Below are 83737 nucleotides of genomic sequence, written 5' to 3'. Positions count from 1 at the left end.
CCAAAGGAGCACAAGGAAATAAGCCACCTGGAGTTGGTATCCAATTTACGGGCGAAAATTGTCGTTATTTATGTAATAAAATAGAAACTTATTTGGCTGGGATGTTAAAATCATCCCAAATGACAGATACTATTTAACAAGTATTCATTATTTTTATTAATAGCTTCTTGAGGGATATGAGTGTTAGTCGATTCACATTGTCATTTAAATTTTATAGACTTGGTTGATTTCAACAATGACTTTACTCAGGTCATTAAGCAAGCTCAAGCAAATGGTGTAAAGCATTTTTTATCTGTTTGTGTTGAATTGAGCGACTATCCCCAGTTAGAGCGTTTAGCTGAAAGTTACCCAGATGTTAGTATTTCTGTTGGCGTGCATCCTAATACTGATATGGATTACCCTGTCACTTCAGAGACGTTGTGTGAACTGGCTTTAAGAAACCCTGCCTGCATTGCTATTGGCGAAACGGGGCTTGATTACTATAGAACATCTTCCGAAGAAGCTCGGGTTTTGCAACAAGAGCGATTTAGAGAGCATATAAAAGCGGCCATAATGACATCCAAACCTTTAATCGTTCATACCCGACAGGCAGCTGAAGATACTTTGTTAATAATGGACAAAGAGAATGCAAAAAAAATAGGTGGAGTTATGCATTGTTTTGCAGAAAACTTAGATATTGCAAAAAGAGCGATTGATTTAAATTTTTATATATCATTCTCAGGAATCGTTACTTTTAAAAATGCTATAGCCCTACAGGAAGTAGCTAAGCAAATACCTTTGGATAGGATATTGATAGAAACGGATTCACCATATTTAGCTCCTGTTCCGTATCGCGGCAAGCAAAATCACCCAGCTTTAGTGAAACAGGTTGCGGAAGCTATTGCTGAACTTCGTGGTTTGGATTTCCAAGAGATTGCGGAAGTGACCACTAACAATTTCTATAATTGTTTCAGGGTATGTAGATAATGTCAATTTTATAGTCTGAATTAACGAAGATTGTAATCCAAGAGTTTTCCGCACTCGTATTCCGATTTGCTAATGCGGGTGTTCTGTTTGCCTTTTCTCTAGTATCCTTAAACTGTATTTAATTTTTGCCTATTATTTAATGTGTTTTAGTAGTATCGTATCAATCATAGCTCAAATCAGGATAATCAATGAATTTATATGTGGGTTTGATGTCAGGGACCAGTATGGATGGGATTGATGCTGCTTTGCTGGAGCTTCCCTCCAATAGGTTAATTTATGGTATTACAAAGCAATATAGTAACGATGTAAAAAAGCGTCTTGATGATTTGATTATTAGTAAAAATTTAACCCTTGCCTCTATTTGTCAGCTGAATACTCTGATTGGCAGAGAATTTGCAGAAACAACGAACCAACTTTTGCATGACACAAAAATATCTCCCAGGGAAATTCAAGCGATTGGCAGCCATGGTCAGACGGTGTGTCATGATACCAGCGGAAGTATCCCTTATACATTACAGCTTGGTTGCGCCCATACTATCTCTTCTTTAACCAGGATTACCGTTGTTGCTGATTTTAGGACAAGAGATCTCGTGAATGGTGGCCAAGGGGCACCGTTTGCACCACTTTACCACCAAAAAATATTCTCTTCTAAAATAAATGATGATGTTGCCGTGGTTAATATTGGGGGTATCGCTAATATTACTTTCATTTCTGCACAAGAAACGACTACTGGGTGGGATGTTGGGCCAGGAAATTGCCTTATGGATGCATGGATTTATCAGAACGAAGGAAAACTCTTTGATGAAAATGGCGCTTGGGCCGGCAAAGGTGAAGTGATACCAATTCTACTTGAACAGTTGTTACAAGATCCGTTTTTTAACTTAGCTTCCCCTAAAAGTATAGGAAAAGAATATTTCTCTTTGTCTTGGTTACACAATTATTTAAAAAGGGATTATAAACCGGTAGATATACAAGCTACTTTATTAGCACTTACGGCCCATAGTATAGCCGGGGCGATTTTAAATACACCAAATAAAGTGAAAGAATTATACCTCTGTGGAGGAGGAGCTCATAACAGACAGTTAATAAAGGCTTTAGATTATTTATTGGCTAACATAGAGGTGAAAAGTATTGCTGAGTTGGGTATTAGCCCAGATTATCTTGAGGCGATGATGTTTGCTTGGCTTGCTGAACAAACTATAAAACAGATACCCGTTAATTTGGCGTCCATAACTGGGTCTAAAGATATTGCAATTTTAGGTGCCATATATCCTATGATAAAATCATATTGACAAACTCAAGAGTCATAAGGTTTAATTCCGGAAAAATTAACAGAGTGACTTTAAATTGACCTCACATTACAACCTAACGTCGGATAATGGGGCAAGAAATTCTCTTGCTATGTCTTATTTTATTTTTTTTCTAGCTGCTTCATTCTATTTGTATGAATTTATTCTGCAAGTAGCGCCAAGTGTTATGGCGGAGTCGATGATGAAAACTTTTGGAGTAACTGGCCAAGGGTTTGGTATTATTTCTGCGTTTTATTTTTATGCTTACGCCCCTACTCAATTGCCTGCCGGGGTATTATATGATCGCTATGGCCCTCGCAAATTAATGACTTTTGCTATAGTATTGTGCGCTCTTGGGTCTGCATTTTTTGCTTCTACTGACAGCGTGTTTACTGCTTGTATCGGTCGTTTTTTTAATTGGGATAGGTTCCGCATTCTCCTTTATCGGTGTATTGGTTCTTATTTCGCGTTGGTTTCCACCCTATTATTTTGCGATTCTCGCAGGAATAGCACAATTAATGAGTTCTGTAGGTGCTATGTTTGGGGAAATGCCTTTGGCGGCATTAATTGACTTGATGGGTTGGAGAAGTGCCAGTTTTCTTTTAGCCGGTGTCGGACTTATATTGGCATTGCTATTCTGGTTATTTATCCGCGATTATCCTCACCAACAAAATCAAACAATACCCAGTCATTATTTAAGAGATGAATGGAAGCGATTAATTGCAGTATGTAAGCATAGCTATACGTGGATTATAGGTGGTTATGCCTTTGCAATTTGGACGCCTATTGCTGTATTTGCAGCGCTTTGGGGGGTTCCTTTCTTACAAGAAAAATTCCAGGTTAGCGTTGTTACTGCATCCGGCTTATGCAGTATGATATGGTTAGGTATTGGAGTGGGTAGTCCTTTATTAGGATGGTTAAGTGATAGGTTGGAGAGCCGGCGTATTGCATTAATTATCAGTGCAATATTAGGTTTGATTGCCACATTGATACTCCTCTATCTCCCGCAATTATCTCATGGTTGGGCTTATGCAGTACTCTTCGTACTAGGTTTGGGTGCTGGTGGGCAGACGGTGAGTTTCGCGGTGGTTAAAGAAAATAATACGCCTGAATTGGTTGGAACAGCATCTGGTTTTAATAACCTGTCAGTTCTAATAGGAGGGGCCATTTTTCAACCACTCGTTGGATATATTTTACAGCAAACTGGAACTTGGCGAATTGTAAATGGAGCCATGTGTATAGTATGTCAAGTTATCAGATTGCCTTATTAGTAATGCCTATATGCTTTTTAGCAAGTTTGCTCATAGCCATGTTTTTGCTTAAAGAGTCTCATCCTGCTCATAGGGGCAACTCCTAGTACATCATCGTATGAAAATGACCCAGAATATTATTTTTATCATTGCTAGATTGGGTCAGAATGACCCAATTTTATAAATTGACTCAAATGAATAGGAGTAAGGTGAACAGTATGCAAGACCAAATTGAGCTTGATAAATTATCTCAGGACTCCCAAATCGAAACGGGGCAATACTTATCAAACCGTGATTTAGTTAGTTTATCTAGGGCATCAAAACATCATTTTGCTTTGTTTAAGCCTCTGATTGCTGTTCGTAAATTATTGCATCACGTGGTATGCGGGGAACATGATGCAGTCAAAGCGATGTTAGAGAAGGACATGAGTTTAATGTTTGAAAGGGGCTTCGTTACGGATTGTTCTGGGCGAGAATTCAAGAACATAAGTGGCTTTGAATATGCTCTTTGGGCCCTGGATAAATACATGTGGACAGCAATGATTGCATGCATACCCCAGAATGAAGAAGGCAGAAAGGTATTTGAACAACTGATTGCTCAATACAACAAAGTGAACACAATTGGTGTCACTTATAGGTTTAATGGGAAAACAACCACTGAAAATCATTTTGATTTCAATAATACCATCATCAAAGAACTGCAAACACAAGTGGATTCAATAAACGTGCAAGGGAATAGGGATTGGGTTGCCATTAATATACAGTGGATAAAAGGTGTTGGTGGTGCACAAAAGCTGCTACCTATGCATGTTGTTGATGAATATTGCTCTAATGAACCTTTTTATCTTGATGAGCCTCCTAGATTTACCTCACAGCCAGAACCAGCAAAAAAATCCTATGATTATATTAATGAAGAGAACAAAGATTGGTTTAGAGCTGATTCTAAACTTTCCATTAGTGTCGCAATGTATAAGGGTAACTTTCCCTATGCGAATCCTTGGGACCGCGCGCCGGTTGGGACGATGCGCCATCCGCTCTCTGATTTGAATGCTATGGTGGCATTATGTGAGGTAAGAACAGCGGATTTTATCAAGCTCAAATCACAACTTGAAGAGCAGTTGACTAAAAACCATAAAAGCAACACCGGGTATATTAGAATTTAATGTTCCTTTTTGCGACTAACAAAAAAAGTTAGGCCTATAAAAATTAAAAATAACGCTCCTACTGCGTTGCAATAGAGCGCAAAATGGAGATTATTATGTTGTTGATAAAATAAGTTCGCTATCTCTATGCCAATAGCGCCAATGATCATGATACTCAAGCTGATCAATGCAGATGCAGTCCCTTTACTTACGGAGGTTACAAATAAGCAATATCTATTCAAAGGGGCATTAATCACGCTAAGTGAAAAGAAGTAGATTATAATTCCTGGTATTAAATAAAAGTAATCATTACCATAGAAGTAAGGTAAGATAGCTGTCATAGCAAGCCCTATTATCATGATGATACAACCGACAAAAATGATTCTCTCGACTTTATATTTATAGGTTAAATGATGTAAGCACCAATTACCCAATATAGTTGCTCCGAATATGGGTAACTGCCAGAGGCCATATTGAATGACGGTGAGTTTCGCTTCAGAAATGAGCATAATTGGCGCAAGAGCAATCCAGGCTATGCATGGGATTCCTACAAGACCTTCAGCAATGGCGCTATAACAAAACGCAGGATTAAGTAGTAATGCTCTATAATTTCGAATTATTGTGCCAAACGCAAATGGTGTTTTAGCGATAACCTGGCCATCGGTTTTTATTTGTCCTATGGGTTCTGGCATGAACTTCCAAAGTCCCCAATAGGTTAAAAGAGCACCAAAAGCGATAAAAAGAAAGATTAGGCGCCAGGAGGCATAGTGAATGATAATCGCTCCTAAAAGCGGGCCTAATAGTGGGGCAAGTATTGCCGCGTTTGCCATGATTGCGATTAATCTGATGGCATCCATTTCTTCAAATATTTCCTGAATTGTTGCATAACCTACTACGCCAATGAAGCACAGCCCCATTCCTTGGAAAAATCGAGCAATTAAAAATTGACTCATAGAGTGGGAGCTTGCAATTAAAAGAGTAAACAGGAAAAATAAACAGGAGCCGATGAGCATCATGGGCCTTCTCCCATAAGCATCAGATAGAGGTCCAAGGATGAATTGCAAACTGGCCCCTCCTAATAAGTAGACAGTAAGCGAGGTGGCAACAACAGATTCTGACGCATTAAAGGATTGGACCACGCTAATCATACCAGGCATGATCATGTCATTGGCAATGTATGTAAGAAATTCATACAAAACCAAAAAGCAAGCGAAGATAATAGCTTGTCTGTGTGAAATTTTAATAAGAGGTTCAGACATAGCATTAACCCTGAATCAATTACTTCGAAAAGGCGGCCTAACAGTATATATTTTTATCTTATCATTTAATAGAGAAATCAGAAATTTTTTCTATGTGGCAGGGATTGTTTGGCCGGTTTAAAAATAATATTTCTCATTAGGCCTGATGTTTTGCTCCACTCGTTAGACTTGTGGTTAACCATTGATTCTCATGTGCGTATTTGAGCCGGTTCCCGAGGTCTGTTAGTTAAAGTTTATTTACGACAAGTCTGCCTTTTGATAAGATTTGCCTACTTCATAAATCTGCTTCCTATTCCCAGATCCAATATGGCCAAAGAAAAAGTCATTGTTATCATTCCTACCTATAATGAAGAAGATAATATTTCGCATACAATCGATTTGATTCTTGATGAAACGGCATCTTTACGAGACTATCAAGTTGAAGTTCTTGTGTTTGATAGTCACTCTACGGATTCCACTGCGAGCATAGTACGCGAAAGGGCTAAAACATCACACCGTGTACATTTTGCAGAAGAGCCACAAAAAACCGGTCTTGGTTCTGCTTATTTACAAGCGATGTGGATTGCTATGGATAAGCTGTGTGCCGATGTTGTTTTTGAGTTTGATGCGGATGGGTCTCATCAGCCCTGTTATATTGGCCCTATGTTAGAATTAAGTAAGGAATATGATGTAGTAGTAGGTAGTCGCTATATTTCAGGTGGTGAGATTCCTCCAAACTGGGGCATTCATCGTAAATTATTATCGATAGGAGGCAATTGGATTGCCCGTCTGTTATTAACTGGAAAATATAAAGATCTCACTTCCGGTTTAAGAGCAACACGTACAAACTTATTAAGGCAACTTTTACCCTCTGCCTTTTTGTCGAGAAATTATGCTTATAAACTTGAACTATATTGGCTTCTACATAAGGCAAAAGCTAAGATTGTTGAATTCCCTATCCGCTTTATTGATAGAGAAAAAGGGAAAAGCAAGTTGCCTAAAAACAGCATGCTCGATACTTTACGGGTTCTTTTTACGCTTCGCATGAAGGAGCTGCGACAATATATCACTATGTGTTGTGTCGGTTCTCTTGGAGCGTTAATTCAGTTTAGTGTCTACAATGGGCTGAGGAATTTAAATCATTCTGCACTAGTATCTAGTCAAATTGCAATTAGTGCTGCTATCGTATCGAATTTTATATTTCACCACTCTATTACCTTCAAACAGAAGGTGGATTATCGCACAACGAAAGTTGCTATTATTGGGCGTTTTTCACAATTTATCGCTTACTCTGCTTTTATGGTTTACTTTCAAAGTTTATGGGTCCATATGTTTGTCAATTATTTTGGGCAAGGAGTTTTGAAAGAAAATATTATCTTGGCATCGGGACTTGGTATTGGTTCCATTGTAAATTACTTATTTTATTCCAATGTGATTTGGCCTAAAAATAGTACCCATTCTCTCAATTCAAATACCTCCAAATGACTTTGAAGCTCTAAGAGAATCATGGGGGCAAGGTGGCTATCAGGAACTATTCTTGGTTTCCCACACGCTGCATGTAACTGTTCACGCTATATCGCCAGATGCTATATTTGGCCCATCTTGAACGAAACATTGACTGATAAATGCTCATATACTGATATATGTATATGTTGCGATTTTTCAACCAGTTTTTCGTTCAACCTGGACACAACTCACATTATACCAAGATTCAAGTTACCCTGGGCGATTACTGCATTAATGTGGGCTGCGAATAAGTACTGGATTTATTACTGCATCGATAAGCATGAATTATTTGATTCCCTTTTTTATCAAAGGCCAATGGGAGATCAAGTGGTTGGCATTGACTAAAATATTTTTTGACGCATGCAACCCTATTAAAAGTATCGATATATAAAACTTCATTGAAGAGTTTTAGGTCTGGTGTCCAGAATAAGTATTGATTTTGTAGTGATCCACAGTCAAAGGTATAAATCATAGGTTTATTTTTTAGAAAAAACAGCATACGTGCCTCAAACCATCCTGGAGTTATTACTATTTCTGGAAGTGTCTCGTTGGAACGATTAAGTTGCTGTATCCATTGATAGTATGCGAGCTTTTTGGAATATCCGAAACTGAAAAGAGTGGTGTTGTTAATCAAGATAATCCCACTCATAATGGCATAAAATAAAATTAATAAAAAAGTGGAATTGCGGTAAGACCATTCCTGATAACAATAACCAGCCAACAGACTAGCAGTAATCAAGTATTGTGCAAGCCAATAGGCTCTTATTTCGGCTTTGTTTGCAGCAAATAAATAGAACAAAATAAAGGTGACGCAAATAACTAGGCATAAATAATACACTGGGGACTTTTTAGGGGGTGATTTCAAAAAATATAATATTGGTGGAATTAATAAGAAATTAAGCGAAGGCAAAAAAATATTGAAAAAAGATCGAAACATATTTCCTGTTGAATGGGGAGATTCTTGCAGTTGATGAGTACTTAATTGATAACGAATTGATACCCAATCATGCTGAATATTCCATACAATAACTGGAGTAAAAACGATAACTGCTATAATTATGGCCAAATAAAAATGTCTGGACTTAAAAAGCCGTCGATAGGGCGTTGTAATCAAAAAAATAAGTAGGCCAAAAACGAGAACAATACCGGAGTATTTAGATAACAACATGAGGCCAATGCTAAGGCCTACATAATACAGGTCCTTATCTTGGTTGAATTGAATATATCTTATGGTAAAGTAAAGAGTGAGTGCCCAAAAAAGAGTTAGTGGAGTGTCATATGTGGTTTGGTTGATTAAATCTAGAGTGACAAGAGGCGAAAATAGCCAAATTACTACGGCGATAGAGCTGGCTTCTCTGTTAAGACATAACCTTGCAGTTTTATAAATTATAAAACTAGTTAGCGCAGTTGAAGCAATACCAACAAAATTTAGAGCAAACAGGGAGTTACCAAATAAAAAAGTGGCCAACCTGATAAAGTAGGCAATCATGGGAGAGCCATCATAATAGGAAAGAGCCAAATGTCTACTCCAATCCCAGTAATAATAACTATCCAGAGAAAGAAGATGGATAGGCGCGATTAAGAGAATCAGTAGAAAATAAAGACCAAGATAGCGATTAGCATGAAAAAGCATTCAATATTCCTAGAAAAATAGCTGTTTTATTATCTATTACTTTATTACCAGCTTTTATATAATACCTTCAGTTGTGTCATTTATTAATAAGTACGTTTATGAAATTAAGCTTTTTTGGCTCCGATAATAATAAACCCGAATTAAAAGAGCATTTAATCATTTACATTCTCAGTTTACTAGACCCTAATGCTCGCTCTGCAGCAGCTGTCGTGAATAAGCAATGGTATGAATTGGTAAGACTAACCCAAAAATATTTAACGATGTTACCTATTATTCATAGAGTGCCTTTATTTACTAATCTGGGACTTGATGTATTAAGATTAAAATTAATGACTGGGGGAATGACGAATTCTACCTATAGAGTTAAAATGATGGGGGCTCGTGAAAAATGGGTTATGCGGATCCCTGGAAAAGGTTCTTCCGCATTCATCACCAGAAGCGAGGAAGCTCATAATGCAAAGCAAGCAGCTGGCTTAGGACTGAATGTACCGATAGCTTTCTTTGATCCAAAAGACGGATTGCAGGTAACACGTTTTATAGAAGGAGTTCACACTCTGGATGATAATCTTTTAGCAAGGAAAGAAATTTTACAAGAAGTGGCTGCTATGATGCGCACACTTCATGGCTCCAAACCTTTTGCTAATGATACCCATTTTTTTGAACGAAATGAGGACTTATTATATTCATTAAAACAAAAACAATTTCATTTTCCTGGAGAAATCGAGTTTATTGAACAACAAATGCAGAAATTGAAAGGCATTTTTTCTTTTTATCGTATTGAGCAAGTCCCTTGTCATAATGATACGACTCCACTTAATTTTATCCTGTCTGAAAGCGCAGAAATTAAAGGAAAAGAAATAATACATCAAATCGATTGGGAATATTCGAGCAATAATGATTTTGTTTGGGATTTGGTCTATTTTATGGTCGAGGCCAGGTTAAATAGGGAACAACAATTCACTCTATTAAAAGCTTACTTTAATACAGAAGATATTAATGACTCCTTGTTAGCTTGGGTAGAGGTTTATAAACCTATTATTGAATGGTGGATAACGATTTGGTCGTGGACGCAATTGGTCAATAAAGCCAATGCAGTTGATTTGGAGTCTTATGAGCAGCTTGGTTTGGCTCGATACTCTAATACCTTAAATCATTTGAACAGTGAAGAGTATCGTAAGGCTCTGGAAACTATTGAGGTGGATACATATAGTTTAGCTTTTTCAGGAAAGAGATCCTTTTAACTGCACTTTAAATCACACCTAATAAGGGATAAGGGAGCCTAGCTTGACAAGGCAAATATAAGCATCAGCTTAATTCAGGACATTCTCTTGAGAAATTCCTGTAAATGCATTTTATCTTTTTCTATACTTAAATAGCTTTTAAGCCGTTCAATATTTTTGTCATAGCCTTCTTTACTGATGGTTCCACGAAGCAGTTCAAATCGCAAATACACGCAATAAGTATTGAGTACATCGGTTTCGCAATAGTCGCGAATTGCCTTTAATTCACCAGCTTGATATTGTTCCCATACTTTTGATCCATTCATCCCCATTTTTCCAGGGAATCCTAGCATCGTTGCAATATCATCAAGAGGAGCGAAGGCTTTATTTTGATATCCAGCCAAAACATCCATGAGATCAATATGGCGATAATGAAAACGACTTAAATAATTGTTCCATTTAAAGGTTTGTTGGTTTTCCCCTATTTCCCAGTAAGTGGGAGCAGTAATGCCATGTAATAAGGATCTATAATGTAACACAGGGAGATCGAAACCGCTTCCATTCCAACTAATTAGGGTAGGGGTGTGTTTATCTATTCCGGCAAAAAAACGTGTTATCAGTTCTTTTTCATCAGATTCTTCATCACCAAGCGACCAAACTTTTATTTGGGATCCATGATTAATGACCACAGAGATAGCACAAATTTTTTGTAAATAATGAGGTAAAAAATCATTGCCGGTTTTTTCACGTCTTAAAGCAAACATGGCATGTGCGGTATCTTCATCGGATAACCCGTCAAGAGCGAATAATTTGCGCCCTGACTCAATATCTGGAATTGTTTCAATATCAAAAACAAGTATCGTCATAGAAATTAATTTTATTCAAGTTCAGCCAAATTGAATTCTACCATGCTAAAGAAGCGAAGTAACTTTAAATGACTTTAAATGACTTGGATTGTAGGCATCATATTTGTTAGAATGTTTTTTAATAGGCGGTTTATACTGTTGACCTGCTTAGTACATATTAGTTAGAGTACTTTGCTGAACAAGAAGTTGGGTTTTTATAATAAAATCATGAAGATAAAATTTGTATTACTTTGCTCTGTTGTTTTTCTTATGGGGTGTGTGAGCAAGCCTCCTGCCGACATCAATAATATTTGTAATATATTTAAACAATACCCCAAGTGGTATACTGATTCCAAAGATGTAGAGCGTCGTTGGAAGGTGCCAGTTCCCGTCCAAATGGCAATAATCCATCAAGAATCAAAATTTAATGCCAAGGCTCGCCCTCCACGCACCAAATTACTTTGGGTAATTCCATGGAAAAGGCCTTCCACTGCTTATGGTTATACGCAAGCTTTGCATTCAACATGGAATAATTATAAAAATACTGACGGCTGGTTCTGGTCTTCTCGCGATAACTTTGGAGATGGTGTTGATTTTATAGGGTGGTATGCTAATCAGGCTAATATTAAGGCTGGAATTCCGAGGACAGATGCCTATTCACTTTATTTAGCTTATCATGAAGGAATAGGAGGTTATCAGAGAAAAACCTATTTGCAAAAACCATGGTTGATTTCTGTGGCTCGTAAAGTAAAAGCGAAATCACAACTTTATGCTATGCAGCTCAATTCATGTCAAGGCTCATTAAAGTCACATAATTGGTGGAGATGAAGTATCATAATTAGTGTGGTACCATATTTATAAGTTTATAATGATTACGAATTTATTAAGGAGTTTTGGATGCGATTAATGCTTTTAGGTGGGCCGGGAGCTGGCAAAGGAACCCAAGCTTCACTTTTAATTGACCGTTATAAAATTCCTCAAATTTCTACAGGCGATATGCTACGTGCTGCTATAGCACAGGGTACACCATTAGGATTAAGCGCAAAAAAAATTATGGAATCCGGAGGGCTAGTATCCGACGATATTATCATTGATCTTGTAAAAGAAAGATTAAAAAAGCCGGATTGTGCACGGGGATTCCTATTTGATGGATTTCCAAGAACCCTGGTTCAAGCTGAAGCTTTAAAGCAGGCTGGAATACATTTGGATTATGTAATAGAAATAGCCGTTGATGATGAGGAAATTATCAAAAGAATTAGTGGGCGACGCATACATCAACCATCAGGGAGAGTTTACCACATTCTTTATCATCCACCTAAGGAGCCAGGAAAAGATGACATTACTGGCGAATCATTGATTCAACGTGATGATGACAAAGAAGAAACAATACGTAAGCGTTTAGAAGTATATCATAGTCAAACAGCACCATTAGTAAAATATTACAAGGATTGGGCAGAATCTGGTTCTAAAGAGGCTCCCAAATTTCATACTATTAGTGGTACAGGCACAGTAGAACAAATATTTGATAATATTGTAACTGTACTTGAGACTGAGGAGCCAACATGCCGACCCAGACTATAACCAGTGCCGAATTTGAATCGCTAATTAATAACAATGAGATAGTATTTATCGATTTTTGGGCCGAGTGGTGTGCCCCTTGCAAACAATTCTCAAAAGTGTATGAACAAGTCTCTGATCAATTTCCCGCTATTATATTTGCTAAGATAAATATTGAAGAACAACAGGAGTTGGCTGATTTTTTTGAGATTCGTTCCATACCCCACCTTATGGTTTTTAAAGACAGTATTGTTATTTATTCAGATGCTGGCAGTATGCCTGAATCCACTTTAAAAGAGTTAGCCCAACAGGCACTCGATGCAGATGTCAGTGACATACGAGCTCAGCTTGAGGAGAAGGATAAATAGAAATACTGGTTAGGTAATCTGCCAGTTCTTTTTTACTGGCATTATCCATTGTAAGTCCAAGTTTGGTACGACGGTTTAGAATATCATCACAATTATTAGCCCATTCTTCTAGAACAAGATAATCTACTTCTACCTGATAAAGAAAGGGACCGAACCTCTTTCCCATCGATTCTATGCTGTTGCATTGTGAAAGAAATATTTCCGTATAACAGCCATAAGTATTGAGATAACGATTTAATAATTCATTATCTAACCAATGATATTTCTTTTGGGCATACTTTACATATTGTAAAAAATTCATGTCGGCCAAAGAAGCTCCTGGCAGAGGAGTAAACTTTGTCTTGGATGATTGCATTTGTGGGAATAAAGGCGTTAATTGATTGATGAGTTCTTCAGCCAATTGTCTATAAGTAGTAATTTTTCCACCAAAAATTGTAATAATAGGAGCAGGGTAATTATTAAATTCGAAGGTATAATCACGACTTAATAATTGTGCTTCCTTTTCTTTATTATTATCGGCCAAGAGAGGTCTTATGCCGCTCCATGAGTGAATGATATTGTCTTTATTTATTTTAACTTTGAAATATGAATTAACTAACTTAATTAGATAATCAATTTCTTGCTCGCTAATTTGGACTTGATTAAGATCTCCAGTGTAGCGGACGTCAGTAGTTCCAACCATGCTGAATCCGTGATAAGGAATTACAAAAATAACGCGCTGGTCGTCATGCTGTAAGAAATAGGCGTGATTTCCCTCGTAAAGTTTAGGGATAATAATATGACTTCCCTTAACCAAGGTTATTTCTTTCTCAATTGGGGTTTGAGTTAACTTCGCTATAGATTGAACCCAAGGTCCTGCTGCGTTAATTAGACATTTGGCATACACTGTATAACAATGACCTTTAGAAGGTTGAATAGTTAAATGCCATATATTATTAACTGCCTTAGCCTGAACTACTTTGGCATTTGATCTGATGCTTGCTCCATGGTTTTTTGCTTGAATAGCATTAAGAATTGTTAAGCGCGAATCATCCGTAGTGGCGTCATAGAAAAGAAAACCGCGTTTTAACTCCTCTTTTAAAGGGACAAAATAATTATTCCTTCTATTTCTCCGAATAGATCGAGATTTTGGCAGGTGGTTTTTTCGGCTCAGGTGATCATAAAAAAATAAACCTAACCTCAATAACCAGGAAGGACGCATGTGTTTTAAGTAAGGTAAAACGAAAGATTGCGAATGCACTAAATGAGGCGCTAAATTGAGAAGGGTATGGCGCTCTTTCAGAGCCTTCTTTACTAATCCGAATTCATAATGTTCTAAATACCTTAAACCGCCGTGAATTAGTTTTGTACTGCTTGATGAGGTTTTAGAAGCCAAATCGTCTTGTTCGAAGAGCACCACAGACAGTCCTCTTAGTGCTGCATCGGCAGCACAGCCACAACCATTGATGCCCCCACCAATAATTGCAACATCAAAAACTTGATCCATGTTTTTATCTCCGAAAAAAGATTACACTCACTTATTATACCATAAAGGAACTTTGCAATAATGAACTATATCTTAGCTATTGACCAGGGAACAAGTAGTACTCGTGCCATGATATATACCCTTCATGGTGAATTAGTGACTAGTAGTCAATATTCTCTAACACAATATTATCCTAATTTGGGTTGGGTGGAACACGATCCTGAAGAAATTTGGGAAAAGACACTAAAAGCAATGAAAGATGTTGTATCTCAAGTTCCAGGAAAACTGATTTTATGCTGTGGTATTACAAACCAGCGGGAAACTACTGTTATTTGGAACAGGAATACCGGCGTTTGTCTTGCTCCTGCTATAGTCTGGCAGGATAGACGTACTGAAAAATTTTGTTCTTCCTTGGCTGAATATTCTTTAGAGATACAGGAAAAAACTGGGCTTATTCCTGATCCTTATTTTTCAGCGAGTAAATTAAATTGGCTATTAAAAAATATTAGCCAAGCGCAATCACTGCTTAATAAAGGAGATCTGGCCTTCGGAACAATAGATAGTTTTTTGATATGGCGTATGACCAAAGGCTTGAAGCATTCTACCGATATAACCAATGCATCACGAACCATGTTATTTAATATTAATAATGAAAAGTGGGATCAAGAGTTACTTAAACTCTTCTCTATTCCAGAGTCTGTATTACCGGAGGTTTACCCTAGCGATAATCATTTTGGAGTAATTAATAAAGATTGGTTAGGCATGGAAATCCCAATCACTGGAGTTGCAGGTGATCAGCAAGCTGCTTTAATTGGACAAGGTTGTTTTAATGATGGAATGGTTAAGGCAACATTTGGTACGGGTGGTTTCTTGTTACTTAATACAGGAAATAAACCCGTCCTGTCACAACACAAATTACTCACTACCATTGCTTATAAAATTAAAGAAAAAACTGTATACGGTTTGGAAGGAAGTATTTATCATGCGGGAACAACTGTTAAATGGTTAAGAGATGAATTGAAATTGATTTCCCACTCCAGTGAAACAGAATCATTGGCAGCAAGCTTGGAAAGCAATAATGGAGTTTATCTGGTTTCATCTTTTACTGGATTAGGTGCTCCTCATTGGATATCAACTTCGGGTACCGCGATAATAGGTTTATCACGCTCAACAAATAGAGCCCATATTGCCAGAGCAGCTTTGGAAGGCGTTTGTTATCAAACCCGTGAAGTATTGGCTTGTATGAGAGATGATAGTCAATTGGATTTGACTTTGCTGAAAGCAGATGGAGGGATGGCTGCCAATCAATGGTTTCTTCAATTTCTTGCGGATCAGTGTCAACTAAAAATTCAAAAACCCAAAGATATAGAGACAAGTGCAAAAGGCGCAGCGATCCTTTCTGCAATAGGCTACGGCTTATTTGATTCTTTTTCTGCAATCAATAAGGTATGGGATGTCGAACAAGAGTTTCAGCCGTCAAGAAACAAAGAGGATGTGGAGAAAGATTTTCGAGGATGGTTGGGAGCTTTATCTATGGTTAAGACGGGGCAAGTGTAGCAATTCTATCGTTCCCTAAATTCATAACGCTTGTATCACTATCCAGCTCAATCAAGGCTCGGTTGAATGAGAATGGGTTGGTCAGAAATTGTAATAGCTCTTCTTTAGTAATCGTTCAAGATGGGTCAAATATGGTATTCCACCAAGATTCAAGTTATGCATGAACGATTACATTTTAATAGCCAAGTTTTATTTATTTCACATCTCGGATTTTTTCACCGGTGTATAATTGTCGCGGTCTACCAATACGTGATTTACTAGCAACCATTTCCATCCAGTGACTCATCCATCCAACAGTACGGGCTAGGGCAAATACTACTGTAAACATGTTAGTTGGTATACCGATAGCGTTTAAAGTTAATCCTGAGTAGAAGTCCACATTTGGATAGAGTTTTTTCTCTATAAAATATTCATCTTCCAGAGCTATGCGTTCCAGCTCCATGGCAAGTTTGAATAATGGGGCCTCTTTTGCACCAACAGCCTCTAAAACATCATAACAAGTTTTACGCATTACTTTAGCTCTTGGATCGTAACTTTTATAAACTCTATGGCCAAAACCCATTAATCGGAATGGATCATTTTTATCTTTGGCTCGTTTAATATAATGATCAATACGGCTTACATCCCCAATTTCTTTCAACATATTTAGGCAAGCTTCATTAGCTCCACCATGTGCAGGTCCCCATAAAGCTCCGATGCCAGCCGAGATACATGCGAATGGGTTGGCGCCAGTAGAGCCTGCCAAGCGCACAGTCGATGTAGAGGCATTTTGCTCATGATCAGCATGGAGAATAAAAATAGTATCCATGGCTCTTACTAATACCGGGTTTGGCGTAGTATCTTCCGACGGAACGCCAAACATCATATGAAGGAAATTTTCCGCGTAAGTCATTTTATTTTGAGGATACATGTAGGGCATGCCAATGGAGTACTTATAGCTCATAGCAGCCAAAGTAGGCATTTTAGCAATCAGTCTAATTGCAGAAATGAATCGATCCTGTGCATTATTGAGATCCATCGATTCGTGATAGAAGGCTGATAAGGCACCAACTATTCCAACCATGATTGCCATTGGATGGGCATCTCTTCTGAAACCATTCAAAAACTGGTACATTTGTTGATGAACCATAGTATGGTTATTAATTAAATTGACAAAAGATTTCTTTTCTTCTTTGTTTGGTAACTCACCATTAAGTAATAAGTAACTTACATCGAGAAAGTCTTTTTTTTCTGCCAATTGCTCAATGGGGTAACCTCTATATAGCAGGATTCCTTTGTCTCCATCAATATAAGTGATTTTCGACTCACAGGAGGCAGTTGATAAAAAACCTTGATCAAAGGTGAAGACGCCGTGTGAACCAAGCTGGGTAATATCGATTACATCATTACCTAAGGTGGGAGTATAGATTGGTAAATCAATCGTCTCTTGCCCTTCGATGCTGAGTTTAGCTGTCTTTTGAGTCATTGCTTCTCCTGATTATTTACATGCTATGAGCATTCTTACTTGCGTTAGTGCGCGGAACTATATAAAAATGACAACATACAGTCAAATTAAACATAATTTTGGCTATGAAATTTTAGCCTGAATTTAGAATCTCTAAAAGTATTTAGGGCGTTCTAAATCCATGTATCCAAGAGGGAATGCTAAATTTTAATCTGTATGATTTTTTGTCCAGGCTGTTTTTAAAAGTGAACTAACTACACCTTACATAGAATTTTAAAAACAACTTAGCAAAAAAGCAAAACATAAAACTAACATTGCCAATGTTTTTGAATATACATTGATTATACATTATGGTTCAGAAATTTGAGGAAGAATAGAAAAAATGATTACTCCAGCAGAATTACCAATTAATCATCGTGGTGCAGTATATCATCTTGATTTAAGACCAGAAGAAATGGCGGATATAATTATCACCGTTGGTGATCCTGGTCGAGTGAGTCAGGTAAGTCAGTTTTTTGATAAAGTTGAATTACAGCGTTCGCATCGAGAATTTATTACGCATACTGGATATCTGGGGTCAAAAAGAATTACAGTGATTTCGACTGGTATTGGTATGCCTAACATAGATATTGTGATGAATGAACTTGATGCTTTGGCGAATATCGATTTGTCTAGTCGAGTGGTTAAAGTCAATAAAAAAAAATTAACAATAATTCGCATGGGTACCACTGGAGGCTTAACAGAAAATTGCTTGCCAGGAGATATTGCAATTAGTCGTTATGCCATTGGGTTTGATAGCTTGCTTGATTATTATCAATACCAACCTTCTCACACACTTCAGGTCATTAAAGAAAAATTAATAAAACATCTTGATGGAGGGAGTGGCCATTTTATGTTTCCGAATCATGTCCTAAGTTAGCCGAACAGTTTAGCTCTCTGGGGCATATTGGAATTACTGCTACCTGTGGAGGTTTTTATGGGCCACAAGGACGACAATTAAGATTGCCGTTGCGTTATCCAAACCTTATTAATCAGTTAGGAAGATTTCGTACTCATAATTATTCAGTAATTAATTTTGAAATGGAAACCGCAGCTATTTACGCGTTGGGTGGTATGCTGGGACATCGATGTCTATCCTTAAGTGTGGTATTGGCTAATAGAATACATGGTAGTTTTATTGCTGATGTAAAATCTTGTCTGGAGCTTTTAATCACTAAGTCGCTTGAAAAAATCAAGGACATGCACGAATTTTCAGAGGCTTAAGAGGGAAACATCTGGCTGGTTGGAGTAATTTTAATCCAATAGTAACGCTGATTGAACAATATAAGGTTTCTCTCCTACAACTGCTTTTCAAGGTTTAATTAAAACGTCTAATATGGTATCCTGTATTATTAATATTATTAAGTTTCTTGCAAAGCTCTATTGCAAAGAGTAATCACAAAATGTACTTTTTTCATGTACCACCGTGTATATTTGGGTTACGGGTTTCAGTTCCTTTAGCCACTGCCACGTTGCAACCAGCTTTGAAAGAAATCTATATGAATTAACCTTAATCTTATTCTCTAAAGGATACCTCCAAACCATGGTATATCTAGCTAAAGAAGTCTTGCCAGTCAATATAGAAGACGAATTGAAGCAATCCTACTTGGATTATGCTATGAGTGTCATTGTGGGTAGAGCTTTGCCCGATGTACGTGATGGCTTAAAACCAGTGCATAGGCGTGTGCTTTATGCTATGAGCGAGCTAGGTAACGACTGGAATAAACCTTATAAAAAATCTGCCCGCGTGGTGGGGGATGTAATAGGTAAATACCACCCTCATGGAGATACGGCAGTTTATGATACTATCGTTCGTATGGCCCAGCCCTTTTCGATGCGTTATCTTCTTATTGATGGTCAGGGTAACTTTGGTTCTGTAGATGGTGATGCTCCAGCAGCAATGCGTTATACCGAAGTGCGAATGTCTAAAGTGGCGCATGCTTTATTGGCAGACCTCGATAAAGAAACAGTCGATTTTAGTCCTAACTATGACGAAACTGAATTTGCGCCAGTAGTGCTACCCTCCCGAATTCCTAATTTATTGGTTAATGGTTCATCAGGCATTGCAGTGGGGATGGCTACTAATATCCCCCCACATAATCTCACAGAAGTGATTAATGCATGTATTACTTTGGTGGACGAGCCTGAAACTAGCCTCGAAGATTTAATGGAGATTATTCCCGGCCCTGATTTCCCTACTGCTGCCATTATTAATGGGCGTGCTGGAATTATTGAGGGATACCGTACTGGGAAAGGGCGAGTTGTCATTAGAGCGCGAACCGAAGTTGAGGTAGATGAAAGTTCAGGGCGCCAGTCTATTATTATTCAGGAATTGCCTTACCAGGTTAATAAAGCACGTTTGATTGAACGCATCGCAGAATTGGTCAGAGACAAGAAAATTGAAGGAATTGTTGGGTTAAGGGATGAGTCAGATAAACAAGGGATGCGAGTTGTTATTGAATTAAAGCGTAATGAAGTCGCTGATGTAGTATTAAATAACCTATTTGCTCATACCCAAATGCAAAATGTATTTGGGATTAATATGGTGGCATTAGTTGATGGGCAACCTCGTACTCTCAATCTAAAGCAAGTACTCGAATACTTTATAAAACATAGGCGAGAAGTAGTTACCAGACGAACAATATTTGAATTGAAGAAAGCAAGAGATCGCGCTCATTTATTGGAAGGTTTAGGAATTGCTCTGGCCAATATTGATGAAATGATTGCTTTAATCAAGCAATCACCAACACCTCAGGACGCAAAGGAAGCGTTATTGGCCAAAAGATGGGAGCCAGGTTTGGTGAAGGCTATGTTGGAAAAAGCAGGATCAAATGCGTCAAGACCAGATGATTTAGCTGAAGAGTATGGCTTGCATGAGGATGGTTATAAGTTATCTGCTGCCCAGGCACAAGCAATACTTGAATTAAGATTGCACCGGTTGACTGCGCTTGAGCAAGATAAAATAATTAATGAATTTGAAGAATTATTGAGTTTAATCAAAGAATTACTTGATATACTGGCTTCGCCAGAAAGGCTTATGCAAGTGATTCGTGATGAATTAATAGAAATAAAAACACAATTTGGTAATGAACGTCGGACCGAAATTACAGCGTCCCAAGAAGATTTAACTATTGAAGATTTGATTACTGAAGAGGACGTTGTTGTGACCTTATCTCATCAAGGTTATGTGAAATATCAGCCGATTACTGCGTATCAGGCACAACGTCGAGGCGGTAAAGGCAAGTTGGCTACTCATGTTAAAGATGAAGATTTTGTTGAACGTTTAGTGATTGCAAGTACTCACGATACATTATTATGCTTTTCTAATCATGGAAAATTATATTGGCTAAAAGCCTATCAACTGCCTCTGGCAAGTCGTACTTCCAGAGGAAGGCCAATAATCAATATACTTCCTTTGGCAGAAGGTGAAGAAATTAATGCCATGCTTCCTGTGCGTGAGTATAAGGATGGTACTTATGTATTTATGGCTACCAAGCAGGGAACAGTTAAAAAAGTACCTTTAAATGCTTTTAGCAGACCGCGTTCAAATGGCATTATTGCAGTAGATTTAGAGGAAGATGATAGCCTTGTTGGAGTCGATATTACGGATGGTACTCGCGATATCATGCTCTTTACCGATGCTGGTAAAGTAATCCGTTTTGATGAAAATAAAGTGAGGCCTATGGGGCGCACAGCTCGTGGTGTTCGCGGAATTAGAATAGAAAAAGATCAGGCAGTAAAGTCTCTGGTGGTAGTTGATCCTAATGGTGGAACTATCTTAACAGCTACAGAGAATGGTTATGGTAAGAGAACGCACGTTGATGAATATCGAGTTTCCGGACGAGGAGGCCAGGGGGTTATCTCTATCCAGGTTACTGAACGAAATGGTAAGGTAGTTCGCTCCTTGCAAGTGACAGATAATGACGAGGCTATGCTAATTACAGACAAAGGAACATTAGTACGCTTTAAAGTCAGTGAATTGTCTGTGATTGGCAGAAATACCCAAGGCGTTCGCTTAATTAATGTCAGTTCTGGTGAAATTGTCGTAGGTATGCAAAAGATTGAGGATCTGGGGGAAGGGGACGAAGATATGGAGCATTCACCTCTAGATGCCGAAGACAGTAGTGATGAAAACTAGAGTTTATAATTTTGGTGCTGGCCCTGCCATGCTTCCTGAGCCGATACTGAAAGAGGCACAGGAGGAGTTTCTCAATTGGCATGGCACAGGAATGTCTGTTCTTGAAATAGGTCACAGAACACCGGAAGTCATTCATCTATTAAACACAGCAGAACAATCATTAAGACAACTATTAAACATTCCTGAAAACTACCATGTTTTATTTTTAGGAGGTGCTGCTCGAACTCAATTTGCTATGGTTCCTATGAATTTGTTGCAACCAGATGAGGAGGCTGCTTATTTCATTACAGGAATTTGGTCTCAGATGGCTTATCAAGAAGCCAGTCGGCTAAAAAAAGCCTATTATCTTGTTGATGAGGAGGCAAGAGGGTTTGTAACGGTCCCTGATTCACAACATTGGAAATTAAAGAATAATACGGCTTATGCTTATTTTACGCCTAATGAAACAGTAAATGGAGTCCGATTTCCTTATGTTCCCAAAACGGGAAATGTACCTTTGGTTGCAGATATGACTTCTTGTTTATTGAGTGAACCAATAAACATCAAACAATATGGCTTGATTTTTGCCGGTGCCCAAAAGAACATCTCCAATGCCGGTTTAACTGTGATTATTATTCATGAAGATTTTTTAAAAAAACAGCCTCACCCCATTGTCCCCACTATGTTAAATTACAAAACTCATGCGGAGTATCATTCTTTATATGCTACACCTCCCGTGTTTAATTGTTATTTAGCAGCAAAAATGTTTGATTGGATTAAAGCCCAAGGCGGTATCGAAGAGTTATTTAGGCAGAATTGCTTAAAAGCAGCAAAGTTGTATCAATATCTGGATTCAACTGATTTTTATACGACTCCTGTATCTAGAGAAGCCCGGTCCATAATGAATATTTGCTTTTCTCTTTATGATACTCATTTAGAACAAAAATTTCTTGATATGGCTAATGAGCGTGGTTTATGTGCTTTAAAAGGACATCGCTTCGTAGGGGGACTAAGGGCCAGTCTATATAATGCCATGCCTATGGCTGGTGTTGATGCTCTAATTGAATTTATGTCTGAATTTGCAAAAGAAAATGGGTAGTTAGCATGCTTAATTTTGTAAGTAAACCAGTTCATTCTCTAAAAGGTGAAATTACTGTACCTGGAGATAAATCTATTTCACACCGCTCTATTATTTTTGGTGCAATTGCTGATGGAACTTCTGTGATTGATGGGTTTTTGAATGGTGAAGATTGCATGGCTACTCTCAGAGCATTCCAATCCATGGGAGTTGAGATAGAAGGACCTAATCAGCAACGTGTTATTATTCACGGAGTTGGGAAGCATGGATTAAAACAGCCTAAAAATATAATTGATTGTGGCAATTCAGGGACCAGCATGCGGCTATTAGCCGGATTGCTCGCAGCACAGGAATTCGATAGCCAGCTGACAGGAGATGAGAGTCTTCTCAAACGGCCGATGCTCAGAATTAGTCGTCCTTTAAGTCAGATGGGAGCAGATATTACAACTCAAGATGGGAAGCCACCCATTGTTATTAAAGGTGGGAAAATATTAAGAGGAATACATTATGTTATGCCAGAAGCTAGCGCTCAGGTAAAATCTTGCTTGCTATTGGCAGGTATGTATGCTGAAGGGCAGACTAAAATAACTGAAAATGCTGTAAGCCGTGATCATACAGAGCAAATGTTAAAAGCATTTTCCTACCCGATCCAGATATCTGACAATTCTATTATTATCGAGAATAAAGGAGAATGCCGGGGAACTCATCTTCATGTTCCTGGAGATATTTCATCTGCCGCTTTTTTTATTGTTGCTGCTTCTATAATTCCGGGCTCAGATATTTTAATCCGCAATGTGGGAGTAAATCCCACGCGTACTGGAGTCATTTCTATTTTAACTGAAATGGGTGCAGATATTTCAGTTTTAAACCAGCGTGCCTTCGGAGAGGAATTAGTTGCTGATTTGCGGGTTAAGCATTCACAATTGAAAGGGATAAATATTCCGGCTTCCATGGTGCCCTTAGCTATTGATGAATTTCCTGTTATTTTTGTCGCAGCTGCTTGTGCTAAAGGCCAAAGCACACTCCATGGAGCAAAAGAGCTTCGGTTGAAAGAGAGCGATCGTATTGGTGCTATGGTGGATGGATTAAATCGTCTGGGAATTTATGCTGAAGGTTTTGAGGATGGCATTCTCATAAAGGGTGGGAAAATACATGGTGGTGAAGTAGATAGTTTAGGCGATCATCGAATTGCTATGTCGTTTGCTGTTGCTGGGGCTGTAGCCAATAGTCCTGTAAGTATTAGAAATTGCACAAATGTTGCCACTTCATTCCCTTCCTTTGTGAGTACTGCAAATTTGCTTTGTTTTCAAATAGAGGAATACAGCTGATGGTATTTAATAAAGAAGTCCCTGTCATTACACTGGATGGCCCAAGTGGAACTGGAAAGGGGACTATTTGCCATTTAGTGGCAAAAAAACTTCGTTGGAACATGCTTGATAGTGGTGCAATTTATCGGGTACTTGCTTATGCTGCTCGAAAAAATAAGGTAGATTTCGGTGATATTCAAGAACTTATTAATTTAGCGCTTGATTTGGATTTGCGTTTCGAATCTTCTACAAACAATGAAACAAAAGTAATACTTAATCACGAAAATATTAGTCAACAAATTCGAAGTGAGCAATGTGGCCAAGATGCGTCACAAATTGCTGCAATCCCCGAAGTCAGAAAAGCTCTTCTTAAACGACAAAGGGATTTTGCTCAATTTCCTGGATTGGTTACAGATGGTCGAGATATGGGCACAGTCGTATTTCCAAATGCAATTTTGAAGGTTTATTTGTATGCCAGTGCCGAAGAAAGAGCAAATAGACGATATTTACAGTTGAAAGAAAATGGAATTAATGTTAGCCTCGCCCAGGTTGTTGAAGAATTGGCTAAACGTGATGCAAGGGATACAGAGCGCACGCATGCACCATTGAAGCCTGCAGAAGATGCCGTATTGATCGACACAACCGGACTAACAATTGTACAAGTGTTCAATAATGTATTAAAATTAATTGATGAACGTTTGAATAATGTCTAGTTCTAATTGGGGGGAAGGTGAGTGGAACTCATTCTTCCATTTTTTTACTAAAGAGTTTATTAACATGTCTGAAAGTTTCAAAGAATTATTCGAGCAAAGTATTGCCGGAGCTCAGTTTTATCCAGGTGCTATTATTACCGCTAAGGTAATTGATATAGATGATGATTTCGTTACTTTAAATGCAGGTTTAAAGTCAGAAGGTATTGTTGCTGTAGAAGAATTCTACGATAAAAATGGCGAACTGGAAGTCAAAGTAGGCGATACTGTCGAAGTGGCTCTCGATTCAGTAGAAGATGGTCACGGCGAAACGCTCCTTTCAAGAGAAAAAGCTAAACGTCAGGAAGCATGGCGTAAATTATCGAAATGTCACGAAAATAATGAAACAGTGACAGGATTGATTTCTGGTAAAGTCAAGGGTGGTTTTACTGTTGAAATTGGCTCGATTCGGGCATTTTTACCAGGTTCTCTTGTTGATGTGAGACCAGTAAGAGATCCTTCTTATTTGGAAGGCAAAGAACTTGAATTTAAAGTCATCAAAATGGATTTGAAACGTAACAATATTGTTGTCTCTCGTCGCGCAGTGGTTGAAGAGGAAAGCAGCGCTGACAGACAAGCACTTCTAGAATCCTTGCATGATGGGCAAGAACTTCATGGTATTGTTAAAAACCTTACCGACTATGGTGCGTTCATTGATCTGGGCGGCATAGATGGTTTATTACATATCACTGATATTTCCTGGAAACGAGTGAAACATCCAAGTGAAGTGTTATCGGTTGGCCAAGATGTAAAAGTTAAAGTTTTAAGTTTCGATAGCGAGAGGAACCGCGTTTCCTTAGGAATGAAACAATTAGGAAATGATCCTTGGGTTGATTTGGTTGAACGCTATCCTATAGGTAAGAAACTCCAAGGCAAAGTGACTAATATTACCGATTATGGTTGCTTTGTAGAAATAGAAGAAGGTGTAGAAGGATTAGTACACATGTCAGAAATGGACTGGACTAATAAGAACGTCCATCCAAGCAAGGTGGTTTCATTAGGAGATGTTGTTGATGTGATGGTTCTTGAAATTGATGAAGAACGACGACGCATTTCTTTAGGTATGAAGCAATGTGTAGGTAATCCATGGCAGCAATTTGCATCGGCTCATAATAAAGGGGAAAAAGTAAAAGGTAAGATTCGTTCTATCACTGACTTTGGAATCTTTATAGGCTTGGATGGCGATATCGATGGATTAGTTCATTTATCTGATATTTCTTGGACTGTTCCTGGCGAAGAAGCGGTGAAGCAGTTTAAGAAAGGTCAAGAATTAGAAGCGGTTATTTTAGCAATTGATCCTGAAAGAGAGCGTATTTCTTTAGGATTGAAGCAACTTGAAGGAGATAGTTTTGCCAGTTTTGCCGAAACTTATACCAAAGGGGCTATTGTTAAAGGAACAGTAACTGCTGTTGAACCAAAAACAGTTACCGTTGCCTTAGCTGAAGATGTCTTGGGTACAATTCGCGCCAGCGAATTATCAGATGAACGTGTTGATGATGCGACGACTGTTGTGAAAGTTGGTGATGAAGTGGAAGCAAAAATCACTAATGTAGACAGAAAAAATCGTATCGTAGCACTTTCTGTTAAAGCCAAAGATGCTCAGGATGAGGCAGATGCCATTAAAAAATATTCTAGAACAGAAGCTGCTTCAACTACTCTAGGAGATCTATTAAAAGAGAAGATGGCTAGCAAAGAAGGTGAGTAACTTTCTTAAAGTCCAAAATAAAAAAGCGTAGAAGGTAGTTCTACGCTTTTTTTATTTTGAGAAAAGGATTGTATGATATGATGAACTCTTGATTTAAAGATAAAAGGAATATTCAATGCGCATATTGATGCTGGTAACCTATATACTGCTTATTATTATTGGTGTTAGTTTTGCTGCTCTAAATGCCTCATCAGTTCAAGTTAATTTCTATTTTAAAACAGTATCTATGCCTATCTCTGTTCTAATGACCATTATGCTTGGCGTTGGAATTTTCATTGGTTTTATTCTCTTTATTGCGAGATATTGGCGTTTAAAAATTGAATGTCGTAAAATGAAAAACCAATTAAAGTTAACTGAAAAAGAAATAAAAAACTTACGCTCAATCCCTTTACAAGATCAGCATTAATTAGGGAACTCAATATATGCTGAGAGGAAAAGTAATAGATGATTAATTTATGGCCACTATTATTGCCTGCTGCCGCGTGGTCTGGTTGGTGGCTGGCAAATCGCAGCAACTCGAGTAATGATGCTCATGTGCACAATCGTTTATCACGAGAATACGTAGTTGGACTTAATTATTTATTAAACGAACAATCGGATAAGGCAGTGGATGTTTTTATTAAGCTGCTGGAAGTTGATAGTGACACAGTCGAAACACATCTTGCTTTGGGGAGCCTATTTAGACGCAGAGGTGAAGTCGACAGAGCCATCCGCATTCATCAAAATTTAATTGCACGACCACAACTAAGCATTCAGCAAAGGAAAGAAGCGCTAATGGCTCTGGGGCAAGATTATATGAGCGCCGGAGTTTTTGATCGTGCCGAGCGCATATTTCTTGAAGTCGTCGAATTAGGTGGAAGCAGGGATACAAATAGTCTTCAAGGACTATTAGCTATTTATCAGCAGGAAAAAGCTTGGGAAAAGGCTTTAGATATTATCAAAAAGCTGGAAATCTCCACTGGTACCAGTTTTCATAATCAAGCAGCTCATTATTATTGCGAAATGGCTAACCAAGCACTTAAAGTTAATGCTATCGATCGGGCAATTTATTGTATTAAACAAGCAATGAATGTTGATCCGGAGTCCGTACGAGCCAGTTTGATGAATGCAACAATAGAAATTAAAGAAGGTCGTTATAAACAAGCGATTCGTTCTTTAAAACGGGTGCCACAGCAGGATGCAGAATTCCTGACTGAAATTATAGAGCCACTAGTTCACTGCCACAAAGAACTGGATTCCATGCCTGATTGTATTCATTATCTTGAGCAGACTTTAATAAAACACCCAAGAGCTTCAGTCATTTTCGTTATTGCTGATTATTTGCGGCAAAATAAAGGTATGGATGCGGCAATCGATTTTGTAGCTGACAATTTAAGTAAACATCCTTCAATCAGAGGCTTAAATCGTTTGATCTATTGGCATCTTGAATCAGCGCATGGAAAAGTACGAGAAAAATTACAAATGCTTTATGATATTACAAGTAAATTTTTAGACAATAAGCCTATATATCGATGTGGTCAGTGTGGTTTTGGAGGTAAACATTTACATTGGCATTGCCCAAGTTGTAAACAGTGGGGTAGAATGAAGCCTATTCATGGGTTAGAAGGAGATTAGGATTAGTCTCACTGCCATAAGTTAATGAATGAATCTCATATAGGTTGAGGCTTTGGCCTAATCAATAAAGGCCCGGTGTCATGGTGGACTGAGCCCAACCTATGATCCTTAACTTAATGCCAGCGAGGATGATCCTAGCCCGAGAGATATTTATTACTAATTATGAGACTATAATGCAATTTATCGACTTAAAAACACAATATTCCTTAATTGAGAATGATATTCTAAACAGCATAAAGAGAGTGTTAAACCATGGGCAATACATTATGGGCCCCGAAATTGCAGAACTGGAAAAACAGCTGGCTTCCTTTATTGGTGTTAAGCATGCTATTGTGAACTCAAGCGGAACTGACGCTTTATTGATGGCGTTGATGGCTTTGGAAATTCAGCCAGGAGACGAAGTAATTACTAGTCCTTTTAGCTTTTTCGCCACAGCAGAAGTCATTAGCCTTTGTCATGCGATACCTGTTTTTGTTGATATTGATCCTGCAACATATAACCTCAATCCAGAGCAGTTAGAAAGAGCTATTACAAAGAAAACAAAAGCTATTATGCCAGTTGATTTATATGGCCAGTGCGCTGATTATGATGCCATTAATGCTGTTGCAGAGAAACATGGTATTCCGGTTATCGAAGATGCGGCCCAGAGTTTTGGCGCCACTTATAAAGGCAGATATTCCTGCTCTTTAGCTACTATTGGTTGTACCAGTTTTTTCCCATCAAAACCTTTAGGAGGTTATGGTGATTCTGGGGCTTGTTTTACCAATGATGATTCTCTAGCTAAGAAATTAATTGAAATTAGAATTCATGGCCAAAACGCACGCTATTGTCATAATAGGGTTGGAATTAATGGGCGGATGGATACTATTCAGGCCGCTGTTTTACTTGAAAAATTGAAAATATTCTCTAATGAAATTTTATTGCGACAAAAAGTTGCGAAGCGATATGATCAATTGCTTTCCACTTTAGTAAAAACTCCTTTTGTACATCAATACAATACCAGCGTTTATGCACAATATACTATTGAAGTAGAGAATAGAGAGGTATTTGAGAAGGCAATGCAATCCTCAGGAGTTCCTACCGCAGTGCATTACCCTCTTTCAATGCATCAACAACAAGCCCTCAGCTACTTAAATTATAAAGCAGGTGATTTTCCTAATTCAGAAAGGGCAAGTCGACATGTCATTAGTTTACCAATGCATCCCTACTTGCGAGAAGAAGAGCAACTGAAGATAGTTGGAGCAGTGAGAAATGCATTATTAATGGTCGATGAAGAGGCTGTAGCTTAAATGACTCCTAAATTAATTGTGGCATTAGATTTCGATAATCAACAAGAAGCATTGAATTTAGTTGATAAACTTGATCCTGTTCATTGTGCTTTAAAGGTCGGAAGCGAACTGTTTACATTGTTGGGACCTCAGTTTGTAAAACAACTTATTAATAGGCAATTTAAGGTATTTTTAGATTTAAAATTTCATGATATTCCTAACACGGTTGCTAAGGCATGCCATGCTGCTGCAGAACTTGGGGTCTGGATGGTGAATGTTCATGCTTTAGGTGGCATTAAAATGATGCAAGCTGCAAAAAATGCTTTAGAACCTTACGGTCATGATAGTCCTTTATTAATTGCAGTCACTGTATTAACCAGCTTTGAAGAAAATGAGTTGGCTCGCATAGGTATCAATAATTCATTGCTTGATGAAGTCAAGAGTTTAGCAATACTTGCAAAAGACGCAGGACTTCATGGTGTAGTCAGCTCAGCTCATGAAGTAAAAATGATAAAAGAGAAATGTGGCAAGGATTTTATTACTGTAACTCCAGGAATAAGGTTACCAAATAATCTAAAAGACGATCAGTCACGAATAATGACCCCACAGCAAGCCGTCATGGAAGGCAGTGATTTTTTAGTTATTGGCCGGCCAATTACGCAAGCGTCTAATCCTTCTGAAATTGTCTCCGCCATCTTAAATGATCTTTGATTATTCATGTTTTAATCAAATGCGTCACATGGTATAATTTTCCCTCATGTGCCAACAAATTATACCATTTTTGTTTAATTCCATAGAAATTTATGATAATTGTTATAAAAATAATTGATAAATATTTCATATGAACCGTCATTATATTTCAGACACTTATTCTATGGACTACCTGAAATAAGGATTTACCGATGACCCCACAGCATGTGATAAGTCAGCTGCTGGAATCTGACACAAAATACCCACAGAATTTAGATTTATTAAAAAAAATCATTATAACCGCTTATTTAGGTCGACTTAGGATAAATGGATTGCCTCCGGACAATAAGATTTCATTAGGTAATTATCTATTTGATGATGAACGAATGATTTTTGATTTTACCCGCTTAAGTGATGAGAAACGCGCTTTATTTACCAAATGGTTGCTTGACCCGCATCAACAGGATAAGGAACAAGGTTTTCTAAGTGGTGTGTATGTTAACGAATATCGAGGATTTACTGCCGAAGTTGAATTAAGCTGGTGGGGTATACTAAAAAATTGGTTATTCAATAATAAGTCTGAGCATTGGAAGATAACCGATTTAGGAATCTCGCTGAATTATCAATTGACTGGAATTGATATGTTTCAGGGGAAACAGGGTATTTTGATTGGGTTTAATCAATTTTTAATTCCTCCTGCAGGAACAAAATATAGAGATCCGGATGACCTCCAAAGAGAGCCTTTGGGTAATGCTAAAAGAGTATTTATAACTGACAAGTTGGTTGATGAATTAGTTGGACTTAATTATAAAAGCCTTAATTTTGAATCAGTGTGCAAAAGTCCTCATCCCCAATCCATCGATGTAATAAATCCCGAGGCACGTCATAAGGAGATGTATATCTATAGAAAAATGCAACGTTTTGTGGGCTTAAAACCTTGGTATGTTAGACTCTGGAAATGGATATCTCAAATGTTTACTGATCACACGGATGATGTAAAAAATGGGAAGCCTTCTGAAGATAATAAGCTAGTGTTACTTTATCAAACAGAGACCGTCAATATTTATCAACGCTCCAAATCAAAAGAAATCTTGGTCACTGAAAAACGACCTGACATCACTAACTTGGTTTTTTGCGGTGGTGGTGCAAAGATTTTTGCTCATATAGGAGTATGGAAAGCTCTAAATGAAGCAGGAATCAAGCCTACCAAATTTGCAGGGAGCTCTGCTGGTGCCATTATGGCACTTATGTGTTATCTAGGATATAGCGCTGAAGAAATTAGGGAGCTTTTTAAACATTTTAAACAAGAACATTTAGTTCAATTTGATATTGACAGAAATGGTTTATCAGACGCTCATTCATTAAAAACGGCACTAGATTACGCTATTAACAAGAAAGTGAGTCAAATTGTTGCTCAATATAATATTCCATATCCGAAAGGGAAAATTACCTTTAGCACTTTGGACTCACTAAGACAACAGTTTCCTGACTGTGGTCTTGGCGAAGAATTAATTGTTACTGCGACGAACAAGCGGTTGGGTAAAACGAGTTATCTTGATCTAAAACATTGCCCATTGATGGAGCTCAGTGAAGCAGTTAAAATTTCAGCCAGTTTTCCAGTGCTATATAGACATACACTCTTAGATGGTGAAGAACATAATGATGGAGGGATATTAAGTAATTTCCCAACGGAGGTTTTTTTTGATGATCATTCTACATTATTGGAATCTGAATTTGGTAACAATTTAAAAGTATTGGCAGTACAATTTGATAATGGAGTTGAAAGAAATATTATTGATCGAATAAGGGATAAAGTTTATCGCGAAAATTTTATTCTTAATTGGATTTATAGTTTATTAACGGGTGTCAGTGACCCTGCTAGTGGATGGGAAAGGGACCGCTTAAAACTTAGACAATATGCTATGCAGACTATAATTCCCAATACAGGAAAAGTCTCTACAACGGGTTTCAGTGTAGATGAAAAGTGCCAGGTTGAATTAATACAAAATGGTTATGATTCAACCATGGACTATATTAAGGTACGTTATGCCAGAAGACGTAATGCCTATGTTAATAAAGAATTAATGTATTCTACCTTCAATTCTTTAGGCGATTTGCTTGCTTATTGCTGTTATAGAGGAAACTCGCAATGGTTTGATATTGTTAATAATCTTATTGTTCAATCCACATTACCTAACAGAACCGCTTTGATGAAGCAGTCCCTTGAGCTCAGAAAACTATATTATTTTGCTATGCCAGAGTTACCCTCTACGTCTCAAAAAGAAAAAACGGTACCAAATGAAACCTCTAATCTAACCTTTTTTGGTAATGCAGTTTGCCATCACCATCATAATCATGATGCAAGCTCTGAAGAGGGGAATCATAAAGTTTTATTAGCTTTATACCCAATTTTTTTGAAGTTATCCTCAGAATTAGTGAGCAAAGAGGATAAAAATCGATTAACCCGTGCCCGCCATGCCCTAAGTATACATGCCCCTTTTGATTGCCTTAAACACTTTAATAAGATTGCAAAAGATGCTCATATTATTATTTATATCATCACCAAATTAATAAAAGAGCTTGAAAAAAATCCACGTCAGGAAATTTATGATACGTTAGAAGAAGTTAGGAAATTATTGTACAGTGATATCAACTTACTAAAAGCAAATTATTTTGGCACATGGGACTTAAGTGTTCCTCAATGTAAACGGGTTTTGAATTTGTTTAAGCAAGAAAACCATACCAACGCATGTACGTTAGTTGCTTATCTAAGAGACAATATGGAACCTATGAAAACAGTAAAAGAAGGCGTTTATCATGATGACCTTAGTGACGAGGGTTCCGAAGGGCATAGAGTTCGCTTTAGTTAAGAAATACATGATTGCACTATATGAAAAGCAAAGGATTTACTTTAATTGAAATAGTGGTGACATTAGCTATATTGTCAGGGTTGTTATTTATAGGTACAAAATCACTTTTTTCTATAACTCAAAAAAATGAGCGGCAAGTTCTGATTGACAATATTAAAACTGCTATACAATACTCTAAAATACAGGCGATCAGCCTGGGAGCTCCGCTCCATCTTACTCCCTTAAATTCCAATGAAAACTGGTCTAATGGTATGGCACTGTTAAAATTAAACGAAGCAAGTAAAAAAATGGAATTGATATACCAGTGGCAATGGAATTCAAAACATTGGAATATTGATTGGCATGGGGTAGATTCTACTAATAAGATTACTCTTTCAAATAACTTAGCTCATGCTATAAGTAATGGTAAATTTATTTTGGATAATAGGCTTACTCATGAGAAGGTTACTATAACTCTTAATAGGTTTGGTAGAGTTAAAACTAACTAAGTAACGTGAATTAAACTTTAAAAAATTGCTTTGAAGCAATCTAGTGGTTGTTCAATAGTAGGTAATTTTGTAATATCTACTAAATTATTTTAAATATGATTTTATGCACATCGATAATAATCACCAGCTCCTTGTTGCTGATGCCAAGGAGCCTGGGATGCTCAATAACTGGCTGGAGTACCAAGGCTCGTTAACCGATAAATTAAAGGCAATAAGAGGATCTATTGAATTAGAGCTTTTATCTCAGAGCTGGACATCGCCCAAATGGTGGGATAGGCATGTCCTGCATATAAAGGATGAAAATATCTTTCAGCGTGAAATTATTATGAAGAATAGCGGAATTGCCTATTGGTATGCCCGATCTATTATCCCACAAACATGCTATGATCTCAGCCCTGAATTTTTTAATCGCTTGAAACATGAATCCATAAGGAATTTGATTTTTGGAGAAAGCAGGGTGCGTCGGTTGCCAATGCTTTGTTATCCTGTAGACCAGTTAAACCTTGAATTTCACTGGGTAAAAAAATATATTGGCTCAATACAGGCCCCTTTATGGGTAAGATTAATCGAGCTGGTTTTTCTGGAAAAGAGTTCTTTTTATTTGACTGAAATATTATTGCCAGAGTTAGGAAATTTGTCATGATTCCTTGGGGTTCTTATGTGCGATTGTTACGCCTGGATAAACCAATAGGAATTTTATTGCTTTGGTATCCTACGGCTTGGGGGCTCTGGATTGCCAATCAAGGCGTCCCTCCGTTTAATTTGCTTGTGCTTTTTTTATTAGGCACAATATTTATGCGTTCGGCGGGTTGTATTGTTAATGACATAGCCGACAGGAATCTTGATAGGTATGTAGCTCGGACTAAATTGCGGCCATTAACCTCCGGCGAAGTGAGTCTCCATGAAGCCTTTGGGTTGTTGTTTGTATTACTTTTTGCCTCATTACTTCTGCTGTTAGAATTGCCTATTTATTGCTTTTATTTGGCACTTATTGCGGTAGCTATTATCTTTCTATATCCATTCTGTAAAAGATTTTTAAATATGCCCCAAATGGTATTAGGAGTTGCTTTTTCTCTGGGAATTCCTATGGCATTTATAGCTTCAGAGCAGATTTTAAGCAGTAACTTTATTTTATTGTTCTTAATTAATTTTGCCTGGATTATGGCTTATGACACTATGTATGCCATGACAGATAAGGCTGATGATTTAAAAATAGGAATAAAATCAACAGCAATTTATTTTGCTAACTATGACCGATTAATAATTGCTTTATTACAATGTTTCTTTCATTTTTTATGGCTGGTTTGGGGGATTAAGAATAATGTGGAATGGTTTTTTTATTGTTTTTGGCTTGCTGCCACACCGATTTTGATTTATCAGCAGAAATTAATTTATGCGAGAGTTCCTGAGAATTGTTTTAAAGCATTTTTGATTAGTTCCTATTACGGATTAGTTATGTGGTTTGCAGTGGGGGTAGGATTTCTTTAATAAATAGAAATAAGTGTATGCCTGCACAGAAATCAGTTATAAGAGACAAGCTTTATTCTTTATTTATTAAGCTATTGTAAAGCGCTCTATTTTATAGCTATGATTGTTTAATTACTTTTTTTACAAAGCATTAAAGGATGTCGGAAGTGATGAAAACAAAGCTCATTGTGCTAATGACCTCGGTGATGATAACGAGCCAAATGGTAAATGCGACGAATGCTATTAATAGCTCATTGGATCGGCAAGCTTCCAGCAACAATGATAATAATGCTAAACAATCCCCTAATTTTCTACAGCAAATAACTCCTGAATTTCTTTATAGTTATATCGATTTTGACTTTGATTCGACAACGGGCCTCAATTTTAACCGATACCAGGGGCATTCGAATCTTTATTCCGTTGGAGGGGACAATGTCCAGTTCATCCCTTCTGTGACTGGCGGTATCTATGTTTTTAGAGTAAACACAGAGGTCAACTCTCAATTTTTAGCGCTACCATTCCCATTAACAAAGTCTTATCAATCCATCGACAACAACACACTGTTTGGGCATTTACGTAAGTCCTTCAAATCCCAATCTCAATCGAAATTTGATGTCGATTTAGCAGCTGGATACGGCCAGAACAAAATTAATTCTACAACCTGGATTGGACTAGATACTGCTAATCCAGTTCTTGGTCTATCCAACCATGACAATTCTAACTGGTTTACCAGTCTTAATGGAATTTATAGAAAACAAGGGAAAAAAATCAATTTTAAAGCATTTGCTGGTCTATTATACAGTCAAATCCATAGCGGTAGTTATTTTTTATTTTTTCAGCCTGTCCAACCTGTTCAAGTAGTAACTCCTCTAACGAACAAAACAACTTACGTGATGGAAGGAGCTGAGGTAGGTTATAAGCTCAACTCCAAACTAACGCCTTTTATCAATGGTGGTTTAATTCAAGTAGCAAATATTTCTAATAGTCGCCCTTTATTTGCAGCACCAATAAATGGTTCTCTCCCTCAATTGAATATGGACAAAAATGGGTTTAAATTGGGTGGAGGTTTTACATTTAAACAAAAGCAGTTTACTGTCCGCTTGGAAGAAAGGTATTATCAGGCAGGAAGAATTTTCGCGAGTTACCAAACTGTTGCAGGGTTAGAATATCGATTTAGTTAGAGAGAAATAGAGAAGGATAGAGCAATTGGTGAAGGAGCATCGTTTTTTCTCACGAAAAAAATATACAAAATGGGTTGAATTTTTTATAGGATTCCTTTGCACTGTATTTATTTTCCTTACTTTATTTTTCAATATTCCTCTATTGACCTCAATAATCCAGTATTTAGATGGCCAAATTTATGATCAAATTATCAGGTTGAATTGGCATAAATATCCCCAAATTCCTCAAGTGATAATTGTTGATATTGATGAAAAATCCGTGCAAAAGGAAGGAAGGTGGCCATGGCCTCGAGATAAAATGGCAAATCTGGTCAATAAATTAAAGGGAAGTGGAGTGGTTACTATAGGTTTAGATATAGTTATGTCGGAACCTGAGACCAATTATGCTATTGGCTAAAAGAAAAATTAAGGAGGATCATCAGCAAGCCTGATAAACAACTAATGTCTTCTCTCGATAAAATAGCTGGTCAGATAGACAATGATCAACAGTTTGTTAATGCTTTGCTTGATAAAAGTGTTGTCCTAGGATTTTTATTTCATCATGATAACGAGGTGAAAAAAGGTGCGTTACCTCCCCCTTTGACTGATGCCCAGAATAACTATTTAACAGCGGATAACTTACCCATTTATCGATTTTATGGCTTTGATGGTAGTCTCAAGATATTCATTGAAGCTGCAACAAAAGCCGGCTTTGTTACTAATTTGCCCGATAAGGATGGTACAGTACGACATGCGCTGGTGTTAGCTAATTATAACAATTACCTTTATCCAAGTCTTCCACTGGCTATAGTAATGAACTACTTATTAATCAATCATGTTGATTTGATAAAACATAAAGGTCAACTTACTGAAATACAGCTTGATGGGATAAAAATTCCTGTCAATGCGAAAGCCCAGCTCCTCATCCCATTTTGGGGTAAGGCGGGTACTTTGAATTATTATTCGGCCACAGATATATTAAACAATAAGTTCAACCCGGATGAATTAGTTGGAAGTATTGCTGTAATCGGTTCTTCAATGACCCTCTTATCCGATTTGCACCAATCTCCCGTTGCTCAATTATTTCCTGGGGTTGAGCTTGTTGGGAATATAGTTAAAGCGATTATAGCACAACAGATTATTGCAGAATTTAATTGGCATTCTATGCAAGGGTTGATTTATTTTATTTTATTTGGAATTATTTTAACCCTACTATTTCTTTCTTTTGGAGTTATTGGAAAGTTCATCATAACATTAATAGTAATAGTCGGTATCTTGGTAGGAGCTATTTCTTTTTTAATGTGGGGAAACATCTATGTACCGCCAGCTTCTTTATTAATACTTGTTACTTTGCAAGCGTTACTCAGTTTTTCTTATTCCTATTTCATTGAGCGGCGACAAAAAAGAAAAATAAGCTATTTATTTGGACAATATGTTCCTGAAGAATATGTAAAAGAGCTCATAGAGTCTCCTGAGCAATATAGCATGGAAGGAGAAACTCGTGACATGAGTGTACTTTTTATTGATATAGTCAATTTTACGACCTTGAGCGAATCTTTAGATGCAATTGAAGTCAAACATTTATTAAATACTTTTTTCACACCGATAACCAAAATTATTTTCGAACACAGAGGCACGATAGATAAATACGTGGGGGATATGGTCATTGCTTTTTGGGGAGCCCCAATAGAAGATAAGGATCATGCTTATCATGCCCTTATGGCTACTTTTGCAATATTTGATCATTTGCCAGGCATTAATGCTCAAATGAAAGAACAAGGATTACCAACTGTTGATTTGTGTGTAGGAATCGCTTCTGGTCCCATGAATGTCGGAGATATGGGATCTGAATTTAGACGTGCTTACACCGTTCTCGGAGATACGGTTAACCTTGGTTCGCGATTGCAAGACTTAACCAGATTCTATCAAGTCAAGATATTAGTTAATGAAGCGACGCGTGCTAACCAGAATGAATTGGTATGGCGACCCATAGATAAAGTAACTGTGAAAGGGCGTAAAAGTGCATTGACTATCTACCAACCTCTGGGTATTGTTACAAAGGTATCACCTGAAGTTTTGATGGAATTAGAATTATATCAAAATGCATTGAGAGATTATTATAAACAAAACTGGTCTGAAGCAGAAAGCAAGTTTACAGAACTAAAAAAGCAAAGGCCTGAAATCTACTTGTATCATATGTATCTTGAACGTATAAAAGCATTCAAAAATAATCCTCCACCGAAAGATTGGAATGGGGTTTATTTTCATATGCGAAAATAAGTAAGGCTAGTATTAAGGATGAATTATGATTAAAAATCAATTAAAAGGATCAATATTACTCGCAGTCTGTGCACTATTTTCTTTGTCTATGCAAACTTCCTGGGCAGAAAAATCATACAGCTCAGGAGAGCTGGAAATTATATCCATAAAAAGTGTCACCTCAAATGGACAGACTATAATCCGTCCTTGCGCTAACAAATTTTTGCAGGATTGCACTATTAACCTAAATATTGAGTTTCCAGATGCATGCGGTTATATTACAGTATCTAATAATTCTGGGAGCACGGCGACTTTCAGTACTACTGCTGGTGAATCATTAGTAGACGAAACCCCATGCACAGCCTCTTCGCGGGGAAGTTGTACAATCAGTCTTTGCCCAAAGCCTATGGCACCACAAACTAATGGCAAACAGGTATTCATAAAAATAGATAATCGACAAACTACAGTGTCTTTTATCCTGAATATCCAAGGTGTCTCTTTTTCATTACATCTCAAACAGTTTTACCTCAATAACAGACTCTAAGGAAAATATGAAAAAACTTATTTTGATATGTTTAATTTTGGGGATAAATAGTGTCTTTGCCAAGTCAGTAGCTACAGTATTATTTACCTCAAAAAAAGTGGTGGCAAACAGAAATGGGATAGAGCGTACACTCTCTCGAGGCTCTTCTTTAGATGTTGGTGATGCAGTTATTACCGGAAAAGGAGCTTTAGCCAATATTAAATACAATAATGGAACTTTAGTAAATATTGGTGAAAATTCTAATTATAAGATTTTAGCTTATTCTTCTAAACCCTCGGATATACAGGTTGCTGCGGAATTAGATACAGGAAAGATCAAATTTAAAACGACGGGCAAATCCAAAGAAACTTTAAAAACACCCGTCATTGCTCTTGCTATACTCGGAACTGAATGTTCCGCTTATGTTCCAGCATCTGATAAGACCTATGTGGAATTAAAATCTGGTACTATCTCAGGTACCATATCTGGTAATCAAGCAGTAGGTAGTGTATTAATGAATGCTGGAGACAGTATTCTTGCTACAAACGAGGGAATAAGGCATGCTCCATTTCCTCAAGGAGGCAGAGTAGAAACAGTAACAGGAGCTGAGGGAAGTATTGCTGAAACTACAGAAGAACGCACTGAAGCAAGGTCTATAAGCGAGCAAGAGGAAGTGGAGAGCGGGACGGACGGTACTAGTGCTGAAACTCCAGAAACTGCTGCTGAAGCGATCGGTTTAATCGATAATACCCAAACGGTAGCAGAAGCATCAAGTAGCGAGGCAGAAGCAATAGCAGTTATAGAGACAGCAGAAGTTAGTATCTTGAGCTGTACAAGCCCATTTTGATACTAAAGGATAGTATCTACTTACTTTCCAAAAAAATTATCGATATTTCATACCATATTCTGGATTCCGCAGTTCGTACTTTATACGTAAATCCCATGGTATATTTTATTCATAAATATGTGAATGATGATAAACTAGCAAGAACATTTAGCATGTTTGCCTTAGCAAGTTTAAAAGGGATGCCTACCTCTGTTAAAAGATATACTTATGACACGATTGTTCTGACCAGGGATGGTATGTCAGTATCTGATATGCCATGTCGAATGCGAAAGCCATTAATGCAGCGTTTTTCAATTTTAATAGCTCCGAATGGAATCATTAAAAATCAGAAAATAAAAAGGATGATGTAGTTATTAGCTTGAGTGATGTACAAGCGATGAATAGGATCGGCTTTTTAGGAAGCGGTTCTCGAAAAAACTCGGATGTAACAAGCACAGCTTCCTTAACATTTCGTCCTTAAAGAGTTTGTTGGTCAAAAATGACCCAACCTACAATATTCTTGGTAATTAATACACGTCGCTGCCATTGTCAGCTACTACACGGGTATGTCTTCCATAAATGACCAGAATTTTTTGCTTGGTTTTTAACTTCAAATCTTCTGCCTGAACTACTGAAATAATGCTACCTGAGTTCAACTTGATAACATACTCCACACCATGAGTTTGGTTATAGCCGCCACCATCTATCAAGTTGGCATCGGCGCCACCTTTTACATGGAGATTGGCGTCGGCATTTTGTCGATGTAAGTTAACAGGACGTTTGGAAATAATCACCCCTGGTATAACTTTTTTGATTTTACCTATTTCATTGGCATCGTATTCACCAGGGGGAAGATCTCTGCTACAACCAATAAAAAATAGGCCTAATAGCAATACAGAAATAGATTTAAATATCATTTTACCCATAGTAATTTAAACTCCAATGCTCATTAATTCATTTTGCCTCATTATTCTAACTGAGATTTCGAAAATTATTAATTAATTTTTATTCACTTCCAACACAGTGGTGACAACTGAACAAATTTTCAGGATCATACCGATGTTTTATTTGCAATAGCTTTTTATAATTGGCACCCCACAAAGCATTTTGCCAATTCTTGAGGTTATAATCTGCTTCATTACCGTAAGTCCTGCATTAGGACATAGGTTATGTATTAATTCCATAGCCTTTCGGGCATTTTTTGCAGAAATTTCTGCTTTCTCTAAATCAGGCTGATGCCCAGCGATATCAGGGAAGGCATATTGTTGTCCCCCGCTTATTGTGACCAAGGCCACAGCATCCAATACGGCAGGATTCATTGATGTTTTCTTTTGCCTTTCAATGGCCTGCAGAGAAGCTCCAGATAAGCCTTTATTGAAATGCAAGGATAATGCAGTGAGACGTGATGCTTCAAATAATGTCTCAGACAATGGATTGGCGAATTCTTTTTGAAAAAGAGAGTAGGGCAAATACCCTGATTGATAATGAGTTAAATAAATGGAAACTTCCGATTGATTTCCAACCCACCAAAATTCCCCATAGGGAGCATTTTTTTGTTTATTAATAACAATATAATTAGGTAGGTTTTTACTTAGATAATCGTAATCCCAGAATTTCCTTGCTGGGAGAGCTAATCTATTAATAGTAAATTGATAATGCTCCGGTCTTTGAGACAACCATGTTTTGAAAGGCTGCCATAATTGGTCAACTTGAGCTTCATCCATTCCCTGGAAAACCAAAGCCAGTTTCATTGTATTGTCAGGACCTAATATAATTTGTTCACCCCAATGTTCATTATGCAGTTTTTCTCTATAAAAATTACTAAAGTAATTGATAAGTTTTTTAAAATCTTGATCTGATTTGGCGGTAATAGTGCCTGTTAACGCACCAAATATTTTTGGCAATGGATGAGTTGCCAATGTAATTTTACTGACTATGCCATAAGTGCCACCACCGCCCCCTTTCAGTGCCCAATATAAATCTTGATTTTGACATCCATTGGCGACAAGTATCGATCCATCAGCAGTAATAATTTCAGCTTCTAAAATGCCTGCAGCTCCCGTTCCATATTTTTTAGAAAAACTGCCAAACCCTCCGCCTTGAATAAATCCACCGGCTACTCCGACAGAGGTGCACCCTCCACCCTGAACATACGTCCGTGGTTAACCACTACTTCTTTATAGGCTTCTAACCATCTAGTGCCCGCCTCAGCACTTACAGCAGGAACACTTTGATAGTTAGCTGGACAGCCTTGGGGAATGAAGTGATCTTCAATTTTTGTTTTCCTCATGGAATGTGTCCAAATCAACAAAGAATCCGGGGCGCTCGATCGCCCAAGGTAATCATGCCCAGTGCCTTTTACTACTATTTTGATATGATGCTTGTGAGCAAATTTTACTGCGTCGGCTATTTCTTGGGCTGTTTCGGCAATGACGATGTAAGGGCTTACTTTAGCATTCCACGCTTTATACCATCCAATAGTTTGTGTTGCAGTAGGTTGTTCCTCTAAATAAAAAGGGTTTTTAATTTCTTCAAAAGTCTTTTTACACGCTTCACTTTTAGATTCTTTGATACAAGGTAATAAAAAGCTGTTGCCTTTTATCAGATGACCATTAACTTGTTTGTTAAGAGCCTCCCATTCTGATTGGGTTGGCCAACAGGACTGGTTGGGAAGGCAGTAAGAGTTTTCTGATTTTAAGGTGGTAGGTTTGGCGTGAGAAGCTAATGTCCCTAATATTCCTATAGCGCAGCTAAAAAGTATTATCCCTAATTTCATCAAAATTTCCCTGTGACTTTGTCTGACTATATTAACATAGAATAGCAACTATATTACATCAGGGTATGGGCTCGGATGTTTCAACATTTTGTTAGCTCATTGAGCAGGCTGCTGGCCCCTATGCGAAACCAATCGTTATGAATAGTTTTTTCCATTATTAATTCAACGAGTTGCGCATATTGTTGTGCTTGATGAGGCGTTTTGATGCCCCCAGATACTTTAATACCACAGGAGGACTCAGAGGAGTCTTTAATGGCAGAAGCGATTGCAAAGACAGCTGCTAAAGTAGCTCCTAGAGGAGTTTTTCCAGTTGAAGATTTTAGAAAACGACCTCCCAGAGTAATGAGTTCTGTAGAAACTTGATAGATACTTTCCATGTCTGGAAAGGCTCCAGTCTCTAAGATTATTTTTAAAGTCACTTGATATTTTTTGCAAGTCTGAATAATGACATCACAATGATTCAGTGCTTTTTGCTTGTTTCCTGTTAAATAGTGTTGGTAGGGGAGGACGTAATCTATTTCCTGGGCACCTAACTGAATGGCATTATCTAGGTCCGTTAGGCAAGCCAATAAACTCTCGTCTCCATGTGGGAAGTTGATAACAGTAGCTAATTTGATTTCAGGGTGATGATGAAATTCATGAAGATGTTTGGGTAAGACACAAACGGCAGCAACATGATTGATACGGGACTGATCTTTTAGCTGGTGCAAAGCCTCTGGGGAGGCATTTTCTTCCAATAATGTCAAATCAATACATTGTATCAATTGATCTTTTGTGACTATTGGGTTGTCATTGGAACATAAAAGGCGATGTAAAATATCATTGAAATGATTATCTATACTCACGATAATTCCAGGATATATTGTTTAATTAATGTATTAAGTTTTTTCGATGCCGAAGAGGCCATTTTAACCACTTCATCATGATTATGGCTGGTTTTTGCCAAGCCTGTAGCATAGTTCGTTATGGTTGCGATGACTGCAACACGCAGACCACAATGATTGGCTACTAATACCTCAGGGACTGTAGACATTCCGACCGCATCCGCACCTAGTAATTTAAAAGCACGAATCTCAGCAGCCGTTTCGTAATTTGGCCCTAATACAGAGATATAAACTCCCTGATGTAAATTAATTGAATTTTTTTTGGCAATATTCAATAAATCATTGCGCATGGTTTCATCATAGGCGTTATCCAAAGGATAAAATCTGGGGCCAAATTCCTCATCATTAGGGCCAATTAGGGGATTACTCGGTTGAAAATTGATATGATCGGTAATTAACATTAATTCACCTGGTCCAACGTTTTCTCTAAGTGAGCCAGAAGCATTAGTTGCAATAAAATATTGACAGCCTAATAGCTTCAATGTTCTCACATAGGTTTTTACAGTCTCATAATTTTCCACCCCTTCATAGGTATGAGCACGGCCTTGCAAGCAAACAACCGCTGTAGGTCCATAATACCCTAAGATTAATTTTCCACCATGTCCGTGCACCGTAGTTTTGGGAAATCCGGGAAGGTTTTCGTACTCGATACACGTAGCATCTTCCAATTCCTCGGCAAATTGACCAAGTCCAGATCCCAATACTACACCAACTATTGGTTTAAATGAGGGGCATAATTTCTTAATATATTCTGCTGCTAAATGGACATAATTTGTGGTTGTTGGAGTGGTCATATTATCTCATCCAATTAAGGGTTAAAATCAAAAGCTAAGGGTAGCAATTCATTAATTGTTATACTGTGGAATATTGTATCTTTATTACATAGATGGATCATAGTATCAAGGTATGAAAATTCGTAGATTCTTTGGCGGCAAGCACCACAAGGAGAGCATAGTAAATTGTTTCCTGCTAATACTACAACACTTTTAATTTTTTTTTCCCCTGCGGAAACCATATTACATATTGCTGAGAGTTCAGCACAAGCTGTCAACCCATAAGAACTGTTTTCTACGTTAACTCCTGTATAAAAATTATTTTTATCTGTGCAGATACAAGATGCAACAGAAAATTTAGAGTAAGGGGCATAGGCATTGGCCAATGCCTTATGTGCCTCGGTAATCATTTTCGAAGTTATGTGGTCCATTGTAGTCCTCTTGATTGGCGTGGAAAATATACTCGATTAACGAGGTTTCGCACAAGTATGAATCGATGAATCCATCAATAGATCAGGTGGGGATTCCTTTTCATTAGGTCTCTTTCCAGATTCTGCTTTAGTTGGGAACTGTTTTGTCGATACAGTGCTCGACGAATTGTCATGTGGGGTTGTATACTCTATGGTCCCAAGCCTCCTTTCTCCTTGCTCTTCCTCTACTGCAGCGAGGTTGAAAAGAGGGGTATTCGCTGCTTTTGAACTTGGAAGATTGCTGCCATGGCATAGGGTAACAGCTGAGGCAGAGTCGCAATTATTGGTTTTCCCTAATTGATTGTTCATTTGCTTATAACTTTCATCCATAACGATGCAAGCTTGAGAATCTCCAAAATTAGATTCCAGCCAATATTCTACAGCCCATGCCCCTAGTCCGATACAAAGAAAAGATGTGGCAACAAGTATAGGAAGCGTTATAACAGGGAAAAGAAATGTAAGTGTGGTAGATGCGGATGTAACAATACTTATTAAACTTATTGTTAAAGCATAAGACACATACTTGCTTTGACGTTCGTGAACATAATCTTTCTCATCAACCGGAGGGTTATTTAATTTATGATATTCACTGATAGTCCATAGAATATTACCGCCTGCAAAAATCCATCCGGCCGGGAGAAGCAATATAGGTGAAAAAATTGCAATGATGCTAATGACTGTTGCAGCAAGTCCGAGGGCAGCAGCATAAAGATGCTGCTCTTTAAACTGAGCAAATCCATACCATTCTTTTTCAATCTTGCCTTGGCTAGGATAAAAATGGCTGGCAATAAACCATAGAGAATAACCAATGAGGTAAAGAAAAAGTGAAACTAAATTAAGTAGAGGAGATAAGATGATAAAGGGCAGATATCTGATTTTTGAAATAAAAAACCCTGAAAAAAAGAAATAAGTGCTTGCCTTACTTAATTTTGTATTATCACTCACCGAATTAGATTCCAACAGGTTTTTTTAAAGTCATTTTACTTAAAACTCAATCTATTATCTAGTCATTTAATATTATGAATAAAGAGTGTTATTGGGTTCTATTGTGGACAAGCCATGAAGTGTAAAGTTTATGATGAAATGGTTCCTAACTAGACTAGCGTGAGAAAAATTAAACTTTAAGTTTTGCTGGCATTAATTGGCAAAATGATACGAACCAGCAGGCCGCCTTCCTTTCTATTTTGGGCGATAATTTCACCTTGATGGAGAACAACTGCTCGAGCAGCAATAGCCAAACCTAAACCATACCCACCTGTTTTTTTAGTCCTAGATGCGTCTACACGATAAAAAGGATTAAATATCTTTTCTAGTTGATCTTCCGGTACACCAGGTCCTTTGTCCATAATATCAATATAGAGTTTCTCTGTACTTTCATCATAATTTGATGAGATGAGGACCTGTTCATTGGGAGGGGAGTAGTGTGAAGCATTGCGGACTATGTTCTCAATGGCTCTATGTATTAAGCGTTGATCAATAACTAATTGACAAGAAGCCATCGGTCCAGCTTGCATTTTCACTGAATTGATGCCAAATTCATAATTGGCATCGTTAATAATCTCTGTCAGTAAATCGGAAATATTGGTTCGGGTCAAGCGAAGATCAGCGGTTGATTTTTCTAAACGTGCAAAATCTAGGATTTCCCCTATCAAATCATTGAGTCTTGAGGCTTCAATTTCCATACGATCAAATTCGCCATCAGCTAAATGCTTAGTTTTCTTTCGACCAAGCTCAATAGCTATTTTAAGCCTGGCTAAAGGGGAACGTAGCTCATGAGAGATGTCTTGTATTAACCTCTCTTTCGAATGAACAAGCGCTTCTAATTGCTCAGCCATTCGATCAAACTCATTAATTAATTCTGCAATTTCATCTTTATTATGGCCTCTAAAGTGGCCAACACGAGTATTTAGCTTTCCTTTTGCTATCGATTTTGCAGCCATGCCAAGTGAACGAAGGGGTTGTGTTAAGTAGATTGAGAGCAAATAGCAGATAAGTCCACTAATGAAAGTAGCTAACGTTAAGCGAATGGTAAGTCCAGCCCAGGGTATTTGCACAAAATAGGATATTGGTTTCTCACTAACTGCTACTAACCGGTAATATTTTCCTGATGTTGACATAATCTCATGACTGACAATCAATTTTCCTGATTTAAATATGCCTTCACTTGGAAGTTGCTCATTAATTATGCTTTCCGAAATCTTTTTAATATTTTCAGGCGGCTTTTGAGCACCTATAATTTCTCCAGTACTGGAGAGTAGATAAAGGGTCATATGGCGAGACAGGCCAATTTGATCAAGCCAGTTCAAAAGAGCTGATTGTCGGCCTGATTCATAGGTTGCAACAGCTGCATTGGCATAGCTGTCCATGAACATCTCTTCTCGTACAGGCTGAGAAGATTTTTGCGCGATTTGGCTGGTAACCCAAGCGTGGTAAATATAATTAAAATGGTGGCAAGCCAAAAGGAAACAAATATTTTCCAGTACAAACTACGCATTAAACATGTATCCAAAACCACGTACAGTTTTGACCAGGGGTTCTCCTTGAGGGTTATCACCTAATTTATTTCGTAAATTACTAATGTGAACGTCAATACTGCGGTCATAGGCGGTATATTTTCTACCTAAAGCGTATTCAGTGAGCTCTTCTTTGGAAAATGCTTGCCCTGGGGATTTGATTAGCATTTCCAAAATATTAAATTCTGCATTAGTTAATTCCAAAAATTTTCCTCCCATAGTCACATGACGCTTTGAGCAATCCACCACAATATTATGTTGTTCAATAATTGGTTTGGGAGTTGGAATTTTTTGGGTACGTCTTAAAATAGCTCGCAAACGAGCTACTAATTCGCGAGGATTACAAGGCTTAGGTAAATAATCATCTGCGCCGATTTCTAAACCAACAATGCGATCGATGTCATCGCCGCGAGCAGTTAACATTAACACAGGAGTTTCCAAATGTTCTCTTATCGCCTTTAACACTTCAAAACCATTCAGTTTGGGGAGCATAACGTCTAGAATAATAGCATCAAACACCTGATTTAATGCTTTTTTTACGCCATTTTCTCCATCGTGTACGCACACAACATTGAAGCCTTCTGGTTCTAAATATTGTGTTAATAAATCTGTCAGTTCGGTATCATCATCTATAATAAGAATAGAGTTGCTCATGAATTATTTATCCTTCAACATTAGAACTTAGTTTGTCAGAAATTCTTTTATCGAGACACTCTAATAACTTTATTCTTCTCGAATCAGCATTAAGGACTTTAAACTCAAAATCACCTATGGTTATGGTTTCACCTCGTTTAGGTAAATAACCAAATTTATTCAATACTATACCTCCAATTGTATCATAGGTTTCGTCACTAAAATTAGCTTTCAATTGCTCATTAAATTCTTCAATTGGCGTATGGGCTTTAATGATGTAGCAATGGCCTTCATGAGTTTTAATATAAGCATCTTCATCTATATCAAACTCATCCTCTATATCACCAATGATTTGCTCGATGATATCCTCAATAGTAACAAATCCTGAAACTTCTCCATATTCATCGACTACAATGGCCATATGATTTTTATTACTGCGAAATTCGCTTAGTAAACTATCAAGACGTCTGCTTTCAGGAACAAAAGTCACCTGTCGACAGATGTCTAGCAAATCGAATGATTCCAGATTCTCTGGCTGATATCTTAACAAGTCTTTCGCGTGCAAAATTCCAACAATTTCATCGGAGTCTTCACCAGTGACTGGGAAACGCGAATGCCCTGTTTCTGTTACAACGCTGATAATGTGCTTAAAGTCATCATCCTTATTGATACAGACCATTTGATTTTTAGGTAACATGATGTCGCGAACGCGCATTTTGGAGAAAAGGATTGCTCCTTCTATCATGGCGAGAGTTTCTGCGTTAATTAGAGAACGTATCTGTGCGTCCCTCAATAAACTAACAAGCTCTTCCTGATTTTGTGGCTCCCCTTGTAAAAACTGTTTTAAACGGGAAAACCACGACCCACCTTCTTCCATTTTACTCAAGTTCATTTTCCTCTACTTCATAGGGATTAGCATAACCTAACTCAGCCAGCAATTTAGCTTCGAGTGCTTGCATAATAGAGGCTTCTTCATCTTTTATATGATCATAACCTAATAAATGCAATACTCCATGAATTAAGATTAAAGACCAATGTTCTTGTAGCGATTTATTTAGTTGTTTACTTTCATCAAGCAAAACTTCAGGGCAAATCACAACATCACCAAGAAGAGGGCACTCCAGCTCAATGTTTGAAGGCAAAGAACAAGGGAATGCAAGAACGTTAGTTGGTTTATTTTGCTTCCTATAGGTGTTGTTGAGATAGATCATTTCTTCGGAATCCACGATGCGTATGGTTAGTTCAGCATCGGTTATATGATCTCTGAGCGCCAGAGAGGCTAGCTGAGTTATTTCATTGTCACTCAGAGATAAAGGTTTTTCTGTTGCATTTTGGATATCAACATAATAAGTCATTTTTTATTCCTTTCTACCTCATTATCATAGCAATCCACAATTTTTGAAACCAAAGGATGCCTTACAACTTCCTTGCTGGTAAAAGTGTGAATGCTAATATCAGGGAAATGTTTAAATAATTTAAGGGCATGGTTAAGCCCAGAGTCAATTCCCTTCGGCAAATCAACCTGAGTTACATCGCCGGTAATTACTGTTTTAGAGCCAAAACCCATACGTGTTAGGAACATTTTCATTTGCATGATGGTAGTATTTTGAGCTTCATCAAGAATAATAAAGGATTCGTTTAAAGTTCTTCCTCTCATAAAGGCCAGAGGGAGAATTTCAATGATATCTGTTTGGATCAATTTTTGTGTTTCTTTAAAACCAATCATTTCATATAAGGCATCATAGATAGGTCTTAAATAAGGTAATACTTTTTCTACGATATCACCTGGTAAAAAACCAAGTTTTTCACCAGCTTCTACAGCTGGCCTTACAAATATAAGTCTTTGAACTTCTCCTTTTTCAAAACATTCGATTGCCTTAGAGACAGCAAGATAAGTTTTACCAGTACCCGCAGGCCCTACAGCAAATGTAATATCGTATTGATCTATCGCATCCAGATAGGCCGCTTGTCTGTTATTACGGGCTGAAATTGATTTTCGAGATAATCGGATATGATGTGTCATTGCTGATTGATAATCCTCATTGATTAATGCACGTAATGTTTTGGTATCTATAGGTTGTTTCGTTAAAGGATATAATAATTTTAATACTTTTTTTATCTCTTCAAAACGATCATCGGATTGACCAAATAAGATCATGTTATGATTTTTGATTTTTATGGAAACTTTGAAATGTTGTTCTAAACTTTTTAAGTTACTATGTAATACTCCACACAGGTTTGCAAGTTCCTGAGTATTAAGAGGCGGCAATTTAATTATTTCGCTATTTAATGTACTGCTCAAAGGGATTAAAAAAGTTAACTAACCATACTTAAAGAATAGTGCAAAAGTGCCCTGTTGTGCAAGTTGTTCAAAGAAAGGGATATCTTTTGTTGGTGCAATTTATAACTTAGACACCTGCATATCGTTATTGTTAACGTATAAATCACACCCCTTCGTCCCGTATGAAGATCACACCCAACAAAATGTCAATATATCCCTGATTTATTGATAATATGATATACTTTTGTTTTTTGAAGCTTATTTCAATTTATGATCGATCTCCATTGTCATAGTTCCTTCTCAGATGGTGCCCTAACCCCAGAAGAATTGATAAAAAAAGCCAATAGCTTACAAATTCAATGTTTGTCACTGACTGACCACGACACTATTGCAGGTTACCCATCTTTGTATGAAGCAGCACAACAAACAAGCATTAAAATAGTGAAGGGCATAGAATTCAGCACACGCTGGAAAAAATATGATATTCACATTCTTGGCTATCAATTTTGTGACACACCAGAAATACAAGAATTAATTTCTCATCAAAATAAAAGCCGGATAAAACGTGCAGAGCAAATTGGTGAATCTTTGCATTCCCTTGGTGTCGCAGATGCTTACCACAAAGCTTGTGAATTGGCTGGCCATCAAAGAGTAGGTCGGCCTCATTTTGCCCAATTATTGATAAATGAAGAAAAGGCAAGGGATATGCAGGCAGCTTTTAAAAATTATTTGGGAAGGGGGAAAAGAGCTTATATTCCGACGCCTTGGCTCAGCCTCCAGGATGCCGTGACAGGTATCTTGCGCTGTAGTGGCCAAGCTGTAATAGCACACCCTCTTAAATATGGATTGACGCGTACTAAATTGCATGAGTTAATCAAGGATTTTAAAGAAGCAGGTGGTGTTGGCATGGAAGTAGTTTCGGGAGAAATGACACAAATCCAGATTCAAGAGATGGCTGGGGTGTGCGAACGATTTCATTTGCTTGCATCCTCAGGATCAGATTACCATAGTGACACTCAATCTCGTATAAATCTTGGACGTCAGCAACAATTACCAATAACATGTACGCCTATTTGGCAAGAATGGAACATTTAACAGGGGACTTTATGAGTCAGTTTTTTGCATTACATCCTGATAATCCTCAAGCACGCTTATTGAGAAAGGCAGTTTCAATTATTGAGGATGGCGGGTTAATTGTTTATCCAACAGATTCAGGTTATGCATTAGGATGTAGTTTGGGTAATAAATCAGCTCTTGAGCGCATTCGCCGTTTAAGACAATTAGATAAACATCATAATATGACTTTAGTTTGTCGTGATTTATCCCAATTAGGAACCTATGCTAAAGTGTCTAACCCTATTTTTAGGCTACTAAAAGCATTTACTCCGGGATCTTATACTTTTATTCTAAATGCAACGCATGAGGTACCTCGTTTAATGCTTCATCCTAAACGCAGGACCTTGGGTTTAAGAGTACCAGATAACACAATTACTCTAGCATTACTAGAGTGTCTTGAAGCTCCCTTGATGAGTACCACATTAATTTTACCTGGAGCCGAATCTCCTTTGAGTGAGCCGGAAGCTATTAGAGATCTGTTAGGTAATCAAATTGACTTAATTATTGATGGTGGAAATTGTGGTCATGAACCGACCACGGTAGTGGATTTAACGGGAGACTACCCAGTGATTATTAGAGAGGGTAAAGGAGATCCTGGGCCATTCAGATAAACAAGGTTTGTATATTGACAGATTTAATTAATTTTTAATAAGAAGAGGAAATTGATGTCAGCATTGTTTACTTCCAATAAGCGAGTTGTTTCTGGAATGCGAGTCAGTGGAAGATTGCATTTAGGTCATTATCATGGTGTTTTAAAAAATTGGATAAAATTACAGCATCAATACGATTGTTTCTTTTTTGCGGCAGATTGGCATGGCTTAACAACACAATACGAAGAGCCTGGTTTTATTGAAAAATACATATGGGATATGTTTGTTGATTGGTTGGCTTGTGGTGTAAATCCAGGATTATGCAAGATTTTTATTCAATCTTGGGTTCCAGAGCACGCTGAACTGCATTTGCTTTTATCAATGATTACTCCCTTGGGGTGGCTTGAGCGAGTTCCAAGCTACAAAGATCAGCAAGAGAAATTAAAAGAGAAAGATTTATCGACTTATGGATTTTTGGGGTATCCCTTATTACAAAGTGCTGATGTTCTTTTGTATCATGCTGACTATGTTCCGGTAGGAGAGGATCAGGTTGCTCACATTGAGTTAACCCGAGAAGTGGCCCGCCGTTTTAATTATCTTTATGGTAAAGAGCCTAATTTTGAAGAGCTGGCAGCTGCAGCCATTAAGAAAATGGGTAAAAAGAATGGGAAAATCTATACCGACTTGCGCAAACAATTTCAAGAGCATGGAGTTCACGAAGCGATACAAACAGCTCAGGCGTTATTAGAAGATCAACCTAATTTATCTATTGGTGATAAAGAGCGGTTGCTTGGTTATTTAGAAGGTAGCGGCAAAATTATATTAAGTGAACCACAAGCTTTGCTAACCGAGACAGCAAAAATGCCAGGTCTAGATGGACAAAAAATGTCCAAGTCTTATCATAATACGATTATGCTAAGAGAGGAGCCTGCGTCGGTGGAGAAGAAAATTTTGACTATGCCCACAGATCCGGCACGTATTAAGCGTACTGACCCAGGAGAGCCAGAAAAATGCCCGGTTTGGCAATTCCATAAAATATATTCTAATGAAGACGTGAAAGATTGGGTTCAAGTAGGTTGTAGGAGTGCTGGAATAGGATGTATTGATTGCAAAAGGCCAGTTATAGATGCTGTCTTACAAGAACTTAAACCAATACAGGAAGCCATTGTTGAGTACGAATCTGATTTAGGCTCAGTGAAGCGCATCGTCGCCGAAGGAAGCGAGGCAGCAAGAGAAGAAGGAAGCAAGACTTTGAATACTGTGAGGGAAGTCATGGGACTTGATTATTAATGAATGCCGAGTTATTAGAAAGACCTGTAGTAAGAGCTGTAGTAGATGGTAAAGAAATTACTCAGGTCCCGGATGACTTGTATATTCCTCCTGATGCACTTGAGGTGCTGCTTGATTCTTTTACAGGACCTCTGGATTTGCTGTTGTATCTGATTCGTAAACAAAATATTGATATTCTCAATATTCCCATGACGAGCATTACTGAACAGTATTTACAATATATTCAACTCATGGAAAATCGAAGAATGGAGTTGGCTGCTGATTATTTGTTAATGGCTGCTCTATTGGCTGAGATTAAATCACGATTATTATTGCCTGTGACACCAGAGTCTGGAGAAGAGGAGGAAGAAGATCCCCGAATGACTTTAGTCAGGCGTCTACAGGCTTATGAACAGATAAAACAGGCGGCTGAATTATTAGATTCATTGCCCAGGCAGGAGCGTGATAACTTTATAATTCAGATCAATCCTGATGAAATTGACACAATTAAAGTTTATCCCGACGTTCAGTTATCTGATTTAATAGAAGCTATGAAAGCTTTACTGCAACGCGAAGAACACCACTCCAAACATGAGATTGCTAGAGAACCAATGTCTGTTCGTGAGCGAATGAGTCGTATTCTTTTGCAATTACAGCAACAAAAAATTATGGAATTTAGCCAATTATTTACCCTGGAAGAGGGAAGAATGGGATTGGTTGTTAGTTTTTTGGCTATTCTTGAGTTGGCAAAACAATCTTTATTAGTTATTACGCAAACACAACCATTTTCCCCCATACATTTGCAGGCAGCGTAAAATGGATGACAATGAATTAAAAAATATTGTTGAAGCGTTGATTTTATCCAGTAGTGAGCCGATTACATTAGGAAAAATTCAGGAAACCTTTGATGAGTGGCAAAAGCCAACATTAGAAGCCTTGCAAAAGGTTGTTGATGGTTTAAAAATGGATTATTCTTCTCGCTCTTTTGAGCTTATTCAGGTATCTAGTGGATATAAGATACAAACCAAAGCCCAATATGGCTTCTGGGTTGCACGACTGCAAATTGAAAAGCCTACAAAATATTCACGAGCTTTACTTGAAACTTTGGCAATAATTGCTTATAAGCAGCCTGTGACACGCGCCGATATAGAGGAAATACGAGGAGTAGCAGTTAATAGTCAAATTATTAAAACATTAATGGAGCGAGAATGGATACGTATTGCTGGTTATAAAGATGTGGCAGGAAAGCCAGCCGTTTATACTACAACAAAAGAATTTTTAGATTACTTCAATTTAAAGTATTTAAGTGAACTTCCTTCTTTACCAGAAGTAATGGAAACATTAACTTTGCACCAGGCAAACCAACCTACTGAAGAGTGTTTGATAGAATGAGCAGTGAACGATTACAAAAAATATTAAGCCAGGCAGGGCTGGGATCTCGTCGGGAAATGGAAAGATGGATTGAAAATGGCTGGGTCTCTGTTAACGGCAAGCTAGCCAAGTTAGGCGATTCCGCTGGTCCTCGTGATAAAATTACAGTAAAAGGAAAATTGGTTCCTAATCCTTTAAAAGTAAAACAAAATACCCGAATTTTACTTTACCATAAACCTATTGGTGAAATTTCTAGTCGGCATGATCCTAAATTTGAGAAGACCGTTTTTGATAATTTACCGCATCTTAGACAAGGCCGTTGGGTACAAGTAGGACGCTTGGATTTGAATACTTCTGGATTACTTATTTTTACTAATAATGGTGAGTTAGCTAATCAATTGATGCATCCCAAATATGGTTTGGAGAGGGAGTACGCAGTCAGAGTTCATGGCCAAGTCAGTCAGGAGGCTTTAAATAATTTATTAAAGGGTGTCCTATTGGATGATGGTTTAGCCCAATTCACGCGAATACAATTTCATGGCGGGGAAGGAACAAATACTTGGTATCATGTGACCCTTAATGAAGGAAGAAACCGGGAGGTCCGTCGCTTGTGGGAGTCTCAGGGAGTTGAGGTTAGTCGATTAATAAGAATACGTTATGGTACTTTGTCCATGCCAAGATTTTTGGGAAGAGGTCAGCACTATGAACTTTCTCCTCAAGAGGTGACGGAGTTTCTTGCTTCTTTACCTAAGGTGTGACCTTATTGATGTATGACTAACGGTCACTTCACATAGGCTTGATGAAGAAAGTTACTCAATTCCTATTGACGCGACTCGCCCGATTGTTTACTATCTCCCGCGACCATTGTCATATGGAAATTATGGAATTGTATCATGAAGCAAGTTAAATTAATGGAATACTTTGTATTTTTTCTAAATAATCGTCAAGTTATATCTTTTGGTTATCCTTTTATTCTTCCAGTACCAATCTTACTTTCCTGAAATAAAAAAATTCAATCCATTTGAAAAATTAAGTCTGGGAATTGCCTAATCTCGTTATAACAAGGAATTATTGTGAGAAAATTGGTACTGGTTTATATATTATTCTTCTTTTATTCTATTTCTTATGGGGCCCGTTATCCTCAAGTTAGGTTTGTCTTTCCTGTAAGTCCGGTTCCTACCGTATTTTATGGCGATACAATGCGTATTCCAGTGCAAATGCATTGGTGGGCGAGTGCAAGGAATCCAATTAGTCGTAGCACCTGGAATATCCCAATAGGAAGCAGGATCGAGTATGTTTCAGGGAGTTGTTATGAGTTAATGACTTATGTGGCATTTAATACGTATTATACTTGTTATTTGAATATTGTAATTCCAGGAGACATAGTTGGAAAAACTATTTCGGGAGTTTTAAGTTATGATACGGGCGTGTGTAAACATTCCCCAAATAAAAACTGCGTTTTCTCATCGCCTCTCTTTTCTGTGAGGGTTATCCCTCATCCCTTGTCTATGTCCACTATTCCTATACAGCAAGCTACAGCCAATTTGGATTTTGTTTATAATTTAAAAAATTCGATTCGGTATTTCGATGAGAATATTGCGGCAGGGAAAGCAATTATTGGCATCGTCAGTCCAATGGAACAAGACGGTGTTCATTTTGAGCAGAGTAAATTAGCATTTGTTGGTAAACCAAATCGGGTAGGTCCCTATTATTTTAAAGCCAGCGTTCAAAACGAGTATAGCAAAGCCCAGCCTACTGATTTCATTATTCATGTCAAAGCCAATCCTAAGGATAAGCCCATATTTAAAAAACATTATTCTATTACTAGCGCCAAGCGAAACCAGAAATATACGATGAATCTTTTGGAGTTAATTGAACCCCGTAAGGATTTTCAACTAACAAACCAAATTAGATTTCGAATACAGAGCAATTATAATAATCCTGATTGGTTAACCATTTCCAAAGACGATGCTACCCGTCTGGAAGGTTTTGTCCCAGGTGATATTAGCCATTCAGAAGTGGAAGTGGCATTGATTGCATCCTCTAATACCGGTGGTGATTCCGAGCCATTTGTTCTGAAAATACCATTGGCTCGCGACTCTTCAAAAGCGCCTATAATCGAGGATTTTGAGCTGCAGGGTATTTCTGGTAACCAGATTAGGGAAGATTTATCACGGTTCATAAAGGATCCTCTCCAGGATGGAAATCTAAAAGTGATTTTGGATGAGGTCATGCCTAAGGCATCTTGGCTAAAAATATCTGCAATGAATCCTACGGTATTAGAGGGCGTGGTTCCAGATGATGCTTCAGGCCAGCAGTATTGGCTTACTCTGCGGGCTAGCACCGCTGTTGGCGGTAGTTCTGAAGCAAGAAGAATTCCTTTGCAAATCAATTTAGATAAACAAAAGACGCCACGATTCAAAGCCTCCAACCCTGTGCTCCCTTTAATTTATCCTGGGCAGTCTTTCTCTCATGACTTTGTGGCTAATAAGGATGTTTATCCTGAGTATGAAGATTTTCCTTATGAAATTAGTTTCAGCAAGGGAGGAGAGGGGCCATCCTGGCTAAAAATTGAAAATAATCAACTCATAGCGAAACAGGTTCCTGAGCAGCTTAATGAGTCAATGATTGAAATCAGCATTATTATAAAAAATAGGCCAGGGGGCAAATCACCTCCTTTGAAGTTGTCTTTAATGGTGATGAATGAACTTTTATTTATTAGATAGCATCAGGAAGTATAATGGTTCAAATATTTACTGGAGAAGGATTGGGAATACGGGGATCATCCCTGGGTTTAGGTAGTTATGGGCCCAAAGGAATCGCATCACTTGGGCAAGGGAATGAATCGGTTTACATCAATGCTGCTAATGGAAATCTTGTCCTGTGTCAGGCCGATGGATTTATAGCGGGTCTTGGTTTTGGATTGGATTTATTTCAAACATATAATTCTCGTGGAGAAAGTGCAAGCAATTGGTACTTTAATATGGAATCCAGATTGGTGTGTTATGGTGAAGCGAACTGTGTCGGATCCTTTATAATTCGAACAGATGAAGATGGTCATTGCAGTCGTTATCTATTCGATGCCAATAAGAATTCTTATCTGCCTGAAGCTGGTGGGACAGCAAGTATAACTTTTAGAAAAAACTGCTGGGTTTATCATGAAGGGAGCCAGAAAACTTCTTATTATTATAATCAGCAAGGCCAATTAAGTGAAATCAAAGACTTAGATGGTCATAGTGTGTCTTTTCACTATTCAAATGGTCATCTTGATTCCATTACCGATAAAAATAATCAACAGAAGATAACTTGGTCATTTAAAAATGGCTTATTAACCGACTTAACGACAAGTAGCGAAGGTAAAATGATTCATCACCTTCATTATAGTTATGATGATAGAAATCGTCTGCATCAAGTAAGTCGTGATTTGGGAGGAGGTAAAACTTACTGGATTAGTTATAATTACGCCGAAGACTCTAATTGGATCATCGATATTAGGCAATCTGATGGAACATCTCTTCATATAGACTATGATGCCCAGGGTCGAGTTAAAAAAATAATGGATGGTGAGGGGCGAACAAGTTTGTATGATTATGGGGAAGGAAAAACAACCATCACCAATGGCCTGGGTGAATCATGGATTTATTATTATGATTCTAAAAACAGGCTAACTGGCATAGATGGCCCAGAACAATACAAGATTCGTTATCATTATGAAGGAAAATATTTATCTTCAGTAGTTCAGGGAAATCAGATATGGAGGTTTTCCTATAATGATGACGGTGATTGTATTCGCATAGAAGAACCATCAGGGCAAGTGATTCAACGCATGTATGATAGCAATCATCGTCTTGTTTCTGAAACGCATTACCAGTCATTTGATGGTTCACATCATCCTGGCAAACCTCAAACTACACGATATGTTTATGATGACAGGGGACATTTGCTTTTTGTCATTAAAGCAGATGGCTCGGTTACAGAACATCGTTATGATGAGAACGGACAATTAGCGAGTAGCCGATGCTATTTAAATTCAATTTATGATTTAAGTAATACTCATGAAGATGAGTTGCTCACTTCAGCTCAAATACAGTTATGGATAAATCATCAAACTCCTCAGGATATTAGTTTAATTGAATATCATTATGATTGGCGTGGTCAATTAACTGAAGAAATTCACTATGAACAAGTTGATAACAATGGCCAAGGCATGAAAGCTGGTGCGCTGATAACCCGCAGCCGTTATGATGCGGCAGGACGCCTGGTTGAAAAAAGCACCCCTACAGAGGATGGATGGAGTATTACTCAGTATCTCTATGATGATCTGGGTAGGTTAATACAAACCATAGACAATCAAAATCACTGTCAACGAATAGAGTACGATGATACCAATCATCGGATAATCCAAACAGACGCAAATGGACTGCAAACCGTTCGCATTTATGATCATAGTGGTTTATTGCTTTCAATAACACGAATGGATCGTAATCATTGTTATGGTACCACGACTTATCAGTATGATGCCTCTGGCCATTTAATAGCTGAAACTGGTATTAATGGTCTGACTAAATACTTGTTTTATGATCACCAAGGGCGATTGCTAGCAGAGGTCAGTATTAGCGGCCAAGTGATAGAATATCAATATAATGAAGAAGGGAAACTCATCCGAACCCATCAGTATGAGCAACGAGTTCTTAGTTCAGATTGGCGAGGAAAGCCCCCTGCTTATGAAAAAATTAAACCTCGGGCCGGTAGTCTTGATAGGATCAACCAAACAATTTATAACCAGTATGGACAAGTTGCATATCGAATCGACAGGTGCAATCACTTCTTACCAATATGATGCGGAAGGGCATGTTCTATTGAGTATTGCATTTGCTAATAGACTTGTTAATTATAATCCCCAACGGCTCCTCAGTATGAATGACATTCAGCTAAAGGCATCTCATCAGGATCGGGCTGTTTATTACTATTATGATCAACTGGGAAGGCTGCAAGCAGAAATAAACGGCGAAGGTTTCGCTAAGTCTTATCGTTATAATACGATGGGGCAGCTTGTTGAAGTTTGTAAATACTATAATGTCGTCTCGCAACAGTTAAGTGGTGATTGGTTAACGGATAAACCAACAAGTGACAAACGCCGGGATGTTCATATTTATACTCTCTATGATGGGCGTGGGCTAAAAATAGCTGAGATTGATGGAGAGGGATATCTCATAGAATATCGCTACAGCGAAAGTGGTTTGCTTAAAGAATCATGTGCTTACGAAAAGGCCATTCATGTTGCCTTACTCAATGAACATACCACGATAGAGCAAATTCGCCCGCAATCTATGAACAATGATCATCATACCTATTACAAATATAATGATCTGGGGTTGCTCGTAGAAGAAAAAACCCAGAATGGCAAAGTGATTACTTACGCTTATGACGAAGTGGGAAACAGAGTCTCTAAAACTGTTAGTGATTATAAAATACATCAATCACGTCAACAATGTTACCGATACGATGGTTTAGGGCGAATCATTCAGAGCTTGGATGAAGCAGGGAGTCGCTTGGTGAATCAAGATGGTCTGAGTGAGGAGGAGATCGAGGTTATTTGGCAGAAGCATGGTATTCATTTCGAGTATGACAATACAGGGTTGCTGCGTTCACAAACCAATGCTTTGCACCAAACCACACGATATTTTTATGATGAATTCGCAAGATTGAGGTATACAGTCCAGGATGATGGTGCTGTTGTTGAAACGTATTTTAACTCTTTTAATCAAATCGAGTTCACTAGAAAATACAGTTCCTATTTAAAATTAAACCAGCAGCACGATACTACTGAGAGAATTAAGGTCAGTCTCGATTTGATTAAAAATGATCAGCAGGATGAAGTAATACGTTATGAGTATAATAGTGCGGGTCAATTAGAAAGAAAATACATAGGGAATAGTGGGCTTGAAATAAATAGTTATAATGCCTTTGGAGAAATAAGTCACACCATTCAGAAAATTGACTCTCAAAATAATAAAGTAAAAAACTTTGACTACGATCGTCGAGGGTTTCTGACCTCTACAGTAGACGATTCCGATGGGGCTGCGATAAAGGAGTTTATTCATTACGATGCCTATGGCCGGGTTATAAAAAAAGTGGATGGGAGAAATAACAGCATCAGCTTTTTGTATAACAAAAAAGATGAGCAAATACTTTTTACTAATGCAAATAATAAATCAAAAAGAGTCGGCTATGATGCTTTTGGTCGAGTGTTGTGGGAAACCGATTACACCACGTCCAAACCTATTAAAGAATTTGTCTACGATGATATCAATAATTCTTTTATTTTGACGCATTCTCAGGAAAATATTCAGGTTATAACTCAGTTTAATGCTTTTGGGGATAAAATTGCTGTAATGGATGGCAATGGATATAAAACGAGCTTTTATTATGACGAGAAAGGGCAATTAACTCGTGTCGACACTCCTGAAAATGGATTTCAAGAGTATTATTATGATTCCTTGGGGCATTTAATTATTCAGCAAGATGCTGGAGGCCATATTATTCATTATCAATATGATGCGCAGGGGCATGTTCTATCCAAAATCGAGGATCCTGATGGATTAAAGATCACGACAATTTACCAATACGACGCTTTAGGTCGACAATTACAGATTACAGACGCTAATGGTTTTATCAAACGATTTACCTATGATGATAAGGGACATTTAATTGAATCTTGTGTTGATCCTAATGGATTAAATTTGGTTACTAAATACTCTTATGATGACAGGGGGTTGTTGATCAGAGAAACGGTAATAAACCCGCTTGGGAAAAATAAAACGACAGTTTATCAGTGGGATCATTTAGGTAGAAAAATTGCTACTATCATCGATCCCGAAGGACTGCAAATTACAACCAGCTACCAATACGATGACAATGGTAACCTGATCTGTGTTACGGACGCTAATCGACATGATACCAGGTACGTTTATGACGGTAATAATCAATGCCTTTATCAAATTAATGCACGTGGGGTACTCACTGAATACACTTATGATATTAATGGAAATCAAATAGAAACCGTAACCTATGCGCGAGCTATTCCTCGATTGTCAGAATACAATGAATCAAGTATTAAGTCTGTACTTATAGAAGATCCAGTCCATGATCAGTATCAATTCAGAGAATATGATGCTGCTGGTAGGGTAGTGGCTGAATATGATGCATTGGGATTCGTAACTACTTATCGCTATGATGGTAATGGCAATTTAGTGTATAGCTGCCATTATGCCAAAGCTGTAACAATGAATGAATTAAAAAAGGGTAGTCGTCCTTTGCCTACTTTAGAAGGAGCTCGGCAGCAATATTTTGTATACGATGCTTTAAATCATTTACGCTTTCAATGCAATCAATACGGACGGGTTATCGAATCGTGTTATGACGCAAATGGTCAATTGCTTAGTGTGACTAAATACGGAGAGACAATTAGTGTCAGCGGAAAAAACGATTTGACCTTACAGGAGATCAAAGGGCAATTAAAACCAGATCGCAAACTGGATCAAACAACTCGTTACTCTTACGATCAAGCGGGCCGTCTTTGTTTAGAGATAAGTCCTCAAGGAGTCGCGAAATCTTACCAGTACGATAAATTGGGACATGTTCTTGCCAGTACAGTGCACGCTACCCTTGTTGCCTCTGATGGGAATGTCTCAGTTTTTACTGCCCCAGTCAGCACAAAAGATAGAACAAATCATTTTGTTTATGATGCGGCTGGACGAGAATTATATAGAGTTAGCAGTGAAGGGAGAGTACTTGAACGTCGTTATGATGCAGCAGGCAATGTGATTAAGGAATTCAAACACTCGGAGTTAATAAAATTAGCGCACTTTACTGAAGAAAGTATTAAACGGGCATTTGAGAATATGGCGGACTCTGTTAGGGCAACAAGCTTTGAATATGATACGGCAGGGAGGTTGATATCGCAAACAAATCCCCAGCAAACGTCCGTTCAATATAGTTATGATAATAGTGGCAATGTCTTGCGTAAAACAGAAGCGAATCAAGCGGTATGGACTTATCATTACGATGAGGTTAACCAGTTAATTGAAACCATTTCCCCTGCTATTTTAGTGACTTCATCCGCAGGGCAGGAAAGACGCTCTATAATTACGCGAAACGTTTATGATAATTTTGGTAATTTAATTTCTGTTATTCATGATGCCGAAGGGATTAAACAGACCGTATTTTACGAGTTCGATAACAAAAATTGTAAAATTAAAACAATTTATCCGGAGGTCAAAGTCAATAAAACAGGGACTTCGGCGTCATTGCAAAGACAGGAAACCATAAAAACGCTGTATGAAGAAGTAAAGTACAATGCTTTTGGGGAGAGCATTGCCGCAATAGATAAAGCGGGAAACTGGAAACACTTTGCGTATGATGATCAAGGTTTATTAATTTATAGTGTGGATAATCAGGGTGGTCTCACTCAGTATAGTTATGATACTTTCGGTCGCGTTGCTTGCAAAACAGTTTACGCTCAAGCCATTTATTTGGAGAAAGAGGGCGATTACAGTGTTGCTTATATTAACAAAGCCTGCCAAGTAAGTAGATACGATAGGCATGAATTTTATAAATATAACCTGGATGATCAGGTGATTGAAGTGTCACGTGATGCCGTCAGAATGTTTAATCCTAAAACCGGTCATTATGACGTCAGCTTAAAACCAACAACCCGAACAATTTATAATTCATTCGGAGAAATCATTAAAGCATCGGTAAAAATGAATGAATCAGAATGGGCTGATACGTTGACCTATTATGATAAGGATGGCCATAAAACAGCAGTGATTGATGCTGAAGGTTACCTGACAGCCTACACTTACGATGCATTTGGTGAGATGGACTCCATGATCGAGTACGCTCAAGTTTGCAATGAATGGGATGATAATCGCTATGTTAATCCCCAAACCAGTGATAAAGACCGGGTTGTTGTGTTTACCTATGATGTTTTAGGCCAAATGACAGGCAAGACCTTAAAAGCAGTCAGTTTTGAGCGTAAAAAGAATAAGGGGATTGCGTTTGAGACAGTGAAAGGAGATTTGACAACTCAATACAGCTACGATGCTTTAGGGAATCTGACCGCTGTTGTGGACGCCAAGGGCAACACTTCTTATTGCTATTACGATGAGTTAGGACAATTAATAGCTAAGGTAGGACCTAAAATTAAGGAAACAAGGTCAGCAACTACTTATTCTTATGATGCTTTGGGGCATTTAGTAGAAACCAGACGCTGGGCGCAAGGAGCTATTGAAGCTGATGAGCAGGGCTTCACTCTCAGAGGAGCTTCAGGAAAAGATATTACTACCCATCAAGAGTATGATGACTACGGACATCTTATTGCAGAGATCGATGGTTTAAATCATGCTATTTATTACAGTTATGATGAGAATGGAAATTTGGCGCGTAGTTGGCGTGCCTTAACTCAACCAGATAAAAGCTTTGTGATCCAGGATAAGAGATATAGATATGACAAGGAAAATCATTTAATTCAGACCGCAACTTTTAAAAACAATGGTCAGGTGAAAACGGAAGACGTTCAATATAATGTTTTTGGGGAGTTAATTGCAAAAGGTGTGGATGGCCTCTTAAATGCTCATGTTGAATATGACCGTTTAGGCCGAATTTGGCGCTGTAATACCCAAGGCTATTATCAAATTTATGTCTATGATTTAATGGATCATGTGACTCAGATTGTCACTTCAACTGATAATTTTCGCGGCAATTATGGTGAAAAAGGAGTTGATTTATCAGAGAGCTGGTTTGAAACCGCAGTGAGTTATGACAAAGACACCTGGAAGTATGATCTACAGCGACAAAATAACACTTATAATGCTTTAGGTCACTTGATTAGACAAACCAAAGAATTTACAGTCGATTCTGCTAACCAGAGTGGCAATGTGTGTTTGCAGTATTGCACTCAATCTCAAACTGTTGATCGCTGGGGAAATAGGTTAAGTTTTATCAATGCCCAGGGATATCAAACACATTATGAATATAATGCTTTTAATGAGGTAATAAAGCAAGAACTACCAGAAGTGTACATTGTTGATGAACATGGCGTAGGGCGCTATCTAAAACCAATTAATCGTTATGCTTATGATGAACTGGGGCAGGCTATTGCTATGATGGATGCCAATGGTCACATGGTAAGTAAAGAATACGACGCGATGGGGCGGGTTATTAAAGAAGTAGACGCTAAGGGGAATCAAAGAACCAAACATTATAATCTATTGGATCAGATGGATTGCTCCACCAATGAATTAGGTGGAATAACCACTTATACCTATGACAAGATGAATAGGCTAGTTTCTATCAACACTCCCAAAACTCATCAAGAATATGTTTATGATGAAGTTGGGCAATTAATCAAACAAAAGAATGGAGAAAAAGAGGAAACAGCCTTCTGGTATGATACATTAGGTAATCAAATACAACGAGAGGACGCCCGTGGTTATAAGACGTTTTATGAATATAATGATTTTGGCCATAAAACAAAGGAAACCGATGCCTCTGGCCGTTCGCAGTCCTGGAGTTATGATGATCAAGGCAAATTGCTGCAACATACTGACTTAGGCAAACACACCACAACTTATCAATACAATACTAACGGGAAATTGCTTGAGGAAAGTTCTACCTCAGGAAAACAGATTAAATACTACTATCGTGGTGACGGAGATCTCATTCAATATGCTGATGAAGCGCGTCATGAAGTAGTGAATTATTTTTACGATGAATCTGGACAATTACTTGGGAAGGAATCCGGGCGCAATGATACCGTCAAAGATGGATGGTTACGTGAAACAGATTATTACCAATATGATGCCTTAGGCCGATTGATTCAGGTAAGAAGACGAAATCCTGAAGACATGGATAAGCGCTTCCCTGACAAGGATCATGCTTTATTGTCCATTGATTACGAATACGATGCGGTGGGAAATATTAGACACACTAAAGTTGTTGCTAATTATACTGGGTATGAGCGAGTAGAGAGTGATGATTATTATCTCTATGACGAAAACAATCGCATGATAGTGAACAAAGGCCAATTAGTTCATGGTGACATTGTGATGTCTGCCAATAAAGGCAGTACTATGATTTATGATGCAGCAGGTAACATTAAAGAAGCAGCAAAATACGAAAATGGGCAAATTACTAATTATCGTTATCAATACAATCAAGACAGTCAATTGGAGCTGGTGCAAAAAGGCAATATTTCTCTCCAGGCAAAAACATACGATGCAGCTGGCCGCGTAATTCAGGAAAATTTATTCGATACTTTAGGCAATGTGGCTCAGAAAAACATCACTACCTATGAGCATGGCTTACTGGTTGCTCAAAGCAGTCTGAATGGAAAAGACAGAGAAATCTCCAAAACAATCTACGCTTATGATGCTGTTGGCAATATGACGGATTTAAATATGAAAGTAAGTCAGCAGAGTAGCGCACCGGGTTACGAATTAGCGCACCATTACAGTTATGCGCTTTGGGATGGTTATCAGCAAAATATTGATGATGCGAAGTTAACTATTGATAAACAACCTACCACCTATGGCCGAAGTACTCGCTCTTTTGATGTCAATGGAATGTTAACAGATGCTATTGATGCACAAACAGACAATAGCGGCAAATCCAACACCACTCATTATTTAAACAGCAGCGCTGAAGGAATTAAGGCCAGGATAGATAAAGAAGGGCAAACCACTTATTTAACTATTGCTGGTAAAACAATAGGCGATTTACGTCTGAATCGACAAGGGAAGCAATATTTGAATGTTTATGGTGGTTTCACCCCAACTGGTAGTCAGGAAAAAGCGACACCCGCTGCGCATTATATGTGGCGACGCGAGAAAAAACTTGAAACAGGCGCTGCGTATTTAGGAAGAGGTAATGAAGAAACATCCAAAGAGATTCTCCCAGAATCAACCCAAGACAATTTAGGTGCTTATACCCTGCAATCTGGAGATACATTAGAAAGTATTGCCTTACAAATATATGGTGACAGCAGTTTATGGTATTTGATTGCCGATGCGAATGGTATCAGCGACAGGAATGCACAAGCGAGCAATAATGGTCCTTTGCATATAGGACAGAGAATTAATATACCTCTCGTTGCAACAGGGCAACATCAAACCTATGCTACTCATAAAGTGTTGAACGCTGATCAAGTGATAGGGAATACCACTGCAACAACTCTTTTACCACCATCCCCACCTCCCTTGCCTACGAAACACCATGGGCTTTTCGCAAAAATTGTAGTGGCAATCGTGGCAGTGGTTGCCACAGTACTTACAGCCGGTATTATAGGAGCAATTGCTGGAGTTGCTGAAGGCATTAGTTCCTTATTTTCAATAGGGACCAGTGTTTTAGGAGGTGGGGTGATTCCTACCATGAGTGGTACTTTAGCAGCTGGATTTACGGCTGGATTTGTAGGGAATATAGCCAGTCAAGGCATTGCCAAAGCGATGGGGGTACAAAATGGAATTGATATCAAAGGCGCACTGATATCAGGATTGGCTACTGCAGCAACAGCTGGGATGACTCGAGGTCTTTCTAATAGTAACGCCTATCAGGATTTAATGAGCTCTGTGGAAAACTTACCCATTACCAAAGCATTTAGTATTAAAACAGCGGCAGAAATGATGGAACAAAACGCTGCCAGCCAAGGGCTGAATGTGGCACTAAGAAAACATCAACACTTTGACTGGGAAGAATTGGGATTGGTAGGAGTAACAGCTGGTCTAATGGGAGGCAGCACTGGAAGAAAGTTGGAACACACTTTAAGAAAAGTCGATCTGAACACAGGAATTCTATCCTCAGAGCTAAGAGCCCTGACGACCGCAGGCGCAGCAATCACCACCGGCCAGCATTTCAACGTCGAAGATGTTATAACTAGTAATCTCGGCAGCGCCATCGGCTCCGCGATTATCAATTCAACCAACCCACAAGAAACACTGGAGTTATCGAGCGAAAACCCCCTACCCGACGAACTTTACTTAACAGACACCCTTCTGAACATAACCCATCCCGAACGAACTTTGGATATCGTATATCAGAATTATTTAGCCCAACAATTGAGTGGTAGTGGAGGGTATGAGGGATTGGACAATGAATTAGTGGGAGGTGGCAATGAATCTAACCAGCAGAGTAATTTTGAGTTATTACAAAATAGAATATTTGATCATGAAGGTGGTATTTCCAATCATAAGAATGATAGAGGAGGTTACACTAATAAAGGAATAACATGGGATACATTTAAAAAATTTGCCAAAACAGATCTGGGAATCGAGCCAACTATTGAAAACCTTAAGAATCTAACCAACGAACAAGCCTCCGTGATTTATAAAAAAAGATTTTGGGACCCAATTAGGGCAGATGAGATTAATTCAATCAGCATTGCATATGCATTGTATGATTTTCATGTTAATGCACCAAGTCAGGCTGTTAAATTATTACAAAAATCAATTAATATGCTAGGTGGAAATTTAGTGGTTGATAATATAATGGGTTCTAAAACAATAAAAGCAATTAATAATATTACCGCACACAAGTTGTTTGACATATACCAAAAGGAAAAGATTAATTTCTATACCCGAGTAGCAAATAGTCGGTCTAACCAACTAGAGTTTTTAAATGGTTGGTTAAATCGTGTGAATAGTATTAAGTTCGAGAGTTAATATGAGTAGACTTAAAAAATTATTACAATATGTTTTAATTATATTCTTATTAAATATAAATGAATCAATTGGTGCTATGATCGACTATTCTGGGAAATGGTGTTTTGATGGAGTAAAAGAAATTGATTCTTTTACAGTAATTATAAGTAAAATTTCAAATGCATATAGAGGTTCTTATTTAACAGTCGCATATCGTGGAATGAAGATTGACGATGTTGAAGATGCTTTTAATTTTAAAGAGACGGAAAAAAAAATCGTTAAATTAGAATTAAAATCAGGTACTAGTAAGAAAGTAGGATCTGTGCGGATTAAGTACATCAATAATAATACAATTAGTTGGCAAATATTAACTATACCTGGAGGGGAGTTTTATGCTCCAGAAAAAGCCACATTACATCGATGCGGTTGATAAACATTGTAGTCGTATTAGTAAGTAGCCTGATTGCTTGGTGAGTGCCCATGAAAATGCACTAAGCAACTAGGCTATCTCTGCTGGATTTTAATACCCATAGCTTGATGATGACAATTCAGTTAATAGAATAATCTGTAAAGTTCAAACAAAATCGTAACTCCCCAGGTACATCAATAGCCTCCTCTCCCCGCGCGCGTAGCGCGTGGGGGAGAGGATTGAGGAGAGGGGGGTTATAAAAAATGTCGCGAAGCGACTACCAAATAAAAAAAGACTTGAAAAATTATGTGGTTATGATCAAATAACCTCATGAAAAATTATGAAGAAATTATGAAGAAATTATGAAGAAATTATTGACAAATTGCTGACTCGGATTACCGAGCTAGAGGCACTTGTGGCAAAACAAGCGATTGAATTGCCGAATTAAAACGACGTTTAAATAACAATAGCAGTAACAGCTCAAAACCACCATCAAGTGACGGTTTGAAGAAGCCAGCTCGTACAAGCTCATTGAGAGAACAGGGAAAAAATAAAAGTGGTGGTCAGCGTGGCCACAAAGGCACGACACTATTTGCAGATATGTACAATCTTCCCATCTCTACCGCATCAATTGCTGCTTTTTCTAAGAGAGCATATAACCGACTACAGCGTTTTGAGCTAAATGTCTTGGTATTAGCAAAAGAAGCTCCGATAAAAAATTTAGATGAAAGAGGGTTTCGTGTGTCTGGTAAAACGCAATGGATCCACATATTATCAACGCCAGACTGTACCTATTATCATTTTTCACCCAAGCGAAAATCGTTGATTGATGGTGTCAAAGGTATAGTTGTACATGATCATTGGCGTCCATATTATCAAATGCCAGGAGTTACTCATGCGTTATGCAATCAACATCATCTCAGAGAACTTAAAGCATTGGTGGAGCATGATAAAGAAATCTGGGCAGCACGAATGAGTAAATTATTAAAGCTGATGCTACGATGCAGGCATCGCTATGGCGATAAGGCCATTCCTAAAAATCAACTCAATCGATTAGAGCGCATCTATGATAGCATCATCACCCAGGCCTTAGTCTGGCATGAGTCTCAACCACCATTAAAGCCTCAAAAGATCATTAAAGGGCGCCCTAAACAGAAGCATGGACACAATCTGTTACTTCGACTAAACAATCATCGTGAGGGAGTGCTTCGCTTTTTGCATGATCCCAGCGTCCCTTTTACTATGGTGAAATGTAAACAGAAGGTATCTTTTGGTTATAGTATAGCAGCAGGTGCTGAGTATTTTGCGAGAATTCGTGGATTTATCAGTACGGCTAGAAAGCAAGGATGGGATATTCTGGAGTCCACCCATAAGGCCTTCTCATCTAGACTTCCTCTGCTCGTGACAACATAAATGATGGTCGCTTCGCGACATTTTTTATAATCCCCCTCTCCTCAATCCTCTCCCCCACGCGCTACGCGCGCAGTGGAGAGGAGGCTATTGATGTACCTGGGGAGTTACGAAAAAGTAATATTTTCTATCAATAATGACTATTATAGCCAATACCTAAATCACGAGCTATCGATTGTAAATGGTGTGAATTGCATGAAGATGCTTCTCAATGATCATAATTCAGGATTAAATGATTAATTTTATTTCAATGGTGTTTTTTTTGCTCACAGTTATTTTTATTTCAAGAGCACGAAAGGCAAAAAACCAAATGGAATATGTTACTGCTGGTAAACAAACAAGTGTGTTCCCTTTAGTTTCTACATTGGTAATGACAGAAATAAACCCAATGGCGCTTATTGCTATGGCTTCATTAGGTTATCAAGCCGGATATTGGGCGCTGTGGATGGCAGTTATAGCATTTTTAGGGCCACTTTTTGCTGCATTAACCACCTCAAAAAAATGGAAAGATTTTAATTCAACTTGTGTTTCAACTTTATTTGATAAATGTTTGGGCTATATCATTTTATTTGTATTGTTGTTATCAACTAATTTATACGAAAAAGCATTTGGTGCTATTGTGAGGCTGTTAAAAATTGCTTTCTGACCTTGGTATGCCATATGTTTATCTATGGCAGATGAGTAATTTTAAGGATTATTTTAAAGCTCACTCGGTAACATACTAATACAGGTAAAATCAAGTCTAACCTAATGGATTGTTAACGTATTATGATAGTAAAAACACTACACAAAGATCTGTATTGACTCAAAATGATTGTTGTTTGTACTATATTGTATTAGAATGTCTGCTTCAGCCAACCTTCTAAAGGAAAACAATGCGCAAACACATTATAATAGAATTAGCAGAAAGTGTATTTGTTGGATGCCAAGAGAAATCATACCTTAAAAAAATGCAGAAAAAAGCATGGGAATTGGATTTATATGATGCTGATCAACTAACACCTGAAATTCTTGAGCAGAGTCCCTACAAACTTCATGTTTCATTACAAAATGAAGAATACACTAAGCACAAAGAAAAGATAAAAGAAATTATTATCACCCATCTTGAAGGTGGGGCAATAAATGATTTCAAGTTTATTGATGATAATACATTAAGAGATAAGATGAATTCTGAGGTTCAAATAGTCCAGTGGATTGCTGAATATAAAAACATGGTTGCGAAAAATGAAAAACCCGGCTTGGATTGGGAGAATAATTTTCTGTGTGCTATCAACGATTATTTTGGCTGTAGAATTGATTCAATTCCTGATAAAACCGACATAGAGAAAATCCTTACTCGCATAACAATACTAATTAAAGATGGGCAACGTTTGTTAGATGGTGATCAATTTACTATTTATATTCCTGAAAATTTTGACAGGGATATGATTTTTAGACTGTGTTGTGAGATCAATACCTATCTAGAACAAAATAATGTCACTCCTGGAAAATTATTAGATATTGAATCTCCAATAGGAAATTATATTAATTTGAGACAGGAATTCCTAATAGAGGATTTTCATTCGGTAAATAGGGAAGGGGTAATTGACAGGAATAAGAAAATCGACTCTGTAAAAATTCATAATGATGCTTTAGAAAATGATCGCAGAAAACGTGTAGTGCTTGAACAAGAGCAGAGTAATTTATATCAATATATTATTGGAAAATTTCCTAAATCACCTAATTTGCAAAATGCCTCAGCATTCTTCCAACCAACACCTGAGAAAGAAGAAGTAGTTAATTCAACAAAAAAATTAGATTGTAGTGCGTAGCTCCTCGAATTACTCTGCGCTAATACTGCTTGCTGATCAAAGGCAGGAAAAAATTCACCGGGCTTTTATCGTTTGGAATACTTGCCTATGAGTTCGCTTGATTCAAGAATATGACCTTGCATGGCATATTCTACATCCTGCTTTGTAGATTTTTCATCTAAAGACAAAAAGATATCTAAGGCATATAATTTAAAAAAATACCTATGGGTTCCGCTAGGTGGACATGGTCCGCCATACCCTGTATTGCCCCAGCTGTTCTTGCCGCTTATCGCTGGCTCAGGTATGTCAATAGCAGCGTCTAGCTCATCGCAGCTTGCCGGTAAGTTGAATAAAACCCAATGAACCCATATGCCTGTTGGTGCATCCGGATCATCCATAATTAATACAAAAGATTTAGTATCTTGGGGGGCATCTTCCCAAATCAGAGGAGGGGGGTAATCTGCTCCATTACAGGTAAACTCATCGGGAATTAATTCATTATGGTCAAATGCTGGGCTTTTCAGTAATAAACTCAAAATACTCTCCTTATCTCTTATAGATACAGCATTATGAATTTCAATTGAAATATTTTATTTGCTCCTAAGTGCTTAAATATCCTTAATTAGTTCCGTTACATCAAGAATATATTGGTTGAGTTCTTAAACAAAATAAATGCTTTTTTCTTAAGGCCTTGTATTTTATTTTAGCATGATATTTGGGGCCTGCCACATCTTCTACATCCTCTTCATTGACTCCTACCCTTGCTGATCATTAGTATATATAAGTCTCACGAAAGAATTTCCATGAAAGTTGTTTTATTACATCCTATTTTTTATTTTAACTGCAGAAAGGAATTGATTTTGGCGGCTTATGAAGAAAGAAAGATTACATTTTGCGGTTTTAGTATTGCCCTTAAAATCTGGAACCCCGAAAATTCTAATCCAGTACTCTGTTTGCATGGTAAATTGGATAATGCGGCAAGTTTTGATTTGTTAGCGCCGTTATTAGCCGACAGGCAATTAGTCGCTGTAGATTATCCGGGAACAGGATTATCCAGTCACTATCCTGATGGAGTTGTCCCTCATTGGAAAAATGATGCTTTTTTGATGTGTCATGTTATCAAAGCATTGGGATGGAAGTATTTTGATATTATCGCGCATTCGTTGGGCTCTTTTTTGGCCAATGTGATAGCTATTTATCAGCCAAAACAAGTTAGGAAGCTTGTGTTTTTGGATATTTTAGGACCAACAGTTCATATTATTGAAAACAGTGTTTCTTATTTGCCTTTGAATATCGAAACCTATTTGACCTACGGTCAACATCAAAGATCTGTGTTTGCCAGCCAGGATTCTGCTATAAAAGATCGTATGGCTATAGGCAATGTCAGTTATCAGGCCGCTCAAGCGCTAGTTCGGCGAGGTACGAAGCGAATTGAGGAAGGATGGGTTTGGACTTTTGACCCTCGCTTACGATGCATTAGTTCCACTATCCCTCATGAGGATGAAACGAGGGCTATGCTTCGTGGTATTGAGGTACCAGTTTGTCTTATTCTTGCTGACCAGGGAGTGTCTTATCCTCAGGCTATTTTTGAAGGCAGGGCACAATCAATAAGAGATTTAACCATACACAGGGTGCAGGGGGGGCATCACGTGCACATGGATAACCCAGCTCCTGTTGCAAAGATTATTTCTCAATATTTAGGCTCTTAAAGTAATTTTACAAAATTTTACTTTTCTTCTGATTGGAGCGAAATCTACTCATTGATAGTCTAGGCCTTAATGCCGTATAATTGAGCATTGTTTTAAATGATGGAGCATGATTATGCCTGGTTGGTTTAGAAAAGCTTTGGACAAGGGAGAAAAATTTATTATTGAAGTAGCGGATGAACTGAATGATGAAAGTCAGGTTCATAAGGCAGCAAATCGCTTGTGTTTGCGTGTTGAGCAAATTTTGAATGCCAATAGAGCAAAACTTGAAAGGCAAGTGATAGATGCTGCCGAGAATTTTCTTCGTGATCTCCGGATTGCTTTGGATGAGGACTCCCAGTTGAGATATCCCCATGCTCCAATAAATCAATATATACTGGTCGATAAATGTACGAATATTATCCACAAATACAAGCCTTCTTTAGAGTCAGCCCCCGGCTTTTGGAATCAATTAAAAGCGCATATTAATAATTTTATTGAAATGGTATTCGGAATAGAGGATGTGTTTTCTACCAAACCAACAATGTTTTCTAAAGATGTTGATTTCATAAAGTGCCAAAGAAACCTTTCTGCCTTAAAGGAGTCGCTTGAGTATAATGCGCTGAACTCATCTGCTGTATCCGTTAGTTCCTAAGAATGAGCTCTTTGAGTATTGAATATACCTTAAATTCGCTTGCTTCTTCAGAGCAGAAGTTAGGAAATTGGATGTCAGGCTACGAGTCTGACATCCACACATGGTACGCTGTTACGCTATTCCCAAGTATGCCATTTCATAAATATCTATAAAACCTCAGTGAGCTTTTCATGAAAAAATTAATAGCTTTATTCTTGGTAGCATGTTTCATAAATACATCAATATGGGCCACAAAAGAATCAGATTATTCCAAATTATTTAAAAAATACCATGCTTGCTTCATTCTTTACGATTTAAATAACCATAAAATTGTAAGCGAATATAATCCAAATCAGCGATGCTCAGAAAGAATAGCTCCTGATTCTACTTTTAAAATTCCCTTATCCTTAATGGCATTTAATCAAGGTATTATCAATCAACATACGGTCTTTAAATGGGATGGCGTCAAAGAAGATTTAGTGGACTGGAATCATGACCAAACTCCAGAAAGTTGGCTTAAGTATTCTGTTGTTTGGGTGTCTCAGCAGATTACGCGACAAATGGGGGATGGGCGAATCAAATATTATTTGGCCGGCTTCGATTATGGTAATCAGGATTTTAGTGGGGATCCTGGTAAAAATAATGGTCTTACTCATGCCTGGTTAAGTAGTAGTCTAAAAATATCAGCGATGGAGCAGCTTACTTTCTTAAAAGCCATGTTAAACCATGAATTACCCCTTACTCCAGAGGCGATAAAGAATACTTGTAAAAATATGTATTTGGGGAAATTGGAAAATGGGGCGTCGTATTATGGTAAGACTGGTTCTGGTCGGCATGGACGAAATGAAAGACAAACCAATCCCAGTAGATTGCGAGATGGTTGGTTCGTAGGGTTTATTGAAAAGGGTAAGGCACGATATATTTTTGTTAGCAATTTGACAGATAAAGAACCCGTGCCCATGCAAAAATTTGGCGCGAATACCCCTTTGTTGCCATACGGCAGTGCCCTTTTGAAACCAATCACTCTACAAATTTTGAATAATTATTTTTCAAGCCAGGAGTAGTGGCAATAGGGGCATTCCTACCCAATTGGTGGATTCACCATAGGGTAGGCAGTGATGCCTGGAGAAAATCTAGTAGTTAACCCCGGTATTTCTTTTAAAGTTGAGTTTTAATTAATTCTTTTCCATCACCCGTTTTTAAGTTGATAAAAATTATTCCAGATAGAAAAGTCAATATCCCTAGTGATAAAAAGGTGAATTGGAAAATTTTAAGTGTTAAAACGAGATGCTCTGACTGCAGGGAAGCAAAGATTGTTATAAACGCCGCTGATATTGCAACCCCAAAACTTTGAGATAATTGCTGGACAGTGCTCATGATGCTTGTTGCATAACCGGTATCATTTTCATCGATATTTGCATAAGCAAGAGAGTTCATTGCGGTATATTGCAATGCAATAAAGAAGCCATAAATACAAGTCATAAAACCAATTTGATAAATTGAGGTAGCTGGTTTGATAGCAATAAAAGACCATAAAGAAAAACTTACTAAAATAGTGTTTAAAATCAGAGTTTTTTTATAACCTAATAGGCTCAATATGGAGAAAGATAACGGCTTTGCGATGAAGACACCAAGCGCAACAGGAGCAAGTAACATACCCGATAATCGAGGTGAATATCCTAGAATTATTTGAAATAGTAGGGGCAATAAAAAAGGAGTTCCTCCAAAACTTAAACGTCCTAATAAGTTGCCCAATACAGAAATATAAAACGTTCTTGTCTTAAATAAACTAACTTTTACAATGGGATGTTTTTTTCGGCGAGAATGCTTGGTATAACCGACTAATAACAGTATCGATAAAGTAATAATTACAGCAGTATAGGTAAGACCTATTTCGCTTTCGCTAAACATAGATAGGCCCAGGTCAAGGAGGCCAAGCCACTTCCAAAAAGTATAAATCCTAACTTATCTAAAGGTGGGACCAATTTGGGTGGCATGGTTGGTAAGAGCTTATAAGATAGAATAACAGCAAGTATGCCAACAGGAATATTGACCCAAAATATCCAGCGCCAAGAAAAATGATCGGTAATAATACCCCCCAGAAGAGGACCGAGCAGCATTCCTAACGAGGCTATCATGATAACAATGGTCATTTTGGTAATTAATTCCTGGCGTTTGCACGTTCTTAAAATAATCAGACGTCCAACGGGCATAGTTAGCGATCCGCCTATACCTTGGACAATTCTGGCCAAAACGAGTTCCCAGAGACTTTGAGTAAAACCACACCATAAAGAACTTAAGGTAAATACACCAATAGCCGTCATAAATACTGTTTTAACTCCGTATTTATCAGCTATCCAGCCACTGATGGGGATAAAGACTGCCAAGCTTAAAAGATAACTGATAAGAGCAAGTTTCAGATCGATTGGATAGACCTTCAAACTCCTGGCCATGACAGGAATAGCCGTATTGAGTATTGTAGTATCAATGGCCTCCATAAACATGGCACTGGAGACAATAAACATAATAATATTTTTATTCATAATGTTACTTCTCTCATGGCTGCGAGATTTGAAAGAAGTCTACTAAATTTTATCAATTTGAAATTCAATTAAAGTAACTAAACCGCTCCAGTATTTTGTCCAGTGATGATCATAATAATCTTTATTTTTAACTCGTTTGAGCAGAGTTCCATTTTCAACTTTGAATAAAGGGGCTGAATCGTTAAGTTGTTCAATTAAACTATAATCAGGGAATACATCCATCTCGGCATAATGTTCCGGGATAACTCCTGTCATAAAAGTATTATAAATACCATCAGCGGAGCGTTGCATGGCGTCTAACATCACGGCTCTTTGTAATTCCGCTTCAGGTTTATATAAATAACCATCTCCATAGGCAAACCAGCTTGTCCCCTCTGCATTCACAACATTTAAACCGTGCTTATTATCTTCATTGTGCATTAAATTGGCGATGAGAAGGTTGAGTACGGCAGGGAGTAAAATGTCTTTCCCTATGGCTCGCCGTGGAGTACGCATATGTCCTGCTGAAAAAGAATCAGTTAAATAATGGTTTGCAAATGCGTTTTGTGCGTAGGCTAATTCAAGCAGCTTATTGGCTTCCTTAACAAGGCCTTCTTGTCTTTTTTTATAGCCCAGCAGTGCAGTTTCCAAAGCAACCCTATGCCCAGTTTTGTAGGCTATCAGTGAGTCAGGGATAAAATGATCATAATTGACTTGGGCTAACTTAATGTAATTACCAAAAGGGAGAAACGCACTGACAATGCTGCCTCCACAAGTTAGCTTATTAAGTTCCTTACTGATGTTCGTTTCATGCTGCTTATAATAGTCCCAATCACTAGTTCCATTTTGATGAGCTTGTTCTAGTTCATTGGCCAGTTTTACAAAGTATTGATTCAGATAACTTATTTGATTGAATGGATTTGAACAACTTTTGTCTTGCTTTTTTCCCACAGTTCCAAGAGCATCAAACTGGGCCTGAAAACAAGTTAACCTGTCTTTTTCAGCACAGTTTGAGATGGGAGTTTCTGGACTTCCGAATATATCTCCCCCATACATAATGATGTCCCCATAACTTAATTGAATTCCATTGGGTAACGTTAGTTTGACTGATTCACCACTTGTATTGGCGTTAGGCAAATAAAGAGTAACCAAATCCCCGATTGTCTTATGTTCAAGATTAGCAAAGCCTGCTCCAAATTTTTCTAACAATTGAGTTGTGGTTGGAGGGGTGAATGTCTTTATTGATGAGGCTTCATTTGCAGAGAGGTTATGGGTTACTAACAATGACAAAGACAAAGCTCGTGTGATATTCTTTAACATTATGTATTCCCTTAACTAATGAGCCCATTGTATGGGCATTACTTGTTTTTATATCCATATGGCACATCTAAAAATGTAGCATGAGATTTTTATAAGTGATAATTTATTTGAGAACTATTCCATGAGTAAAGCTAAATCCAAACCAAGCCTTGACCCGCAAACTGCTCAAGTTGTTAATTTAAGTCATGATGGAAAAGGTGTGGCGCGAATTAATGGCAAAGCTACTTTTATTCAAGGAGCATTACCAGATGAGATGGTTGAATTTCAGTACACTCGAATAAAAAAAGATTTTGATGAGGTAGATTATTATCCATTGTTCATCCTTCCCCTTTACGGGTTGAACCTAAGTGTCCTCATTACCAAATGTGCGGAGGTTGTTCTTTACAACATCTGAGTGCGGAGGAACAAATCCAGTTTAAACAATTACAGCTTTTGGATTTGTTATCTCGTTATGGCCATACTCAACCTCAAACCGTATTATCTCCTTTAACTTGTAACCCTTGGAATTATAGAAACAAAGCTCGCTTAAGTACTCGGTTTGTAGAAAAAAAACAGGCTTCTATGGTGGGATTCCGCGAACGAAATAATCCAAGATATATTACAGAGATTACTCAATGTCCTGTACTTAATAAAAAACTAGATACTGATATTGTGCATTTAAGAAAATTAATTGACTCTCTGGATGACAAGCATTGCATAGCTCAAATTGAGGTGGCTGCGGGAGATAATGAAGTAGCTTTGATATTTAGAAATTTATCACCACTAACTGTTCAAGATGAATTAAAGATTCAGGAATTCGCCAAGCAATATGAATATAAAATTTTTCTGCAGCCAGGGGGACCTGACTCGGTTTTTTGTTTTTACCCATCTCATGCTGATGATTATTTAACTTATCATCTACCAGACTATGAAATTACTTTTCAATTCCACCCTAATGATTTTACTCAAGTGAATGCTGAATTAAATAGAAAAATGGTGGCTCAGGCAATCCAATTAATGGAGTTAAAAAGCTCTGATATAGTGCTAGACTTATTTTGTGGGCTGGGAAATTTTTCACTTCCTATGGCTAAATCTTGTTTTAGGGTAGTAGGAGTCGAAGGCAGTAAAAATATGGTTGATAGAGCCTATATGAATGCAATGGTCAATCATATTAATAATGTCGACTTTTATGCCGCCAATCTTGATGATGTAACGGAAGTAAAAAATATAGTTAATGCTTCTTTTAATAAAGTTTTAATTGATCCACCCAGGTCGGGCGCGCTTGAAATTGTGAAGCAAATAGATTCAATCAATCCTGAGCGTATAGTATATGTATCTTGTAATCCGGTAACATTAGCCCGTGATACGGATGTATTGGTTAATCAAAAAGGTTACGTTTTGGTAACTGCTGGAGTCATGGATATGTTTCCGCACACAGCGCATGTTGAGTCTATAGCCTTGTTTCAAAAAGGATAATACGTATGGTAAGAGTAAAAGATACTACTCCTTTGACTTCCGATGGCAGTATTGATGTAGAGCTGTGGTTACATCATCTCAGCTCAAAAGGGTATTTGGATAATCTTGAACTCATACGAAATGCTTGTACTTTAAGCCAATTGGCGGGTCAGGATCATGCTACTGAAACAGGACAAACTTGTTTGCAACAAGGGTTGTCAATGGCCGATTTACTTGCTGACTTGGAAGTTGACCAAGAAACTTTAGCTGCAGCAATTATTTTTGAAAATGTTCACTACGCCGATTTATCTATCGAAGATGTAGAAGAACAATTGGGTCACAATATTGCCAAATTGGTCAAAGGTATAGAAAAAATGAGTGCCATGCATAATTTGCAGGCTCTGAATAAATACCCACAAAATAAAAATCAAATTGATAATATCCGTAAAATGTTGTTGGCAATGGTGGATGATGTTCGGGTCGTTTTAATCAAGCTCGCGGAACGCCTGTGTGTTTTAAGGACAGCCGGACATCTCTCTGAAATAGTGCGCAAGCAGATTGCAACAGAAGCTATGGAAATTTATGCTCCTTTGGCCAACCGATTAGGGATAGGTGCCATTAAGTGGGAAATGGAAGATTTGGCTTTTCGTTATTTGCATCCGGAAGAATATAAAGAAATTGCCAAAGGATTGAAGGCCAAACGGTTGGAGAGAGATAACTTTGTTAACAAAATTGTTGAACAACTTGAGCATCAAATTCGGGCTACTGGAGCTCATCATTTTGCTGTTTACGGACGCTCGAAACATATTCATAGTATTTATAAAAAAATGAAGCGTAAAAATGTCTCACTTGATGAGATATACGATGCTACAGCAGTTCGTGTTCTGGTCGATACCGAGGCGCAATGTTACGAAGTGTTAGGTATGGTTCATACTTTATGGAAACAAATTCCAGCCGAGTTCGATGATTATATTATTAATCCAAAACCTAATGGTTATCAGTCTCTTCATACAGCAGTAGAAGGCCCTGAAGGAAGAGTTTTTGAGGTGCAAATAAGAACTTTCCATATGCATGATTTAGCAGAAATGGGAGTAGCTGCGCATTGGAAATACAAGGAAGGTGGGGTATCTCAAAAAGAAAGCCATGAACGAAAAATTGAATGGTTAAGAGATGTATTGGCATGGCATAAGGAAATGGCTACCAATAAAGGTGTTTCCGAAAATATTACGACGGAATTTCTTGAAGACAGAGTCTATGTTTTTACTCCGGATGGTGATGTTCTCGATTTGCCTCACGGAGTGACACCCCTGGATTTTGCTTACCATGTTCATAGCGATTTAGGACATCGATGCCGCGGTGCCAAAATTAATGGCCACATTGTCCCGCTGACCTACCAACTAAAAACAGGGGATCGTGTGGAAGTGTTGGCGGGAAAGGAAATTAAACCTCACGAGATTGGATTAATCCTCATTTGAATTACTTAAAGACAGCAAGAGCCAAAGCCAAAGTATTACATTGGTTTAAAATGCAGGATTATGAGGATAATGTACGCGATGGCCGCGAATTATTAGAGAAAGAGCTAAAATCTTTAGGCATAAAATCAGATAAACTTAATGAAGTTATTAGCGCCCTGAATTATAAAAAACTAGACGATCTTTATGCCAATTTGGGGCGTGGCGACATTAAAATAGGACAGATTATCAATCGATTGACACCCCCTGATACTTCTGAGCAAAATTTACAGAAATTTATAAGGCACCAACATAAACCAGAAGTAACGGGTAGTGATCTTCGCATTGAAGGCGTTGGAAATTTATTGACTTTTATGGCAAGGTGTTGCCAACCTGTCCCTGGTGATGAAATAGTAGGGTATATCACTATTGGAAGAGGGGTATCAGTACATAGGAAAGATTGTCCCAATATTATTCATGCCAGTGAGAGGCAAAAGCGGCGATTTATTCAGGTGAATTGGGGTAGCGCAACACGAGAGAATTATGTTGTGGATGTTCTCATTAAAGCATTTGATCGATCAGAGCTATTAAAGGATTTGACTTCTTTGCTTTCCAATGAAAGAGCCCATGTGTATGCTTTGCAAACTCAGAGTAACAAACATGAAAATATGGCTTACATTACACTAACGGTTGAAATTGACGGCTTAAACAGCTTATCGCGCCTGTTAACTAAATTGGAACAAATTCCTAATGTGTTGGAAGCAAGAAGACAATTATAATTTTTATATTTTAGGGGGCGTTGACGGCGCAGGCTACAAAATAAGCCCGGCAACGACAGCCCTGTTTTCTCCCAATAAAACATTATAAGTTCGACAAGCTGCTCCTATAGACATACATTCTATACCTATTCTTTTTTGAGATAACTCACTGATTAGGGTAATTGGCAACATTCTACCAGTCTGATGATGTCCAATAATAATGAGTTCAGGATTGCTTCTTAATAATAAATCAATATAGTGATCATTAATTTCTAGGATGTCTTTAATTGCAAAATCAGTAATGATTTCTTTGCGGGAAACAATTAAACTAGCTTCATAAACTATGGAATTAATCTGAATTTTTTTATCGCTGTAAGCTTGCACGGCATGTTCTTCAGCATTTTCTAGATTGATATTCATGGTTTTAAAAAAATCATTAGGTTATAGTGACTAACAGTATATCACAGAGGTCAATATTATGAGCCAATTTCCGCGCATTAAACGCTTGCCCCCTTATGTATTTAATACGATAAATCAACTTAAGACTGAAGCGCGGGCACGAGGAGAAGACGTCATAGATTTTGGTATGGGGAATCCTGATCAACCAACCCCGCCTCATATTGTGAGCAAGCTTATAGAAGTAGCACAACGACCTGATACCCACAGATACTCTATGTCAAAAGGGATACCAAGATTACGTCGGGCTATGGCAACATGGTATCGTCGACATTATGATGTGCATTTAGACAGTGAAACACAGGTATTGGCCACCATAGGGTCTAAAGAAGGCCTTGCTCATTTAGCACTGGCAATTTCTGGTCCTGGTGATACTATTCTGGTCCCTGATCCGGCTTACCCTATCCATACTTATGGGTTTATTATTGCAGGGGCTAATGTAAAGCAAATTCCTTTAATTGATGAAATTCAATTTTTAACCGCAGTAGAAGATGCTATTACCAGAACCTGGCCAAAACCCAAAGCTTTAGTGTTAAATTTCCCCGCTAATCCAAGTACTCATTGTGTTGAATATGATTTTTTTGAAAAAGTAGTTGATCTTGCCAAACGCAATAATATTTGGATTATCCACGATTTGGCTTATGCCGATATCGTTTTTGATGGTTACAAAGCCCCCTCTATTTTGCAAGTCCCTGGCGCTATTGATATTGCAATTGAAACATATTCCATGTCGAAATCTTATAATATGCCAGGATGGCGTGTTGGTTTTGCTTGTGGTAATGAAGAACTTGTTGCCGCTTTGACGCGCATCAAATCGTATTTGGATTATGGTACCTTTACTCCTATTCAGGTTGCTGCGATTGCTGCTTTGGAGGGCTCGGATGATTGTGTAAAGGATATACGAGAGCTTTATGAGAAACGCCGCAATCTTTTATGTGATGGGCTAAATGATATTGGATGGGAGGTTAGCAAACCCAAGGGCACTATGTTTGTTTGGGCTCCTATTCCTCTTAATTACCGCTCTATGGGTTCATTGGAGTTTAGCAAGTATTTATTGAAGGAAGCCCAGGTTGCTGTTTCGCCAGGTATAGGTTTTGGGCAGCAAGGTGATGGCTATGTCCGATTTGGATTAATTGAAAATAAAGACAGAATCAGACAAGCGTTAAGAAATTTAAAGGCATTATTTAAAAGAGATGGATTGCTTAAGGCTGTTTAACAATGGATGTCATTATAAATACAGAAGGTAGCTGCAATAGCGATGATGAAAAACAGCTAAAATCACAAGGATCAGCGATCCTTAATTTGTTAGTTTGTTGCGGTTATGAGGCAAATAATCCTCCCATTGGGGAATTATTAAAATCCAGCCATTCCCTCGAGGGAGATTGGGTTGTTTTAACTCCCATACATTGGAATGCATCACATAATGATGCAATGATTGTAGCAATTAATGGAGATTTGCAATGGACTGATCAAGAGGCTAAGCATTGGTTTGAGCTATATTCTGCTTATTTGGCAGAAGAAGGAATGACACTTTATTTTCATGATGCGTTTACCTGGCTACTCCGTGTTGATAACATGCCCTATCTTCATGCAAAACCAGTTTATCAAATACAAAATAAATCGTTAATGCCGGAGTTAGCTCAATTAGATCCTACTTTGTATTGGCAAAAATTTTTTACTGAAAGCCAGATGTTTTTTGCATCTCACTTTCGAGAATCATTAATAAATGGCATATGGGCTTGGGGTGGAGCCAAATTGGGAACTAAAAAAACAATACCTATTTGCACCGATAAAGAATTTTTCTCTCTTGCTCAAGGGTGCTCTTCAAATGTGACTCTATATAATCCTTCGGTGA

65 protein-coding genes and 7 pseudogenes (1 of these 72 running past the window's edge) are annotated in these 83737 nt (G+C 37.9%); 52 read left to right on the top strand and 20 right to left on the bottom strand.

Annotated features, from left to right (window positions below; genetic code table 11):
- The 5 genes and pseudogenes from OK13_RS14935 to OK13_RS00570 all read left to right on the top strand — a co-directional run.
- Positions 1-137: pilus assembly protein PilZ (locus OK13_RS14935; protein ID WP_035886379.1), on the top strand; the 137-nt coding region annotated here is incomplete at its 5' end.
- 43 nt (positions 138-180) lie between these two features.
- Positions 181-966: a TatD family hydrolase gene (locus tag OK13_RS00585; RefSeq protein ID WP_035886377.1), complete on the top strand. Its 786-nt coding sequence runs from the start codon at positions 181-183 to the stop codon at positions 964-966.
- A 188-nt stretch (positions 967-1154) separates the two neighbouring features.
- Entirely contained in the window at positions 1155-2258 is a 1104-nt protein-coding gene (locus OK13_RS00580; RefSeq protein WP_035886375.1) for an anhydro-N-acetylmuramic acid kinase, read from the top strand.
- A 55-nt stretch (positions 2259-2313) separates the two neighbouring features.
- Positions 2314-3612 (top strand): annotated as a pseudogene (locus OK13_RS00575) (MFS transporter).
- A 111-nt stretch (positions 3613-3723) separates the two neighbouring features.
- Complete coding sequence (locus OK13_RS00570; RefSeq protein ID WP_035886372.1) at positions 3724-4668, top strand: hypothetical protein; 945 nt, start codon at positions 3724-3726, stop codon at positions 4666-4668.
- On the opposite strand, the gene OK13_RS00565 is transcribed toward OK13_RS00570, so the two are convergent.
- Complete coding sequence (locus OK13_RS00565) at positions 4665-5906, bottom strand: MFS transporter (RefSeq protein ID WP_035886369.1); 1242 nt, start codon at positions 5904-5906, stop codon at positions 4665-4667. The genes OK13_RS00570 and OK13_RS00565 overlap by 4 nt on opposite strands.
- Before the next feature lie 306 nt (positions 5907-6212).
- Between OK13_RS00565 and OK13_RS00560 the strand changes: the two genes are divergently transcribed.
- Positions 6213-7370 carry a glycosyltransferase family 2 protein gene (locus tag OK13_RS00560; RefSeq protein WP_052117504.1) on the top strand — a complete coding sequence of 386 codons (1158 nt, stop codon included), beginning with the start codon at positions 6213-6215 and terminating at the stop codon, positions 7368-7370.
- Between the two features lie 244 nt (positions 7371-7614).
- On the opposite strand, the gene OK13_RS00555 is transcribed toward OK13_RS00560, so the two are convergent.
- A complete protein-coding gene (locus OK13_RS00555; protein WP_052117503.1) occupies positions 7615-9024 on the bottom strand; it encodes a glycosyltransferase family 39 protein in 1410 nt (469 codons plus the stop codon).
- Positions 9025-9122: 98 nt separating this feature from the next.
- Here OK13_RS00555 and OK13_RS00550 point away from each other — a divergent pair, with 98 nt between their 5' ends.
- Positions 9123-10265, top strand: coding sequence for a phosphotransferase (locus tag OK13_RS00550; RefSeq protein WP_035886367.1), 1143 nt, complete (start codon positions 9123-9125; stop codon positions 10263-10265).
- Between the two features lie 74 nt (positions 10266-10339).
- Here the strand turns inward: OK13_RS00550 and OK13_RS00545 are convergent, their stop codons facing one another.
- Positions 10340-11110: a 3'-5' exonuclease gene (locus OK13_RS00545; RefSeq protein WP_035886365.1), complete on the bottom strand. Its 771-nt coding sequence runs from the start codon at positions 11108-11110 to the stop codon at positions 10340-10342.
- Between the two features lie 207 nt (positions 11111-11317).
- Here OK13_RS00545 and OK13_RS00540 point away from each other — a divergent pair, with 207 nt between their 5' ends.
- The 3 genes from OK13_RS00540 (at position 11318) to OK13_RS00530 (ending at position 13014) form a co-directional block, all read left to right on the top strand.
- On the top strand, positions 11318-11917 hold the full coding sequence (locus OK13_RS00540) for a transglycosylase SLT domain-containing protein (RefSeq protein ID WP_052117502.1): 600 nt from the start codon (positions 11318-11320) through the stop codon (positions 11915-11917).
- 69 nt (positions 11918-11986) lie between these two features.
- On the top strand, positions 11987-12670 hold the full coding sequence (gene adk, locus OK13_RS00535) for an adenylate kinase (RefSeq protein ID WP_035886362.1): 684 nt from the start codon (positions 11987-11989) through the stop codon (positions 12668-12670).
- A complete protein-coding gene (locus OK13_RS00530) occupies positions 12652-13014 on the top strand; it encodes a thioredoxin family protein (RefSeq protein WP_035886360.1) in 363 nt (120 codons plus the stop codon). Before adk ends, OK13_RS00530 begins: the two co-directional genes overlap by 19 nt.
- Here OK13_RS00530 and glpD read toward each other — a convergent pair.
- Complete coding sequence (glpD, locus tag OK13_RS00525) at positions 12974-14500, bottom strand: glycerol-3-phosphate dehydrogenase (RefSeq protein WP_035886358.1); 1527 nt, start codon at positions 14498-14500, stop codon at positions 12974-12976. The genes OK13_RS00530 and glpD overlap by 41 nt on opposite strands.
- A gap of 60 nt (positions 14501-14560) precedes the next feature.
- Here glpD and glpK point away from each other — a divergent pair, with 60 nt between their 5' ends.
- A complete protein-coding gene (glpK, locus tag OK13_RS00520) occupies positions 14561-16036 on the top strand; it encodes a glycerol kinase GlpK (RefSeq protein WP_035886356.1) in 1476 nt (491 codons plus the stop codon).
- A gap of 193 nt (positions 16037-16229) precedes the next feature.
- Here glpK and gltA read toward each other — a convergent pair whose 3' ends face one another.
- Positions 16230-17501: a citrate synthase gene (gene gltA, locus OK13_RS00515; RefSeq protein ID WP_035886351.1), complete on the bottom strand. Its 1272-nt coding sequence runs from the start codon at positions 17499-17501 to the stop codon at positions 16230-16232.
- 361 nt (positions 17502-17862) lie between these two features.
- Between gltA and OK13_RS15665 the strand changes: the two genes are divergently transcribed.
- From OK13_RS15665 to OK13_RS00425, 20 genes are all read left to right on the top strand, one after another.
- Positions 17863-18399 (top strand): phosphorylase family protein, encoded by a 537-nt coding sequence (locus OK13_RS15665; RefSeq protein WP_277619242.1) that lies wholly within the window; start codon positions 17863-17865, stop codon positions 18397-18399.
- Positions 18400-18482: 83 nt separating this feature from the next.
- Positions 18483-18743, top strand: a complete 261-nt coding sequence (locus OK13_RS15660) for a nucleoside phosphorylase-I family protein (protein ID WP_277619241.1) — start codon at positions 18483-18485, stop codon at positions 18741-18743.
- Positions 18744-19062: 319 nt separating this feature from the next.
- Positions 19063-21657: a DNA gyrase subunit A gene (gene gyrA / locus OK13_RS00505; protein WP_035886346.1), complete on the top strand. Its 2595-nt coding sequence runs from the start codon at positions 19063-19065 to the stop codon at positions 21655-21657.
- Positions 21647-22735 (top strand): 3-phosphoserine/phosphohydroxythreonine transaminase, encoded by a 1089-nt coding sequence (gene serC, locus OK13_RS00500; RefSeq protein ID WP_035886340.1) that lies wholly within the window; start codon positions 21647-21649, stop codon positions 22733-22735. The genes gyrA and serC overlap by 11 nt, the downstream gene beginning before the upstream one ends.
- A 5-nt stretch (positions 22736-22740) precedes the next feature.
- Positions 22741-24042 (top strand): 3-phosphoshikimate 1-carboxyvinyltransferase, encoded by a 1302-nt coding sequence (gene aroA, locus OK13_RS00495; protein ID WP_035886339.1) that lies wholly within the window; start codon positions 22741-22743, stop codon positions 24040-24042.
- Positions 24042-24734, top strand: coding sequence for a (d)CMP kinase (cmk, locus tag OK13_RS00490; protein WP_035886336.1), 693 nt, complete (start codon positions 24042-24044; stop codon positions 24732-24734). The genes aroA and cmk overlap by 1 nt, the downstream gene beginning before the upstream one ends.
- 64 nt (positions 24735-24798) lie before the next feature.
- Positions 24799-26475, top strand: coding sequence for a 30S ribosomal protein S1 (gene rpsA, locus OK13_RS00485; protein ID WP_035886334.1), 1677 nt, complete (start codon positions 24799-24801; stop codon positions 26473-26475).
- Between the two features lie 115 nt (positions 26476-26590).
- Positions 26591-26881 (top strand): LapA family protein, encoded by a 291-nt coding sequence (locus OK13_RS00480; RefSeq protein ID WP_035886332.1) that lies wholly within the window; start codon positions 26591-26593, stop codon positions 26879-26881.
- Between the two features lie 38 nt (positions 26882-26919).
- On the top strand, positions 26920-28089 hold the full coding sequence (gene lapB, locus OK13_RS00475; protein ID WP_035886330.1) for a lipopolysaccharide assembly protein LapB: 1170 nt from the start codon (positions 26920-26922) through the stop codon (positions 28087-28089).
- A 173-nt stretch (positions 28090-28262) separates the two neighbouring features.
- A complete protein-coding gene (locus OK13_RS00470) occupies positions 28263-29378 on the top strand; it encodes a DegT/DnrJ/EryC1/StrS family aminotransferase (protein WP_035886327.1) in 1116 nt (371 codons plus the stop codon).
- The gene (pyrF, locus tag OK13_RS00465) at positions 29379-30068 is read left to right on the top strand and encodes an orotidine-5'-phosphate decarboxylase (RefSeq protein ID WP_035886326.1); all 690 of its coding nucleotides are present in this window, start codon (positions 29379-29381) and stop codon (positions 30066-30068) included.
- A 191-nt stretch (positions 30069-30259) separates the two neighbouring features.
- Positions 30260-32917 carry a Dot/Icm T4SS effector VpdC gene (vpdC, locus tag OK13_RS00460; protein WP_035886323.1) on the top strand — a complete coding sequence of 886 codons (2658 nt, stop codon included), beginning with the start codon at positions 30260-30262 and terminating at the stop codon, positions 32915-32917.
- Between the two features lie 20 nt (positions 32918-32937).
- Positions 32938-33405, top strand: a complete 468-nt coding sequence (locus OK13_RS00455; RefSeq protein ID WP_035886320.1) for a pilus assembly FimT family protein — start codon at positions 32938-32940, stop codon at positions 33403-33405.
- 157 nt (positions 33406-33562) lie between these two features.
- Entirely contained in the window at positions 33563-34048 is a 486-nt protein-coding gene (locus tag OK13_RS00450; protein WP_241480299.1) for a chorismate--pyruvate lyase family protein, read from the top strand.
- Positions 34045-34893: a 4-hydroxybenzoate octaprenyltransferase gene (gene ubiA / locus OK13_RS00445; protein WP_035886315.1), complete on the top strand. Its 849-nt coding sequence runs from the start codon at positions 34045-34047 to the stop codon at positions 34891-34893. Before OK13_RS00450 ends, ubiA begins: the two co-directional genes overlap by 4 nt.
- Positions 34894-35042: 149 nt before the next feature.
- Positions 35043-36053 (top strand): autotransporter outer membrane beta-barrel domain-containing protein, encoded by a 1011-nt coding sequence (locus OK13_RS00440; protein ID WP_035886313.1) that lies wholly within the window; start codon positions 35043-35045, stop codon positions 36051-36053.
- A 28-nt stretch (positions 36054-36081) separates the two neighbouring features.
- Complete coding sequence (locus tag OK13_RS15655; protein WP_277619243.1) at positions 36082-36450, top strand: CHASE2 domain-containing protein; 369 nt, start codon at positions 36082-36084, stop codon at positions 36448-36450.
- A 44-nt stretch (positions 36451-36494) separates the two neighbouring features.
- Positions 36495-38312, top strand: coding sequence for an adenylate/guanylate cyclase domain-containing protein (locus OK13_RS15650; RefSeq protein ID WP_277619240.1), 1818 nt, complete (start codon positions 36495-36497; stop codon positions 38310-38312).
- 25 nt (positions 38313-38337) lie between these two features.
- Positions 38338-38835, top strand: a complete 498-nt coding sequence (locus OK13_RS00430) for a hypothetical protein (RefSeq protein WP_035886312.1) — start codon at positions 38338-38340, stop codon at positions 38833-38835.
- A 7-nt stretch (positions 38836-38842) separates the two neighbouring features.
- Positions 38843-39661 (top strand): FecR domain-containing protein, encoded by an 819-nt coding sequence (locus tag OK13_RS00425; RefSeq protein WP_035886309.1) that lies wholly within the window; start codon positions 38843-38845, stop codon positions 39659-39661.
- A gap of 506 nt (positions 39662-40167) precedes the next feature.
- Here the strand turns inward: OK13_RS00425 and OK13_RS00415 are convergent.
- The 11 genes and pseudogenes from OK13_RS00415 to OK13_RS00365 form a co-directional block, all read right to left on the bottom strand.
- On the bottom strand, positions 40168-40566 hold the full coding sequence (locus OK13_RS00415; RefSeq protein WP_035886306.1) for a hypothetical protein: 399 nt from the start codon (positions 40564-40566) through the stop codon (positions 40168-40170).
- A 79-nt stretch (positions 40567-40645) separates the two neighbouring features.
- Positions 40646-42416: pseudogene (locus OK13_RS00410) on the bottom strand (FAD-dependent oxidoreductase).
- Between the two features lie 80 nt (positions 42417-42496).
- Entirely contained in the window at positions 42497-43261 is a 765-nt protein-coding gene (deoC, locus tag OK13_RS00405; RefSeq protein ID WP_035886303.1) for a deoxyribose-phosphate aldolase, read from the bottom strand.
- A complete protein-coding gene (locus OK13_RS00400; RefSeq protein WP_035886301.1) occupies positions 43258-44094 on the bottom strand; it encodes a purine-nucleoside phosphorylase in 837 nt (278 codons plus the stop codon). The genes deoC and OK13_RS00400 overlap by 4 nt, the downstream gene beginning before the upstream one ends.
- Positions 44095-44108: 14 nt before the next feature.
- The gene (gene cdd / locus OK13_RS00395) at positions 44109-44504 is read right to left on the bottom strand and encodes a cytidine deaminase (RefSeq protein WP_035886298.1); all 396 of its coding nucleotides are present in this window, start codon (positions 44502-44504) and stop codon (positions 44109-44111) included.
- Positions 44505-44540: 36 nt separating this feature from the next.
- Positions 44541-45488 carry a hypothetical protein gene (locus OK13_RS00390; RefSeq protein ID WP_081964834.1) on the bottom strand — a complete coding sequence of 316 codons (948 nt, stop codon included), beginning with the start codon at positions 45486-45488 and terminating at the stop codon, positions 44541-44543.
- A gap of 176 nt (positions 45489-45664) precedes the next feature.
- Positions 45665-47037, bottom strand: a pseudogene (cpxA, locus tag OK13_RS00385) (two-component system sensor histidine kinase CpxA).
- Positions 47030-47710, bottom strand: coding sequence for a two-component system response regulator CpxR (cpxR, locus tag OK13_RS00380; RefSeq protein WP_035886296.1), 681 nt, complete (start codon positions 47708-47710; stop codon positions 47030-47032). Before cpxR ends, cpxA begins: the two are co-directional and overlap by 8 nt.
- Positions 47711-47717: 7 nt before the next feature.
- Positions 47718-48581 (bottom strand): HlyC/CorC family transporter, encoded by an 864-nt coding sequence (locus tag OK13_RS00375; protein ID WP_152571508.1) that lies wholly within the window; start codon positions 48579-48581, stop codon positions 47718-47720.
- Positions 48568-49044, bottom strand: a complete 477-nt coding sequence (gene ybeY / locus OK13_RS00370) for an rRNA maturation RNase YbeY (RefSeq protein ID WP_035886291.1) — start codon at positions 49042-49044, stop codon at positions 48568-48570. The genes OK13_RS00375 and ybeY overlap by 14 nt, the downstream gene beginning before the upstream one ends.
- The gene (locus tag OK13_RS00365) at positions 49041-49847 is read right to left on the bottom strand and encodes a PhoH family protein (RefSeq protein ID WP_241480298.1); all 807 of its coding nucleotides are present in this window, start codon (positions 49845-49847) and stop codon (positions 49041-49043) included. Before OK13_RS00365 ends, ybeY begins: the two co-directional genes overlap by 4 nt.
- A 393-nt stretch (positions 49848-50240) precedes the next feature.
- On the opposite strand from OK13_RS00365, the gene OK13_RS00360 reads away from it, so the two are divergent.
- The 14 genes and pseudogenes from OK13_RS00360 to OK13_RS00300 all read left to right on the top strand — a co-directional run bounded on the left by OK13_RS00360 (position 50241) and on the right by OK13_RS00300 (position 71643).
- On the top strand, positions 50241-51065 hold the full coding sequence (locus tag OK13_RS00360; RefSeq protein WP_035886277.1) for a PHP domain-containing protein: 825 nt from the start codon (positions 50241-50243) through the stop codon (positions 51063-51065).
- Between the two features lie 11 nt (positions 51066-51076).
- The gene (locus OK13_RS00355; protein WP_035886273.1) at positions 51077-51697 is read left to right on the top strand and encodes an L-threonylcarbamoyladenylate synthase; all 621 of its coding nucleotides are present in this window, start codon (positions 51077-51079) and stop codon (positions 51695-51697) included.
- A 54-nt stretch (positions 51698-51751) separates the two neighbouring features.
- The gene (locus OK13_RS00350) at positions 51752-52966 is read left to right on the top strand and encodes a tryptophan--tRNA ligase (RefSeq protein ID WP_035886269.1); all 1215 of its coding nucleotides are present in this window, start codon (positions 51752-51754) and stop codon (positions 52964-52966) included.
- Positions 52966-53760: a segregation and condensation protein A gene (locus OK13_RS00345; protein ID WP_035886266.1), complete on the top strand. Its 795-nt coding sequence runs from the start codon at positions 52966-52968 to the stop codon at positions 53758-53760. Before OK13_RS00350 ends, OK13_RS00345 begins: the two co-directional genes overlap by 1 nt.
- 1 nt (position 53761) lies before the next feature.
- Positions 53762-54337: an SMC-Scp complex subunit ScpB gene (gene scpB, locus OK13_RS00340; RefSeq protein ID WP_035886264.1), complete on the top strand. Its 576-nt coding sequence runs from the start codon at positions 53762-53764 to the stop codon at positions 54335-54337.
- Positions 54334-55074, top strand: coding sequence for a 23S rRNA pseudouridine(2605) synthase RluB (gene rluB / locus OK13_RS00335; protein ID WP_035886262.1), 741 nt, complete (start codon positions 54334-54336; stop codon positions 55072-55074). The genes scpB and rluB overlap by 4 nt, the downstream gene beginning before the upstream one ends.
- A 315-nt stretch (positions 55075-55389) precedes the next feature.
- Positions 55390-57042 (top strand): hypothetical protein, encoded by a 1653-nt coding sequence (locus OK13_RS00330; protein ID WP_035886260.1) that lies wholly within the window; start codon positions 55390-55392, stop codon positions 57040-57042.
- A gap of 14 nt (positions 57043-57056) precedes the next feature.
- Positions 57057-59156 (top strand): RHS repeat domain-containing protein, encoded by a 2100-nt coding sequence (locus tag OK13_RS00325; protein ID WP_035886258.1) that lies wholly within the window; start codon positions 57057-57059, stop codon positions 59154-59156.
- Positions 59041-68034: a glycosyl hydrolase 108 family protein gene (locus tag OK13_RS00320; RefSeq protein WP_160264723.1), complete on the top strand. Its 8994-nt coding sequence runs from the start codon at positions 59041-59043 to the stop codon at positions 68032-68034. Before OK13_RS00325 ends, OK13_RS00320 begins: the two co-directional genes overlap by 116 nt.
- Position 68035: 1 nt before the next feature.
- A complete protein-coding gene (locus tag OK13_RS00315; RefSeq protein WP_035886250.1) occupies positions 68036-68443 on the top strand; it encodes a hypothetical protein in 408 nt (135 codons plus the stop codon).
- A gap of 423 nt (positions 68444-68866) precedes the next feature.
- Positions 68867-69013, top strand: a pseudogene (locus tag OK13_RS14920) (DUF6444 domain-containing protein); the annotation flags it as partial.
- A gap of 9 nt (positions 69014-69022) precedes the next feature.
- Positions 69023-69835: an IS66 family transposase gene (locus tag OK13_RS00310; protein WP_241480303.1), complete on the top strand. Its 813-nt coding sequence runs from the start codon at positions 69023-69025 to the stop codon at positions 69833-69835.
- A 229-nt stretch (positions 69836-70064) separates the two neighbouring features.
- Entirely contained in the window at positions 70065-70478 is a 414-nt protein-coding gene (locus tag OK13_RS00305) for an SLC5/6 family protein (protein WP_035886235.1), read from the top strand.
- Between the two features lie 229 nt (positions 70479-70707).
- Entirely contained in the window at positions 70708-71643 is a 936-nt protein-coding gene (locus tag OK13_RS00300) for a hypothetical protein (RefSeq protein WP_035886228.1), read from the top strand.
- A gap of 65 nt (positions 71644-71708) precedes the next feature.
- Here the strand turns inward: OK13_RS00300 and OK13_RS00295 are convergent, their stop codons facing one another.
- Positions 71709-72158 (bottom strand): YbhB/YbcL family Raf kinase inhibitor-like protein, encoded by a 450-nt coding sequence (locus OK13_RS00295; protein WP_035886221.1) that lies wholly within the window; start codon positions 72156-72158, stop codon positions 71709-71711.
- A gap of 324 nt (positions 72159-72482) precedes the next feature.
- Here OK13_RS00295 and OK13_RS00290 point away from each other — a divergent pair, with 324 nt between their 5' ends.
- From OK13_RS00290 to OK13_RS00280, 3 genes are all read left to right on the top strand, one after another.
- Entirely contained in the window at positions 72483-73331 is an 849-nt protein-coding gene (locus OK13_RS00290; protein ID WP_035886392.1) for an alpha/beta fold hydrolase, read from the top strand.
- Between the two features lie 112 nt (positions 73332-73443).
- On the top strand, positions 73444-73962 hold the full coding sequence (locus OK13_RS00285) for a hypothetical protein (RefSeq protein WP_035886215.1): 519 nt from the start codon (positions 73444-73446) through the stop codon (positions 73960-73962).
- Positions 73963-74132: 170 nt separating this feature from the next.
- The gene (locus OK13_RS00280) at positions 74133-75005 is read left to right on the top strand and encodes a penicillin-binding transpeptidase domain-containing protein (protein ID WP_035886213.1); all 873 of its coding nucleotides are present in this window, start codon (positions 74133-74135) and stop codon (positions 75003-75005) included.
- 94 nt (positions 75006-75099) lie between these two features.
- Here the strand turns inward: OK13_RS00280 and OK13_RS00275 are convergent.
- Both OK13_RS00275 and OK13_RS00270 read right to left on the bottom strand, forming a co-directional pair.
- Positions 75100-76484 (bottom strand): annotated as a pseudogene (locus OK13_RS00275) (DHA2 family efflux MFS transporter permease subunit).
- A 42-nt stretch (positions 76485-76526) separates the two neighbouring features.
- On the bottom strand, positions 76527-77783 hold the full coding sequence (locus tag OK13_RS00270) for a hypothetical protein (protein ID WP_035886209.1): 1257 nt from the start codon (positions 77781-77783) through the stop codon (positions 76527-76529).
- A gap of 121 nt (positions 77784-77904) precedes the next feature.
- Between OK13_RS00270 and rlmD the strand changes: the two are divergent.
- Both rlmD and relA read left to right on the top strand, forming a co-directional pair.
- Positions 77905-79238, top strand: a pseudogene (gene rlmD / locus OK13_RS00265) (23S rRNA (uracil(1939)-C(5))-methyltransferase RlmD).
- A gap of 5 nt (positions 79239-79243) precedes the next feature.
- Positions 79244-81447: pseudogene (gene relA / locus OK13_RS00260) on the top strand (GTP diphosphokinase).
- Positions 81448-81480: 33 nt separating this feature from the next.
- Here the strand turns inward: relA and OK13_RS00255 are convergent.
- A complete protein-coding gene (locus OK13_RS00255; protein WP_035886204.1) occupies positions 81481-81846 on the bottom strand; it encodes an Mth938-like domain-containing protein in 366 nt (121 codons plus the stop codon).
- 58 nt (positions 81847-81904) lie between these two features.
- Here OK13_RS00255 and alaC point away from each other — a divergent pair, with 58 nt between their 5' ends.
- Both alaC and OK13_RS00245 read left to right on the top strand, forming a co-directional pair.
- Entirely contained in the window at positions 81905-83098 is a 1194-nt protein-coding gene (gene alaC, locus OK13_RS00250) for an alanine transaminase (RefSeq protein WP_035886200.1), read from the top strand.
- Between the two features lie 2 nt (positions 83099-83100).
- On the top strand, positions 83101-83737 hold the 5' portion of the coding sequence (locus tag OK13_RS00245) for a hypothetical protein (protein ID WP_035886198.1). The gene runs 173 nt beyond the window's last position; 637 of the gene's 810 nt are visible here — the first part of the coding sequence; it begins with the start codon at positions 83101-83103; the stop codon falls past the right edge of the window.

It is taken from the genome of Legionella norrlandica (genome assembly GCF_000770585.1).
Lineage (GTDB): Bacteria > Pseudomonadota > Gammaproteobacteria > Legionellales > Legionellaceae > Legionella > Legionella norrlandica.
The sequence above is the reverse complement of the archived record's forward strand: the minus strand, read 5'-3'. Positions and strand labels throughout refer to the sequence as shown.

Bases quoted from the DNA above. Each gene is read 5' to 3' on its own strand.
- OK13_RS00530 (WP_035886360.1), top strand. From the start codon at position 12,652: ATGCCGACCCAGACTATAACCAGTGCCGAATTTGAATCGCTAATTAAT.
- ubiA (WP_035886315.1), top strand. From the start codon at position 34,045: ATGATTCCTTGGGGTTCTTATGTGCGATTGTTACGCCTGGATAAACCA.
- OK13_RS00310 (WP_241480303.1), top strand. From the start codon at position 69,023: ATGTACAATCTTCCCATCTCTACCGCATCAATTGCTGCTTTTTCTAAG.
- glpK (WP_035886356.1), top strand. From the start codon at position 14,561: ATGAACTATATCTTAGCTATTGACCAGGGAACAAGTAGTACTCGTGCC.
- OK13_RS00285 (WP_035886215.1), top strand. From the start codon at position 73,444: ATGCCTGGTTGGTTTAGAAAAGCTTTGGACAAGGGAGAAAAATTTATT.
- OK13_RS00315 (WP_035886250.1), top strand. From the start codon at position 68,036: ATGAGTAGACTTAAAAAATTATTACAATATGTTTTAATTATATTCTTA.
- OK13_RS00425 (WP_035886309.1), top strand. From the start codon at position 38,843: ATGAAAAAACTTATTTTGATATGTTTAATTTTGGGGATAAATAGTGTC.
- OK13_RS15650 (WP_277619240.1), top strand. From the start codon at position 36,495: ATGTCTTCTCTCGATAAAATAGCTGGTCAGATAGACAATGATCAACAG.
- OK13_RS00565 (WP_035886369.1), bottom strand. From the start codon at position 5,906: ATGTCTGAACCTCTTATTAAAATTTCACACAGACAAGCTATTATCTTC.
- cmk (WP_035886336.1), top strand. From the start codon at position 24,042: ATGGTATTTAATAAAGAAGTCCCTGTCATTACACTGGATGGCCCAAGT.
- OK13_RS00270 (WP_035886209.1), bottom strand. From the start codon at position 77,783: ATGTTAAAGAATATCACACGAGCTTTGTCTTTGTCATTGTTAGTAACC.
- rluB (WP_035886262.1), top strand. From the start codon at position 54,334: ATGAGCAGTGAACGATTACAAAAAATATTAAGCCAGGCAGGGCTGGGA.
- lapB (WP_035886330.1), top strand. From the start codon at position 26,920: ATGATTAATTTATGGCCACTATTATTGCCTGCTGCCGCGTGGTCTGGT.
- rpsA (WP_035886334.1), top strand. From the start codon at position 24,799: ATGTCTGAAAGTTTCAAAGAATTATTCGAGCAAAGTATTGCCGGAGCT.
- scpB (WP_035886264.1), top strand. From the start codon at position 53,762: ATGGATGACAATGAATTAAAAAATATTGTTGAAGCGTTGATTTTATCC.
- OK13_RS00540 (WP_052117502.1), top strand. From the start codon at position 11,318: ATGAAGATAAAATTTGTATTACTTTGCTCTGTTGTTTTTCTTATGGGG.
- OK13_RS00360 (WP_035886277.1), top strand. From the start codon at position 50,241: ATGATCGATCTCCATTGTCATAGTTCCTTCTCAGATGGTGCCCTAACC.
- OK13_RS00560 (WP_052117504.1), top strand. From the start codon at position 6,213: ATGGCCAAAGAAAAAGTCATTGTTATCATTCCTACCTATAATGAAGAA.
- OK13_RS00355 (WP_035886273.1), top strand. From the start codon at position 51,077: ATGAGTCAGTTTTTTGCATTACATCCTGATAATCCTCAAGCACGCTTA.
- cpxR (WP_035886296.1), bottom strand. From the start codon at position 47,710: ATGAGCAACTCTATTCTTATTATAGATGATGATACCGAACTGACAGAT.
- ybeY (WP_035886291.1), bottom strand. From the start codon at position 49,044: ATGACTTATTATGTTGATATCCAAAATGCAACAGAAAAACCTTTATCT.
- pyrF (WP_035886326.1), top strand. From the start codon at position 29,379: ATGACTCCTAAATTAATTGTGGCATTAGATTTCGATAATCAACAAGAA.
- OK13_RS00450 (WP_241480299.1), top strand. From the start codon at position 33,563: ATGCTCAATAACTGGCTGGAGTACCAAGGCTCGTTAACCGATAAATTA.
- OK13_RS00455 (WP_035886320.1), top strand. From the start codon at position 32,938: ATGAAAAGCAAAGGATTTACTTTAATTGAAATAGTGGTGACATTAGCT.
- OK13_RS00320 (WP_160264723.1), top strand. From the start codon at position 59,041: ATGAAAAAATTAAACCTCGGGCCGGTAGTCTTGATAGGATCAACCAAA.
- adk (WP_035886362.1), top strand. From the start codon at position 11,987: ATGCGATTAATGCTTTTAGGTGGGCCGGGAGCTGGCAAAGGAACCCAA.
- OK13_RS00430 (WP_035886312.1), top strand. From the start codon at position 38,338: ATGATTAAAAATCAATTAAAAGGATCAATATTACTCGCAGTCTGTGCA.
- OK13_RS00580 (WP_035886375.1), top strand. From the start codon at position 1,155: ATGAATTTATATGTGGGTTTGATGTCAGGGACCAGTATGGATGGGATT.
- OK13_RS00280 (WP_035886213.1), top strand. From the start codon at position 74,133: ATGAAAAAATTAATAGCTTTATTCTTGGTAGCATGTTTCATAAATACA.
- OK13_RS00440 (WP_035886313.1), top strand. From the start codon at position 35,043: ATGAAAACAAAGCTCATTGTGCTAATGACCTCGGTGATGATAACGAGC.
- OK13_RS00415 (WP_035886306.1), bottom strand. From the start codon at position 40,566: ATGGGTAAAATGATATTTAAATCTATTTCTGTATTGCTATTAGGCCTA.
- OK13_RS00400 (WP_035886301.1), bottom strand. From the start codon at position 44,094: ATGACCACTCCAACAACCACAAATTATGTCCATTTAGCAGCAGAATAT.
- OK13_RS00305 (WP_035886235.1), top strand. From the start codon at position 70,065: ATGATTAATTTTATTTCAATGGTGTTTTTTTTGCTCACAGTTATTTTT.
- OK13_RS00480 (WP_035886332.1), top strand. From the start codon at position 26,591: ATGCGCATATTGATGCTGGTAACCTATATACTGCTTATTATTATTGGT.
- OK13_RS00555 (WP_052117503.1), bottom strand. From the start codon at position 9,024: ATGCTTTTTCATGCTAATCGCTATCTTGGTCTTTATTTTCTACTGATT.
- vpdC (WP_035886323.1), top strand. From the start codon at position 30,260: ATGACCCCACAGCATGTGATAAGTCAGCTGCTGGAATCTGACACAAAA.
- cdd (WP_035886298.1), bottom strand. From the start codon at position 44,504: ATGGACCACATAACTTCGAAAATGATTACCGAGGCACATAAGGCATTG.
- glpD (WP_035886358.1), bottom strand. From the start codon at position 14,500: ATGGATCAAGTTTTTGATGTTGCAATTATTGGTGGGGGCATCAATGGT.
- OK13_RS00350 (WP_035886269.1), top strand. From the start codon at position 51,752: ATGTCAGCATTGTTTACTTCCAATAAGCGAGTTGTTTCTGGAATGCGA.
- OK13_RS15665 (WP_277619242.1), top strand. From the start codon at position 17,863: ATGATTACTCCAGCAGAATTACCAATTAATCATCGTGGTGCAGTATAT.
- OK13_RS00345 (WP_035886266.1), top strand. From the start codon at position 52,966: ATGAATGCCGAGTTATTAGAAAGACCTGTAGTAAGAGCTGTAGTAGAT.
- OK13_RS00365 (WP_241480298.1), bottom strand. From the start codon at position 49,847: ATGATCTTATTTGGTCAATCCGATGATCGTTTTGAAGAGATAAAAAAA.
- gyrA (WP_035886346.1), top strand. From the start codon at position 19,063: ATGGTATATCTAGCTAAAGAAGTCTTGCCAGTCAATATAGAAGACGAA.
- serC (WP_035886340.1), top strand. From the start codon at position 21,647: ATGAAAACTAGAGTTTATAATTTTGGTGCTGGCCCTGCCATGCTTCCT.
- OK13_RS00300 (WP_035886228.1), top strand. From the start codon at position 70,708: ATGCGCAAACACATTATAATAGAATTAGCAGAAAGTGTATTTGTTGGA.
- OK13_RS00255 (WP_035886204.1), bottom strand. From the start codon at position 81,846: ATGAATATCAATCTAGAAAATGCTGAAGAACATGCCGTGCAAGCTTAC.
- OK13_RS00470 (WP_035886327.1), top strand. From the start codon at position 28,263: ATGCAATTTATCGACTTAAAAACACAATATTCCTTAATTGAGAATGAT.
- OK13_RS00545 (WP_035886365.1), bottom strand. From the start codon at position 11,110: ATGACGATACTTGTTTTTGATATTGAAACAATTCCAGATATTGAGTCA.
- OK13_RS00550 (WP_035886367.1), top strand. From the start codon at position 9,123: ATGAAATTAAGCTTTTTTGGCTCCGATAATAATAAACCCGAATTAAAA.
- OK13_RS00375 (WP_152571508.1), bottom strand. From the start codon at position 48,581: ATGAACTTGAGTAAAATGGAAGAAGGTGGGTCGTGGTTTTCCCGTTTA.
- OK13_RS00570 (WP_035886372.1), top strand. From the start codon at position 3,724: ATGCAAGACCAAATTGAGCTTGATAAATTATCTCAGGACTCCCAAATC.
- OK13_RS00325 (WP_035886258.1), top strand. From the start codon at position 57,057: ATGGTTCAAATATTTACTGGAGAAGGATTGGGAATACGGGGATCATCC.
- aroA (WP_035886339.1), top strand. From the start codon at position 22,741: ATGCTTAATTTTGTAAGTAAACCAGTTCATTCTCTAAAAGGTGAAATT.
- gltA (WP_035886351.1), bottom strand. From the start codon at position 17,501: ATGACTCAAAAGACAGCTAAACTCAGCATCGAAGGGCAAGAGACGATT.
- alaC (WP_035886200.1), top strand. From the start codon at position 81,905: ATGAGCCAATTTCCGCGCATTAAACGCTTGCCCCCTTATGTATTTAAT.